Origin of the sequence: Acidovorax sp. ST3 (assembly GCF_003231145.1) — a bacterium.
Taxonomy (GTDB): Bacteria; Pseudomonadota; Gammaproteobacteria; order Burkholderiales; family Burkholderiaceae_C; genus Acidovorax.
Genome location: NZ_QKVP01000001.1, coordinates 1,025,637 through 1,121,366 on the forward strand (window position 1 = coordinate 1,025,637; position 95,730 = coordinate 1,121,366).

At 64.3% G+C, this 95,730-nt stretch carries 83 protein-coding genes, 2 tRNA genes, 1 rRNA gene and 1 riboswitch (1 of these 87 cut by a window edge); of the genes, 27 read left to right on the forward strand and 59 right to left on the reverse strand.

Annotated features, from left to right (window positions below; translation table 11 throughout):
- From ppk1 to DNK89_RS04575, 4 genes are all read right to left on the reverse strand, one after another.
- On the reverse strand, window positions 1-1,144 hold the 5' portion of the coding sequence (gene ppk1 / locus DNK89_RS04560) for a polyphosphate kinase 1 (RefSeq protein WP_110959052.1). 917 nt of this gene lie to the left of the window's left edge; only the first 1,144 of its 2,061 coding nucleotides appear in the window; the start codon lies at window positions 1,142-1,144; the stop codon falls past the left edge of the window.
- Window positions 1,145-1,318: 174 nt separating this feature from the next.
- A complete protein-coding gene (locus tag DNK89_RS04565; RefSeq protein WP_110959053.1) occupies window positions 1,319-2,410 on the reverse strand; it encodes a glycosyltransferase family 1 protein in 1,092 nt (363 codons plus the stop codon).
- Window positions 2,407-3,276, reverse strand: a complete 870-nt coding sequence (locus DNK89_RS04570) for a UDP-2,3-diacylglucosamine diphosphatase (RefSeq protein ID WP_110959054.1) — start codon at window positions 3,274-3,276, stop codon at window positions 2,407-2,409. The genes DNK89_RS04565 and DNK89_RS04570 overlap by 4 nt, the downstream gene beginning before the upstream one ends.
- 3 nt (window positions 3,277-3,279) lie before the next feature.
- Window positions 3,280-4,119 (reverse strand): GNAT family N-acetyltransferase, encoded by an 840-nt coding sequence (locus DNK89_RS04575; protein ID WP_110959055.1) that lies wholly within the window; start codon window positions 4,117-4,119, stop codon window positions 3,280-3,282.
- 200 nt (window positions 4,120-4,319) lie between these two features.
- On the opposite strand from DNK89_RS04575, the gene DNK89_RS04580 reads away from it, so the two are divergent.
- Window positions 4,320-7,271, forward strand: coding sequence for an EAL domain-containing protein (locus DNK89_RS04580; protein WP_110959056.1), 2,952 nt, complete (start codon window positions 4,320-4,322; stop codon window positions 7,269-7,271).
- A gap of 199 nt (window positions 7,272-7,470) precedes the next feature.
- Window positions 7,471-9,702, forward strand: a complete 2,232-nt coding sequence (locus tag DNK89_RS04585) for a bifunctional diguanylate cyclase/phosphodiesterase (RefSeq protein ID WP_110959057.1) — start codon at window positions 7,471-7,473, stop codon at window positions 9,700-9,702.
- 62 nt (window positions 9,703-9,764) lie between these two features.
- Here DNK89_RS04585 and glmM read toward each other — a convergent pair whose 3' ends face one another.
- The 4 genes from glmM to DNK89_RS04605 all read right to left on the reverse strand — a co-directional run bounded on the left by glmM (window position 9,765) and on the right by DNK89_RS04605 (window position 14,902).
- Entirely contained in the window at window positions 9,765-11,099 is a 1,335-nt protein-coding gene (glmM, locus tag DNK89_RS04590) for a phosphoglucosamine mutase (RefSeq protein WP_110959058.1), read from the reverse strand.
- A 90-nt stretch (window positions 11,100-11,189) separates the two neighbouring features.
- Window positions 11,190-12,020, reverse strand: coding sequence for a dihydropteroate synthase (folP, locus tag DNK89_RS04595; protein WP_110959059.1), 831 nt, complete (start codon window positions 12,018-12,020; stop codon window positions 11,190-11,192).
- A 125-nt stretch (window positions 12,021-12,145) separates the two neighbouring features.
- Complete coding sequence (gene ftsH, locus DNK89_RS04600) at window positions 12,146-14,065, reverse strand: ATP-dependent zinc metalloprotease FtsH (protein WP_015013574.1); 1,920 nt, start codon at window positions 14,063-14,065, stop codon at window positions 12,146-12,148.
- Window positions 14,066-14,245: 180 nt separating this feature from the next.
- The gene (locus DNK89_RS04605) at window positions 14,246-14,902 is read right to left on the reverse strand and encodes an RlmE family RNA methyltransferase (protein ID WP_110959060.1); all 657 of its coding nucleotides are present in this window, start codon (window positions 14,900-14,902) and stop codon (window positions 14,246-14,248) included.
- A gap of 105 nt (window positions 14,903-15,007) precedes the next feature.
- On the opposite strand from DNK89_RS04605, the gene DNK89_RS04610 reads away from it, so the two are divergent.
- Both DNK89_RS04610 and DNK89_RS04615 read left to right on the forward strand, forming a co-directional pair.
- Entirely contained in the window at window positions 15,008-15,481 is a 474-nt protein-coding gene (locus tag DNK89_RS04610) for a YhbY family RNA-binding protein (RefSeq protein ID WP_110959061.1), read from the forward strand.
- On the forward strand, window positions 15,481-16,266 hold the full coding sequence (locus DNK89_RS04615; RefSeq protein WP_110959062.1) for a glycosyltransferase: 786 nt from the start codon (window positions 15,481-15,483) through the stop codon (window positions 16,264-16,266). The genes DNK89_RS04610 and DNK89_RS04615 overlap by 1 nt, the downstream gene beginning before the upstream one ends.
- A gap of 53 nt (window positions 16,267-16,319) precedes the next feature.
- Here the strand turns inward: DNK89_RS04615 and DNK89_RS04620 are convergent, their stop codons facing one another.
- The 20 genes from DNK89_RS04620 to rpsB all read right to left on the reverse strand — a co-directional run bounded on the left by DNK89_RS04620 (window position 16,320) and on the right by rpsB (window position 37,487).
- Window positions 16,320-16,769, reverse strand: coding sequence for a DUF4149 domain-containing protein (locus tag DNK89_RS04620; protein WP_110959063.1), 450 nt, complete (start codon window positions 16,767-16,769; stop codon window positions 16,320-16,322).
- A gap of 11 nt (window positions 16,770-16,780) precedes the next feature.
- Window positions 16,781-17,257 carry a transcription elongation factor GreA gene (greA, locus tag DNK89_RS04625; protein WP_110959064.1) on the reverse strand — a complete coding sequence of 159 codons (477 nt, stop codon included), beginning with the start codon at window positions 17,255-17,257 and terminating at the stop codon, window positions 16,781-16,783.
- Between the two features lie 200 nt (window positions 17,258-17,457).
- Window positions 17,458-20,703: a carbamoyl-phosphate synthase large subunit gene (gene carB / locus DNK89_RS04630; RefSeq protein WP_110959065.1), complete on the reverse strand. Its 3,246-nt coding sequence runs from the start codon at window positions 20,701-20,703 to the stop codon at window positions 17,458-17,460.
- A complete protein-coding gene (gene carA / locus DNK89_RS04635; RefSeq protein WP_110959066.1) occupies window positions 20,703-21,866 on the reverse strand; it encodes a glutamine-hydrolyzing carbamoyl-phosphate synthase small subunit in 1,164 nt (387 codons plus the stop codon). Before carA ends, carB begins: the two co-directional genes overlap by 1 nt.
- Before the next feature lie 265 nt (window positions 21,867-22,131).
- Window positions 22,132-22,905 carry an RNA methyltransferase gene (locus DNK89_RS04640; RefSeq protein WP_110959067.1) on the reverse strand — a complete coding sequence of 258 codons (774 nt, stop codon included), beginning with the start codon at window positions 22,903-22,905 and terminating at the stop codon, window positions 22,132-22,134.
- Window positions 22,906-22,925: 20 nt separating this feature from the next.
- A complete protein-coding gene (gene rnhB / locus DNK89_RS04645) occupies window positions 22,926-23,558 on the reverse strand; it encodes a ribonuclease HII (RefSeq protein WP_110959068.1) in 633 nt (210 codons plus the stop codon).
- Entirely contained in the window at window positions 23,524-24,687 is a 1,164-nt protein-coding gene (lpxB, locus tag DNK89_RS04650; RefSeq protein WP_110959204.1) for a lipid-A-disaccharide synthase, read from the reverse strand. The genes rnhB and lpxB overlap by 35 nt, the downstream gene beginning before the upstream one ends.
- A 10-nt stretch (window positions 24,688-24,697) precedes the next feature.
- Window positions 24,698-25,486, reverse strand: a complete 789-nt coding sequence (gene lpxA, locus DNK89_RS04655) for an acyl-ACP--UDP-N-acetylglucosamine O-acyltransferase (protein ID WP_110959069.1) — start codon at window positions 25,484-25,486, stop codon at window positions 24,698-24,700.
- 21 nt (window positions 25,487-25,507) lie between these two features.
- The gene (fabZ, locus tag DNK89_RS04660; RefSeq protein ID WP_015013562.1) at window positions 25,508-25,948 is read right to left on the reverse strand and encodes a 3-hydroxyacyl-ACP dehydratase FabZ; all 441 of its coding nucleotides are present in this window, start codon (window positions 25,946-25,948) and stop codon (window positions 25,508-25,510) included.
- A 16-nt stretch (window positions 25,949-25,964) separates the two neighbouring features.
- Complete coding sequence (gene lpxD, locus DNK89_RS04665; protein WP_110959070.1) at window positions 25,965-26,948, reverse strand: UDP-3-O-(3-hydroxymyristoyl)glucosamine N-acyltransferase; 984 nt, start codon at window positions 26,946-26,948, stop codon at window positions 25,965-25,967.
- A 24-nt stretch (window positions 26,949-26,972) separates the two neighbouring features.
- Entirely contained in the window at window positions 26,973-27,494 is a 522-nt protein-coding gene (locus tag DNK89_RS04670; protein ID WP_015013560.1) for an OmpH family outer membrane protein, read from the reverse strand.
- Entirely contained in the window at window positions 27,494-29,791 is a 2,298-nt protein-coding gene (bamA, locus tag DNK89_RS04675) for an outer membrane protein assembly factor BamA (RefSeq protein WP_015013559.1), read from the reverse strand. Before bamA ends, DNK89_RS04670 begins: the two co-directional genes overlap by 1 nt.
- Before the next feature lie 45 nt (window positions 29,792-29,836).
- Complete coding sequence (gene rseP / locus DNK89_RS04680) at window positions 29,837-31,201, reverse strand: RIP metalloprotease RseP (RefSeq protein WP_110959071.1); 1,365 nt, start codon at window positions 31,199-31,201, stop codon at window positions 29,837-29,839.
- 29 nt (window positions 31,202-31,230) lie between these two features.
- Window positions 31,231-32,412 carry a 1-deoxy-D-xylulose-5-phosphate reductoisomerase gene (gene ispC, locus DNK89_RS04685; protein ID WP_110959072.1) on the reverse strand — a complete coding sequence of 394 codons (1,182 nt, stop codon included), beginning with the start codon at window positions 32,410-32,412 and terminating at the stop codon, window positions 31,231-31,233.
- Window positions 32,409-33,263: a phosphatidate cytidylyltransferase gene (locus tag DNK89_RS04690; RefSeq protein ID WP_110959073.1), complete on the reverse strand. Its 855-nt coding sequence runs from the start codon at window positions 33,261-33,263 to the stop codon at window positions 32,409-32,411. The genes ispC and DNK89_RS04690 overlap by 4 nt, the downstream gene beginning before the upstream one ends.
- 27 nt (window positions 33,264-33,290) lie before the next feature.
- Window positions 33,291-34,022 carry a polyprenyl diphosphate synthase gene (gene uppS / locus DNK89_RS04695; protein WP_110959074.1) on the reverse strand — a complete coding sequence of 244 codons (732 nt, stop codon included), beginning with the start codon at window positions 34,020-34,022 and terminating at the stop codon, window positions 33,291-33,293.
- A 289-nt stretch (window positions 34,023-34,311) separates the two neighbouring features.
- A complete protein-coding gene (gene frr, locus DNK89_RS04700) occupies window positions 34,312-34,872 on the reverse strand; it encodes a ribosome recycling factor (RefSeq protein ID WP_015013554.1) in 561 nt (186 codons plus the stop codon).
- 49 nt (window positions 34,873-34,921) lie between these two features.
- Complete coding sequence (gene pyrH / locus DNK89_RS04705; protein ID WP_015013553.1) at window positions 34,922-35,644, reverse strand: UMP kinase; 723 nt, start codon at window positions 35,642-35,644, stop codon at window positions 34,922-34,924.
- Window positions 35,645-35,703: 59 nt separating this feature from the next.
- A complete protein-coding gene (tsf, locus tag DNK89_RS04710; protein ID WP_015013552.1) occupies window positions 35,704-36,630 on the reverse strand; it encodes a translation elongation factor Ts in 927 nt (308 codons plus the stop codon).
- 104 nt (window positions 36,631-36,734) lie between these two features.
- Complete coding sequence (gene rpsB, locus DNK89_RS04715; protein ID WP_056067188.1) at window positions 36,735-37,487, reverse strand: 30S ribosomal protein S2; 753 nt, start codon at window positions 37,485-37,487, stop codon at window positions 36,735-36,737.
- A gap of 187 nt (window positions 37,488-37,674) precedes the next feature.
- On the opposite strand from rpsB, the gene DNK89_RS04720 reads away from it, so the two are divergent.
- From DNK89_RS04720 to DNK89_RS04730, 3 genes are all read left to right on the forward strand, one after another.
- Window positions 37,675-39,030, forward strand: coding sequence for an amidase (locus tag DNK89_RS04720; protein WP_110959075.1), 1,356 nt, complete (start codon window positions 37,675-37,677; stop codon window positions 39,028-39,030).
- 52 nt (window positions 39,031-39,082) lie between these two features.
- Entirely contained in the window at window positions 39,083-40,315 is a 1,233-nt protein-coding gene (locus tag DNK89_RS04725) for an FAD-dependent oxidoreductase (RefSeq protein ID WP_110959076.1), read from the forward strand.
- An 84-nt stretch (window positions 40,316-40,399) separates the two neighbouring features.
- Complete coding sequence (locus DNK89_RS04730) at window positions 40,400-41,917, forward strand: NAD(P)H-hydrate dehydratase (protein ID WP_110959077.1); 1,518 nt, start codon at window positions 40,400-40,402, stop codon at window positions 41,915-41,917.
- 6 nt (window positions 41,918-41,923) lie between these two features.
- Here the strand turns inward: DNK89_RS04730 and DNK89_RS04735 are convergent, their stop codons facing one another.
- Window positions 41,924-42,673 carry an AraC family transcriptional regulator gene (locus tag DNK89_RS04735; RefSeq protein WP_110959078.1) on the reverse strand — a complete coding sequence of 250 codons (750 nt, stop codon included), beginning with the start codon at window positions 42,671-42,673 and terminating at the stop codon, window positions 41,924-41,926.
- Window positions 42,674-42,777: 104 nt separating this feature from the next.
- Here DNK89_RS04735 and DNK89_RS04740 point away from each other — a divergent pair, with 104 nt between their 5' ends.
- Entirely contained in the window at window positions 42,778-43,773 is a 996-nt protein-coding gene (locus tag DNK89_RS04740) for an alpha/beta fold hydrolase (protein WP_110959079.1), read from the forward strand.
- Window positions 43,774-43,866: 93 nt separating this feature from the next.
- Here DNK89_RS04740 and rnr read toward each other — a convergent pair whose 3' ends face one another.
- Window positions 43,867-46,200, reverse strand: a complete 2,334-nt coding sequence (gene rnr / locus DNK89_RS04745; RefSeq protein ID WP_110959080.1) for a ribonuclease R — start codon at window positions 46,198-46,200, stop codon at window positions 43,867-43,869.
- A gap of 19 nt (window positions 46,201-46,219) precedes the next feature.
- Here rnr and DNK89_RS04750 point away from each other — a divergent pair.
- Window positions 46,220-46,304, forward strand: a tRNA-Leu gene (locus DNK89_RS04750).
- A 266-nt stretch (window positions 46,305-46,570) separates the two neighbouring features.
- Window positions 46,571-46,655 (forward strand) — tRNA-Leu (locus tag DNK89_RS04755).
- A 156-nt stretch (window positions 46,656-46,811) separates the two neighbouring features.
- Here DNK89_RS04755 and DNK89_RS04760 read toward each other — a convergent pair.
- Window positions 46,812-49,568, reverse strand: a complete 2,757-nt coding sequence (locus tag DNK89_RS04760; RefSeq protein WP_110959081.1) for a DUF349 domain-containing protein — start codon at window positions 49,566-49,568, stop codon at window positions 46,812-46,814.
- Between the two features lie 918 nt (window positions 49,569-50,486).
- On the opposite strand from DNK89_RS04760, the gene DNK89_RS04765 reads away from it, so the two are divergent.
- From DNK89_RS04765 to DNK89_RS04780, 4 genes are all read left to right on the forward strand, one after another.
- Window positions 50,487-51,332: a lytic transglycosylase domain-containing protein gene (locus tag DNK89_RS04765; RefSeq protein WP_060987343.1), complete on the forward strand. Its 846-nt coding sequence runs from the start codon at window positions 50,487-50,489 to the stop codon at window positions 51,330-51,332.
- A gap of 80 nt (window positions 51,333-51,412) precedes the next feature.
- Window positions 51,413-51,566, forward strand: a riboswitch (ZMP/ZTP riboswitch).
- A 35-nt stretch (window positions 51,567-51,601) separates the two neighbouring features.
- A complete protein-coding gene (gene glyA, locus DNK89_RS04770) occupies window positions 51,602-52,846 on the forward strand; it encodes a serine hydroxymethyltransferase (protein WP_110959082.1) in 1,245 nt (414 codons plus the stop codon).
- Window positions 52,847-52,867: 21 nt separating this feature from the next.
- Window positions 52,868-53,317 (forward strand): transcriptional regulator NrdR, encoded by a 450-nt coding sequence (nrdR, locus tag DNK89_RS04775; RefSeq protein WP_015013541.1) that lies wholly within the window; start codon window positions 52,868-52,870, stop codon window positions 53,315-53,317.
- 274 nt (window positions 53,318-53,591) lie between these two features.
- Window positions 53,592-54,494: a DMT family transporter gene (locus DNK89_RS04780; protein WP_110959083.1), complete on the forward strand. Its 903-nt coding sequence runs from the start codon at window positions 53,592-53,594 to the stop codon at window positions 54,492-54,494.
- A gap of 197 nt (window positions 54,495-54,691) precedes the next feature.
- On the opposite strand, the gene DNK89_RS04785 is transcribed toward DNK89_RS04780, so the two are convergent.
- A complete protein-coding gene (locus DNK89_RS04785; protein WP_110959084.1) occupies window positions 54,692-56,506 on the reverse strand; it encodes a bifunctional UDP-sugar hydrolase/5'-nucleotidase in 1,815 nt (604 codons plus the stop codon).
- A gap of 36 nt (window positions 56,507-56,542) precedes the next feature.
- Window positions 56,543-57,640 (reverse strand): chorismate synthase, encoded by a 1,098-nt coding sequence (gene aroC / locus DNK89_RS04790; protein ID WP_110959085.1) that lies wholly within the window; start codon window positions 57,638-57,640, stop codon window positions 56,543-56,545.
- 213 nt (window positions 57,641-57,853) lie between these two features.
- Between aroC and DNK89_RS04795 the strand changes: the two genes are divergently transcribed.
- Window positions 57,854-60,091: an EAL domain-containing protein gene (locus DNK89_RS04795; RefSeq protein ID WP_110959086.1), complete on the forward strand. Its 2,238-nt coding sequence runs from the start codon at window positions 57,854-57,856 to the stop codon at window positions 60,089-60,091.
- 84 nt (window positions 60,092-60,175) lie between these two features.
- Here DNK89_RS04795 and DNK89_RS04800 read toward each other — a convergent pair whose 3' ends face one another.
- Window positions 60,176-60,625: a CBS domain-containing protein gene (locus tag DNK89_RS04800; protein ID WP_110959087.1), complete on the reverse strand. Its 450-nt coding sequence runs from the start codon at window positions 60,623-60,625 to the stop codon at window positions 60,176-60,178.
- A 158-nt stretch (window positions 60,626-60,783) separates the two neighbouring features.
- Here DNK89_RS04800 and DNK89_RS04805 point away from each other — a divergent pair, with 158 nt between their 5' ends.
- The 3 genes from DNK89_RS04805 (at window position 60,784) to DNK89_RS04815 (ending at window position 63,424) form a co-directional block, all read left to right on the forward strand.
- Window positions 60,784-62,094 (forward strand): O-acetylhomoserine aminocarboxypropyltransferase, encoded by a 1,311-nt coding sequence (locus tag DNK89_RS04805; RefSeq protein WP_060987373.1) that lies wholly within the window; start codon window positions 60,784-60,786, stop codon window positions 62,092-62,094.
- 2 nt (window positions 62,095-62,096) lie between these two features.
- A complete protein-coding gene (locus DNK89_RS04810; protein WP_110959088.1) occupies window positions 62,097-62,915 on the forward strand; it encodes an alpha/beta fold hydrolase in 819 nt (272 codons plus the stop codon).
- 161 nt (window positions 62,916-63,076) lie between these two features.
- Window positions 63,077-63,424 (forward strand): DUF962 domain-containing protein, encoded by a 348-nt coding sequence (locus DNK89_RS04815; protein ID WP_110959089.1) that lies wholly within the window; start codon window positions 63,077-63,079, stop codon window positions 63,422-63,424.
- A gap of 104 nt (window positions 63,425-63,528) precedes the next feature.
- Here DNK89_RS04815 and DNK89_RS04820 read toward each other — a convergent pair whose 3' ends face one another.
- The gene (locus DNK89_RS04820; RefSeq protein WP_110959090.1) at window positions 63,529-64,779 is read right to left on the reverse strand and encodes a YihY family inner membrane protein; all 1,251 of its coding nucleotides are present in this window, start codon (window positions 64,777-64,779) and stop codon (window positions 63,529-63,531) included.
- Between the two features lie 21 nt (window positions 64,780-64,800).
- Between DNK89_RS04820 and DNK89_RS04825 the strand changes: the two genes are divergently transcribed.
- Genes DNK89_RS04825 through DNK89_RS04840 form a run of 4 tightly spaced genes read left to right on the forward strand, consistent with a single transcriptional unit; the run spans window position 64,801 to window position 67,834 of the window.
- Complete coding sequence (locus tag DNK89_RS04825; protein WP_110959091.1) at window positions 64,801-65,232, forward strand: DUF2069 domain-containing protein; 432 nt, start codon at window positions 64,801-64,803, stop codon at window positions 65,230-65,232.
- 57 nt (window positions 65,233-65,289) lie between these two features.
- Entirely contained in the window at window positions 65,290-66,705 is a 1,416-nt protein-coding gene (locus tag DNK89_RS04830) for an FAD-binding oxidoreductase (RefSeq protein ID WP_110959092.1), read from the forward strand.
- Window positions 66,706-66,724: 19 nt separating this feature from the next.
- Window positions 66,725-67,192, forward strand: coding sequence for a GNAT family N-acetyltransferase (locus DNK89_RS04835; RefSeq protein ID WP_110959093.1), 468 nt, complete (start codon window positions 66,725-66,727; stop codon window positions 67,190-67,192).
- Between the two features lie 21 nt (window positions 67,193-67,213).
- A complete protein-coding gene (locus DNK89_RS04840; protein ID WP_110959094.1) occupies window positions 67,214-67,834 on the forward strand; it encodes an SMI1/KNR4 family protein in 621 nt (206 codons plus the stop codon).
- Window positions 67,835-67,975: 141 nt separating this feature from the next.
- Here the strand turns inward: DNK89_RS04840 and DNK89_RS04845 are convergent, their stop codons facing one another.
- From DNK89_RS04845 to DNK89_RS04895, 11 genes are all read right to left on the reverse strand, one after another.
- On the reverse strand, window positions 67,976-68,464 hold the full coding sequence (locus DNK89_RS04845; RefSeq protein ID WP_110959095.1) for a GNAT family N-acetyltransferase: 489 nt from the start codon (window positions 68,462-68,464) through the stop codon (window positions 67,976-67,978).
- Window positions 68,461-68,736 carry a hypothetical protein gene (locus DNK89_RS04850; RefSeq protein WP_015013526.1) on the reverse strand — a complete coding sequence of 92 codons (276 nt, stop codon included), beginning with the start codon at window positions 68,734-68,736 and terminating at the stop codon, window positions 68,461-68,463. Before DNK89_RS04850 ends, DNK89_RS04845 begins: the two co-directional genes overlap by 4 nt.
- A gap of 73 nt (window positions 68,737-68,809) precedes the next feature.
- A complete protein-coding gene (locus DNK89_RS04855) occupies window positions 68,810-69,844 on the reverse strand; it encodes a PfkB family carbohydrate kinase (protein ID WP_110959096.1) in 1,035 nt (344 codons plus the stop codon).
- A 20-nt stretch (window positions 69,845-69,864) separates the two neighbouring features.
- Window positions 69,865-71,349, reverse strand: a complete 1,485-nt coding sequence (xylB, locus tag DNK89_RS04860) for a xylulokinase (RefSeq protein WP_110959097.1) — start codon at window positions 71,347-71,349, stop codon at window positions 69,865-69,867.
- Between the two features lie 124 nt (window positions 71,350-71,473).
- On the reverse strand, window positions 71,474-72,409 hold the full coding sequence (locus tag DNK89_RS04865) for an AraC family transcriptional regulator (protein ID WP_110959098.1): 936 nt from the start codon (window positions 72,407-72,409) through the stop codon (window positions 71,474-71,476).
- A gap of 30 nt (window positions 72,410-72,439) precedes the next feature.
- The gene (gene dalD, locus DNK89_RS04870) at window positions 72,440-73,831 is read right to left on the reverse strand and encodes a D-arabinitol 4-dehydrogenase (RefSeq protein WP_110959099.1); all 1,392 of its coding nucleotides are present in this window, start codon (window positions 73,829-73,831) and stop codon (window positions 72,440-72,442) included.
- A gap of 19 nt (window positions 73,832-73,850) precedes the next feature.
- Entirely contained in the window at window positions 73,851-74,585 is a 735-nt protein-coding gene (locus DNK89_RS04875) for an SDR family oxidoreductase (RefSeq protein ID WP_110959100.1), read from the reverse strand.
- Between the two features lie 5 nt (window positions 74,586-74,590).
- The gene (locus tag DNK89_RS04880) at window positions 74,591-75,634 is read right to left on the reverse strand and encodes an ABC transporter ATP-binding protein (RefSeq protein WP_110959101.1); all 1,044 of its coding nucleotides are present in this window, start codon (window positions 75,632-75,634) and stop codon (window positions 74,591-74,593) included.
- Window positions 75,635-75,681: 47 nt separating this feature from the next.
- Window positions 75,682-76,521, reverse strand: coding sequence for a carbohydrate ABC transporter permease (locus tag DNK89_RS04885; protein WP_110959102.1), 840 nt, complete (start codon window positions 76,519-76,521; stop codon window positions 75,682-75,684).
- Between the two features lie 13 nt (window positions 76,522-76,534).
- Window positions 76,535-77,398, reverse strand: a complete 864-nt coding sequence (locus DNK89_RS04890) for a carbohydrate ABC transporter permease (protein ID WP_110959103.1) — start codon at window positions 77,396-77,398, stop codon at window positions 76,535-76,537.
- 146 nt (window positions 77,399-77,544) lie between these two features.
- Window positions 77,545-78,876 (reverse strand): sugar ABC transporter substrate-binding protein, encoded by a 1,332-nt coding sequence (locus tag DNK89_RS04895; RefSeq protein WP_110959104.1) that lies wholly within the window; start codon window positions 78,874-78,876, stop codon window positions 77,545-77,547.
- A gap of 437 nt (window positions 78,877-79,313) precedes the next feature.
- Here DNK89_RS04895 and DNK89_RS04900 point away from each other — a divergent pair, with 437 nt between their 5' ends.
- The gene (locus DNK89_RS04900; RefSeq protein ID WP_110959105.1) at window positions 79,314-79,607 is read left to right on the forward strand and encodes a DUF4148 domain-containing protein; all 294 of its coding nucleotides are present in this window, start codon (window positions 79,314-79,316) and stop codon (window positions 79,605-79,607) included.
- Window positions 79,608-79,710: 103 nt separating this feature from the next.
- Here DNK89_RS04900 and DNK89_RS04905 read toward each other — a convergent pair whose 3' ends face one another.
- A complete protein-coding gene (locus DNK89_RS04905; protein ID WP_110959106.1) occupies window positions 79,711-80,223 on the reverse strand; it encodes a GNAT family N-acetyltransferase in 513 nt (170 codons plus the stop codon).
- 112 nt (window positions 80,224-80,335) lie between these two features.
- Between DNK89_RS04905 and DNK89_RS04910 the strand changes: the two genes are divergently transcribed.
- From DNK89_RS04910 to xth, 4 genes are all read left to right on the forward strand, one after another.
- Window positions 80,336-81,205: a thymidylate synthase gene (locus DNK89_RS04910; RefSeq protein WP_110959107.1), complete on the forward strand. Its 870-nt coding sequence runs from the start codon at window positions 80,336-80,338 to the stop codon at window positions 81,203-81,205.
- Window positions 81,206-81,274: 69 nt separating this feature from the next.
- A complete protein-coding gene (locus DNK89_RS04915) occupies window positions 81,275-81,883 on the forward strand; it encodes a DUF4337 domain-containing protein (protein WP_110959108.1) in 609 nt (202 codons plus the stop codon).
- 32 nt (window positions 81,884-81,915) lie between these two features.
- Entirely contained in the window at window positions 81,916-82,404 is a 489-nt protein-coding gene (locus DNK89_RS04920) for a dihydrofolate reductase (protein ID WP_110959109.1), read from the forward strand.
- Between the two features lie 77 nt (window positions 82,405-82,481).
- A complete protein-coding gene (xth, locus tag DNK89_RS04925; protein ID WP_056637722.1) occupies window positions 82,482-83,261 on the forward strand; it encodes an exodeoxyribonuclease III in 780 nt (259 codons plus the stop codon).
- A 167-nt stretch (window positions 83,262-83,428) separates the two neighbouring features.
- On the opposite strand, the gene DNK89_RS04930 is transcribed toward xth, so the two are convergent.
- The 12 genes from DNK89_RS04930 to rrf form a co-directional block, all read right to left on the reverse strand.
- Window positions 83,429-84,376 carry a PA2169 family four-helix-bundle protein gene (locus DNK89_RS04930; RefSeq protein WP_110959110.1) on the reverse strand — a complete coding sequence of 316 codons (948 nt, stop codon included), beginning with the start codon at window positions 84,374-84,376 and terminating at the stop codon, window positions 83,429-83,431.
- Between the two features lie 228 nt (window positions 84,377-84,604).
- Window positions 84,605-86,242 carry a nitrogen regulation protein NR(I) gene (ntrC, locus tag DNK89_RS04935; RefSeq protein ID WP_110959111.1) on the reverse strand — a complete coding sequence of 546 codons (1,638 nt, stop codon included), beginning with the start codon at window positions 86,240-86,242 and terminating at the stop codon, window positions 84,605-84,607.
- A gap of 51 nt (window positions 86,243-86,293) precedes the next feature.
- Window positions 86,294-87,319, reverse strand: a complete 1,026-nt coding sequence (gene glnL, locus DNK89_RS04940; RefSeq protein WP_043566259.1) for a nitrogen regulation protein NR(II) — start codon at window positions 87,317-87,319, stop codon at window positions 86,294-86,296.
- Window positions 87,320-87,400: 81 nt separating this feature from the next.
- Complete coding sequence (locus tag DNK89_RS04945) at window positions 87,401-87,928, reverse strand: hypothetical protein (RefSeq protein WP_015013433.1); 528 nt, start codon at window positions 87,926-87,928, stop codon at window positions 87,401-87,403.
- 220 nt (window positions 87,929-88,148) lie between these two features.
- Window positions 88,149-89,564, reverse strand: coding sequence for a type I glutamate--ammonia ligase (gene glnA / locus DNK89_RS04950; protein ID WP_015013432.1), 1,416 nt, complete (start codon window positions 89,562-89,564; stop codon window positions 88,149-88,151).
- Window positions 89,565-89,736: 172 nt separating this feature from the next.
- Complete coding sequence (locus DNK89_RS04955) at window positions 89,737-90,558, reverse strand: molybdopterin-binding protein (RefSeq protein ID WP_060985994.1); 822 nt, start codon at window positions 90,556-90,558, stop codon at window positions 89,737-89,739.
- Window positions 90,555-91,505, reverse strand: a complete 951-nt coding sequence (locus DNK89_RS04960; protein ID WP_110959205.1) for an EI24 domain-containing protein — start codon at window positions 91,503-91,505, stop codon at window positions 90,555-90,557. The genes DNK89_RS04955 and DNK89_RS04960 overlap by 4 nt, the downstream gene beginning before the upstream one ends.
- A 35-nt stretch (window positions 91,506-91,540) precedes the next feature.
- Entirely contained in the window at window positions 91,541-92,554 is a 1,014-nt protein-coding gene (locus DNK89_RS04965) for a sterol desaturase family protein (protein ID WP_110959112.1), read from the reverse strand.
- Between the two features lie 97 nt (window positions 92,555-92,651).
- Complete coding sequence (locus tag DNK89_RS04970) at window positions 92,652-93,473, reverse strand: polysaccharide deacetylase family protein (RefSeq protein ID WP_082522546.1); 822 nt, start codon at window positions 93,471-93,473, stop codon at window positions 92,652-92,654.
- Window positions 93,474-93,496: 23 nt separating this feature from the next.
- Window positions 93,497-94,483: a YncE family protein gene (locus DNK89_RS04975; protein ID WP_056067105.1), complete on the reverse strand. Its 987-nt coding sequence runs from the start codon at window positions 94,481-94,483 to the stop codon at window positions 93,497-93,499.
- Between the two features lie 273 nt (window positions 94,484-94,756).
- Complete coding sequence (locus DNK89_RS04980) at window positions 94,757-95,509, reverse strand: 16S rRNA pseudouridine(516) synthase (RefSeq protein ID WP_110959113.1); 753 nt, start codon at window positions 95,507-95,509, stop codon at window positions 94,757-94,759.
- 103 nt (window positions 95,510-95,612) lie between these two features.
- Window positions 95,613-95,725: ribosomal RNA gene (rrf, locus tag DNK89_RS04985) — 5S ribosomal RNA — on the reverse strand.
- Between the last annotated feature and the right edge of the window lie 5 nt (window positions 95,726-95,730).

A 95,730-nucleotide genomic window follows, 5' to 3' on the forward strand; every position in this document is an offset into this window, starting at 1 on the left:
GCACTGCCTCGCTGAGCAGGTCCATGAGCTCCGAGTCAGAGCCGGTGCGGTAGATGGTCTGCTTGATGACCAGCACCTGCGGGTCGTTAACAGCCTCCCGCAAAAAGGCAAGCAACCCATCAAAGCTCTCGAAGGGCTGATGGATCAACACGTCGCGCTCGCGCAGCTGCCCCATGATCGACACCCCTGGTTGGAGCTGACGCGGCCAGGCGGAACTCCAGGGCGGAAAGAGCAACGCAGGATCGTTCACCAAATCCACCAGCTGATTCAGACGCACCAGGTTCACAGGACCATGCACACGGTACAGGGCCGCGTTGGGCAGATCGAACTGCTGCAGCAGGAAGTCAGACAGAAAGCGAGAACAGCCCGCCGAGACCTCCAGGCGCACCGCCTGTCCGTAATGGCGTTGCTGAAGGCCTTGCCGCAAGGCGGTGCGCAGATTCCGCACATCCTCCTCGTCCAGTGCCAAATCGGAATGACGCGTCACCCGGAACTGCGAGAACTCCGTCACCTCTCGGCCAGGAAACAGATCCTCCAGATGCGCACGCACGATGCTGGACAAGCTGACGAACAACATCCCGTCGGGCGCCACCTTCTTCGGCATGCGGATCAGACGGGGCAGGGCACGTGGCACCTTGACGATGGCAATTTCATTCTCGCGGCCAAAGGCATCATGTCCCTTGAGACGCACAATGAAGTTCAACGATTTATTGGCCACCTGCGGAAAAGGGTGGGCCGGATCGAGTCCCACCGGGATCAACAGGGGGCGGACCTCGCGGGCAAAATATTCATGAGCCCAGCGCCTCTGTTCTGCGGACCGGTCGCCATGCGCCACGATATGGATGCCATGCTGCGCAAACGCAGGGACCAGCACTTCGTTGTACAGCGCATATTGACGCTCCACCAAGTCATGAACCTGGGCGGACAGCGCCTCAAAAGACGCTGCGGTGTAGATGCCCTTGGTCTCGCCTTTCTTCGCCGCCGTGATGTGCGCTGCCGCACGCACCTCGAAGAATTCGTCGAGATTGGACGAGACGATGCACAGATAGCGCAGCCGCTCCAGCAGCGGCACATCCGTACGGACCGCCCAGTCGAACACGCGTTCATTGAACGCCAGAATGCTGTGGTCACGGTCCAGAAACATATGGGGAGCACCGCCTGTGACAGGCTCCGCCACCCCAGGATCGCTGTCATGTGACACGGGGTGGAAGGAGTTTCCGGCGGCATCGGGGTGCTCGTGCTGCAAAGGGATGGAATCGGCGGTAGGCAGGGGCGGCATGGATACGCGGGTGCAGCAATTGCGGAATCGCTGCAGTATTTAACGCCCAGATGACAACTGCGTGACAGACTTTGTGACAGACACAGGAGCTCCCTGTGAGCTGGAGCGGGCAGGCACCAAATACTGTTGAAACAGCCGGGCTGCATGTGCCCAAGTGAATTCCAGCGCCCGGGTTCGTGCCTCGGACCTCGGCATGGACAACGCTTGCTGCGTGGCCGCCAAAAGGCTGTCATGCAAAACGCCGCCCAGGGGCGCCCCACCCTCCCCAGCCCCCAGCACTTCCCGCGGCCCATCTTCAGGAAATGCCGCCACCGGCGTGCCGCAAGCCATGGCCTCCAGCATGACCAGCCCAAAGGTTTCGGAGCGGCTTGGAAACACAAAGACATCGGCCGAGGCATAGACCTGTGCCAGCGAATCCCGGTCCAGGATGCCAAGCCACCGCACTTGCGGGTACTTGGCTTTCAGCCGCGCCTCAAGCGGTCCCACACCACATACGACCTTGGTGCCTGGCATATCTAACTGCAAAAAGGCGTCAATGTTCTTTTCATACGAGATACGGCCCACGTACAGGGCCACCGGATGGGCCAGCACGCCCGTGAGCGGGCTCTGGCAGACCTCGCCATGGAATCGGAACGCCTGGGTATCCACACCATGCGTCCACAAGCGCAGGTGGCTGAAGCCCCGCTGCTGCAGCATCTGCAAGACCCCCTGTGTGGGCACCATGACCCCTGATGAGGGACGATGAAAATGCCTGAAAAGCGCATACCCCCAACGCAGCGGTATACGCAGGGCGGCCTGCAGGATCTCAGGAAAGCGCGTATGAAAGGCCGTGGTGAAAGCCAGGCCACGCTTGAGGCAGTAGCGGCGACCCGCCCACCCCAGAGGCCCCTCGGTCGCCAGATGAATGGCATCTGGCTGCAAGGCATCCAGCTTCTGGGCAAGCACCTTGTAGGGGCGCACAGCCAGGTCAATGCCCGCGTAACCGGGGCATGGACGGGTCGCAAACTGTCCGGGGTGGAACACGTGCACATCGTGCCCGGCATCCTCCAGCTCGCGGACCAACTCCACCAGCGTGGTCACCACGCCATTGACCTGGGGCAGCCATGCATCGGTCAGCAACGCGATCCTCATGCGGGCACCTGTTCGGTCTGGTGGGACACATGGGTCGCAGGAGTGGCGGGCCAGTACAACAGCTCCAGTCGGCCATCCAGGTGTTCGACCAGCGCTGTGTGGCTCTCCACCCAGTCGCCATCGTTGCAATATAAGGTCCCGTTGATCTCGCGCATCTCCGCGCGGTGGATATGTCCGCAGACTACCCCGTCGTGCCCACGGCGGCGGGCCTCGGCGGCCACGGCCACCTCGAAGTCGGTGACATAGTTGAGCGCTTTTTTCACTTTGCCCTTCAGGTAGGCAGACAGCGACCAGTACGGCAGCCCCATGCGGGCTCGCCAGGTGTTCAGATGGCGATTGAGCTTGAGCGTGAATTCATACAGGTTGTCACCCACGTAGGCCAGCCATTTGGCGCACTGGATTACGCCGTCAAAGTGGTCGCCGTGGGTGACCCAGAGGCTGCGCCCATCGGCAGTGGTGTGCACCGCATCGGACACTACCTCAATGCCCCCAAAGGAATGCCCCACAAACGCCCTGGCAAACTCGTCGTGGTTGCCAGGAACAAACACCACACGGCACCCTTTGCGCGCGCGGCGCAGCAGCTTTTGCACCACGTCGTTGTGGGCCTGTGGCCAAAACCAGCGGCGGCGCAACTGCCATCCGTCCACGATGTCCCCCACCAGGTACAGATGGTCGCTGGGATGGTGTTTCAGAAAATCCAGCAACGCGTCAGCCTGGCACCCCGGCGTGCCAAGGTGCAAGTCCGAAATGAACACCGCACGAAACCCCCGCTGACCCGCGAGTGCTGCAGGTGCGTCAGGCTCGGCATCCTGAGCCACCGGAGACTCGTTCAACCAAGGGCCCAGAGCGTCGAACGCGGCACGCACCGGTCAAGCCCCCAGAAAATGCTTGCGGTAGCGGGGATGTAGGTCGGCCAGCCGCATCAGCATCGGCAGGTCGGCGGTATTGAAGTCCGGATCCCAGGCCGGCGCGCCCAGCACACGGGCGCCCAGTCGCAGATAGCCTTTGATCAGGGCCGGCGGGTCCACGGCAATCGAGCCGTCCAGATGCTCCACGGGCAGCGGCAAGCGCGGCAGCACGTGGTACTCGATAGGCGCCAGATGGGTCTTGCGCACTTGCTGCCAGATGCTGGCGGCCGCATCGCCACTGACCACGCCGTTGTGAAGCATGGGAATGCTGGCACAGCCGATCATCGTGTCGAGTTCGTTGCGCACCATAAAGTCTGCGAGTGCACTCCACAACGCCATGATCACGCCGCCGTGGCGGTGATCGGGGTGCACACAGCTACGGCCCAGTTCCACCATCCGGGGGCGTAAGGTGCGCAGGCGCGTCAAGTCAAATTCGGTATCGCTGTAGGTTCCGCCCACCCGCTTGGCCTGCGCAGGCGTCAGCACCCGGTAAGTCCCAATGACTTGCAGGCTCTGGGCGTCGCGCACCAGAAGGTGCTCGCAGTAGTCGTCGAAGAGGTCCACGTCGTGGCCAGGAACGGGGGTCGTCAATCGAGCGCCCATCTCTGCCGCAAACACCTCAAAGCGCAGGTGCTGCGCCTCGCGGACTTCATCCAGATGCCTGGCCCAGGTCACCTCAATGGCGCCACGCGCCGGGGCAACCTGCGCCGCGCCCGGGACAACGGCAGGGCGTTGAACAATGCCGGTGCCGGCCGCCTCAGGCGATGTGGACAACTGCATCAGAGTGGGCAGGTCGTTCATGGACAACGTCTCCTTCGGTTAAAACGGGCTCAGCTGGCATCTCCAACCGAGGCGGGAATCCGCTTCCCTGGCCGGGAGTGTGAAAGCCGCGCGTGACATGCCCGTGTCCACCGCATGTCAGCGCCGTGACATGTTTTTCCCTCGCCCCTGGGGCCCTCCCGCCCACCGAGGGCCTGCATAATGGATTGAGGAACTTCGTCGTGTCTTCAGCCGCCCCGCCCTCCACCCGCAGCCCTCTTGCCGCCTTTGCCGCTGTTTTTTTGCTGGCAGCGGCCTGCGCTGGAGCACTGGTCTGGACCTTGGAGCGGCAGGAACGCGCGCAGCAGCGCACCCAGGCGGCAGATGTGGCGGGCGACCACGTACAGGCCCTGCAGCGCGCCATCGAGTTGGCCTTGTCGGCCAACAACACCCTGGTGGCCCTGGTGCGGCAGGGCCATGGCAACGTTCCCCAGTTCGAAGAAATCGGCATGCAGATGCTGCCGTTCTACCCGGGCATCGCGGCCATGGGTCTGTCCCCAGGTGGGGTGGTGCAGCAAGTCGTTCCCCGCGCGGGTAACGAAAATTCGATTGGTTTTGACCAGCTCAACGACCCCCGCCAAGGGGTGGAAGCCGCCCGCGCCCGCGAATCCGGTCTGCTGACGCTGGCGGGCCCCATGGAGTTGGTGCAGGGCGGCCTGGGTGTCGTGGGGCGCCAGCCGGTGTATCTGGAAGATGACCTGGGGCGCCGCAACTTCTGGGGGTTCACTTACGTCACCATCCGCCTTCCAGAGGTGCTGGCGACTGCGCGCCTGCCGCAGCTCACCGAGCGGGGCTTCCACTATCGACTGTGGCGTGTTCGCCCGGACAACCATCAAGAGCAGACTATCGCGGCGTCTGCCCCCCCGCCCGCCGACGACGCTGTGGGTCGCTCACTCACCCTGCCCAATGGCCAGTGGACGCTCAGCCTGTCCCCTGCCCAAGGATGGGGAGCGCCCGGCGTGCTCGCCCTGCGCTGCACCTTGGGTTTGCTGTTTGCATTGCTGATGGGCTACCTCGCACGCTTGCTGGTCGAACTGAAGGCCCATGAACGCGGTCTGGCAACGCAGGTGGCCCAGCGCACGTCCGAGATCCAGGCCACACAGCAACAGTTGCGTGCCACTATCGACGCGATTCCCGATCCGCTGTTTGAAATTGATCAGGACGGCCGCTATTGCAGCGTACACAGCCCGCGAGCCGAGTTGCTCATGGGCCCTGCGGAGCAATTGATCGGCCGCAACGTCACAGACGTGCTGCCTGCGCTGGCTGCGCTGACCGTGATGGACGTGCTCAACGAAGCACAGTCCCAGGGCTGGTCCACCGGACGCCAGATCATGTTGGACCTGCCCGACCTAGGGCCCACCTGGTTCGAGCTTTCTGCAGCCCGCAAGGCAGGATCCGCTGGAGGAAAACCCCGATTCATTGTGCTGTCCCGCGACATCTCCGAACGCAAGCGGTCCCAGGAACAGTTGCAGCTGACAGCCCAGGTGTTTGACCAGAGCGGCGAGGCCATCGTGATTGCCGATGCAGCCCAAACCATCGTGCGCATCAACCGGGCATTCAGCCGCATCACCGGCTACTCCGAAGCAGAGGCGGTGGGGCAGTCAATGCGCCTGCTGACGGTGGCAGAGTCCACCCGGGACTTCGATGCCGACCTGGTGTACACCCACCTCTCCAAGGACGGACACTGGGAAGGTGAAGCCTGGGGTAGGCGCAAGGACGGGTCCACCTACCCCCAGTGGTTGTCCGTCAGCCGTGTGCGCGACGGCAACGGCAGTACCACCCACTCCATCACGCTGTTCCGCGACATCACGCTCCAGCGCGAGGCGCAGGACCGCATCCAGCGGCTCGCGCATTTCGATCCCCTCACCGATCTGCCCAATCGTGCGCTCCTGGCGGAGCGCGCCCAGCGCCACATTGAACAAGAGCAAGCGCGGGGCGGTACGCTGGCCATGCTGTTCTTGGACCTGGACCATTTCAAGAACGTCAACGACTCGCTGGGACACCGCATTGGCGACATCCTGCTGGTGGCTGTGGCGCGGCGGCTGGAGTCGCTGCTGGGCACGCAGGACACTGTGTCGCGCCTGGGGGGCGATGAATTTCTGCTGCTGTTACCCGCCGCCTCCGCGATGCAGGCGGCCGGCTTAGCACAGCGCCTGCTGATTGCGGTGGCCCAGCCTTTTCAGGTCGAGTCTTACGAACTCACCACCACCCTGTCCGTGGGCATTGCCATGTATCCGGCGGACGGAGACTCGTTCGACACCCTGTACCAGCGTGCCGATGCCGCCATGTACCGCGCCAAGCAAAGCGGGCGCAACCGCTTTGGCTTTTTCACTGCCGATCTGGAGGCGCGCACCGCCCGAGCCTTGCAGATCGAAAACGCGCTGCGCCGCGCGTTGGAACGCAACCAGTTCGAGTTGCACTACCAACCCCAGGTGTCACTCGCCACGCGCCAGGTCGTCGGGGCTGAAGCGCTGCTGCGCTGGAAGCATCCCGAACTGGGCATGGTGTCTCCGGCGGAATTCATCCCCGTCGCAGAGAGCAGCGGCATGATCGTGGCGATTGGCGAGTGGGTGCTGAACACCGCCGTGCACGACGCCAAGCGCTGGCTGGACCTGCAGCTGCCCTTGCGGGCCGTATCAGTCAACCTGTCGGCGGTGCAGTTCCGCCACCCCCAGTTGCCCGAGATGGTGACGCGCTGCCTGCAACAAGCCGGACTGCCTGCGCGCCGGCTGGAGCTGGAGCTGACCGAGGGGGCTGCGGTAGACGACCCCGCGGCTGCACTGGCCATGATGGACCAATTGCATGACCGGGGTGTTCGGCTGTCGATGGATGACTTTGGCACCGGATATTCGTCGCTGAGCTATCTCAAACGCTTTCAGATCTACAAGCTCAAGATCGACCAGTCGTTTGTGCGCGACCTCGACGATGACGCCAACGACCGGGCCATCGTCAGCGCCATCATCCGCATGGCGCAGGCCTTGGGCATGCAGACGACTGCCGAAGGGGTGGAGACGGATGGCCAGCTGGAGTTTCTGCGCTCGCAGGGCTGCGATGAGGGGCAGGGTTATCTGTTCAGTCGCCCCCTGGCGGCCGATGCGTTTGAGGCCTACCTGCGGGAACACCTGGGACGCTAGGAACCCGTCCAAAGCAACCGGGCGACGTGTCTCAGCCCCTTCTCGGGCCAAGGCTCAAGATAACGTCGCAGGCCTCCGCCGTACGGCAGAACCTGCAACGCTTTACCTGAGGCATACCCTAAAACGGCTTGTAAGCTGCCACTGCTACACTTTGGCACAATTTTTGAGGCCGTCTGGCCCTGCCGCCTGTACTGGTCTTATGTATTCGCTGTTCAGCACTCCGCCCTCGCAGCGCGCTGGAGTGCCTACCGACACCCCACTGCAACGCACCCTGCGTGAACAACAGATCCTGCTGGATAGCGCGGGCGTGGGCATCGTGTTTCTTCGCCAGCGCAGTGTGGTGCGCTGCAACCAGCGGTATGCTGAAATTTTTGGCTACGCCAGCCCAGCCCACCTGGTAGGGCTCAACACAGAAGCCTTCTACCCAGACCGGGATGCCTTCCGAGACCTTGGGCGCACTGCCTATCCTGCGCTGGCCCGGGGGCAATCCTTCCGGATTGAACGCCAGCTCCGTCGCCAGGACGGCACGCTGTTCTGGGGCAGCCTGACGGGGCGCCTGATCAATCCGCACGATACCGGCGAAGGCTCGATCTGGATCGTGGACGACATTGATGAGCAAAAGCGTGCCCAGGCGGCGCTGAATGCCGCTGTGCGCGAAAAACAGTTGCTGTTTGACAGCGCAATGGTGGGCATCGTGTTTTTGCGCGACCGGCACTTGACCCGCTGCAACCACCACTTTGAGCAGATGCTAGGCTTTGAGCCGGGCGAACTCATGGGCTGTTCGTCCCGCCGCTGGTATGCCAGCGATGCCGCGTGGCAAGAAGTGGGTGACCGCTGCTACCCCACGCTGGTGGCGGGGCAGTCGTACGAGGGCGAAGTGGAGCTGTGCCGCAAGGACAGCACCCCGGTCATCTGTGAAGTCCGCAGCAAATGCATCGATCCGGCGGACCCAGCCCAGGGCACCATCTGGATCACCATGGACATCACCGACCGCAAACGCGCACAGGCGATGCTGGCCCAGGCCCATGAACAGCTGGAGCGACAGGTGCAAGACCGCACGCGCGAGCTGCGCGAAACCGTGGCCAACCTGCACCGCGAAATCAATGACCGCAAGGCCGACCAGGAGCGCATTTACTGGCTGGCTCACTACGATGCGCTGACAGGTCTGCCCAACCGGGCCCTGCTGGCAGAACGCGCGCAGCAGGCCATTCGGCTGGCACAAGACAACCAGACGCCCCTGGCCGTCATCTTCCTGGATCTGGATCACTTCAAGCATGTGAACGACTCTCTCGGCCATCGGGTGGGCGATGTACTGCTGGTGGAAATCGCCAAAAGGCTGCGCGCCGTGGTGCGCGACAAGGACACGGTCTCTCGCCTGGGCGGTGATGAGTTCATCCTGCTTCTGCCCGGAGCAGATGCGCGGGGCGCAGCCCGGGTCGCCAGCAAGTTGCAGGAGGCGTCGCGCCAGCCGTACCAGATCGACCACCACGAGCTCACGATGGCCCCGTCAATGGGCATTGCGCTGTTTCCGCAAGACGGACACGACTTCGACACGCTGACCCAGTCGGCCGACGTGGCCATGTACCGCGCCAAGCTGGATGGGCGCAATACCTTCCGCTTCTTCACCCCCGAGATGCAGGCTCAGTCGGTACGCGCCTTGCAGCTCGAAAACGCATTGCGCCGCGCCCTGGAACGGGAGCAGTTCCACCTGCACTACCAGCCGCAGATGAACCTGGCCACGGGCACCGTGCGCAGTGTGGAAGCCCTGCTGCGGTGGCAACACCCCCAGCTCGGCCCCATCTCTCCTGGAGAGTTCATCCCGATTGCTGAAGACAGCGGGCAGATTCTGCAGATTGGCGAGTGGGTGCTGCGCACGGCACTGGCCCAGCTCAAGGCATGGCGCAGCTGCGGGTTTCCCGAACTCACGATGGCCGTGAACCTGTCGGCGATCCAATTTCGCCAGCCACAGCTGCCCGAGCTGGTGAGCCGGGTGCTCGTGGAGTTTGACCTCCCCCCCGATTCGCTGGAACTGGAGCTCACGGAAGGTGTGGCAGTGGACGACCCCCATTCGGCCGTGGCGACCATGGACCAGTTACACGCGCGTGGGGTGCGGATGTCGATGGATGACTTTGGCACAGGCTACTCGTCACTCAGCCAGCTCAAGCGGTTCCAGATCTTCAAGCTGAAGATCGATCAATCCTTTGTGCGCGACCTGGGCAACGACAGCAACGACCGCGCCATCGTCAGCGCCATCATCCGCATGGCGCAGGCGCTGGGGATGCGCACCACCGCCGAGGGCGTGGAAACCGAAAGCCAGCTGGCCTTTCTGCACGAACAGGGTTGCGACGAGGCACAGGGCTACCACTTCAGCACACCGCTGCCCGCAGAGCAGTTGGAGCGCTTCATGCGGCAGCACACCGCCGCGCACTGAGCCGACCCAATACCACTCAGGACGCAACGGACGCCGCTGCGCTCCGCCGAGAGACCAGGAACTCAGCCCGCACGAGCGGCATCTGCCAGCCGCTGCGCACAGGAGCTGGCCACTTGCGCGTCGCGCGCCTCCACCATCACACGCAGCAAAGGCTCGGTGCCACTGGCGCGGATCAAGACGCGACCCGAGGAGCCCAATTGCTGCTTCACTGCCTGCGTGGTCTCAGCCAGCAGGCGGTTGGCCTTCCAGTCCTGCCCGGGCGCCAGGCGAACGTTGAGCAGCACCTGCGGGTACAAGGTGATGTCTGCCAGCAGCTGCGCCAACGTGCGACCGCTGCGCACACAGGCCTGCAGCACCTGCAGCGCACTCACCAAACCGTCGCCGGTGGTGTGTCGGTCCAGTGCCAGCAGATGGCCGGAGCCTTCCCCGCCCAGCACCCAGTGGTGGCGCGCCAGTTCTTCCAGTACGTACCGGTCACCGACCTTGGCGCGCACAAATTTCACACCCTTGGCCTGCAATGCCACCTCCACCGCCATGTTGGTCATCAGGGTACCCACCACACCCGGCACATGCTCGTCACGGCCCATGCGGTCTGCGGCCATCAGGTACAGCAGCTCGTCGCCGTTGTACAGCCGCCCGGTGGCGTCCACGATCTGCAGCCGGTCTGCGTCGCCATCCAGCGCGATGCCATAGTCGGCACGGTTCGCGCGTACGGCGCGGACCAAGGCGTCGGGATGTGTCGCGCCCACTTCGTGGTTGATGTTGAGGCCGTCGGGCGCGCAGCCAATCGACAGCACTTCTGCACCCAGCTCGTGGAAGACCTTGGGAGCCACTTGGTACGCGGCACCGTGGGCAGCATCCACCACGATCTTCAGGCCCTTGAGCGTCAGGTCCTGGGGAAAGGTGCTTTTGCAGAACTCGATGTAGCGCCCGGCAGCATCATCCAGGCGTCGCGCCTTACCCAGGCTGGCAGAGTCCACCCAGACCGGTGGCTCGGCCAGCGCGGCCTCCACCGCCAGCTCCCAGGCGTCCGACAGCTTGGTGCCTTGTGCACTGAAAAACTTGATGCCGTTGTCGGGATAGGCGTTGTGGCTGGCGCTGATGACCACACCCAGACTGGCGCGCTGGGCCCGGGTCAGATACGCCACGCCAGGCGTAGGCAGCGGCCCCAGCAGCACCACATCCACCCCTGCCGAGTTGAAGCCAGACTCCAGCGCGCTTTCAAGCATGTAGCCCGAGATGCGCGTGTCCTTGCCAATGAGCACCGTAGGGCGCTCTTCCGTACGGCGCAACACACGGCCCACCGCATGGGCCAGGCGCAGCACAAAATCCGGCGTGATGGGCGGCTGCCCGACGGTGCCACGGATGCCGTCGGTTCCAAAGTATTGACGTGTCATGTTCTGGCGTCTCCTCGTACGGATCTCTGTATGTTGTTCTCACAGGCGAGGACTTGGCGCCCCACACACTGCTCTCAAATCGCTGGGCCCTCAGCCAGATCGCTGCATCGCAGACCACACGGCCAGTGCCGCCACCGTCTCGCGCACATCGTGCACACGCACCACCGAAGCGCCCCGCTCGACCGCCAGCACGGCGGCGGCCACGCTGGGCACCATGCGCTGATCCACCTCCAGCCCGGTCACCACACCCAGCGAAGACTTGCGTGACCACCCTGCCAGCAGCGGGTAGCCAGCAGCCAGCAGTTCAGAATGCCGCGCCAGCAAGGCAAAGTTTTGTTCCACCGTTTTGCCGAAGCCAATGCCCGCATCCAGCAGAATACGAGTCTTTTCGATCCCAAGCGCTAGTAGATTATGCGTCTGCAGCTCCAAAAATGATAGCACCTGGGGCACCACATCCCCGTCCATGGGCGCCTGCTGCATGGTCTGCGGGTCGCGGTGCATGTGCATCAGGCACACGCCGCACTGCGGGTGCGCAGCCACCGCCGCCGCAGCGCCCGGCTGTCGCAAGGCCCAAATGTCGTTGACGATGTCAGCCCCCAGGTCCAGCACGGCACGCATGACCTCGGGCTTGTAGGTGTCCACCGAGATCGGGACACCCAGGGTGACCGCCTCACGCACCAGAGGCACCACACGGGACAACTCCTCGTCCAGGGGTACAGCCGGGCTGCCCGGCCGGGTGGACTCGCCACCGATGTCCAGGATATCGGCCCCCTGCTTCAGCATCTGCTCGCAATGCCGCAGCGCAGCAGACGTGGAGCCATGGCGCCCCCCGTCGGAGAAAGAGTCGGGCGTCACATTGACGATACCCATGACCTGGGGACGGGCCAGATCAATGGCGAAGCGAGAAGTCTGCCAGATCATGTGTCGATCGAACCCATGCAGATTTTCGAAAGAGAGGCCAAGCCAACAAATTCGCAGTGAAAAAATGGAACGCCACGAAAAACGGGGCACGAGGCCCCGTTTGAACGACTGTACCGAGAGCCTGGTCAGGCTGCTGTCGGTGCGGTGTCCGTGGCTACTGCAGGAGTACCGCCGCTGGAGTTGTCGCCACCCGAGGGCGGAGTGCGCGGCGTCCAGTCCTTGGGAGGACGGGGCTCCTTGCCTGCCATGATGTCATCCAGCTGCTCGGTATCGATGGTTTCCCATTCGAGCAAGGCCTTGGCCATGGCGTGCATCTTGTCGCTGTTTTCTTCAATCAGACGACGTGCCAGGTTGTACTGGTCGTCGATGATGCGGCGCACCTCCATGTCCACCTTTTCCATGGTCTGCTCACTCATGGTGGTGGTCTTGGTCACTGAACGGCCCAGGAATACTTCGCCTTCGTTCTCGGCGTAGACCATGGGGCCCAATGCATCCGTCATGCCGTACCGGGTGACCATGTCACGAGCAATGTGTGTAGCGCGCTCAAAGTCATTGCTCGCGCCCGTGGTCATCTGGTTCATGAACACTTCTTCAGCGATACGACCACCGAACAGCATGCTGATCTGGTTAAGCATGTATTCGCGGTCATAGCTGTAGCGGTCCTGTGCAGGCAGGCTCATCGTCACGCCCAAGGCGCGGCCACGGGGGATGATGGTGACCTTGTGCACCGGGTCGCACTTGGGCAGCAGCTTGCCGATCAGGGCGTGACCAGCCTCGTGGTAGGCCGTGTTGCGGCGCTCTTCCTCGGGCATGACCATGCTCTTGCGCTCTGGACCCATCAGGATCTTGTCCTTGGCCTTCTCAAAGTCCTGCATCTCGACGGTGCGCGCATTGCGGCGCGCAGCCATCAGGGCAGCCTCGTTACACAGGTTGGCCAGATCAGCACCGCTCATGCCGGGTGTGCCGCGGGCGATGATTGCAGGAGCCACATCCTGGCCGATCGGGATCTTGCGCATGTGCACATTCAGGATCTGCTCGCGGCCGCGGATGTCGGGCAGCGTCACGTAGACCTGGCGGTCGAAACGGCCGGGGCGCAGCAGGGCGGCGTCCAGGATGTCGGGACGGTTGGTGGCAGCCACCACGATGACACCCAGGTTCGTCTCAAAGCCGTCCATCTCGACCAGCATCTGGTTCAGGGTCTGCTCGCGCTCGTCATTGCCGCCGCCCAGGCCAGCACCGCGCTGGCGGCCCACGGCGTCGATTTCGTCGATGAAGATGATGCAGGGGGCATTCTTCTTGGCGTTGTCGAACATGTCGCGCACGCGGGCCGCACCCACGCCAACGAACATTTCCACAAAATCCGAGCCCGAGATGCTGAAGAACGGCACCTTGGCTTCGCCCGCAATGGACTTGGCCAGCAAAGTCTTACCGGTACCGGGAGGGCCGACCAGCAGCAGGCCACGGGGAATACGGCCACCCAGCTTCTGGAACTTCTGCGGGTCCTTCAGGAAGTCCACGACTTCCTTCACTTCTTCCTTGGCCTCGTCACAGCCCGCCACGTCCGCGAACGTGACCTGGTTGTTGTTCTCGTCCAGCATGCGCGCCTTGCTCTTGCCGAAGCTGAACGCACCGCCCTTGCCGCCGCCCTGCATCTGACGCATGAAGTACACCCATACGCCAATCAGCAGCAGCATGGGGCCCCAGCTGACCAGAAGCGTCATGAGCAGGGAACCTTCCTCACGGGGCTTCACGTCGAACTTGACGTTATGGTTCAGCAGGTCGCCCACCAGACCACGGTCCAACACCGAGGCATTCGTGCGGATTTTGCGGTCATCGGTCGTGACCGCCACAATCTCGCCGCCGCTCAGCCCTTCAGGAATGGTGGCGCTTTTGATGCGATTGTTGCGGACTTCGTCCAGAAACTCGGAATACCCGACGTGGCCTGCACTTGCGCCGCTGCGGGTGTCAAACTGTTTGAACACCGTGAACAGCACCATGGCGATGACCAGCCATACGGCAATTTTTGAAAACCACTGATTGTTCAAGCGGGGCTCCAGTTGCGGGGAACAGAAAACGGACACACTGCCGTCATGGCACGCATGTGCGGCCCATTTTAGGTCTTTCAAGCCACGGGGCCAGTCCTATTCCCCCTCACGCCCATGGAATCAGCGCGGGCTTTGGCGCCAAAGTTCACGGATTCTTGACCTGAGGCAAGCCTGGACAGGCTACTTTTTAAGCCCCATACCCACCAGGAACGTTTCGGAGGACTTGTCGCGCGAAGCCTTGGGTTTCAGGGGCTTGACGACCTTGAAGGTCTGCTTGAACAAGGTGACCAGATCGCTGTACCCACTGCCATGGAACAGCTTGACCACTAGGGCGCCCTCCGGTTTCAAATGGTTGCAAGCAAAATCCACAGCCAACTCCACCAAGTGCGCAATCCGCGCCGCATCGGCCGACTCGATGCCCGACAGGTTGGGCGCCATGTCCGACACAACCACGTCCACCACCCGGCCGTCGAGCACCTGCTCCAGGCGCTCCAGCACTTCGGGCTCCCGAAAATCTCCGTTCAGGTAGGTGACACCTTCAATCGGCTCCATGGGCAAGATGTCCAACGCAATGATCACCCCGTTGAGCTGCCCCGCTGCAGCACCCGAGGGTGAGAGGCGCCGGCGCAGATACTGGCTCCATGCCCCCGGGGTAGAGCCCAGATCGACGACCGTATAACCCGGCTTGATGAGGCCCAGCTGCTCGTCAATCTCCTTGAGCTTGTAGGCGGCACGGGCGCGGTAACCCTCCTTGTGTGCCAATTTGACATAGGTGTCGTTCACGTGGTCGTTGAGCCACGCCTTGTTCACCTTTTTGCTCTGGGTTTTGACTTTCATATGGCGGTATTGTCTCTCGACAATCGCTGCAGTGGCCCACCTGCCCCCAGCGCTGCGCACGGCAGCCGGAATCACGTCCAGCCGGGCCGCAGACATAATACGGGGATGCCCCAAATTCAACTGACTCCTGCCGAGCGCCGGGAACAACGCGCCGCTGCCCACCACCTGGACCCCGTGGTCCTGATTGGCGGCGATGGCCTCACCCCCGCCGTCAAGAAGGAAATTGACGCCGCCCTCAACGCCCACGGTCTCATCAAGGTGCGTGTTTTCAACGATGACCGCGCCGCGCGCGAGCTGATGTACCAGGAGCTGACCGCTGAACTCAATGCCGCGCCCATCCAGCACATCGGCAAGCTGCTGGTGCTGTGGCGGCCTCAGCCCGTCAAGGAGCGTGCTGTCGATGAAGACCGGATGCCCGGCCCCCGCGACGTCAAGGTGCTCAAGTACAGCAAGCGGGGTGGCCAGCGTCCCGAGATCAAGCAGTTGCGCGTGCTCGGTAACCAGCGCCTCACCTCGGGCGGCCAGATTAAGCGGGCCAAGCCCAAGCAAAAATCCATCAAGAAGCGTCAGGCCGACTGATGAGCCAAGATGCAGGCTCGGCAGTACCTGCAACCGTTGCAGCACCTGCCGGCAAGGTGTCCACGCGCCACATCCTCTGCATGAAATGGGGCACGAAATACGGCCCCGAATACGTCAACCGGCTGTATGCCATGGTGCGCCGGCATCTGAGCGGCGATTTCCGTTTTATCTGCCTCACGGATGACAGCACCGGCATACGCAGCGAGGTGCTATGCCTACCCATCCCTCCACTCGATCTGCCGCCCGGCATTCCCGAGCGGGGGTGGACCAAGCTGGCCACCTTCAGCCAGGACTTGCATGGTCTCAAAGGCACGGCCCTGTTCCTCGATGTGGACGTCGTGATCACCGGATCGCTGGATGACTTCTTCACCCAGCCCGGCGAATTCCTGATCATTCACGACTACAAACGTCCGTGGCGCATCACTGGCAACTCGTCGGTATACCGCTTTGAGCTGGGCGCACACCCTGATGTGCTGGCGTATTTTCGCGAGCATTTCGCTGAAATCCGGGCGCAGTTTCGTAACGAACAGGCCTACCTGTCCGACTTCTTGTACAAGCAAGGCAAGCTGCAATACTGGCCCGCCGCGTGGTGCCCCAGTTTCAAGTACCACGGAATACCGCCCTGGCCTACCAACTACTGGCGCGCACCGTTCGTGCCAGAAGGTGCACGGATCGTGATTTTTCATGGTGAATGCAACCCCCCGGATGCCTTGGCGGGACGGCGCAACCGGCGCTTTCGCTTCATTCGTCCGGCCACTTGGGTGGCTGATCACTGGCACGAATAAGCGAGGCATTCGGTGGGCAACAGCGCTGGCTGCTGCCGTCAGCACTCGCGGGCTCAGGAGCCTGCTGGGCCCACCGGGCGAGAAGGCGACTCATGATCTTGGCGCAGGGTGTGCCACACAACGACCAGGGCGCAACACCACTGCAGCACGTACATCAGTGTGCCCACGCTGTGCCAAAGGCGTAAATCCTGCCGCGCCACGATGCGAGGGGCCACACCAAACTGTGTGAGCAGTGCCAACAAAAGCCCACCCAGTATAAAAACCATAGCTGCTCGCGCCCATGGATACTGCGCCACGGCCTGTTTCGGCCTTGAAATCAGCAGCAGCACAAGACAACAGGCGACCGCCACCCAGGTCTGCGCCGCAAACAACTTGGCCGCCATGTTGCCCGCCACGGTGGGCGACGGAAGATGGGCAAACAGCATGGGCACGACCAGAAACCCGATGGTGGTCAAACTGCCCCACCAAAGCGCGGCGACCAGGGCAGGAAGGCGGTGGGACATGCCGTGCAGGTTCACTGGTAGCTGACCGCCACCACTTCGTAGCGACGAATGCCGCCAGGGGCCTGCACCTCAGCAGTATCGCCCTCTTCCTTGCCAATCAGCGCACGCGCGATGGGGCTGGAGATATTGATCAGGCCTTGCTTGAGGTCCGCCTCGTCTTCGCCCACGATCTGGTACTTCACCATATCACCAGAGTCTTCGTCCTCCAGTTCGACCGTGGCACCAAACACCACCTTGCCGCCACCGTCGACCGCACTGGGGTCGATGACCTGGGCTACCGAAAGCTTGCCCTCGATCTCTTGAATGCGGCCTTCGATAAAGCCCTGGCGGTCCTTGGCCGCGTCGTAGTCGGCGTTTTCGCTCAGGTCGCCCTGCGCGCGTGCTTCGGCAATCGCTGCGATCACTGCGGGACGCTCCACAGTCTTGAGGCGGTGCAGCTCTTCCTTGAGCATTTCAGCGCCGCGCTTGGTAATGGGAATGGTGGCCATGCGATTGAGTCTCCACAAGTCAAAACGGTGAAAGTGCAAAGCACTTCCACCGATCTATCGCCACGCTACTCCCATAAACAACACAGGGAAGCACGTAGCACATCTACAAAAGGAAACCGCCGCACGTTGCCGCGCGGCGGTGTTAGTTCAGCAGCAATTATGCCGTGTTTGCAGCAGCAAAAGCCACCGCAAAAACCCGGTCAGGCCGCCAGCTGGGCGTGCAGTTCCTGCACGGAATACACGTCGAGCTTGTCCAGATACTTCATGCCTTCCACGGCCGCCTCCGCACCAAAGATGGTGGTAAAGGTGGTCACCCGGGCCAGCAGCGACGAGGTACGGATGGCACGCGAATCGGCGATCGCGTTGCGACGCTCTTCCACGGTGTTGATGACCATGACAATCTCGTTGTTCTTGATCATGTCCACGATGTGCGGACGGCCTTCCGTGACCTTGTTGACTACCACCACCGGGACGCCCGCTTCGGCAATGGCTGCAGCCGTGCCCTTGGTAGCGACCAGGTCAAAGCCCAGCGCCACCAGTTGGCGGGCAATGTCCACCGCGCGGGGCTTGTCGTTGTTCTTCACGGTGAGGAACACCTTGCCCGACGTCGGCAGCTTGGTGCCCGCGCCCAGCTGGCTCTTCACGAAGGCTTCGCCGAAGGTCTTGCCCACGCCCATCACTTCGCCGGTGGACTTCATCTCGGGGCCGAGGATGGTGTCCACACCGGGGAACTTGACGAAGGGGAACACGGCTTCCTTCACGCTGAAATACGGCGGTGTGACTTCCTTGGTGATGCCTTGCGAAGCCAGCGTCTGGCCGGCCATGCAGCGTGCCGCCACCTTGGCCAGCTGGATGCCCGTGGCCTTGGAGACAAACGGCACCGTGCGCGAGGCGCGGGGGTTCACTTCCAGCACGTAGATCACGTCCTTGCCATCCACTTCCTGGATGGCGAACTGCACGTTCATCAAGCCCACCACGTTCAGGCCTTCGGCCATGGCAGCCGACTGGCGCTTGAGCTCATCCACCGTGGCCTGCTTGAGGTAGTAAGGCGGCAGCGAGCAGGCCGAGTCACCCGAATGCACACCGGCTTGCTCGATATGTTCCATCACGCCACCGATGAAGGTCTTGCCCTCGGGGTCGCGCAGACAGTCCACATCGCACTCGATGGCGTCGTTCAGGAAGCGGTCCAGCAGCACGGGCGAGTCGTTGCTCACCTTTACGGCCTCGCGCATGTAGCGCTCCAGGTCACGCTGTTCGTGGACGATTTCCATCGCACGGCCGCCCAGCACGTAGCTGGGGCGCACCACCAGGGGGTAACCCAGCGTGGCGGCCTTTTCCAGGGCCTCGGCCTCGGTGCGTGCGGTGGCGTTGGGCGGCTGGCGCAGACCCAGGTCGCCCAGCAGCTTCTGGAAACGCTCGCGGTCTTCGGCCGCGTCGATCATGTCGGGGCTGGTGCCGATGATCGGCACGCCCTCGGCTTCCAGGCCCAGTGCAAGCTTGAGCGGCGTCTGACCGCCGTACTGCACGATCACGCCGTGTGGCTTTTCCTTGTCCACGATTTCGAGCACATCTTCGAGCGTCAGCGGCTCGAAGTACAGGCGGTCGGACGTGTCATAGTCGGTAGAAACCGTTTCAGGGTTGCAGTTGACCATGATGGTTTCGTAGCCATCCTCGCGCATAGCGAGTGCGGCATGCACGCAGCAATAGTCGAACTCGATGCCCTGGCCGATGCGGTTCGGGCCACCGCCCAGCACCATGATCTTTTTCTTGTCCGTGGGCGCGGCTTCGCACTCTTCCTCGTAGGTCGAGTACATGTAGGCCGTGTTCGTCGCAAACTCGGCAGCGCAGGTGTCCACGCGCTTGTAGACCGGGCGCACGTTGAGGGCGCGGCGTGCTTCGCGCACCGACTTCTCGGTGGTCTTGAGCAGCTTGGCCAGTCGGCGGTCGGAGAAGCCCTTCTTCTTGAGCGTGCGCAGCGTGTCAGCGTCCAGCGATGCCAATGCAGCGTCGCCCTTTTCTGCAGCGATCTTGTCGAGCTCCAGCTCGATCTTCACGATCTCTTCGATCTGCACCAGGAACCACTTGTCGATCTTGGTGAGGTCATACACCTCGTCCACGGACAGGCCCATGGCAAACGCGTCGCCCACGTACCAGATGCGCTCGGGGCCGGGCTCGCCCAGTTCTTTTTCGAGCACTTCGCGGTCCTGGGTCTTTTCGTTCATGCCGTCCACGCCCACTTCCAGGCCGCGCAGGGCTTTCTGGAAGCTTTCCTGGAAGGTGCGGCCCATGGCCATGACCTCACCCACCGACTTCATCTGCGTGGTCAGGCGGCTGTCGGCCGTGGGGAATTTTTCGAACGCGAAACGCGGGATCTTGGTGACCACGTAGTCGATAGAAGGCTCGAACGAGGCAGGCGTGGCGCCGCCCGTGATTTCGTTCTTCAGCTCATCGAGCGTGTAGCCCACGGCCAGCTTGGCGGCGACCTTGGCAATGGGGAAACCCGTGGCCTTGGACGCCAGTGCCGACGAACGCGACACGCGCGGGTTCATCTCGATGACGATCATGCGGCCGTCCTTCGGATTCACCGAGAACTGCACGTTGGAGCCACCCGTGTCTACGCCGATCTCGCGCAGCACCGCGAGCGACGCGTTGCGCATGATCTGGTATTCCTTGTCGGTCAGCGTCTGTGCGGGAGCCACGGTGATCGAGTCACCCGTGTGCACACCCATCGGGTCCAGGTTTTCGATGGAGCAGATGATGATGCAGTTGTCCGCCTTGTCGCGGACCACTTCCATCTCGTATTCCTTCCAGCCGAGCAGCGATTCTTCGATCAGCAGCTCGTTGGTGGGGGAGGCTTCCAGGCCGCGCTTGCAGATGGTCTCGAACTCTTCGGGGTTGTAGGCAATGCCGCCACCCGTGCCACCCAGCGTGAAGCTGGGGCGGATCACCGTGGGAAAGCCCACGCTCTTTTGCACGGCCCAGGCTTCGTCCATGCTGTGGGCGATGCCCGAGCGCGCGGAGCCCAGACCGATCTTGGTCATGGCGTCCTTGAACTTCAGGCGGTCTTCGGCCTTGTCGATGGCTTCGGGCGTGGCGCCGATCAGCTCGACCTTGTACTTGTCGAGCACGCCGTTGCGCCACAGGTCGAGCGCGCAGTTCAGCGCCGTCTGGCCGCCCATGGTGGGCAGGATGGCGTCAGGGCGCTCCTTGGCGATGATCTTCTCGACCGTCTGCCAGGTGATGGGCTCGATGTAGGTGACGTCGGCGGTGGCCGGGTCGGTCATGATCGTCGCGGGGTTGCTGTTGATCAGGATGACCTTGTAGCCCTCTTCGCGCAGGGCCTTGCAGGCCTGCACGCCGGAGTAGTCGAACTCGCAGGCCTGGCCGATGATGATCGGGCCGGCGCCGATGATGAGGATCGATTTGAGGTCTGTGCGCTTTGGCATTATTTCTTCTCCATCAGCGCGGTGAAGCGGTCAAACAGGTAGGCGATGTCGTGCGGGCCGGGCGATGCCTCGGGGTGGCCCTGGAAGCAGAACGCAGGCTTGTCGGTGCGCTCAAGGCCTTGCAGCGTGCCGTCGAACAGGCTGATGTGCGTGGGGCGCAGTGTGGCGGGCAGCGAGGCCATGTCCACGGCAAACCCGTGGTTCTGGCTGGTGATGCTCACGCGGCCGTTGTCCAGGTCTTTCACCGGGTGGTTGGCGCCGTGGTGGCTGTTGTCCATCTTGAATGTCTTGGCGCCACTGGCCAAGGCCATGATCTGGTGGCCCAGGCAGATGCCGAAGGTGGGCACGCCCGCTTCGACGATCTGGCGGGTGGCTTCGATGGCGTAGTCGCAGGGCTCTGGGTCGCCAGGGCCGTTGGACAGGAACACGCCGTCCGGCTTCATGGCCAGCACGTCCGCCGCAGGCGTCTTGGCGGGCACCACGGTGAGCTTGCAGCCACGCTCGGCCAGCATGCGCAGGATGTTTTTCTTGACTCCAAAGTCGTACGCCACCACATGGAAGCGCGGCGCAGCCTGTGTGCCATAGCCGTCGCCCAGCTTCCACTCGGTCTGGTCCCAGGTGTAGGTCGCAGGGGTGGTCACCACTTGGGCCAGGTCCAGGCCCTTCATGCTGGGCGCAGCCTTGGCCGCGGCCAGGACTTCGTCGATGCGCGCCTGCGTCACAGCCTCACCGGCTGCGAGGCCCAGGATGGCGCCGTTCTGCGCACCCTTGTCACGCAGCAGGCGGGTGAGCTTGCGGGTGTCGATGTTGGCAATGGCCACCGTCTTTTCGCGCACGAGGTACTGCGAAAGCGTTTCGGTGGATCGGAAGTTGCTGGCCAGAAGGGGCAGGTCTTTGATGATCAGACCTGCTGCATGGACCTTGTCGGCTTCGATGTCTTCCGCATTGACGCCGTAATTGCCGATGTGCGGATACGTCAGGGTGACGATCTGCTGGCAGTAGCTGGGGTCGGTGAGGATTTCCTGGTAGCCGGTGATGGCGGTGTTGAACACCACTTCACCGACCGTGGTGCCGGTGGCACCGATCGAGTTACCGATAAAGACCGTGCCGTCTGCGAGCGCCAGGATGGCGGGCGGGAAGTTTCCCTTGAGAGACAAAAGCACTGGGTTCTCCGGATGGTTACGGTCGCCCGGCGCCTGCAGACCACTCGCACACTCGAAGCGCGATGGTGCCAATGGCTGCTCTCAGATGGGTTGTTGCTTTGGGTGCGGTCGGGCGACGCTGTTGCGAGAAAAGCTCCCGATTATACCCTCCGTCGCTGACACCTCCGCAATGCATGCCTTGCATAACCCTGGTACCAACGTCTATGAGCTGCGGGACCAAGGCTCACCCCGAGCGCCCATGGCACCGCGACGGGCGCGGACAGGCTCAGCGCCCTGCTCCGCTCGCGTGCAGGCAGATGGCCGCAGCCGCCGCCACGTTCAGCGACTCCTCGCCGCCGGGCTGGGCGATGCGGATGCGCAAAGAAGCCCTATCTTCCAGAGCCGGGCTGACGCCCTGCCCTTCGTGGCCCATCACCCAGGCGCAGGGCCAGGGCAAGGCGGCGCAGTGCAGGAAGTCACCCGCATGCGAGCTGGTGACCAGCAGCGGCACCTGGAGGGCGGCGAGGTCGTCCAGCGCCAGCCCCTCGATCAGGTCGAGTGCGAAATGCGCCCCCATGCCAGCCCGCAAGACCTTGGGCGACCACAGCGCGGCACTGCCCTTGATGGCGGCCACCTGGCGAAACCCGAACGCCGAGGCGCTGCGCAGGATGGAGCCCACATTGCCCGCGTCCTGCACCCTGTCCAGCACCACGGTGGCGGCATCGGGCCGGAGTGATGCCGGTGCGGGCAGGTCCAGGATGAAGCCCATCGCGGCGGGCGACTCCAGCCCGCTCACGTCTGCAAACAGTGCATCCGCAAGAACTATGAATTTTGTAGCTGCCCGGGCATATTCCACCTGCGCCTGCGGCCAAAAAGACTCAGAAAACACCGCCACCGATGCCCGCAGCCCCCGCGCCAGCGCGGCGCGGCACAGATGGTCTCCTTCGAGCCAGACACGGCCCTGCTTGCGGTACGCCGTCGTGTCCTGGGCCAAACGGCGCAAATCCTTGACGAAAGCGTTATCGCGGGAATGGATGGCGGTGACGGACGAGGAGGTCATGGCAAATTTTCAGCGCCCGGTCAGGATCCGGAGCGCAGGTTCTGGGCCACAGGCGCAAACGAGCGCCGGTGGTGAATGCAGGCACCGTGCTCGCGCAAGGCCGCCATGTGCACGGCCGTGCCGTATCCCTTGTGGCCGGCAAAGCCGTATTGGGGGAACTCATCATGCACCTGCGCGCACCAGCGGTCGCGGTGCACCTTGGCAAGGATGGAGGCTGCCGAGATGGCCGGCACAAGCGCATCGCCCTTGACGATGGCCTCCGCAGGAACGTCCAGCACGGGCAGCCGGTTGCCGTCCACCAGCACCATCGCCGGTTTGAGCCGCAGCCCCATGACGGCACGGCGCATGGCCAGCAGCGTGGCCTGCAGGATGTTGAGTTGGTCGATCTCTTCGACACTGGCCTCGGCAATGCTGCAGCACAGGGCCTTGGCGCGGATCTCGTCGTAAAGCTTTTCACGCCGCGCGGCCGTGAGTTTCTTGGAGTCGGCCAAGCCCGCAATCGGGTGCAGGTCGTCCAGGATCACAGCCGCTGCCACCACGGGCCCGGCCAGGGGACCACGGCCGGCCTCGTCCACGCCAGCCACGAGGCCGGGCGGATGCCAGGGCAGGCAGGCCTGCTCAGGCTGCGGGAGCGAGGATTTTCTGGATCGCATCGGCAGCCAGTTGGGGAGTGTTGCGCAGCAGGCTCTCGTGCAGCGCCGTAAAGCGCTGCTCCAGGGCCGCAATTTTGGGGGGATCTTGGCGCTTTGCATCCAGCCAGTCCAAGGTGGCTGCGCAGAGGGCCTGGGGCGTCGCGGCGTCCTGGATCAGCTCGGGCACCACAAACTCGCGGCACAAGATGTTGGGCAGGCCCACCCAGGGCTGCAGTTGCTTGCGGCGCATGAGCCACCAGCTCAGGGGGTGCATGTGGTAACCGATGACCATGGGCCGCTTGAACAGAGCGGCCTCCAGCGTCGCGGTGCCGCTGGCGATCAAGGTGGCATCACAGGCCGCGAGCACCGTGTGCGACTGGCCTGTGGTGATCTGCAGGGCATCACCCAGACCACACGCGCGCGCCACCTGCTCGATGCGGTCACGCAGTGCAGGCACTGCAGGTACTATCAATTTAATAGCTGGTCGCGCTTTAAGCACCAGCGCTGCCGCCTCAAAGAAGGGCCGCGCGATGTACTGGATCTCGGAAGAGCGGCTTCCCGGCAGGATGGCCAGAACTTCGTCCTCATCCCTCAGGCCCAGCTGAGCGCGCGCGGCCGTACGGTCCGGCACCATGGGAATCACGCCCGCCAGGGGATGGCCCACGTAGGTGGCGGCTATGCCGTGCTGCGCGAGCAACTCTGGCTCGAACGGGAAGATGCAGAGCACATGGTCCGCGCTGCGGCGGATCTTTTCGACGCGGTCTGCACGCCAGGCCCAGATGGACGGACACACGAAATGCACGGTCTTGATGCCCGCAGCGCGCAAATCGGCCTCCAGGCCCAGGTTGAAATCCGGCGCATCCACGCCGATGAATACATCGGGGCGGTCTTTGAGCAGGCGTTCGCGCAGCTGCTTGCGGATGCGCAGCAACTCGCGCAGCCGGCGCAGCACCTCCATGCTGTAGCCGTGTACCGCCAGTTTGTCGCTGGGCCACCAGGCAGCAAAGCCACGGCGCGCCATCTGCGGCCCACCAATGCCGCTGGATTGCAGCCCCGGCCAATGCGCCTGCATGCCGTCGATCAGCAAGCCCGCCAGCAAGTCGCCCGACGTCTCGCCCGCCACCATCGCGACGCGGGGGGAATCTGCCATCGCCCAGCCCTCAGCGCGCAATGCCGCGCGTGGCGTCGGCCAGGAACCGCTCCATCATCGCCGCGTCGTCGCTGGCCTGCGGCGCGGACTGCGCCAGCTCTGCAATGGCGGCGCGCGCGGCCTCCAGCGTGAGGCCCTGGCGATAGATCAGCTTGTGCATCTGCTTGACCGCCGCAATGCGCTCGGCCGAAAAGCCACGCCGGCGCAGCCCCACCACGTTGTAGCCGCGCACGGCCAAGGGGTTGCCATCCACCAGCATGAAAGGTGGCACGTCCTGCGACACGGCGCTGGCAAAGCCCACCATCGCATGGGCACCAATCTTGACGAACTGGTGAATGCCGGTGAGCCCGCCCACCGTCACCCAATCGCCCAGGTGCACATGCCCTGCCAGCGTGGTGTTGTTCGCCAGCGTAGTGTGGTTGCCCACATGGCAATCGTGGGCGATGTGGGTGTACGCCATGATCCAGTTGTCATGGCCCACGGTGGTGATGCCACCAGCCTGGGGCACGCCCAGGTTCAGTGTGCAGAACTCGCGGATGGTGTTGCGGTCGCCGATGACCAGTTCGGTCGGCTCGCCCGCGTACTTCTTGTCCTGCGGGATGGCGCCGATGGAATTGAACTGGAAGATGCGGTTGTCAGCACCAATCGTGGTGTGCCCATCGATCACACAGTGCGCGCCGACCGTGGTGCCCGCACCAATGGTCACGTGTTCGCCAATGACTGTGTATGGCCCCACCGTGACCGTAGGGTCCAGGCAGGCACCGTCCGCAACAAGGGCTGTGGGGTGGATATTGCTCACGATCCAACAGGTCTGAACCGGTCAACCCACAGCGCGCATGGTGCACATGAGTTCGGCCTCGCAAGCCACCTCTTCGCCCACGCTGGCCACGCCCTTGAACTTCCAGATGCCGCCGCGCACGCGGTCGATGGTGATGGTCAGGACCAGCTGGTCGCCCGGCTCCACGGGGCGCTTGAAACGCGCGCCATCGATACCGACAAAGTAGTAGATGTTGTTCTCATCGGGCACCTTGCCCATGGCGTCAAAGGCCAGCAAACCGGCGGCCTGGGCCAATGCCTCCAGGATCAACACACCCGGCATCACCGGACGGCCGGGGAAATGCCCCATGAAATAGGGCTCGTTGAACGTGACGTTCTTGATGGCCTTGATGCGGGTGTTGCTCTCCAACTCGATCACCTTGTCCACCAGCAAAAACGGGTAGCGGTGGGGCAGTTGTTTGAGAATTGCGTGAATATCCATCATCGAGTTGTTCTTCCGTTCATGCTGCCTTGAGGGCCAGCTCCAGCGCCTTGATGCGCTCGCGCAGGCTGTGCAATTGTTTGAGTGTGGCAGCGTTTTTTTCCCAGCGCGCATTGTCGTCGATGGGGAACATGCCGGTGTACTGGCCAGGCCGGGTGAGAGAGCGGGTAACCACCGTTGCGGCCGAGATATGCACGTTGTCGGCCAACTCCAGGTGCCCCAACACGATGGCGCCACCGCCCACAGTGCAATGTGCCCCGATGGTGGCACTGCCCGCGACACCCACGCACCCGGCCATGGCCGAGTGCTTGCCGATGCGCACGTTGTGGCCGATCTGGATCAGGTTGTCGAGCTTCACGCCGTCTTCAATCACCGTGTCTTGCAGCGCACCCCGATCAATGCAGGTGTTGGCCCCGATCTCGACATCGTCTCCGATGCGCACGGCACCGAGTTGCTCGATCTTGACCCATTGCCCGTTCTCCGGCGCAAAACCAAAACCATCGGCCCCGATGACCACGCCCGCGTGGACGATACAACGCGCACCGACATGACAGTCCTCGCCCACGGTGACGCGGGACTTGAGCACAGTGTCCGCACCGATGCTTGCCCCGCGCTCGACCACGCACAGCGGGCCGATGGTGGCCGAGGGGTGCACCTGCGCCGTGGGATCGACCACTGCGCTGGGGTGAACACCCGATGGCCGCGCGGGCGCATTGCACTGGCGCCACAACTGGGTGGCGCGGGCAAAGTACACATACGGGTTGTCGGCCACGATGCATGCGCCGCGCACCAGTGCGGCATCACGCATGGCAGGCGCCACAATGACACAGGCCGCCCGGGAGGCGGCCAGTTGCTGTTGGTAGCGCGGGTTGCTCAGAAAACTGAGGTCTCCCGGGCCTGCAACCTCCAGTGGCGCGATGCGGGCGATGGCGGTTTCCCGCGCTCCCCCTTCCAGCGAACCACCGAGCGCATCAACGATGTGCCCGAGAAGCAAGCTGCTCACGCGCCACCTGTCCTGCGCAGCGGCTTACTTGGTTGCAGCAGCGGCATTCAGGGCCTTGATCACCTTGTCGGTGATGTCGTGCTTGGGATTGATATAGACGGCCTCTTGCAGGATCACATCGTACTTCTCGGCCTCAGCCACCTGCTTGACCACCTTGTTGGCGCGCTCCAGCACTTGCGACAGCTCTTCGTTCTTGCGGGCGCTCAGGTCTTCCTGGAATTCACGGCGCTTGCGCTGGAAGTCGCGGTCCTGATCCACCAGTTGGCGTTGGCGCGCGGTACGCTGGCTCTCGGCCATGGTGGGCGCTTCACGTTCAAACTTGTCGCTGGCGGTCTTCAGGGTATTGCCCATGTCCACCAGTTCTTTCTCGCGGCGGGAGAACTCCTGCTCCAGCTTGGCCTGCGCAGCCTTGGCTGTGGTGGCTTCCCGGAAGATGCGATCGGTGTTGACGAAACCGGCTTTGAACTCTTGCGCTTGTGCAGGGGCTGCGATGGCGACGGCGCCCAGCAGCAAGGCCACGGAGAGATGGCGAGAAAAGGATTTCATTAGAAAGACGTTCCAATCTGGAATTGCAGTTTCTGGATTCTATCGCCGGCGAACTTGCGCACCGGCTGCGCAAACGCCAAACGCAAGGGGCCAAGTGGCGAAATCCAGCTCAGACCCAAGCCCACGGAGGCACGCATGTCACTGAAGGTAACTTTGTCGTTTTCGCCGTACACATTGCCCACGTCCAGGAACGTGAACACACGCAGGGTCCGGTCATTGCCAGCACCCGGGAACGGAGCAATCAGCTCGGTGTTCAGTGTGATCTTCTTGGGGCCGCCCAAGGAAGCACCGGTCACATCACGCGGGCCGAGGGTACCCTGGTCGAAACCACGCACCGAGCCCAGACCGCCCGAGTAGAAGTTCTTGAACACCGGGAATGGGCGACCGTTCAAGCCCTTGCCGTAACCGGCTTCGCCATTGAAGGCAATGGTGAAGCGTTTGTTGAGCGGGATGTACTGCTGGTACTGGTAGTTGGCCCGCACATAGCGCGCATCGCCCGCCACAGACCATTCGGAATTGAGGCGCTGATAGCGACCGGAGTTGGGCGCCAGAGCGCTGTCCCGATCGTCGCGGGACCAGCCCACGGTCAATGGAATCGACGTGCTGCTGTAGCCGAACTTGTCGGCATAGAACAGGTAGGTGGCCGGGATGTTCGTGCCGGGCTTGATGCGGGTCTGTTCCAGCCCGCCGCCAAAGAACACCGTATCGGTCTCGCTGAAAGGCACGCCAAAACGCACGGAGGTCCCAGTGGTAACCAGCTGATAGTTGCCCCCTTGGTCTTCGTAAGGCTTGTCAGTGCGGTAGTACACATCGAGCGTGCGCGAGATGCCTTCGGGCGTGAAGTACGGGTTGGTGGTGCTGAAGACCAGAGTGCGCCGGTACTTGCTGGTGTTGACGTCGATGCCCAGGTAGTTGCCCGAGCCAAAGATGTTTTCCTGCTTGATACCAAACGAGAGCGACGCCTTTTCGGCGCTGGAGAAGCCCACACCCAGTTGCAGCGAACCTGTGGGCTTTTCAGCCACGTTGATCACCAGATCGACCTGGTCGGGAGAGCCAGGCACTTCCTGCGTTTCCACGTTCACTTCCGTGAAGAAGCCCAGACGGTCCACGCGGTCGCGGGACAGGCGGATCTTGTCGCCGTCGTACCAGGAGGCCTCGTATTGGCGGAACTCACGGCGAATGACTTCGTCACGCGTGCGGTTGTTGCCACTGACGTTGATGCGGCGCACATAAGCGCGGCGTGCCGGTTCGGCTTGCAGCACAAAATTGACGCGATTGTTCTCGCGGTCGATTTCGGGCACAGCCTCCACGCGGGCAAATGCAAAACCAAACCGGGCGAAATACTCGGAGAAGGCCTTGGTGGTTTCGGTCACCTGGTCCGCGTTGTAGGGCTCGCCGGGGCGGATGGTCACCAGCGACTTGAATTCGTCCTCACGGTCCAGGTAGTTGCCTTCGAGTTTGACGCCCGACACCACATACCGCTCGCCTTCCGTCACATTGACGGTGATGGAGATGTCCTGCTTGTCCGGAGAGATGGCGACCTGCGTCGAGTCCACACGGAACTCCAGGTAGCCTCGCTGCAGGTAATAGGAGCGCAGGGTTTCAAGGTCGGCATTGAGCTTGGTGCGCGAGTAGCGATCAGACTTGGTGTACCAGCTCAGCCAGCCCCCCGTGTCCTGGTCGAACAGGCCCTTGAGCGTGGATTCGCTGAACGCCTTGTTGCCCACAATGCGCACTTCCTTGATGCGTGCAGGCTCACCTTCCGTGATCGTGAAGGTCAGGTTCACCCGGTTGCGCTCGATGGGCGTGACCGTGGTCACCACCTCGGCGCCATACAGGCTCTTGTTGATGTACTGGCGCTTGAGCTCTTGTTCAGCGCGGTCGGTCAGCGCCTTGTCATACGGGCGGCCTTCCGTCAGGCCCACTTCACGCATGGCCTTTTTGAGGGCATCTTTGTCGAATTCGCGGGCACCGGCAAAGTCCACATCAGCGACGGTGGGGCGCTCTTCAACCACCACCACCAGCACATTGCCGCTGGCCTCCAGGCGCACATCCTTGAAGAGTCCCAGACCGAACAACGCACGGATTGCGGCAGCGCCTTTTTCGTCGTTGTAGTCGTCACCGACCCGCAGGGGCATGGATGCAAACACGGTGCCGGGCTCCACACGCTGCAAGCCTTCCACGCGAATGTCCTGCACCTTGAATGGCTCCAGAGCCCATGCCGCATTGGCGACAAAAATCATGGCTGCAACGGCCGATGCAGTACGCACGCCCAGGCGATTGATGTGTTTTTTCATGAATGAAGCGGGAGCCGCAGTTGCAGGGCAAGCGCGGCAAAAGTGTTAGCCAAAGAGCCGGGTGATATCGTTGAACAGGGCTATGGACATCATGACCAGCAGGACTGCAACGCCTCCACGCTGCAGCCGCTCCATCCATGCGTCCGATACGCCCCTGCCCGTGACACCCTCCCAAAGATAATACATCAGGTGCCCACCGTCCAAGACAGGCAGCGGCAGCAGGTTCAGCACCCCGAGGCTCACGCTGATCAGGGCCAGAAAAATGAGGTATTGCGTCAGCCCCATGCTGGCCGAGCGGCCTGCATAGTCGGCGATGGTCAAGGGCCCACTCAGGTTCTTGAGCGACGCCTCGCCGATCACCATGCGCCCCATCATGCGCAAGGTGAGCAACGACACGTCCCAGGTCTTCACCACGCCGCCCCACAGGCCATCGACCAAGCCGTAGTCCACCGTCACGAACTCAGGGGCAGCCCCTACGTAGGCACCAATGCGCCCTACCGTGTTGCCAGGTTCGATCACGGCATCAGGCAGTACATCCAGCGTGATCACCTGGCCGCCGCGCTCCACGCGCCAGGGCTGCGCCACCGGTTCATTGCCACGCACCGATTGCCGGATCAGCTCACGCAACTGCTGGCCGTCCACCACATCGGTCTGCCCCACCTTGAGCACCAGATCGCCGGAGCGCAGGCCAGAACGCTCGGCAGCGCTTTGCGCCATGACCTCGCCCAGCACGGGGCGGGTCCAGGGTCCCAGGATGCCGACCTTGCGGAACAGCTGGGCGTCGGCCTCACGGCTGTCGATGCGGGACATGTCGAGGACCACCTCGCGGTGGCCCGCCCCCTGGGCGGACTGCACATCAAGGCGAACATTCAGTCCCTCGAGCGCACCGCGGGTCAGCAGCCACCGCAGGTCTTCAAACGAACGCACCGGCTCCAGGTCTTCTGCCCCCAATGCGGCGCGCTCTACCAGTTCACCGCCCCGCAAGCCGGCACTTTGCGCCACCGAACCCGCGACCGGGCTCGCCAGAATGGCCCGGGGTTCTTCCACCCCGTTCCAGTTCACCACCGAATACAGCAGCACTGCCAGCAACAAATTGGCGATGGGCCCGGCGGCAACGATGGCTGCACGCGAGCGCAGGGGCTGAGTGTTGAAGGCCAGATGCCGCTCCTCTGTGGCGACAGGCGCTTCGCGCTCGTCCAGCATGCGCACATAGCCCCCCAGGGGAAACGCACCGATCACGAATTCCGTGGGAGACCCTTGCGGCTGCCAGCGCAGCAACGGCTTGCCAAAGCCTACCGAAAACCGCAGCACCTTGACCCCACAGGCCACCGCCACGCGGTAGTGCCCATATTCGTGCACCGCAATCAACAGACCGAGGGCCACAATGAAGGCAGCGATGGTGAGCAGCATGGATGGAGAGTTCCTGAACGGGACGGCAATCAGGCAGCCAGACGGCCCGCCACATGTTCTGCCGCATGGCGGGCCTGGGTATCCAGATCCAGCAATGCAGCCAGCGAATCGGGCTTGGAGGGCGAAACGGCATCCAAAGTTGCAAGGTTGACCGCGTGAATATGGTCAAAACGCAGCCGCCCGGACAAAAAGGCGCCCACAGCCACCTCGTTCGCCGCATTCAGCACGGCGGTGGTCCCCTCGGCCGCCTTGAGCGCCTGCCAGGACAGGTGCAGGCCAGGGAAGCGCACGGCGTCTGCGTCTTCAAACGCGAGAGCGCTCAGGGTCGAGAAATCCAGCTTGCTGGCCCCGCTGGTGATGCGCTCGGGCCAGGACAGGCCGCAGGCAATCGGCACGCGCATGTCAGGGGTCCCCAGCTGCGCCAGGATGGAGGCATCCTTGAACTGCACCATGGAGTGGATGATCTGCTGGGGGTGGATGACCACCTTGATCTGGTCCGGATGCAGGTCAAACAGCCAGCGGGCCTCGATGACCTCCAACGCCTTGTTCATCATCGTGGCCGAATCCACGGAAATCTTGCGTCCCATCGAGAAGTTGGGGTGCGCACAGGCCTGGTCAGGGGTGATCTGTGACAGCGTGGAAGGGTCCCGCTGGCGGAACGGGCCGCCCGAAGCCGTGAGCAGGATGCTGTCCACACGGTCAGCCCAGGTGGTGGGGTCTTCGGGCAGGCACTGAAAGATGGCCGAGTGTTCGCTGTCAATGGGCAGCAACGTGGCGCCACCGTCGCGCACGGTCTGCATGAACAACCCGCCGCCCACCACCAGGGCCTCCTTGTTGGCCAGCAGCAATCGCTTGCCCGCACGCGCCGCAGCCAGACAGGGAGCAAGACCGGCCGCCCCCACGATGGCAGCCATCACGGCATCCACATCATCGTGTGACGCTATCATTTCGAGAGCATCTTGCGCTTGAATGACTTGCGTTGAAAGGCCGTTTGCCTGCAATTTTTCAGCCAAGACAGCCGCATGCGGAGCGCTGGCCATCACCGCATAACGCGGGCGAAACTGCGCACACTGCGCCAGCAAAAGATCCACTTGCATCGCCGCACTCAGCGCAAATACCTCGAAGCGCTCCGGGTGGCGCGCCACCACATCCAGTGTGCTGGTCCCGATAGAGCCGGTGGAACCGAGAACGGTGAGTCGTTGTTTCTTCATAGGGTTGTCAGGCTCGTGAGCATCATGGCCAGGGGCAGTGTGGGCAACAAGGCATCCACGCGGTCGAGCACGCCACCGTGCCCAGGCAACAGGCCACTGCTGTCCTTGACTCCGGCGCTGCGCTTGATGAGCGACTCCACCAGGTCACCCGACACGCTCATGGCCACCATGAACAACGCCGCAATCACCAGCAACCACCAGCCCTGCTGCGCCATGCGGCTGTAAAAACTGGGCACCGACGCCTGCCAGTGGGCATCCGCCGCTACCCAGACGAAGGCCATCACCATCACCCCTGCCAGGCCGCCCCATACACCTTCCCAGCTCTTGCCGGGACTGATCGAGGGCGCCAGCTTGCCCTTGGTAAACCGCAACCCGAATGCGCGTCCCGCAAAGTAGGCAAAGATGTCGGCCACCCACACCAGCAGCAGCACCGACAGCAAAAAGTTGATGCCCACATTGCGGGCCTGCACCACGGCCAGCCACGCGAGCCACAAGGCGAGCACGCCAGCCACCAGACGCACACCGGCTGGTATGCGGGGCCAGCCGGGCACTCCGGCCTTGAGCAGCCAGGCAGCCGCCAGAACCCACAGCCCGCCGCCCACCACCCAGAGGGCTGTCAACGGACGATCCACCCAGCCCAACGCCCACGACCCAGCACACAAGGCCACACAGGCCACACCCACGGCCACGGAGCCCGCCTGGCCAAAACCGCTCAGACGCCCCCATTCCCAGGCACCGGCAGCCATCAGAACCAGCACAACCAGCGTGAACGGAACGGTGTTGGCATAGAAAAGCGCCGGCAGCAAAATGGCCAGCAGAACCAAGGCGGTGATGACGCGCTGTTGAAGCATGGGGGCTTTCAGAACCTGTTCAGGTTCTCAACCCGGCATCGGATCAGGATGCGCGGACAGAATCTGTTCAGAGGTTTTGCCAAAACGGCGCTCGCGGCGGCTGAAGGCGTCGATGGCTTCGTCCAGGGCGGACTCATCGAAATCGGGCCACAACCGGTCGCTGAAGAAGAACTCGGAGTATGCCGACTGCCAGAGCAAAAAGTTGCTGATCCGCATCTCTCCCCCGGTACGGATCATCAGATCGGGATCTGGCACATGGGCCAGCCCCATCGCGCTGTGCAGACTGGCCTCCGTGATGGGCTCACCCCGCGCAGCCAGCGACGCAGCCGCCTGGGCGATGTCCCAACGGCCTCCGTAGTTGAAGCAGACGTTGAGCACCAGGCGTGTGTTGTCCGCCGTGGCCGCTTCGGCCTGACCCAGACCGTCTCGTACCTTGGGCGAAAGGCTGTCCCGCTCGCCCACAAAATGAAGACGCACACCGTCCTTCTTGAGCTGCGGCACCTCGCGCGCCAGGGCCATCGCCAGCAGTTCCATGAGGCCGGAGACCTCGTCGGCAGGGCGATTCCAATTTTCAGAAGAGAACGCAAAAACGGTGAGCACACGCACGCCGCGCTGCACGCAAGCGCGTGCGCAGCGGCGCAGTGAATCAACCCCTTGCTTATGGCCCGCCAGGCGCGGCAAAAAGCGGCGCGTGGCCCATCGGCCGTTGCCATCCATGACGATGGCAATGTGGTGTGGCACCACCGGAGATGCAGACATGGAAATGTTCAAGCCCTGGGGCCTAGAGCGTGTGATGCACTTTTATGTGCCCGCGAAAGTCGGGGAAAGGCCCGGCAACTAGGCGCAGGACGCGCCGCGGTATGAATACCGCAAGCGGCTTGCAACGACGTAGCCGGGCCTTTCCCCGACTTTCCCAAAGGGTTGGCCCCACACACAGGCACTCGCGGCGTTGCAGCGCTTGCCAAGACCCCGGTCTTGGCTGCGCACTGCGCCTTGCGATCACCTGCGTGTGGGGCCAACGCGGGCACGTAAAAGCGCATAACACGCTCTAGACCGCCATGATTTCCTGCTCTTTGGCGGCCACCAGCGCATCGATCTCGGCGATGTGCTTGTCGGTGAACTTCTGCACGTCGGTTTCGGCGCGCTTCTGATCATCTTCGGACGCCAGCTTGTCCTTGACCAACTTCTTGACAGACTCGTTGGCATCGCGGCGCAGGTTGCGCACGGCGATCTTCGCGCTCTCGCCCTCGTTGCGAGCGAGCTTGGTCATTTCCTTGCGGCGCTCTTCGCTCATGGGAGGCATGGGCACACGGATCAGGTCGCCCATGGAGGCCGGGTTCAAACCCAGATCGCTTTCGCGAATGGCCTTTTCAATCTTGGCGCCCATGCCCTTTTCCCAGGGCTGCACGCTGATGGTGCGGGAGTCGATCAGCGCCACGTTGGCCACCTGGCTCAGAGGCACCATGGAGCCGTAATACTCCACTTGCACCGTGTCCAGCAGTGCGGGGTTGGCGCGGCCCGTGCGGATCTTCTGCAGGTTGTTCTTGAACGCTGTGATGGACTGGTCCATCTTGGTTTCAGCGGTTTTCTTGATGTCGGCAATCGTCATGTTTTCTCCTGAGGCCGACCTGCATCCGGTGCAGGTCCATCCATCGTGATCAAGCGTAAACCAGCGTACCCTCGTCCTCACCCATCACCACGCGCTTCAGGGCGCCATGCTTGATGATCGAGAACACCTTCACCGGCAGCTTCTGGTCGCGGCACAGGGCAAAAGCGGTCGCATCCATGATGCCCAGGTTGCGGGACATGGCCTCGTCAAAACTCAGCTTGGTGTAGCGGGTGGCCGTGGGGTCCTTCTGAGGGTCGGCAGTATAAACGCCGTCCACCTTGGTGGCCTTGAGCACCAGCTCGGCCCCGATCTCCGCACCGCGCAAGGCTGCCGCGGTGTCGGTGGTGAAAAAGGGATTGCCCGTGCCAGCGGCAAACACAACGACCTTGCCCTCTTCGAGGTATTGCAGGGCCTTGGGGCGCACATAGGGTTCAACCACCTGCTCGATGGCGATGGCGGACATCACGCGGGCCACCAGGCCCTGCTTGTCCATGGCATCGGCCAGGGCCAGGGCGTTCATCACGGTGGCCAGCATGCCCATGTAGTCGGCGGTAGCACGGTCCATACCGACCGAGCCCCCGGCGACGCCACGGAAAATATTGCCCCCACCGATCACCACAGCCACCTGGACACCCAGGCGGGTCACTTCGGCGATCTCCTCGACCATGCGCACGATGGTGGCGCGGTTGATACCGAAGGAGTCATCCCCCATCAGCGCCTCACCAGACAGCTTGAGCAAAATGCGCTTGTGGGCTGGTGCGGCGTGGGACATGGGAAATTTCTCCGGTAAGTGGTGCGAGGCTTGGGTGGGGTGGTTACTGCAGGGAACGATCAGGCAGCGGCCTTGGCGGCAGCCACCTGGGCAGCCACTTCAGCAGCGAAGTCGTCGACCTTCTTCTCAATGCCTTCGCCCACCACGTACAGGGTGAAGCCCTTCACATTGGTGTTGGCAGCCTTGAGCATCTGGGCCACGGTTTGCTTGCCGTCGGCCGCCTTCACGAAGACTTGGTCGGCCAGCGAGACTTCCTTGAGGTACTTCTGCACAGCGCCGTCGATGCGCTTGGCCGTGATTTCGGCGCTTTGTGCGGGCTTACCAGCTGCCACGAGTTCCTTGTTGGCTTCGTCGGCCTTGCCTTCAGCAACCGAGCGCTCCTTGGCGATCAGGTCGGCAGGCACGTCGGCGCTGGTCAGGGCCACGGGCTTCATGGCGGCCACGTGCATGGCAACGTCCTTGGCGGCGGTGGCGTCACCGTCGAACTCGACGACTACACCAATGCGCGAGCCGTGCAGGTAGGCAGCCAGGTTGGAGCCGCTGAAGCGCTTGAAGCGGCGGAACGACATGTTCTCGCCGATCTTGCCGATCAGGCCCTTGCGCACATCTTCCAGCGTGGGGCCGAAGCTGTCTTGCTCGTAGGGCAGTGCACCCAGGGCTTCCACCGTGGCGGGGTTGTGCAGTGCCACCAGCTTGGCAGCCGCGTTGGCCATGGCGATGAAGCTGTCGTTCTTGGAGACGAAATCGGTTTCGCTGTTGACTTCGACCAGAGCACCCGTGGTGCCGTCGATGTAGCTGGCGACCACGCCTTCGGCCGTCACGCGCGATGCCGCCTTGCCAGCCTTCGTGCCGAGCTTGACGCGCAGCAGTTCTTCGGCCTTGGCCATGTCGCCGTCGGCTTCCGTCAGGGCCTTCTTGCATTCCATCATCGGAGCGTCGGTCTTGCCACGCAGTTCAGCCACCATGCTTGCGGTAATTGCAGCCATCTTTGTTCCTTCAGTGTTCAGTTCGATCGATTGGATTCAGCTAAAAAAAAGGGGGCTCACCAGGGGCCCCGCTTTTGTTCGCGACGGATCGCGCAGCCGGGCTATCAGGCAGCGGCTTCTTGCACTTCCACGAATTCGTCGGTGCTCTCTGCGGTTGCAGCCTTCACGACTTCGTTCACGGCGTTGGCACGGCCTTCGATGATCGCGTCAGCGATGCCACGGGCGTACAGCGTCACGGCCTTGGCCGAGTCGTCGTTACCGGGGATCACATAGTCGATGCCTTCGGGCGAATGGTTGGTATCGACCACACCGATCAGCGGAATGCCCAGCTTCTTGGCTTCAGCCACGGCGATCTTGTGGAAACCCACGTCAATGATGAAGATGGCGTCGGGCAGAGCAGCCATGTCCTGGATGCCGCCGATGTCCTTTTCGAGCTTTTCGATTTCGCGGGAGAACGTCAGTTGCTCCTTCTTGCTCAGGTTTTCGAGGCCAGCTTCTTGCTGAGCCTTCATGTCCTTGAGGCGCTTGATCGAGGTCTTCACGGTCTTGAAGTTCGTCAGCATACCGCCCAGCCAGCGCTGGTCCACGAAAGGCACGCCAGCGCGTTGCGCTTCGGTGGCCAGGATTTCACGGGCTTGGCGCTTCGTGCCGACCATCAGGATCGTGCCGCGGTTGGCAGCCAATTGCTTGGCGAACTTTTGGGCTTCCTGGAACAGTGGCAGCGACTTTTCCAGGTTGATGATGTGAATCTTGTTGCGATGGCCGAAGATGTAGGGAGCCATCTTGGGGTTCCAGAAGCGGGTTTGGTGACCGAAGTGGACACCGGCTTCCAGCATTTCGCGCATGGTAACGGACATAAAAATACTCCAAAGGTTAGGTCTAAAATCAGCCCCAATATTTGCAGTGCCGTGATCCTCACGAACACCGCAACACCTTGACAGGGCTGCTTTGCGATTGGTCTTGCCGCAGCGGCCACGCGGGTTGTGCAAACTTTGCACCACTGCGCTACTGCTCCCAGCAAAACCCAAAGATTCTAGCACACCCATGCTCCCTGACCTGATCGCCACCCGTGAGCAACTGCGGGACGGCGCCACCACCGCGCCCGCCGAGCTGGAGCGCTGCATCGACGCCGCCCAGGCTGCCTCCAACGCCCACAGCTTTGTCCGCACGCTGTTTGACGAAGCGCGCACCACGGCGGTGCAGCCGGGTGTGACTCAGTTGCCTCTTGCCGGACTGGCCGTGTCGGTGAAGGACTTGTTTGACATCGCCGGGCGACCTACTCCGGCGGGCTCTACCGCGCTCGCAGACGCTCCCGCAGCAGCCGAGGACTGCCCGGCCGTGGCCCGCCTGCGCGCAGCAGGTGCCAACCTGATCGGCCGCACCAACATGGTGGAGTTCGCGTTCTCTGGCGTCGGCGTCAACCCCCACTACGGCACGCCTGCTGCCTGGGATGCCCGCTTTGGCGCCCTGCCCGGCGGGCCCCGCGTGCCCGGCGGGTCTTCGTCCGGCGCCGGGGTATCGGTGGCCACGGGCGCCGCGTTCATCGGTCTGGGATCGGACACCGGTGGATCCATCCGCATTCCTGCGGCGCTCAATGGCATTGTGGGTTTCAAGAACACGGCCCGGCTGGTGCCCACCGCGGGCGCCGTGCCGCTGTCCACCACCCTGGACACTGCCTGCGCCATGACGCGCACCGTGCGCGACGCCATCGTGGCGCACGAGGTGCTGGCCGCCCGGCGCGTGACGCGCAGTCTGGCTCCGCTGTCGCAATACCGGCTGGCCGTGCCATCCACCCTCTTCCTCGACGGACTGGACGCCACCGTGGCCAGCGCCTTTGAACGCAGTGTGGAAGCTTTGCGCCAGGCGGGCGCCCAGATCGACACCATCGCCCTGCCCGCCATACTGGAGCAGCCCGCCTACGGCTTCGCCGCCCCTGAAGCCTACGCGTGGCATCGCGAGCTACTACAGCGCGCCGGCGACCGCTACGACCCCCGGGTGCGCATGCGCATCGAAAAAGGCGCCACACTGATGGCCTGGGAATACATCGACCTGCTGCAGGCGCGCCAGCAATGGATTGCGCGCATGCTCGCCGACATGGAGCCCTACGACGCCCTGCTCTCCCCCACCGTGCCCATCGTGGCGCCGCTGCTGGCCGATGTCGCTCCTGCGGATGGTGCGGACAAGGCCCGGGACGCCGCCCGCGATGCCGAGTTCTTCCGCGTCAACAACCTGATGCTTCGCAACACCAGTGTGGTCAATCTGCTGGACGGCTGTGCGCTGTCGCTCCCCTGCCACGTGCAAGGGGAACTCCCGGTCGGGCTGATGGTCTGGCACGGGGCGCTCAGGGATGACACGGTGCTCAACATCAGCCTGCAGATCGAGCAAACACTACAAAAATAATAGCTACCGGCGCATGATCCACTAGCGCTTGAAGCCAAAAACACCCAAATTCATGAAGATTGCCATCGTGGGCGCCGGCATTGTCGGCGTCACCACCGCGTACGAACTGGCCAGCGACGGCCATGAAGTCTCGGTGTTTGAACAGCGCAGCGCGGCCGCCGAGGAGGCCAGCTTTGCCACCGCCGGGCTCCTGGCGCCCCACCTGCTCAGCCCCTGGGCGCTGCCGGGCTTCGGCCAGCCGCTGCGGCTGATGGGCGCACAGGCCACCCTGCGCGTGGCAGGCGGCCTGACCCGTGCCAACTGGGCCTGGCTGCGGCGCTGGCGCAGCACGGCGCGCAGCAACAGCGCCCCGGCCGCCGCTGTCGAGCGCCTGGCGCAATACAGTCAGGCGCGCCTGCAGGCCATTGCCAGCCAGCACGAGCTGGACTTTGAAGCCAGCGACGGCCGCCTGGTGCTGCTGCGCACTGATGAAGACCGCGCCCGCCTGCAGCCCGCACTGCAAGTGCTGCGCGACAGCGGCGTGGCCCTGCGCGAGATCGACGCCGATGCGGCGCGCCAGATCGAGCCCGGCCTGTCGCCCGAGACGCCGCTGGCGGGTGCCATCCACCTGCCCGATGCGCACGCAGGCAACTGCCGCCTGTTCGCGCAGCTGCTGCGCCAGGGCATCCAAGGCGCAGGGGTGCAGTTTGTGTTCAACACCCGGGTGGACCGCGTCGGCACCAGCCCCACCGGCGTGGTGCTGCAGGGCGAAACAGACCTGCGCCGCTTTGATGCCGTGGTGCTGTGCGCCGGCATGGCATCGGCAACGCTGCTGCCCGCACTGGGCCTGGGGCTGCCCATGGCGGCTGTGTATGGCTACTCCGTGAGCGCCCCGCTGCGCGAATCCACCCACGCCCCCCGCGCCAGCGTGGTGGATGCGGGCCAGCAAATCTCCATCACCCGCCTGGGCCAGCGCGTGCGCATTGCCGGTGGCGCTGAACTGGCCGGGGCCGATGCCGAGCACCACCCCCCCACACTGCAGCGCCTGTACCGCACGCTGAACGACTGGTTCCCCGGGGGCGCGCAGCTCTCATCCAACCTGCAGATCTGGCGCGGCGCCCGCACCATGCTGCCCGACGGAGCCCCGGTGGTGGGCGCCAGCGGCGTGCCGGGCCTGTGGCTCAACACCGGCCACGGCGCTGGCGGCTGGGCCCTGGCCTGCGGCAGTGCCCGGGCACTGGCCGACCTGATCGCGCAACGCGAACCCGAGGTGTCGCTGGACGGGCTGGGCATGCGGCGGTTCTGACCCCGCCTGGAATATTTTCAAAGCGGGAAGCAGCGGCGCACAATGGCAGGCGCCTGCCGTTTGCAGTGCCCCTGCCCTCGCCCCATGCACCGCATCACCCCCCACCAGCCCCACCCCCTGTTCAACACAGCCGCCACACGCCGCCTGGAGAAAGCGGCGGCGGCCACCCTGCCCCCACACACCCTCATGCAACGTGCCGGCCTGGCCGTCGCACAACTGGCCCAGGCGTTGGCACCGCACGCACGCACCGTGTGGATTGCCTGCGGCCCCGGCAACAACGGTGGTGACGGGCTGGAGGCTGCGATGCACCTGCAACGCAGTGGCCGCAAAGTGGTCGTGACCTGGCTGGGCCAACCCGACACGGCCCCGGCCGACGCCAGAGCTTCCTGGCAGCGCGCACGTGATGCAGGCGTGGCCTGGGCCGATGCCGCACCCGACGACCTGGATGCCAACGACCTGTGCATCGATGCGCTACTGGGCATTGGCGTCTCGTCTTCACCCCAAGCCCCCTCGCGCACGCCCGATGCCCGACTCCAGGCCTGTCTGCAAGCCCTGCACCACAGTCTGGCCCCCGTGCTGGTCGTGGACCTGCCCAGCGGGCTGGACGCAGACACCGGCCAGTTTGCTGCGGGCCTCGCGCCCGATACCCCGCACCACCGCCCGCCCCCGCCACGCCACACGCTGAGTCTGCTCAACCTCAAGCCCGGCCTGTTCACCGCCACCGGGCGGGACGCAGCAGGCCAGGTGTGGCTGGACGACCTGGGCGTGGCTCCCGGGCATGAGCCGCCCAACGCCTGGCTCTCCGGCCCCGCCCTGCCCACCCCACGCGCCCACGCCAGCCACAAGGGCAGCTATGGCGATGTCGCCGTGGTGGGTGGCGAGGGTTTGGTGGCACGCGGTATGGGCATGGCAGGCGCCGCCCTGCTGGCCGCATCGGCGGCCCTGCACAGCGGTGCGGGCCGGGTGCTGGTGGCGCTGCTGGACGACGGACATCTGCAACTGGACCTGCAGCAGCCTGAACTGATGCTGCGCCGCTTTGACGCGCTGGCGCTAGAGCAGCTCACCGTGGTCTGCGGCTGTGGCGGCGGCCAGGCCATCGCACACGTGCTGCCCGAGGTCATTGCCCGCGCAGCGCGCCTGGTGCTTGACGCCGACGCACTCAACACCATCGCCACCCAGGCCGCATTGCATGCGCTGGTGGTGGCGCGTGGGCAGCACGGGCAGCCCACGGTCATCACCCCCCACCCACTGGAGGCAGCGCGCCTGCTGGGCCTGACCACCGCCGAAGTCCAGGCCGACCGGCTGGATGCGGCGCAACAACTTGCAGACCAATTCAACTGCGTGGCCGTGCTCAAGGGTTCGGGCACCGTGATTGCCGCGCCCGACCGCGTCCCTGCCATCAACCCCACCGGCAACGCGCGGCTGGCCACGGCGGGCACGGGCGATGTGCTGGCGGGCATGGTGGGCGCGCACCTGGCCGCTGGCGCCAGCGCATTGCGTGCAGCGAGCGAAGCGGTGTACCAGCACGGACAGGCTGCAGATGTGTGGCCCGCAGGCCTGGCCCTTACCGCCAGCGCACTGGCGCGGCGCGTGGGCGGGTGACAGGGGTCAATCCAACAGCGTGACCTGCTTGAGCGGCTTGAGCACGCTCGACGGTGTCATGCCAAAGGTCTGGCGGAACATGCGGCTGAAATGCGCCGAGTCCACAAAGTCGCCGTGCAGCGCCGCATCCGTCAGGCGCGGGCTGACCGCCAGCCCGGCCATGGCCAGCCGCACTTGCGACCATACGCGGTAGCTGCGCAGGCTCACACCCATTTCGGCGCGGAACAAATGGTTGAAGCGCGAGGCCGACAGCTGTGCCTCGGACGCGAGCCCCGCCCGCGCCAGGCGCCCCTGCTCGTGCTGCGGGCGGCGCAGGGCGTGCAGACTGCGGGCCACGCGCAGGTCCAGCGGGGGCGCCGCCTGCAGCAGGTGGCGGTGCAGCAGGGCCGGCAGATCGAAGGTGCGCAAATGGCCTTCCATGGCCGCACGCGCCCCCACCGGCGCCGCCACATCCAACAACACGCCACCCTGCTGCAGGAACACACTGCGCAGGCTGCGCGCCTCCGGCGAGTCGGGCTCCAGGTACACCAGCGCCACCACTTCACCCCAGGGGTCGAACAGGTGCTCCACCCCGGCATCCACCAGCGCGCTGTGGCAGGTCTCCATCCGCCCCGCACCCCAGTGCAACGCAAACCGGCCCGAGAGCCCCATCAGCAGCACGGGCGATGCATGGCAGTGCCAACCCGTAGCCGGGATCTCGCCCACATACAGCGCGCGGTCAATGCCCAGCGTCAGGGTGTTCGTGCGCTGCGGCATAGCCCAAACCTACAAGTCTTGCGGCACGGTTGTCGGTAGCCTTGCCCGGCCCCAGCGCGCCCTCGCAGCGCCACGCATCCCATCGTTCTTTTGGAGACTGGTTCTTGAAACGCATTGCCTTCTTTTCTATTGCCGCCGCTCTGGCCCTGTGCTGCGTAGGCCTCTACTACGGCGCACCGTCGCTGCTGAAGGAGCCCCTGCTCCACCTCAACCGCAGCCTCTCGGGCATGGAAGAGAAAACCACCACTGCTGCGCTGCACGCCATTCACTACCTGGACAGCGGTGCGCCATCCCAACCGGCGCCCGGCAACCCGAGCGCCACGCCCCTGGTGCTGCTGCACGGCATTTTTGCGGAGAAGGACCATTGGGTGGATTTTGCGCGCCCCCTCACTGGGCAGTACCGGGTGATTGCCCCAGACTTCCCCGGTTTTGGCGAAAGCACGCGGCTGGACGACCAGCCTTATGACTACGCCGCGCACATCCAACGCCTGGGCGCGCTGCTGGACGCGCTGGGCATTGAGAAGGCCCACCTCGCGGGCAACTCCATGGGCGGCACCATTGCCGCGCTGTTTGCGCTGCAGCACCCCGAGCGTGTGGCCAGCGTGGCTTTCATCGGCGCGCCCCATGGCATCCGCTCACCACAGCCCAGCACGATGGACCGGCTCATCGATGCCGGGCAGCGCCCGCTGGTGGCCCACGACGCCGCAGCCTTCCGCGCCATGATGGACCTGGTGTTTGAAAAACGCCCGTTCCTGCCGTATCCCATCCTGCACGCCACGGAACAGGCAGCACTGCGCAATGCCCAGTCCAACGCCCGCCTGTGGGATGCGCAGCTCAAAGACCGCTACCTGCTGGAGCAGCGGCTGGGCAGCCTGCAAAAGCACCCCGTGCTCGTGCTGTGGGGCGATAAAGACCGCGTGTTTGACCGTTCGGGCCTTCAGCCTTTGCAAAAGCTATTGCCCCAAGCGCAACTGGAGGCCCTGCCCGGCATCGGCCATCTGCCCATGATGGAAGCGCCCGCCGACACGGCGCAGCGGTATGCGCGTTTTCTGGAGGGCCTTGCCCCGTCCAGCGCGCTGGCACCCCCGGAAATTCAATAAAAATGGCCGCTACCGCCCGCCCATCAAGCGGTAGCAGCTATCAATTAGTGAGCATTCTGATTCAGTAATCAGCGCCCGAGGGTTCGCAGCCGATCAGCCCCGGCGTGGCTTGCGCGCCCTGCCCTTGCTGGACTTGCCAGCCACCGCCTTCTTCACCGACGCCTTCAGCGACTGGATGGGCGAACGCGCCGCGCGCTCGCGGGCCAGGCCCGCCTTTTCGGTGGCTGACATCGCAGCACCCTTGTCTGCTTTGCGGCCACCCGCACGGCCACCGGCCTTACGCGCCCCGCCACCCACACCATCAGTGCCAACACCCTTGTCCTTGAGCGCACGGCCCAGCAGCTCTTCGCCTTCGCGCACCAGGCGGAAGTCGATCTTGCGGCCATCCAGGTCCACACGGCTCACCTGCACCCGCACGCGGGCACCGATGGCGTAGCGGATGCCGGTGCGCTCGCCGCGCAGTTCCTGGCGTGCCTCGTCGAACTTGAAGTATTCGCCGCCCAGCTCGGTGATGTGCACCAGGCCTTCGACGTACATCGCATCGAGTGTCACGAAGATGCCGAAGCTGGTCGCGGCGCTCACCACGCCGCTGTATTCCTCGCCCAGGTGCTCGCGCATGTACTTGCACTTGAGCCAGGCTTCCACGTCGCGGCTGGCCTCGTCGGCGCGGCGCTCGTTGGCGCTGCAGTGCAGGCCAGCAGCCTCCCAGGCCTGCGTATCGCGGCTGGGCGGCTTCACATCCTTGCGTGGCTTGGTGCCGGGGGCAGCCACGCGCGCAGCCAGGCGCTTGGCCAGCTTGGCATGCGCCTCGCCCGGTGTGGGCAGCGCAGGCAGCTTGTACTGCGTCTTGTTCAGAATGGCCTTGATGACCCGGTGCACCAGCAGGTCGGGGTAGCGACGGATGGGGCTGGTGAAGTGAGTGTAGGCATCAAAGGCCAGGCCAAAGTGCCCGCTGTTGGTGGGCGTGTAGATGGCCTGCTGCATGGAGCGCAGCAGCATGGTGTGGATCTGCTGCGCGTCGGGCCGCTCCTTGGTCGCCTCGGCAATCGCCTGGAAGTCGCCCGGCTTCGGGTCGTCACCAATCGTCATGCCCACAGCCATGGCCTTGAGGTAATTGCGCAGAATCTCCTGCTTCTCGGGCGTGGGGCCTTCGTGCACGCGGAACAGGCCGGGCTGGCCGCCCTGGGCGATAAAGTCGGCACTGCACACGTTGGCGGCCAGCATGGCCTCTTCGATGAGCTTGTGTGCGTCGTTGCGGGTGCGGGGCACGATCTTTTCGATGCGGCCGTTTTCGTCGCAAACGATCTGTGTCTCGGTGGTTTCGAAGTCCACCGCGCCGCGTGCCTGGCGCGCGATGAGCAGCGCGCGGTACACGTCGTGCAGGTTGAGCAGGTCCTTGACCCGGTCCTTGCGCTTGCTGGCCTCGGGGCCGCGCGTGTTGGCAAGGATGGCCGCCACCTCGGTGTACGTGAAGCGCGCGTGACTGAACATCACAGCCGGGTAGAACTGGTAGGCGTGCACCTCGCCCTTGGCCGTGACCAGCATGTCGCAGACCATGCACAGGCGCTCCACCTCGGGGTTGAGCGAGCACAGGCCGTTGCTGAGCTTCTCTGGCAGCATGGGAATCACGCGGCGCGGGAAGTAGACGCTGGTAGCACGGTCGTAGGCGTCGATGTCGATGGCGCTGCCGGTCTCCACATAGTGGCTCACGTCGGCAATGGCCACCAGCAGGCGCCAGCCCTTGCTGCGGCCGACCTTGGCGGGCTCGCAGTACACGGCGTCGTCGAAGTCGCGCGCGTCTTCGCCGTCGATGGTGACCAGAGGCACGTCGGTCAGGTCTACGCGGCGTTTTTTGTCCTGCGCACGCACCTTGTCGGGCAGGGCCTTGGCCTGGGCCAGGCATTCCTCCGAGAATTCGTGCGGAACGCCGTACTTGCGCACGGCGATCTCGATCTCCATACCCGGGTCGTCGACTTCACCCAGCACCTCGGTGATTCGGCCCACGGGCTGGCCAAACAGCGCAGGCGGTTCGGTCAGCTCGACCACGACGACCTGCCCCGGCTTGGCGGCGCCGGTAGCGCCTTTGGGAATCAGCACATCCTGGCCGTAGCGCTTGTCCTCCGGCGCCACCAGCCAGACACCGCTTTCCTGCAGCAGGCGGCCGATGATGGGCTGTGGCGGGCGCTCGATGATTTCCACAACGCGGCCTTCGGGCCGGCCACGGCGGTCCTGGCGCACGATGCGCACACGCACGCGGTCCTTGTGCAGGACGGCGCGCATTTCGTTCGGGGGAATATAGATATCGCCTTCGCCATCGTCGCGGATGACGAAACCGTGTCCATCACGGTGCCCTTGCACGCTGCCTTCGATCTCTTGCGACAAATGTGGAGCGGGCTGCGTGCCGGGGGTGGATTTTTTGTTATACAATCTTAGTCTTTCCTGAAATGCCCAGGTGGCGGAATTGGTAGACGCACTAGTTTCAGGTACTAGCGAGTAACATCGTGGAGGTTCGAGTCCTCTCCTGGGCACCAAGTTTAACGAGAACCAGCCAAGGTTTTCAAAATATCGAAGCCGCTGCACACACAGCGGCTTTTTTATTTTCCGGCGCGTTATGCACACGCAAAAACATCCAGCTCTGCCGGGCCAGACCCGGCGCGGCGGTCGGGCCATGCGGGAGCTTGTGGTGACCGTGACAAGCCAGCCATCACACCTGGACCGTCGCACAAAATTTTCAAAAAAATGAGCAAGTTCTCCGGATGCCCCAAAAAACATCCTATAATTCAAAGCTGATCTGAAAGCCCAGGTGGCGGAATTGGTAGACGCACTAGTTTCAGGTACTAGCGAGTAACATCGTGGAGGTTCGAGTCCTCTCCTGGGCACCAAACACATAAAAAGCCGTTGCATTCGCAACGGCTTTTTTGTTTTCCAGGCCCACGCGCGCGCACCCAAAAGAAAAACGAGACCGCACGCGATCTCGTTTTTCTGTCTGATGCCGCGGCGGCATGCGCACCGCGGTGCGCACACTCCCTGCGTTTCGTTTATTTGCGCAGCAGCGTCTTGAGGACGTTCTGCAAACGGCGTGCGCTGGCCGCATCACTGGGGCCTGCCAACACGCGCGCCACATCTTGCCCCCACGTCTGGGCTGGTGCGGGATCATTGCGGCGTGTCAGCAGTTGCAGTTGCAGCATGCGCCGTGCAGCAATGTGCTCCGCCGGCGTTGGCGCCTCCGCCGCCATCTCCAGGCGCAGCATGGCCTCCGCAGCATCGCCCTTGGGCGCCGCAGACAACGCCTGGGTCCAGGCGCTGCGCACCGATGCCGTCACACCCGAGCCCAGTTCTTGCGCAGCGGGCACCAGCGCTGCATCGCGCTTTTCCCAGGCAGTCAGCAGCTGCGTCAACGCTTCACCGTGGGCCTGGGCCGCCAGTTTCTTCAGCGCCAGCTGCGCATGCTCCATCGCCTCGCGCTGGGCACGGAATGCCGTGTCACCCAGGCGCGGGCCACGGTCCTCAAACGCAGGGCGATCACCAAAGCGGCCTCCTCGGTCGCCACGATCCGCCATGCGGCCATCCGCACGCGGGCCGCGGGCACCGTCACGGTCGCCCGGACGGCCATCGCGACGATCACCGGGTCGAGCACCTCGGCCAGGAGCCGCCGGAGCATCCTTCTTCATGCCGGGGCGGTCATCCCCGCGCACCGCCACCACGGGCCGCGCGGCAGGCTTGGGAGCAGCAGGTGTTGCGGGGGCCGCAGCCGCTGCATCGCCACCTTCTACCGCCTCCACCCCCCCTTCAGCCGCGGCTGGCGCCGCAACCGACTGCGCTTCAGCCTGCGACTGAGCGTCTTTGTTGGCCGTGGCAACCGCTTCCGCCGCCTGGGCCTGGCCGCGCAACGCGGCTTCCAGTGCCTGCATGGCAGCGCGAATCTGCTGCGCATCACCGGTGGCGTTGGCAGCCTCCAGGGCCTTGGACGCGTCCAGCACCACGCGGTCCCGCGCACTCAGTTCCGTGACAGCGCGCTCGCGGTCGGCCGACTTGCGGTTGAATGCCTCATCAATAGGCTTGCGGAAGGCATCCCACAACTTCTGTTCGTGCTTGCGATCCAGAGGCACCGTCTGGGCTTCTGCCTGCCAGCGCTGCTGCAGCGCCTTGACGGCATCGATGCGCAGCGAAGGCGCAGCGCCCAGTGCCGTGGCTTCTTCGATCATTGCGTGGCGACGTGCCAGGCTTTCTTTCTGCGCTGCCTCCAGCGGCGCTGCGGCCAGAGCGATCGCCTGCTTCCACAGGGGCTGAAGTTCGGCAAAGATTTTTTCACCCACATGGCCGCCTTCGCGCCAGCGGTCGCCGAACTGGTACAGCGCGCGGTTGATGGCCTTCCAGTCGCCCGACGCAGCATGCTCCTGCGCCCACGCCTTGACCTCTTCGATCAGCGCAAGGCGCTGAGCCTTGTGCTCAGCCGCTTCAGCACGGATCTTGTCCAGCCAGGCCTCGACCACCTTGTGCGCTGCGTTGCAGGCCTCGTCAAATTTCTTCCAGAGCGCGTGGTTGGGCGCACCGCCCTGGTCCGCCTGCTTCCATTGCTCACGCAGGCTGCGCAGAGTCTCCTGCATCTTGCGGCCACCCAAGGCCTGGCCTTCGGGGCGGTTGAGCAGCGCTTCGGCCTTGGCTACCAGCTCCTCACGCACCTGGTCGGCACTCCAGCGTTGCCAGCCTTCCAGCTCACCAGCAGCCACCAGCGCCGTGTGCACCTGTTGCTCCAGCGCGTTGTCAATGTGCTTGCCATGCACCTTGAGCACGGCGCGCAGCGCAGCGGCAGCGCCGGCACTGGCCTTGCCGTGGCCTTCGGCCGTTTCTTTCTCCAGCGTCGCCAAGGCATCGCGCACCAGTTGGTGGGCTTTTTCAATCACCTCCGGCGCCACCTTGGGCTTGGCAGCACGCGCGGGCTTGCCGGCAGCGGCAGAAGCGGCGGCCGCCTCAGAAGCGGCAGTGGGCAAGCCACGTGCGGCGCGCAGCTCGTCCGCCCACACCGGCACAGGAGGCAGGGGTGCAGCAGCATCTTCTGCGGCGGCGGCCGCTTGCGCCACGGCAGGCTGGAAAGCCTCCCACACCACCAGCAGCTGGGTGCGCGAGGCATCGAGCAACGGCGGGAACCGGGCTTCCACACTCGCCCAGCTGGCATCACCCGTCAGCCCCTGGGCCTGTTCCTGCCAGCGCGCGACATCGGCGCGCAGCAGTTCGAGCGCAGCCTGTGCATCGCGCCAGGGCTTGGTCGAGAGCACTTCGATGCGCTGTGCGAGCAACACAGCCGCCTCGCGCTGCACCTGGACCCGGTGCTGCAGGTCTTCGATGACCTTCACGCGGTCGGCCAGTTGCACCTTGAGCAGCGACAACGGCTCGCGCGACAACGGGGCACCAGCCTTGGCGGCATCCCGCTGCCAGGCCAGGGCATCCGCAATATTGAGCTTGGGGGCCGCCAGCAGGGCCTGGGCTTTTTCAGCCCATTCGGCCGCAATGGCTTCCTGCCCCTTGGCGCGACGGATTTCGTCCAAGCGTTCGCGCACGGCACGGGCCGCGCCCTTGTCACGTCCGCTCAGCTCCTTGAACACCTCTTGCAGTTGCTCAGGCGATGGCTGCGTGGCCAGCCAGTCGCGGATGCGGGAGGCACGCTCGCCCGAGGTGGCGGCAGAGAAAGCGCCACCAGTGAGCGCATCGAGCGGATGCGGCTCATGGGTTTTGGCGGGGGCCGGATTCACTTCAGGTGCGTCGGACATTTTGCTGCGGGAAAAAAATGGAAACATGGATCCAATGGATTACGAAGGCATCCCAGGCGCAGAGCCTAGTGCCGTGCCCGAGCGACCGCGCCAAGCGCGCGCCAGAGCAACAAAAGGGCTATTTTCACCGGATTGGGCCAGAGGCCGTAGCGGCTTGCCTCCTCCACACCTGCAGGGTGATCTGGAGCAAGGCCCGGCGAGGATGCCGCCCGGCAATCCGGGCGAAGGGTCGCCGCTCTAGGGAACAGCCCCCATTATCTATATATAAGACTGTGCCGCCCACCCACAAGGCGACACACCAATAAGAAAGCCCGACGAGCAGTGCCTGAAGGGCCTGCCCGCCGGGCTTGACGGCTGACACAACGGTCTTTGCCATCGGTCGCGATGCGGAGAGAAAGGTCCGCATGGCGCGGAGGCAAGGTATTGCCTCCAGGGGTTGCCATGGAAGCGGCATCTGCTGCACCTTGGCACTGAATGCCCTCGGAGGGAGACTTCGCTTCGTCTGGCGATGCCTGAAATCTACAGGCGCCTCCACCTTATCAAACTCGCTTCGCCAACTCAAATCGGATTCTCAATGGCGGCGAAAAGCCCGATTGAATTTGACATGCGGATGTCAGCCGCTGCACGGCGGCTCCCAACGAAAAACAGCGCTTGGCTCAGAAAAACTGTGATTTTTTACAGATTTTTCATAATTTTTATGTCTTAAATATTGAGTTGTTAGTATTGACTATGCATTTAGTGAGCTTCTAGAATCCGCCAGCCCCAAAAACGGGGCTAGTACAAACCCCAATCGCTGCCGAACCCGGCTAAGTCAATCCAGGGCGCCAAGCACTCCACAGACGTGCAGCCCGGACTTGATGGCGTACCAATCCAGGCGATCTGCCAGCAAAGCACCGTCCACCGTGACTGCTCCGCTCCGCTGGCCCGCCTCAGAAAGGAAGAGCTATGACAGCGTCAGGAAAAATAGTCTCCGGCGTGCGAACTTTCGCGGCCGACGTGACCGAAGGTTTTCTTGAAATCACCCACAACAGCTTTGCCCTCATCGGCCTGGCCGTTGCCTTTGTCGTCATTGCACTCACAGCACGGCCCGATCTGCGCCAGGCAGGTGAAGAGCAACTGATGAACTGGCTGCAAGCCCGCCAGGTAGAAATGTTGGGCATGCCCATCGAACCCGAAGCCAGCGAGCGCGCTACGGCAGTGAACCCCAAAGACCTGCCCAAAGAGCAGGCTGCCGTGGCCTTCTGGCTCAGCAAGAAGTACCGTGTGGCGCCAGAGCCCCTCAGCGCCCTGGTGGCCGAGGCCTACGAGATTGGCACCCGCGCCAAGATCGACCCCACGCTGATCCTGGCCATCATGGCCATCGAGTCCAGCTTCAACCCGTTTGCCGAAAGCGCTGTGGGCGCCCAAGGGCTGATGCAGGTGATGACCCGCGTGCACACCGACAAGTACCAGAACTTTGGCGGCCACTTTGCCGCCTTTGACCCGGTGAGCAACCTGCGGGTTGGCGTGAAGGTGCTGCAAGAGTGCATCGCCCGCGCAGGATCGCTGGAAGGTGGCCTGCGCTTTTATGTGGGCGCGGGCAACATGGCCGACGATGGTGGCTACGCCGCCAAGGTGATGGCGGAACATTTCCGCCTGCGCCAGGTGGCCGGTGGTCGCGCAGTGCCCTTCAACCCCCCTCCCTCCCTGTCTACCCAGGCTCCTGTGCAGAGCATCCCTGCAGCGGCACCTCGCACCCCAGCACCGGCTGCGGTCAGCGACAAGGTGGCTTTGCTGACACCGGGCCTGTAACAGGCAGGCTCCCGGCGCCCGGGTAACAACCTTGGCCCCCGGCGGTTTCGGCGGTGTAGCAGTGCCGTGTCGGCTACACTAATGAGGTACGCGACTGGCGATAGGCGCTGCATTCAGCCACTGGATGTAGCCGCTGACGTGGAAACCAGCAAGAACCTACTTCTTGTGAACCACTGGGAAGCGTGCCGCAGGGGCCCTGCCCCGTGCGTTCAGCCGTTCGCCTGGGCAGCCCTTGTTTCAAGGGACACAAGTTCATAGGACTGCCAATCATGTACGACCGCAAAATTCTTGTCGAACAAACCGACCCCGAGCTGTTTGCCGCCATCCAGGCCGAAAACGCCCGCCAAGAACACCACATCGAGCTGATCGCCAGCGAGAACTACGCCTCCCCCGCCGTGATGTGGGCGCAAGGCACCCAGCTCACCAACAAATACGCCGAAGGCTACCCCGGCAAGCGCTACTACGGTGGCTGCGAGCATGTGGACGTGGCCGAGCAGCTGGCCATCGACCGCGTGAAGAAGATCTTCGGCGCCGATGCTGCCAACGTGCAGCCCCACTGCGGCGCGTCGGCCAACGAGGCCGTGTTCCTGGCCTTCCTCAAGCCCGGCGACACCATCATGGGCATGAGCCTGGCCGAAGGCGGTCACCTGACCCATGGCATGCCGCTGAACATGTCGGGCAAGTGGTTCAATGTGGTCAGCTACGGTCTGGACAAGAACGAAGCCATCGACTACGACGCGATGGAAGCCAAGGCCCGCGAACACAAGCCCAAGCTGATCGTGGCCGGAGCCTCTGCCTACAGCCTGCACATCGATTTCGCCCGCTTTGCGAAGGTCGCCAAGGAAATCGGCGCGATCTTCATGGTGGACATGGCCCACTACGCCGGCCTGATCGCTGCGGGCGTGTACCCCAACCCCGTGCCCCATGCTGACGTGGTGACATCGACCACGCACAAGAGCCTGCGCGGCCCCCGTGGCGGCATCATCCTGATGAAGGCCGAACACGAGAAAGCCATCAACAGCGCCATCTTCCCCGGCCTGCAAGGCGGCCCGCTGATGCACGTGATCGCAGCCAAGGCAGTGGCCTTCAAGGAAGCGATGCAGCCCGAGTTCAAGGCCTACCAGGAGCAAGTGGCCAAGAACGCCAAGGTGGTGGCCGAGACGCTGACCGCACGCGGCCTGCGAATCGTGTCCGGCGGCACCCAAAGCCACGTGATGCTGGTGGACCTGCGCGCCAAGGGCATCACCGGCAAGGAAGCCGAGGCCGTGCTGGGCGCCGCCCACATGACCATCAACAAGAACGCCATCCCCAACGACCCTGAAAAGCCGATGGTGACCAGCGGCGTGCGCATTGGCACCCCCGCCATGACCACGCGCGGCTTCAAAGAAGAAGAAGCCCGCATCACGGCCAACCTGATCGCCGACGTGCTGGACAACCCTCGCGACGAAGCCAACATCGCCGCCGTGCGCGCCAAGGTCAACGCCCTGACCGCACGTTTCCCGGTCTACCGCTAAGCAAGCCGGTTCTCTGCGCCCATGAAGTGCCCCTTCTGCAGCCACCTCGAAACGCAAGTCGTTGAAACGCGGGTGTCTGAGGATGGGGTCTTCATCCGCCGCCGCCGCCAGTGCGGCGCGTGCGACAAGCGCTTCACCACCTACGAGCGGCCGGAAGTGAACTTCCCGGCCATCGTCAAGAAAGACGGTCGGCGTATTGAATACGACCGCAGCAAGCTGCTGGGCTCGTTCAACCTGGCATTGCGCAAGCGGCCCGTGAGCACCGACCAGATCGACAGCGCCATCGAACGCATCGAAGAAAAGCTGCTCAACCTGGGCCAGCGCGAGGTGATCTCCAGCCGCATCGGCGAGCTGGTGATGCGCGAACTCAAGAAGCTCGACAAGGTGGCCTACATCCGCTTTGCCAGCGTGTACCGCAGCTTTGAAGACATCGACGACTTCCGCGCCATGGTCGATGAAGTGCGCAAGTAGCGAGCGCACGTTGGGTAAGCCCTTGCGGTAACGCCTGCCCTTTCCCGTCATAAGCCCCACGCGGCTATTTGGTCTATGCGATGCGGTTCTGCGGCCACCGGTCCGCTGTGCATCCTCACCGCTTCGGCCGTAGCCTCTGCACAAGTCGCACAAGCTATTTTGCAGCAGCTATTAATTTCATAGCTATCACGGCATGATGCACTAGCGCTTCAGGCGTTCTTCGCATCAAAACGGCTCTACCACACGCCTGCAAGCACCACGAAGGTGCCTGACAATGCGCGCGGTGAAAACCCGCCATTTCCTGCAGCTGGTGCTGCTGTCTGCCCTGTGGGGCGCTTCCTTTCTTTTCATTCGCGTCGCCAGTCCGGTGCTGGGCCCCAATGTGATGGCCGCACTGCGCATTGGCCTGGCCACGCTCACGCTGATGGGCATCATGCGCTGGGCGGGTGAGCCTTGGCCCTGGCGTCGCTGGCGAGAGCTGCTGGGGCTGGGCACGCTGACGGTGGCAGCGCCTTTTCTGCTGTACGCCTGGGCAGCCCTGCACCTGCCAGCGGGCTACAGCTCGCTGCTCAACACCATGGCCGTCCCGTTTGGGGTGATCGCTGCCGCGTGGATGAAGGAAGACACGCTGAGCGCACGCAAATGGGCCGGCTGCCTCTGCGGCTTTGCCGGGGTGGCGCTGATCGTGCAGCTAGGGCCCGTGGAGCCCACGCCCGCGCTGCTGACTGCTGCTGCAGCCTGCGTGACGGCTTCGGCTTGCTACGGCATCTCCACCACTTGGATGAAGCGTGCGACACAGCGTATGTCACCGCTGTCGATCGCGGCAGGCATCCACGCCGCAGCGCTGGTGCTGTTGCTACCGGGCGCCGCATGGACCCTGCCCGCCGCACACTTCACCCCCGGGGCACTGGCCGCTGTGGCCGTGATGGGCGTGGTGACCTCGGGGCTGGCCTATTGGCTCAACCTGCGGGTGTTGACACAGGTGTCCCCGGTCGCCGCCATGAGCTCCGCTTTCATGATCCCGCTGTTTGGTGTGGCCTGGGGCCATATCTTTCTGGGTGAGGCCCTGGGGCCGGGCATGCTCTGGGGTGGCGCGCTGGTGCTGGTGGCGACCGGGCTGGTCACCGGCTTCAACCCGCTGCATTGGCTGGGTGCGCTGCGCCGCACAGCCGACTAGTGTGGTGTTGCGCGCTGGATGGCACATTGAAAACCGATGGATTTTTGGTCAGGGCAAGGCGCAAACTGCAGCGATACCCGGAGGTATCGCGAGGATTTGCAACGCAGCCCTGGCCGAAAAGACGCGGTTTTTAAGTGCCAGATAGCGTGCAACACCACACTAGGCCCCTCCGAGCAAGGGTGCCCGGTGGGCGCGCCTCAGCGCGCAGCGGGCACAACGCGGGTGATGCGGTTGGTAGCAGGCGGTGCCACCGGGCTCTGCAGCCGGAAGTACGCCTCCAGCGCATCCAGGTCCAGTTCGCCCACGCGCCGGTCCTGGCCTTGCGTCAGCACCGTGAAGTTGTCGCCGCCGCTGTCCAGAAAGCTGCTCATCACCACACGGACCGATTGCGTATCGCTAACTGGCGCACCGTTCAGCACCATGTGGCTGATGCGCGCCCCGGCGGGCTGGCTCAGGTCGTAGCGGTAGCTGAAACCGCTGGACACCGACAGCACCCGGGGCCGCTGCACCGTGTTGCCGCCGCTGGCGAACTGCTGCTCCAACACGGCGCGGATCTGCGCACCCGTGAAGGTCTTGATCACCAGCTGGTTGCCAAAAGGTTGCACGGCATACAGCTGGCCGTAACGCACCAGCCCTTGTTCATCCGGCACCAGGTCCGCACGCAGGCCGCCAGGGTTCATGAACGACAGCTGTGCACCACCATCCGCAGGCGCTCGTGTAGCCAGCAGCTGGGCGTCCGCCACCAGATTGCCCAACACGCTCTCCAGCGCCGCGTTGGGCTGGCGGCGCATGGCCCCCTGGGCCTGGCCCACCGGGCGCTGGGCCAGCGGAATGGCGGCGGCGCGGTAGGTGTCGATGATCTTCTGCACGCCAGGGTCCGCAGGGAACGTCGGCACGGCAGTGGTAAGCGGCACAGGCCCCTGGGCGCCCGTGAATGCCTCGCCTTGCACCACCACATTGCGCGCCGTCTTGCGGATCACTCGGCGGGTCTGCGTGTCCACGCGCAGCTGAATGTCGGTGAGCAGCGTGCCGTACTGGCCTGCGCTGGTCAGCAAGAAGGGCTTGGCCGGGTTCACGCGGCTGTAGTCGCACACATAGGCTTGGTGCGTGTGGCCCGAGACCACCACATCCACGGCCGGGTCCAGGCGCTCCAGGATGGGCACGATGTCTCCAGACAGGCCCGCACAGCTGGTCTCCTGCACGCCCGCCGTGGTGCCGCCACCTTCATGGATGGCCACCACGATCACATCGGCGCCCTGGGCCTTGAGCTGGGGAATCAGCGCGTTGGCGGTGACAGCTTCGTCCTCAAACCGCAGCCCGGCCACGCCCGACGGGCTGACCATGGTGGGTGTGGCCTGCAGCGTGAGGCCGATAAACCCCATGGTGACCGTGACGTCGCCTTCGGTAAACCGCTTGAGCCCCGTGGCGGGCAGCAGGGTGCGCCCGTCTTCGCGGACTGTGTTGGCGGCCAGCAGGCCAAATTGGGCGCCCTCGAACGGCTTGCTGATGCGACAGGGCTCGCGCGAGGTGAACTTCTCGCAGCCGCCGTTCTGCAGCCGCAGCAGTTCGCGCCAGCCCCGGTCAAACTCGTGGTTGCCCACCGCGTTGAAGTCGATCTGCATGCGGTTGACCGCTTCGATCGTGGGTTCGTCCAGGAACAGCGACGACACCAGCGGTGAGGCGCCCACCATGTCACCCGCCGACACCACGGCATGGTGCGGCGACTGGGCCTTGAGGGCCGCCATGGCACTGGCAAAGTAGGCCATGCCCCCGGCAGGTGCCAGCACTGGGCCTGTGGGCCCTTGCACCCGGTGCGCCATGTGGGGCGGCTCCAGGTTGCCGTGGAGGTCGTTGAAGCCGATGAGGGTGATGTCGATGTGAGCCGGCGCGCTGCCCGCCGCAGGGGCGGTGGGCGAAATCGGTGTCATGCCGCCACAGCCAGCCAGCCACAGCGGCACGGCCAGGGCGGTCAACGCGCGGCAACGGAAGGCCCGGAACAAGCGCTTGCTCATACGGAGGGACCGCCCCTGGGACGGTGGGAGTTGGTGTTACAGAAACGAGGCCTGGATCGGCGGCACAGGGGGCACCACGTCGCCACACTGGGCGCGGTGGCGCAGCGCGTGCTCTATCACCACCAGCGCCAGAAGCGCTTCGGCAATCGGCGCGGCGCGGATGCCCACGCACGGGTCGTGGCGGCCCTTGGTGATCACTTCGGTGCTCTTGCCATGGATGTCGATGGACTCGCGCGGGCTGATGATGGAGCTGGTGGGCTTGATGGCGATGCTCACCTCCAGGTCCTGGCCCGTGCTGATACCGCCGAGCACGCCACCGGCGTTGTTGGTGCGGAAGCCCTGTGGCGTCATGGAGTCGCCGTGCATGGTGCCCCGGTGGGCCACGCTGGCAAAGCCTGCACCAATCTCCACGCCCTTCACGGCATTCAAACCCATCATGGCGTGGGCAATGTCGGCGTCGAGCTTGTCGTACAGCGGCTCGCCCAGGCCCACCGGCACGCCCGTGGCCTGCACCCGGATGCGGGCGCCGCAAGAGTCACCGGCCTTGCGCAGGGCGTCCATGTAATCCTCATACTGCTGCACGTCGGCCACGGGGGCGAAGAAGGGGTTGTTGCGCACATGGTCCCAGCTCTCGAACGGGATGGGCAGTTCGCCCAGCTGGGTCATGCAGGCGCGGAACTCGGCGCCATATTGCTGCGCCAGCCACTTCTTGGCCACGGCACCCGCGGCCACCGTGGGCGCCGTCAGGCGGGCGGAAGACCGGCCGCCGCCGCGCGGGTCGCGGATGCCGTACTTGTGCCAGTAGGTGTAATCAGCATGGCCCGGGCGGAAGCTCTCGGCGATGTTGCTGTAGTCCTTGCTGCGCTGATCGGTGTTGCGGATCAGCAGGGCAATGGGGGTGCCGGTGGTCTTGCCCTCGTACACGCCCGACAGGATCTCCACCGCATCGGGCTCGTTGCGCTGCGTGACGTGGCGGCTGGTGCCAGGGCGGCGCCGGTCCAGGTCAGCCTGGATATCGGCCTCGGTGAGGGGCATGCCGGGCGGGCAGCCGTCAATCACGCAGCCAATGGCCGGGCCGTGGGATTCACCAAAGTTGGTGACTGCGAATAGGGTACCGATGGTGTTGCCGCTCATGGGGCCGGATTATCCCAGAGCTCCCGGGGAGCCCCGAGCAGCAACACCGGTTTGCTGCGGCGCACCACCACGCACCACAGGCATATTCCGCTGCGCCAAGGTACGCAGGGGCCGAATATCGGGGGCGTGGCGCCGAGGCACGGGCAGGACATATCTCGCTTGGCAGGCCCCTGAGCGCTTGTTAGCATGTAACCATCGATTTCTGGGATCTACATGCCCGCCCTCGCGCCCCCCTCTCCGGGTCCAACATCGCCGTCCCGCACCCTTCTGACTGCCACCCTGGCAGACGCGCCTCTTCGCCGGGCGCTGGATGCCAGCGACAACGCCGTGGTGATGACCAACAGTTCCAAGCGCGTGGTGTATGTCAACGAAGGGTTTACACGCCTGTTTGGCTACCAGCCCGCTGAGGTGCTGGGCAAGCTGTTGAGCGAGGTCTTGCTGGGCCCCCACTCCGATCCGGACCTGCTCGAAAGCATCCGGGGCAATGTGCTGGCGCAAGGCAGCTTTCATGGAGACACCCTGCTGTACAGCAAGGCGGGGCAACCCCGCTGGGTGTCGCTGGTCATCAATGCGTCCGACGAAAGCTCGGGCGGACCGGGGGGCAGCATCTCGATCCTGACCGACATCACGCTCACCAAAATGCACGAGGTGCTGCAGACGCATGTGCTGGAGGGCATGGTCAACGAGTTGCCCCTGCACGAGCTGATGGCCCTGGTCTGCCGCGAGGTGGAGCGCATTGCGCCCGAGGTCACCGCCACCATCCTGGCGGTGGATGCCCAAGGCCGACTGCACCCACTGGCAGCCCCCAGCCTGCCCGCCAGCATCAGCCGTGCGCTGGACGGGCTGGCCATTGGCCCTACCGCAGGGTCATGTGGCACCGCAGCGTTCCGCAACGAGCCCGTAGTGGTCACCGACATGACCACAGACCCGCTGTGGGACGACTACCGGGAACTGTTTGCCCCGAGCGGAATGCGCGCCTGCTGGTCCAGCCCGATCCGCGACCACCGGGGCCAGCCGATCGGCACTTTTGCGTTCTACTTCCGCGAGCCACGCGCGCCCGACGCGTTGCACCAGCGCCTGGTCGATGTGTGCCTGCACCTGTGCGCATTGGCCATTGAGCGCGACAGCACGCACCAGCGCATCCACCAGCTGGCGTTTTTTGATGTGCTGACCGGCTTGCCCAATCGCGCACTGTTTCGCACCAGCGCTGAGCGCGCGTTGGGCGACCTGCGACGGGGCAACCACACAGGTGCCCTGCTGTTCCTGGACCTCGACCGGTTCAAACAGGTCAACGACACCCAGGGGCACGCCGCCGGCGACGCGCTGCTGAGCGAGGTGGCCCAGCGCCTCACGCAAGGCCTGCGCGCGCGCGACCTGATCGCGCGCCTGTCGGGCGACGAATTTGTGCTGCTGCTCTCCGAATGCACCACCGAACAGGCTGTACAAAGTGCCCACCGCGTGCTGCACGACATTGCCCAGCCGCTGGACATCTTCGGGCAGACCCATGTGCCGCACGCGAGCCTCGGCATTGCGATGTTTCCGAACGATGGGGACACCATCGACACCCTGCTGCGCCATGCCGACCAGGCCATGCACCAGGCCAAGAGCGACCACCGCCACAGCCTGCAGCTGTTCAGCGCCGAGATGAACCGCCGTGCCCAGGAGCGCGCCTCGCTGGAGCGCGCGCTGCAACAAGCGCTGTCAGACCGCAGCCTCATGCTGCACTACCAGCCGCAGGTACTCAGCAGTTCTCCCGGTACGTTGCACGGGGTGGAGGCGTTGGCGCGCTGGAACCACCCGCAGTGGGGCATGGTGCCGCCGTCGCAGTTCATCCCTGTGGCCGAGGACGCCGGGCTGATCCATGAGCTGACCCTGTGGCTGCTGGACGAAGCCTGCCGCCAGCTGGCGGCCTGGCGCGCTGCGGGCCACGATGTGCCTTGTGTTGCCGTCAACCTCTCGGGCCGCAGCTTTCACCGGCCGGAGTTTGCGCAGGAGATCAGCGGCGCACTGCAACGCCACGGCCTGCGCGCCAGCGATGTGCTGCTGGAGATCACGGAGAGCGTGATGATGGATGCGCGGCCCGTCACGCTGCAGAACATCGAGGCCCTGCACCACCAGGGCTTCAAGCTGTCGCTCGATGACTTCGGCACCGGCTACTCCAGTCTGAGCTACCTGCACCGCCTGCCCATCAGCGAGCTCAAGCTCGACATGGCTTTTGTGCAGGACCTCACTACCAGCGCCACGGCGCGCGCCCTCACGGTGTCGGTGCTGAGCATTGCCCACAGCCTGGGCATGGTGGTGGTGGCCGAGGGGGTGGAGACCACCGGCCAGCAGCAGTGGCTGCAGGCGCATGGCTGCCCGGTGATGCAGGGTTACCTGTTCGGCAAGCCGCTACCACCCGATGAGATCGAAGCCTGGCTCTGCGCCCAGGCGCCGCGCCCCTATCGCTGAAGTGGCTCGGGGCACATCGGCGTTGCCCCGCCAAGGCCTGAACCTGGGCCTTGAGCATCAGGCCCTGGCCATGACCTCAGAAACTCAGGTGCGGGGTTCTTCTTCCGGCCAGTCGCGGATGTAGGCCTTGAGCATCTTGTTCTCAAAGTTCTGGCTGTCCACCACGGCCTTGGCCACGTCGTAGAAGCTGATCACGCCCATCAGCATGCGGCGGTCCATCACGGGCATGTAGCGCGCGTGGCGGTCCAGCATCATTCGGCGCACTTCGTCCATATCGGTTTCGAGCGTGCAGGTCAGGGGCGCATCGTCCATGGCCGTGCGCACCAGCATCGTGCCCACGCTGCCGCCGTTCTTGACCAGCGCCTGGATCACTTCGCGGAAGGTGAGCATGCCCACCAGATCGCCATGCTCCATCACCACCAGCGAGCCGATGTCACGCTCGGCCATCAGGCTCACGGCACCCGCCAGCCGCTCGTCCGGCGATGCGGTGTACAGGGTGTTGCCTTTGACGCGAAGGATGTCGCTGACTTTCATGGTACGGAGTCTCCGGGGGATCGGGAAGAATCGGAAAGAGTAGGTGTGGGCCCGCAGCAACCAGCACTCCGGCTGGGGCTGCCCAGGTGCTGCAGGCTGTTTGTCAGCAAATATAGCCCACAATGCCCGCCTGCATTGACAACATGGGAGACACACAGATGCCCGGCTACTCCGACCCCGGCTTTGACACGCTGGCGCTGCACGCAGGCGCCAGCCCCGACCCCGCCACCGGCGCGCGCGCCGTGCCCATCCACCTGACCACGTCGTTCGTCTTCGAGTCGAGCGACCATGCGGCGTCCCTCTTCAACCTGGAGCGCGGCGGCCATGTGTACAGCCGCATCAGCAACCCCACCAACGCGGTGCTGGAGCAGCGCGTGGCCGCCCTGGAAGGCGGCGTTGGCGCCATTGCCACCGCCAGCGGCCAGGCCGCACTGCACCTGGCGATTGCCACGCTGATGGGCGCGGGCAGCCACATTGTGGCCAGCACAGCGCTGTATGGCGGATCGCAGAATCTGCTGCACTACACGCTGTCGCGCTTCGGTATCGAGACCACTTTCGTCAAGCCCGGCGACATCGACGGCTGGCGCGCTGCGGTGCGCCCCAACACCAAGCTGTTCTTTGGCGAGACCGTGGGCAACCCCGGCTTGGATGTGCTGGACATCCCCACCGTGTCGTCCATCGCGCACGAGGCGGGCGTGCCGCTGCTGGTGGACTCCACCCTCACCTCGCCCTGGCTCATCAAGCCGTTTGAACATGGCGCGGACCTGGTCTACCACTCGGCCACCAAGTTCCTCTCTGGCCATGGCACCGTCGTGGGCGGCATCGTGGTGGATGGCGGCAGCTTTGACTGGGACGGCCCCAAATCGGCCGGCAAGTTTGCCGAGCTGACGCAGCCCTACGACGGCTTCCACAACATGGTGTTCACTGAAGAGAGCACCGTGGGCGCCTTTCTGCTGCGCGCGCGGCGCGAGGGCCTACGCGACTTTGGCGCCTGCATGAGCCCGCACACCGCCTGGCTCATTCTGCAAGGCATCGAGACCCTGCCGCTGCGCATGGCGCAGCACATGCGCAACACCGAGAAGGTGGTGGAGTTTCTAGCCGCGCAGCCGTTTGTGTCGCGCGTGGGCCACCCCTTGCTCGACTCGCACCCCAGCCATGCCTTGGCGCAAAAGCTGCTGCCACGCGGCGCGGGCTCGGTGTTCAGCTTTGACCTCAAGGGCAACCGCGAGCAGGGCAAGAAGTTCATCGAAACCCTCAAGGTCTTCAGCCACCTGGCCAACGTGGGCGACTGCCGCAGCCTGGTGATCCACCCGGCCAGCACCACACACTTCCGCATGAGCGACGAGGCGCTGGCGGGCGCAGGCATCAGCCAGGGCACGATCCGCCTGTCCATCGGCCTCGAAGACGCCGACGACCTCATCGACGACCTGAAGCGCGCGCTGAAAGCCGCTGAGAAAGCGGGGGCCTGACCATGCATATCAACGTCAACGGTGCCGCCATCTACGCCTACACCGGCGGCAAGGCCTTCGATGCCGCCAAGCCTACCGTGGTGTTCATCCACGGCGTGCTTAACGACCACAGCGTGTGGGCCCTGCAAAGCCGCTACATGGCCACCCACGGCTGGAACGTGCTGGCCATCGACCTGCCCGGCCACTGCCGCAGTGGCGGCGATGCGCCCGCCACGGTGGAGCAAGGCGCGGACTTCATCGGCGCGCTGCTCGATGCCGCGGGCGTGCAGCGCGCGGCACTGGTGGGCCACAGCTGGGGTTCGCTCATTGCCATGGAAGCCGCCGCGCGACTGAAGGACCGCGTCAGCCATCTGGTGCTGGTGGGCACGGCGTTCCCGATGAAGGTGTCGCCCGCACTCATCGAGGCCTCGCAGACCGCCCCGGAGAAGGCGATGCGCATGGTCAATGTGTTCTCGCGCAGCACGCTGTCTGCCCCCCCGTCGGCCCTGGGGCCTGGCACCTGGGTGTTTGGCGCGGGCATGGCGCTGGGGCGCAAGGTGCTGCGCAGCAATCCGGCCGTCAACGTGTTCCACCGAGGTTTTTTGGCCTGTGACAGCTATGCGGGTGGCGAGGCTGCCATGGCGGCGCTCACCTGCCCTGTGCTGTTTGCGCTGGGCAGCCAGGACCAGATGACGGCGCCCAAGGCGGCACAGGGTCTCGTCAAGGCTGCCCAGGCGGCGGGCAAGCAGGTGCAGATCGCCCATCTGCCCGTGGGCCACAACCAGATGACCGAGGCGCCGGAAGAGACACTCGCCGCCATCCGCGACTTCCTGGCCCGGTGAGCCCCCAAACCCCGGCGCGCTGGCAGCCTGCCGGGGCTTCAATCGCCGGTTCAGGGTGGCAGACCCGCTGGCGACAGCACACCCGCACTGCCCCGCTGGTGCGCGCTGGCGCTGCGGCGTATAACTCGGGCAGAGCCCCAACGCCGCCCGGAGACAACGCTATGACCACCCCGACTGCCGCCTCGCAACCCGCGCCCGCCACCGACCCTCGGGCCTTCAAAAGCTTTGCGGACTTCTACCCGTTCTACCTGAGCGAGCACAGCAACCGCACGTGCCGCCGCCTGCACTTTGTGGGTTCCACGCTCACCCTGGTCTGCCTGGCCATGCTGGTGGCCACGGGCAAGCCGCAGTACCTGCTGTATGGCCTGCTCTGCGGCTACGGCTTTGCCTGGGTGGGGCACTTCGGTTTTGAGAAGAACAAGCCCGCCAGCTTCAAGCGCCCGCTCTACAGCTTCATGGGCGACTGGGTCATGTACAAGGACATATGGACGGGTAAAGTGCCCCTGTGAGCTGATTTAAAGCCCCAGAGGCCGGAAGCGCTAGTACAACATGCCTTCGTAGCTATTATTTATATAGCAACCGACTGCTGCTTGAAGGCGGCCACCCGCTCCGCTCAACGCGTCTGCAGCACATCGGCCATGCGCAGGGTTTCCAGCTTCGCATTGGTCCACAGCGGGCCCAGGCTGTCCACCCGCTGCAGCAGCAAGCGCTGCACCAGGGGCGCCAGCAAGGTGGTGTCCGGATCGGCCAGCAACACGTAGCGGGACTCGGGCACGTCGGCCGCACTCACGGCGGCATCGCTCACCTGCCCCACCCAGTCCAGCGCGGTCAGGGCGTCCAGCACCGGCTGCAGTTGCAATCCATCCACCCGCAACAGCTGGGCCAGCTGGCTGGGGCGCAGGCCTTTGGCGGGCTGCTGGCGCGCGCGGTGCAGCGCCTGCAGCACCTCCACCGCCAACTGGAACGTCCAGCCCGCCACAGTGCCACGCCGCGCCACGCCCGCCAGCAGGCTGGGCAGGTAGGCAGTGACCACGGCCCCCAGCAGCACGATGACCCAGGCCACATAGATCCACACCAGCAAGATGGGCAGCGTGGCAAACGCGCCGTACACCACCGAATAGGTGGGCACCTTGCCCAGATACACCGCCAGCACCTTTTTGGCCAGCTCAATGCACACCGCCACAAAAAAGCCGCCCGTCCAGGCGTGCCGCCATTTCACCGGCGTGTTGGGCACATAGTGGTACAGCGACGCCATGCCGCCCGCCAGCACCACAAACTGGATCGAGTCGAACAGCAGCTGCACGCCATCTGGCAGGCGCTTGACCAGCCCGCCCGAGGCCGACATCACATAAGACGTGAGCGCCAGGCTCGCCCCCATCAGCAGCGGGCCCAGCGTGATGGCCGCCCAGTAGATCAGCACCCGCTGCCCCAGCGGACGCAGACGCTGCACGCGCCAGATGTCGTTGAGCGTGCGGTCGATGGTCAGGATCAACGCCAGCGCCGTGGCCAGCAGGATGCTGAACCCCGCCACCCCCAGGCTGCTTGCCTTGGCCGCAAACTGCGTGAGGTAGCCCAGCACCTGCCGCGAGATGCTGTCGGGCACCAGGCTACTGACCAGCCAGCCCTGCAGCGCATCCTGTAGCTTGCCAAAGATGGGAAATGCGGTGAACACCGCCAGCGCCACGGTAAAAAACGGCACCAGCGCCAGGATGGTGGTGAAGGTCAGGCTGCTGGCCGTGAGGCCCAGATGGTCCTCGCGGAAGCGCTCACGCAGCGTCTGGGCCGTGGTCTTCCAGGGGAAGTGCGACAGTTCATTGATCAGCGCCTCGGTGCGCGAGCCGACTGTCTGTAGGGAAAGAGGCATGGCCGATATGATGCCACCCCAATGACTGCCTCCCCCGCCAACTCTCTCCCACCGTCCGACAGCGGTGTTGCCGCCACGCGCTGGCTTGCCACAGGCAGCCTGCTCGCCTTGATTGTTCTGTGCCTGGCCTGGGAGCTGGTACTGGCCCCAGTCAGGCCGGGCGGCTCGTGGCTGGCCATCAAGGCGCTGCCGCTGTGCATCCCGCTGGCGGGCATCCTGAAGAACCGCATGTACACCTACCGCTGGGTCAGCCTGGTGATCTGGCTGTATTTCACCGAAGGTGTGGTGCGCGGCTGGGGCGACAAGCCGCCATCGCAGTGGCTGGCCTGGGGCGAAGTGGCCCTGTGCCTCGTGCTGTTCACCGCATGCACCCTGCATGTGCGCGTGCGCCAGCGCAACGCCAAGGCCGCCGCTGCTGTGGCAGAAGCCAGCGCGGCGACGCCCGCTCCCTGACGCCCTTAGCGCAGTCCCCTGCCACCCGATCCACCCACTGACCACGCTGCTTCATCCATGACCACCTTGCTCGACACCCTGCGCGCCATCGTCGGCCCCGCCCATGTGCTCCACGAAGGCGACCTGACCGCCTGGGAACAGGACTGGCGCCGCCGCGTGCGCGGCAAAGCCCTGGCCGTGGTGCGCCCCGCCAACACGCAAGAAGTGGCCGCCGTGGTCAAGGCCTGCGCGGCAGCGGGCACCGCCATCGTTCCCCAGGGCGGCAACACCGGCCTGGCTGTGGGCTCGACGCCCGATGACAGCGGCACGCAGATCGTGCTGAGCCTCACGCGCATGAACGCGGTGCGCAGCGTGGACACCGACAACCTGACCATGACCGTGGAAGCGGGCTGCATCCTGCAGAACCTGCAGGACGAGGCCGAGAAGGCTGGCGTGCTCTTCCCCCTGAGCCTCGCAGCCGAAGGCAGCTGCACCATCGGCGGCAACCTGAGCACCAACGCAGGCGGCACGCAGGTAGTGCGCTACGGCAACGCGCGCGACCTGTGCCTGGGCCTCGAAGTGGTCACGCCCCAGGGCGAGGTGTGGGACGGCCTCAAAGGCCTGCGTAAGGACAACACGGGCTACGACCTGCGCGACCTGTTCATCGGCAGCGAAGGCACGCTGGGCATCATCACCGCCGCGACGATGAAGCTCTACCCCCAGCCCGCCGCCAATCTCACCGCGTGGGCGGCTGTGCCTTCGATGGAACACGCTGTGGCTTTGCTGGGTCTGGCACACAAGCAGCTGGGCGCGGGCCTCACGGGCTTTGAGGTGATGGGCCAGTTTGCGCTGAGCCTGGTGGGCAAACACATGCCGCAGCTGCGCGTGCCGTTTCTGGGCGACGACAACGCGCCGTGGTGTGTGCTGCTCGAAAACTCCGACAGCGAATCCGAAGAGCACGCCCGCGCTCGATTCGAGTCGCTGCTGGAAACCGCGTTTGAAATGGGCTGCGTGACCGACGCCGTGGTGGCCGAGAACCTTACCCAGGCGCACCAGCTCTGGCACATCCGCGAGAGCATTCCGCTGGCCCAGGCCGAAGAGGGCCTGAACATCAAGCACGACATCTCGGTGCAGATCTCGCGCATCCCCGCCTTTGTGGCGCACACCGATGCGGTGCTGCAGCGCGAGATCCCGGGCGTGCGCCTGGTCAACTTCGGCCACCTGGGAGACGGCAACCTGCACTACAACGTGCAGGCGCCGGCTGAGGGCGACCCCAAGGCCTTCCTGCGCGAGCACGAGGACCATGTGAACCACCTGGTGTACGAGGCCGTGGCCCAGTTTGGCGGCTCGTTCTCGGCCGAGCATGGCATTGGCGAACTCAAGGCCGACAAGCTCGCCAAGTACCAATCGCCCGTGGCGCTCTCCATGATGCGCGCCATCAAGCAGGCGCTGGACCCACAGGGCATCATGAACCCCAAGCGCGTGCTGCAGTAAACCCACAGAAAGCTGCCCCATGACCGCTGCCATCACCGTGCGCCCAATTCAACCCGAAGACTACGCCGCCTGGCGCCCGCTCTGGGACGGCTACAACGCGTTCTACGGCCGCTTTGGTGCCACCGCGCTGCCAGAGCACATCACACAAACCACCTGGCAGCGCTTTCATGACGCGGCAGAGCCCATGTTCTGCCTGGTGGCGCAAGACGATGCCAGCGGCGAGCTGCTGGGCCTCACGCACTATGTGTTTCATCGCAACATGACGCGCATCGAACCCGTGTGCTACCTGAGCGACCTGTTCACCCGCGAGGCCGCGCGCGGCCGGGGTGTGGGGCGGGCGCTCATCCAGGCCGTGTACGACGCAGCGCGCGCCGCCAAGTCTTCGCGCGTGTACTGGCAAACCCATGAGAGCAACACCGCCGGGCGCCAGCTGTACGACAAGCTGGCCAAGCACCATGGCTTCATCGTGTATGCCCAAGAACTCTGACCGCCGCCCCAAGGACCTGCGATGACCCTGCCCGACCTGCACCGCGCCATTGCCGAACACACCGGCACCTTCCTCTGCGAGCGAATCAACAAGCCGCAAGAAACCAAAACGGTGAACTTCCAGCACCACATCCAGCCCCCTGCTGCGCTGGATGCGCCACTGCCCGACGTGGGCCAGTTGCCAGCGTTCTACGCCACGATGGGCGGCGTTTTGCTGTACCACGACGCCAACACCGGCGATGCGGCCCGCTACATCGCCCCGCCCGCTGAATGGCCCACACTGCAAGAGGCGTTTGAGGGCTGGACGGAGCACCTGAGTGACGAAGAACGCGAAGAGATCCTGCCCGACTGGATTGCGCACTGCCTGGTGATTGGCGAAACGCCGCATTCGGGCAACTACATCCTGATGGCGACCGATGGCGAGTGCGCCGGACGGGTGTTCGAGTTTGACCATGACGGTTTTGAATTCACCCACATGGCCGACGACGTGGTGGACTATGTGCAGCGCTTGCTGCACCTCGACAGCCCGACGCTCGCCAATATCGCCTCGCACATGCGCTTCATCGACAAGAACACGGGGGCGCAGTGGTGGATTCTGGAAATGAACGACAACCAGGGCCGCCGGGTGCTGACCGACGTGTGAGGTGCGGCAAGGGGGGAGCACCCATTGCTATAAAAGTGAGAGCATCCAGCGCATATAAATCATGCGCCACCGGCCATTTCGACTGTAAAACTCACACCCTCGCATGACTTGATGGGCGACGCCACCGCAGACAAGGTGACGTCACAACACCTTGCGCATGGGCTGCGCCTGCAACCCGGCCCACGTTTGCACCACGCCATGCGGCACATAGCCATGGCGACGGTAAAAGGGCTCTGCCGTGCGCGTGCTCTCCAGGTCCAGGGTTGTGAGCCCCACCTCGCGGGCTTCGGCCTCGATGTGCTGCAGCAAGGCCCGCCCTACCCCCCGGCGCAAGGCCTCCGGCACCACGTAGCACAGCGCCAGCGTGGCCTGCGCCCGCAGCGCAAAGCCCACCATCGTTTCGCCCCGGTATGCGCCCCACGCCACTGCACCCGGCGCGGCCATCCACGCGGCCAGGTTCTCGGGTGTCTTGTTGGCCAGCCAGGCTGTCAGGATGGCAGCGTCATTGGCATGGTCGAGCGCGCAGCACTGGGTGATGGACTGGCGGGTGACCGTGCAGGCGGCTTCTGCCGCATCTGCCCCCACAGGCATGATGCAAAGGGTTTCGGCGGCAGCGTCGGCGGGCGTCATGCCGATGCGGCCCGCGACAGACCAACCAGCAACACCGCCAGCACGGCATAAAACGCGGATCCCGCGATGTACACCCCGGTCGCAGTCACCACGCGTTGACCATCGCGCCGAAACGACAATGCCCCGGCGGGAGCAAACATGCGGGCTTCCCTGTTGCGCGCATCTTCCGTGCGCCAGCGCCCCAGGCTGAGCGCACGCACCAGCAGTGCGCCGGTGGCTATCAGCAGCACATCCACTGCCGACCACAACACCGCAACCACAAGATCAGTCATGGGCATCCCCAGCGAATTGACGATGTTTGATCATAGACATGCCGCTCCCAGGGGTGCGAACACAAGCCCCCTGTCAGTGCGGGCCTTGGGCTACTGGATGCTGCTCGCTCCATGCGCGTGCAGCCGCCCAGCCCGGCGGCACGCAGCCCTGCTCCATCACACACAGGCTGGCACTGGCCAGTGCATGGCGCAGCGCCTGCTGGCAGGCGTCGGCCGCCAGCCCGTCCACAAACTGCGCAAAACTCGCAAGCCCGGCGGCCTGCGACTGCCTCAGCAAATGCGCCAGCAACCCGGCCAGAAAGCTGTCGCCCGCGCCCACGGTGTCCACCACCTGCAGCGGATGGGCCTCTTTGGCAAAACACCGCGCGCCGTTGCGGTGCAGCAGCCAGGCGCCTTCCGCACCCAGCGTCAGCGCCAGCAGGTGGGCCTGCGGGTTGGCGGCGAGCAGGTGCTGTGCGCGGGCCAAGGCATTCCCACCCGGCACGGCCAGATGCCCCAGGTCTTCGTCGCTGGCCTTGATGATGTGGGCGTGGGCCAGCGCTGCGTGCACGGTGGTGCGGTAGGCCGTCAGGTCGGGCATGACGGAGGGGCGCAGGTTGGCATCGACCACCACACAGCGGCCTGCGGCGCGCTGGGTAGCCAGCCATGGCAGGTAGATGGCCGCGTCGCGCGCGTCGAGTGCCAGCGCGCCGGTGCAGACCAGCTGCAGCGCGGGCAAGGCGGCACAGCTGTCGCCCAGGCCTGCGGCGGACACGGCACGGTCTGCCACGCCTTCGCGGTAAAAGGCGTAGTCGGGGTGCCCGTGTGCATCGAGGTTGACCACGGCCAGGGACGTGACTTGCTGCACAGGCTCGGGCTGGGCCAGCACCACGCCGTCGGCCGCCAACTGCGCCGCCAGTTCGCGGCCAAAGCGGTCGCGCGACAAGGGGTTGAGGTACTGCGTGCCCACACCTTGCCGGGCCAGCGCGCGGCACAGGTTGTAGAGCGCGCCGCCCAGGCATGGCAGGTAGCTGCCATCAGGGCGGCGGATGAGGTCGATGAGGGCCTCACCAGCGATGGCGGCGTGGATGGGCGTCGTAGCGGTAGAGATGTTGGGTGCAGAAGTCATGGTGGCTTGGGGGCAACAGATCAGAACTGCGATTGCAGCGCCGGGTACAGCGCTACAAAGCGGGCATAGCGTTCGGCCAGCAGGGCTTGTTGCGCAGGCTGTGGCAGGAAGGTGGCGTCAGCGGGCAGGGGTTGGCACCAGTGGGCTTCATCACCACCGCATGCCATGGCCGCCAGGCGCGCGGCGCCGAGCGCGGCTGCAGCATGTGCACCCTGCGGGCGCAGCAGTGGAGTGCCCAGCGCACTGGCCAGCAGCTGCGCCCAAGGGCTGCTGCGGGCACCGCCACCAACCAGGGCCAGCGCCGCGCCAACATCACTTGATGCCCTTCCCTGCCCGGCCCCGGCGGCACGCATGGCATTGAGGCCATCGAGCAAACCAAAGCCCACGCCTTCCATCACCGCATAGGCTAGGTCGGCTGCGTCGTGTTTGGTGCGCAGGCCCATGAAAACGCCGGTGGCAGCCGCGTTGTTGTGCGGCGTGCGCTCGCCGCTCAGGTACGGCAAAAACAGCGGCGCCTGTGCCTGACGGCTGGTACTGAGGGTGCCCACAGCGTCCGACAGCTGCGCCTCCTCGCCGCGCCCCGTGAGCCGGGTGACCCAGCCAAACGCACTGGCTGCGCTGAGCATGACCGACATGTGGTGCCAGCGCTGCGGCAGCGCATGGGCAAAGGCGTGCACGGCGCGCTCGGTGGCAGGAGCGAAGGCATCCGTCACGCGAAAGACCACGCCCGAGGTGCCCAGCGACACAAAGCCCTGCCCTGCAGTGCGGGCGCCCACGCCCACGGCACTGGCGGCGTTGTCGCCCGCGCCTGCAGCCACGACGACATTGCCACCAAGCCCCCAGCGGCGTGCCACATCGCTGCGCAGCGTGCCCGTGGGCGCACTGCCCTCGGCCAGCGCGGGCATGTGCGATGTATCGAGTCCGCAGGCCTGCAGCATGGCCGGGCTCCAGGTGCGGGCCTGCACATCCAGCCACAGGGTGCCCGATGCGTCAGACATGTCACTCACCGCATCACCGGTGAGCTGCAGGCGCAGCCAGTCCTTAGGCAGCAGCACAGTGCGGATCTGGTCAAACACGACGGGCTCGTGCGTTCGAAGCCACAGCAACTTGGGCGCGGTGAAGCCGGGCATGGCGAGGTTGCCGGTGATCTGGCGTGAGGTGGGCACTGCGGACTCCAGCTGCGCGCATTCGGCACTGGCGCGGCCGTCGTTCCACAGGATGGCTGGGCGCAGCACCTGGCCCTGCGCGCCCAGCACCGCGGCGCCATGCATATGGCCCGAGAGGCCGATGCCCCGCACCTGCGCCCACGCAGCAGGCACCTGTGCGCGCAGCTGCGCCACGGCAGACTCCACTGCTGCCCACCAATCGGCCGGGTGCTGCTCACTCCAGATGGGCTGGGGGCGGTGCTGGGGCACGGCCGCATCGGCCGTGGCGACCACGGCGTGCGCGTCGTCCAGCAGCAGGAGCTTGACACCCGAGGTGCCCAAATCGATTCCGAGGTACATGGGGGATGGACCGATGTCAGTGATTCACAGTGAAAGCGCTAGCCCTGCGCAGTGCGTCTGACGGGCTGCATGCCGGGAGTCCACAACCAGGGACACCTCTTCACAGAGGCCATCCCTGCTGGGCTCAGGAGGTCTTGCCAAACCTTCCCGCACCCTGTTTGCGGTACTCGCTGGGCGTCATGCCCTTGATGTCCAGAAAGCGGCGGTTGAAGTTGGCCATGTTGTTGAACCCCACGTCATACGCGATGTGCGTGATGTAGCGCTCGGTCTCCATCAGCAGCTGGCACGCGCGGTTCACGCGCACCAGGTTCACAAAGTCGGTGAAGGTGTTGCCCGTGGCCCGGCGGAAGAAGCGAGAAAAACGGCTCTCCGTCATGCCCAGCTCCTGCGCCAAGTCGGCGGCCGACAGCGGCTCTGCCAGATGGTCGGTGATGCGGCTCACGATGGCGTTGATCTGGTCCAGCTGGGTGTCGTCGTCCTCGCTTTGCAGCTGCGTGCTCGACAGCAGGCGAAAGTCGGTGCAGCGCGCCAAGTCGCTCAAGAACTCGCAGAACGCGCCAAACCGTGCCAGGCCCTGGCGCGCCTTGATGCGGTGCCAGTGCTCCTGCGCCTGCGCCTCCATGCCGAAGAACTCGATGCCGTGGCGTGCGCGCTCCAGCAGCGGCAGCACCTCGCGCAGCTCAGGGATGCTCTCGCTGCTGGCGACCAGCGGCGCGTGCGAGAACTGGATCACCAGGTCGCGCAGCGGCACGCCGCCTTCGGGCAAGTCCATGCTGATCCAGTTGTGCGGCAGGCGCGGGCCGGTCAGCACCAGCTGGCCGGGCTGGAACTGCCCGATCCAGTCGCCCACAAACACCTTGCCTGACGTGGCGGTGATGAGGTGCAGCTCGTACTCGTCGTGGTAGTGCCAGCGCGCCAGCGGCGTGGGAAAACCGTGCGACAGACAGCGGATGAACCCCGCCGTCTCGGGCGGCTCGTAGCCCAGCGCGGGCGAGCGCACATAGTCGTGCTCCAGCTCGGGCTTGGTCTGGCGCGGGGCGTTGGGCGTTTTCACGGTCATGGCAGTGGGTGGGCCGAAGTTACACCAGCATCAGGCGCCTGTCCGCTGCGCCACAAAGGCCAGCACGCGGGCATAGGCTTTGCGCAGGGTGTCCACCAGCTCGGGGCGGCCGGCCATCTCGCCCCACAGGGTCGTGTCGGCCGCGAAGGCAGCCACCGGGTCGGCGGCCTCGCAGATGGCATGGGCCACGGCTGGGTCCATGGCCTGGTCCTGGTAGGTGTAGGGGATCTGCCCCGCATGCCAGCGCTGCAGGTAGGCCAGGAACAGTGCGGGCAGCAGGGCCACGCTTTCAAACGACGCCTTGCGCGCCAGCTTGTCGCGGATGGTGGGCGCGATCATGCCGGGGATCTTGGAGAACGCGTCCATGGCCACGCGCTGGTTCGTGTCGGCAATGGCGGGGTTGCCAAAGCGGTCCAGCACCACGTCGCGGTAGCGCTCCAGGTCGATAGGGCACGGCAGCAGCACGGGGATCGCGTCGTCGGTCACGTAGTCGTAGGCCATCTGGCGGATGGCGGCGTCGTGTGTTCCTTCGTGGATGTACTGGTAGCCCGCCAGCGTGCCCGCCCAGGCAATGCAGCTGTGGGTGGCGTTGAGCAGGCGGATCTTGGCTTCTTCGTGCGCCTGCACCGACTGCACCATCTCGACGCCCACCGTTTCCCAAGCGGGCCGCCCGGCGATGAAATCGTCTTCGATGACCCACTGGATGAAGCTCTCGCCCATGAGCGCTGCCTTGTCGTCCCAGCCGGTCGCGGCCCTCACGCGCTCAGCCACATCGGACGTGGGGCGCGGCGTGATGCGGTCCACCATGGCGTTGGGACTTGTGGTGTTCTGCTCCACCCAGGTTTTCAACCGGGTATCGCCCAGCGCGTCGATGAACTGCAACAGCCCGCTGCGCGAGCGCTCGCCGTTGTGTCGCAGGTTGTCGCAGTTCATCAGCGTCACTGCGCCCGCACCAGCCGCCATGCGCGCGCGCAGGATGCTGACCAGGCCGCCGTAAATGGTGTGACCCGCCTGCCCGGCCTTGACTGCCGCGAGATCAGCGCGCAGGTCGGCAAAGGTGGGCCAATCGAGCTGGTTTTTTGCATCGAGGTAGTAGCCTGCCTCGGTCACCGTGAAGCTGATGATGCGTGTGGCGGGGTCGGCACCCATGGCAATCAGCGGGGCCAGATCGTCCTGGTAAGGAATCACGCGCTGGATGGACTCGATGACGGTGTAGCTGCGATCGCCCTGGGGTGTGACCGTCTCCAGCGTGTAGCGGCCACCCTGCGCCTGCAGGGCAGCGATGGTGTCGGCCATGTCGGGGCGCAGGTTGCCGCCCGCGATGGCCCACCCCGTGTCACCTTGCTGGCGCAGCTGGTGAACGTAGACGGCCTGGTGGGCACGGTGAAAGGAGCCCAGGCCCAGATGCAGGATGAAATTCATGGTGCGTGACAGCGGGTTTCTAAAGATCAAAATTCGTGGGCATCATCACGACGTCGCGGATGGTCATGCCGCGTGGGCGGGTGAGCATGAACAGCACCACCTCGGCCACTTCAGAGGCCTCGATCAGGCTGCCGCTGGCCTTGGCCTCGGCGAGCTTTTCTGCGGGCCAGTCGGCCAGCAGCGAGGTGATGACAGGCCCGGGCGAGATGGAGCCCACGCGGATGCCGTGCTTGAACACCTGGCGGCGCACGGTCTGCACAAAGCAGTTGACCGCCCACTTGGACGACGCATAGACGGGCTCCCACGGCGTGGGGAAATGCGCGGCCAGCGAGCTGGTCACGACGATGTCCCCCGTGCCGCGCTCGATCATGTGGGGCAGCACGTTGTGCACGTTCTTCATCACCACGTTGACATTGAGCTGCAGCATGCGGTCGATGGCGTCAGGGTCGGCATCGACGAGATCGCCGCCCACATACAGCCCCGCGTTGGCATGAAAGATGTCCAGCGGTCCTGCGATGGCTAACGTGCGCTGCAGCACGCTGACGCACTGCCTGGCATCCAGCAGATCGAGCACCAGCGGCGAAGCGCGTTCGCCAATGGCCGCGCAGGCCTTGGCCAGCGCGGCCTCGTCGCGGTCGATCAGCACCACGCGTGCGCCCGCATTGGCCATGGCCTGGGCGCTGGCAAAACCGATGCCAGAAGCCGCGCCAGTGATGGCCGCCACCTTGCCTTGGAGTGGGTATTGGAGATTCATGACCGTCATGCAGCCTGCCGGGCCACCACGCGGCCTTGGGGGTCGAACCAGTGGGCTTGCGAGGCGTCGATGTCCAGGCTCACTGCATCGCCCGCGCGCAGGCCTGTGCGGTCGTTCTGGCGGGCTACAAACTGCGCCCCGCCGGGGGTGCTGACGTAGATCAGGGTTTCGGCGCCCAGCGCTTCCACCAGGTCCACCTGGCCCGGCAACGGCGTTGCGCCGGTGTTACGCACCGTGATGTTCTCCGGGCGCAGGCCAATGGCGCCGCCCATCGCGCCTTCCGGCGCCTGCTGCTGCACGGGGGGTGGCAGCTGCGGCAGGGGCACCACGTTCATCTGCGGCGTGCCGATGAACTGGGCCACGAACTGGTTGGCGGGCCGGTCGTACAGCTCCAGCGGCGTGCCCACCTGCTCGATGATGCCGTCGCGCAGCACCACCACACGGTCGGCCAGCGTCATGGCCTCGACCTGGTCGTGGGTCACGTAGATGGTGGTGGCGCCCAGGTCGCGGTGCAGCTTGGCGATCTCCACCCGCGTCTGGCCGCGCAGGGCGGCGTCGAGGTTGGACAGCGGCTCGTCGAACAGGAACACCTTGGGCGCGCGCACGATGGCGCGGCCGATGGCTACACGCTGGCGCTGGCCGCCCGACAGCTCCTTGGGCGTGCGCTGCAGGTACTGCGTGAGGTTGAGGATGCGCGCGGCGTTCTGCACCTTCTCATCGATCACCTGTTTGTCCACCTTGGCCAGCTTGAGCGCGAAGCTCATGTTCTCGTACACGCTCATGTGCGGGTACAGCGCATAGCTTTGGAACACCATGGCCAGGTCGCGCTTGCTCGACGGCTGGTCGGTGATGTCGCGGCCGTCCAGCATGAGCGTGCCGCCGTCGATATTTTCGAGCCCTGCGATCAGCCGCAGCAGCGTGGACTTGCCGCAGCCCGAGGGGCCAACGAAGACGATGAACTCGCCCTTCTGGATGGAGAGGTCGATGCCCTTGATGGCGCGGTGTTCGCCAAAGAATTTCTCGATGCCGCGCAGTTGAAGGTAGGCCATGGAATCGGATTCCTGAATGCTTGAAGACAGTGGGATGGAGCGGCGGCTTACTTGACGGCGCCGAAGGTCAGGCCCTGCACGAGCTGCTTCTGGCTGAACCAGCCAAACACCACGATGGGCGCAATGGCCATGAGCGACGCGGCAGACAACTTGGCCCAGAACAGGCCCTCGGGGCTGGAGTACGAAGCGATGAGCGTGGCCAGCGTGCCCGCCTTGGCGGCGCTCAGGTTCAGGCTCCAGAAGGCCTCGTTCCATGACAGCACCAGGCACAAGAGGCCGGTGGACGCGAGCCCGCCCATGCCCAGCGGCAGCAGCACCAGGCGCACCTCTTGCCACAGCGTGGCACCGTCCATGCGCGCGGCCTCCAGGATCTCGCGCGGGATGTCCTTGAAGTGCGAGTACAGCATCCAGACCATGATGGGCAGGTTGGACAGCGCGAACACGATGATCAGCGCAAGCTGTGTGTCGAGCAGGTGGCTCTTTTGCGCCAGTACGTAGATGGGCACCAGCGCGCCCACGGCGGGCATCATCTTGGTGGAGAGCATCCACATCAGGATGTCCTTGGTGTACTTGCCCTTGAAGAAGGCCATAGCATACGCGGCAGGCGCGGCCAGCATGAGCCCCAGCACGGTGGACAGCACGCTGGTGATGACCGAGTTCTTGGCGTACAGCAGGTAGTCGCTGCGCTCTTGCACCTCGTGAAAGTTTTCGAGCGTGGGCGTGAAGACGAACAGTGGCGGCACGGCGATGGCCTGCAGCTCGGTCTTGAACGCGGTGAGAAACAGCCAGGCCAGCGGAAACACCAGCAGCAGGGCCACAGCCCAGGCCGCAGCGGTGCGCAGGGCCAGCATGCCGAGCGGAAATTGGGAACGGCGTCGTGCGGTCATAAAAATGCGAGCCTTACTTGTCGAGGTTCTTGCCGACCATGCGGATGAGGAACACGGCCGCGATGTTGGCCAGCACCACCGCAAACAGCGCTCCGGCCGAGGCCACGCCCGCGTCGAAGTTGAGCAGCGCCTGCTTGAAGATCAAAAAAGTGACGTTGGTGCTGGCATCGCCAGGCCCCCCACCGGTGGTGGTGTAGATCTCGGCAAAGATGCTGAGCAAGAAGATGAGTTCGATCATCACCACCACGGCCACCGAGCGAGCGAGGTGCGGCACGTACAGGTAGCGCAGCTGCTGCAGATAGTTGGCGCCGTCCATGCGCGAGGCTTCGAGCTGTTCGTGGTTCATGCTCTGCAGCGAGGTCATGAAGATCAGCGTGGCAAAGGGCAGCCATTGCCATGACACCATCACGATGACGGAGAACAGCGGATAGTCAGTGAGCCAATCGACCGGCTGCGCGCCGAAGAACATCCACACCTGCGCGAGCACGCCGTAGATGGGGTTCATCATCATGTTCTTCCACATCAGCGCGTTCACCGTGGGCATGACGAAGAACGGCGAGATAAGTAGCACCCGCACAATGCCCCGCCCCGCAAACGGCTCGTTGATCAGCAGTGCAATCGCAATGCCAGCCACCACCGTGATGAGGATCACGCTGCCCAGCAGCAGCAGCGTGTTGACCACTGCCGTACCAAACGAAGGGTCGGTGACGAAATACTCAAAGTTCTCCAGCCCGGCAAAACCAGTCTGGTCCGGCTGCATCAGGTTGTAGCGGATGAGCGAGAAGTAGATCGTCATCACCAGCGGCACGATCATCCAAAGGAAGAGCGTGGCCATGGCTGGTGTGAGCAGCAGGCGGGGGAGCAGGCGGCGGTTCATGGAAGCCTCAGAAAAAAGTCCAGCAGAAATAGGCGTTCAGTCGGCGTCGCGAGCGGGCCGAGGCGGGGTCGCTGTACCGCAGCCGTACTCCCGTACGGCGAGGAACACCGGCCCCGGACCGGCCCGCGCAGTAGCCGAATAAATGCCTATTTGTAGTAGCCGGCCTTCTTCATCTCACGGTCCGCCGTCACCTGGCTGGCCTTGAGCGCGGCGTCCACCGTTGTCTTGCCTGCCAGGGCTGCGCTCATCTGCTGACCCACCGCAATGCCGATGGCCTGGAACTCAGGAATCGCAGCGAACTGCACACCCACATACGGGCTCTTAGGCAAGGTCGAGTCGGTGGGATTGGCCGAGTCGATCGCGGTCTTCTCTGCAGCAGCGAATCGGGCGGCCTTCTGGAACTCGGGCGACGCGTAGGTGCTCTTGCGCGTGCCGGTGGGCACGTTGGCCCAGCCGTTGGTCTTGGCCACCAGCTGGATGTACTCCTTGCTGGTGGACCAGGTGATGAACTTCTGCGCGGCTTCCACCTTCTTGGACCCTGCGGGGATCGCCAGATTCCACGACCACAGCCAGTTGGCGCCCTTAGGAGTGTTCATGGTGGGCGCCTGGGCAAAGGCCATCTGGTCGGCCACCTTGGACTGCTTGGGGTCGGCCACGAACGACGCGGCGATGGTCGCATCCACCCACATGCCGCACTTGCCCGAGTTGGTCAGCGCCAAAATTTCGTTGAAGCTGTTAGCGGACGAGCCGGGAGGGCCATAGTTCTTCAGCAGGTCCACGTAGAAAGTGATCGCGTCCTTCCAGGGCTTGGATTCGAGCTGCGGCTTCCACTGCATGTCAAACCACTGGCCACCAAAGGTGTTAACCAGCGTGGTCAAAAAGGCCATGTTGTCGCCCCAGCCCGGCTTGCCGCGCAGGCAGATGCCATACACGCCGTTCTTGGGATCGTGGATCTTGGCGGCCAGGTCCTTGATCTGTGGCCAGGTGGGGCGCTCGGGCACCTGCACGCCGGCCTTGTCGGCCAGGTCCTTGCGGTACATCAGCATCGAGCTTTCGCCATAGAACGGCGCGGCAAACAGCTTGCCGTCGATGGACAGGCCATTGCGCACGGCGGGCAGCAAGTCGTCCACGTCGTAGGCGGCGTCGGTTTTCAGCTCCTGCAGCCAGCCCTTCTTGCCCCAGATGGGCGCCTCGTACATGCCGATCGTCATCACGTCGAACTGCCCGCCCTTGGTGGCGATGTCGGTCGTCACGCGCTGGCGCAGCACGCCCTCTTCCAGCGTCACCCACTTGAGCTTGATGTCGGGGTTGGCCTGCTCGAAGTTCTTGCTGAGCTTTTGCATCTCGATCATGTGGCCGTTGTTCACGGTGGCAATCACGAGTTCGGTCTGCGCGTGCGCAGCGGCGCCGCACAGCGATGCCGCCAGGGCAGCAACGGCCAGGGCCAGGCGGGTGTGTGGACGGGTGGAACGGGGCATCGGAACGTCTCCTGCGTAGTTGGTATGGATCTGTCATTCAACGCCGGTCGGATCGCGGCATTGATGGACTGAACGATACCGATGCTCTGATGCTCAGTTGATACTTTGAAAAGCCATACACATACTAAATTTCGCCAGAATCTCAGGATTTATACCTAGATCCATCAATTGGGTATGTGCATTGCGCCCCCGGGATGCCTGCCTTGGCTCTGAGTAGCCCAGAGCAAATTCCGCACAGAGGCACACTTCGTGCGCGCCCACTGTTTCCAAAACTGGAACAGTCAGTTTGCGACTGCGTAGTTTTTCGCCGAAGACCATCGGCGTACAGTTCAACCCATCGATGAGCCGAACCCGCAAGGCGACTCACCGAACCCGGTTCAGGAATGGTTTTTGACCGGCTTTTTTGAGACGCTTTTTAACTTTCAAGGATTTTCATCATGAACAACACCGCACGTTTCCTCTCCATCGCCGCTATCGCTGCTTTCGCTTCTTTTGGTGCCCAAGCTGACGAAGCCGATGCTTCGCAATTTGCCACTAAGTTCGAAACCAACCGCACTCGCGCTGAAGTGCAAGCCGAAGCCGCTACCGTGGCACAGACCCGCTCCATCGAACCCGCTGGTTCGCGTGTGGTGACTTACAAGTCCACGGCCGACCGCGCTGCGGTGCGTGCCCAGGCTGCTGAAGCTGTGCGCACCGGCAAGATCCCATCGGGCGAAATCAGCGCGATGTAAGAACGCAGAGCTTCCCCGGTGGTAGCCTCGCACGGTTGCTGGCCTGGCCCCCGGACTCTGAAAGGGCTCCCACTTGGGAGCCCTTTTTGCGTGGGCAACCGGCTCAGGCCACCAGCGTCTTGAACATCACATGGGCATCGACATAGCCCAGCGTGTGGTGCCTGAAGGCCCCGGGCAGCGTGCCCACGATCGCAAAGCCCAGGTGCTGCCACAGCCGCACGGCGCGCACGTTGCTGGCCACCACCAGGTTGAACTGCATGGCCCGAAAGCCCATGGCCATAGCCTGCTGCTGAGAGTGCTCGCACATCAACGACGCCACGCCCTGCCCCTGCGCAGCCGGTGACACCACATAGCCGCAGTTGCACACATGGGCGCCCTGCCCAGGCTGATTCGGCTTGATGAAGTAGGTGCCCAGAATCTCCCTGCCCGCACCGAGGGCGACAAAGGTTGCTGCAGGCAGCTCTAACCAGGCTTTGTGGATCTCGGCCTCGCTGCTGTCGGGGGCAAAGGCATACGTGTCTCCCGCCTGGAAGGTCGTGCGCAGGATGGGCCATACGGCGGGCCAGTCGGCTGCTTGGAGGGGCCGGATGGTGACGGAAGTGGCAGAAGTTGTCATTGCTAAGACGGACGATGGAGGGTAAGCCCCGCATTCTCCCGCTCCGCATAAAATCCGCCGTCGGCAACGGCCACCCCTTGATGGCGGCGCCCCACCCTGAGTGATCCATCCCATGACCCAGCCTTCTGCCGCTCCGGCAGCCTCTGCCCTGCCTGCCCGCCCTGTGCGCTCCCAGTACGAAGACTTCATGCGCCATGTGTTCACGCACGGCGTGGACAAGTCGGACCGCACGGGCACCGGCACCAAGAGCGTTTTCGGCCACCAAATGCGGTTTGACCTGAAGGAAGGCTTTCCACTGGTCACGACCAAGAAGGTGCACCTCAAGTCCATCATCCAGGAGCTGTTGTGGTTCCTGACCGGCTCCAGCAACAACAACTGGCTGAAAGAGCGCGGCGTGACCATCTGGGACGAATGGGCGCGCGAGGACGGCGACCTGGGCCCCGTGTATGGCGTGCAGTGGCGCAGCTGGCCCACACCAGACGGCGGGCACATCGACCAGATCAGCGACGTGATCAAGACGCTGAAAACCAACCCCGACTCGCGCCGCATCATTGTGAGCGCCTGGAACGTGGCCGAGCTGCACAAGATGGCGCTCATGCCCTGCCACGCTTTCTTCCAGTTCTACGTGGCCCCGGCGCAAGAGCCCGGCGGGCGCGGCACGCTGAGCTGCCAGCTGTACCAGCGCAGTGCCGACATCTTTCTGGGCGTGCCCTTCAACATCGCCAGCTACGCGCTGCTGACCCACATGGTGGCCCAGCAATGCGACCTGGACGTGGGCGATTTCATCTGGACGGGCGGCGACTGCCACATCTACAGCAACCACCACGAACAGGTGCAGACGCAACTGGCACGCACGCCCTACCCCTACCCCGTGCTGAACATCAAGCGCAAGCCGGACAGCATCTTCGACTACGAGTACGAAGACTTTGAGGTGCTGGACTACCAGTGCCACCCGGCCATCAAGGCGCCCGTGGCGGTCTGATCACCGCCCCGGTGCGCCAGCTGCACCCGCCCTGCCTTCCCCCATAACCAATACAACGAGTTTCTATCCATGTCTTCCGGCGGATTCCACGTACACGGCCCCCACGACCACGCGGTCGAACATGCCACCCACGGCCACGATGCTGCACACCACGGCGCGGACCACGGCGGCGGCTCGTCCACCAACAAGATCGCCATGTTCACGGCCATTGTGGCCACGGTGGGCGCCATCTTTGCCTACATGGGCGGCGCCACGCAGGCCAATGCGGGCCTGATGAAGAACGACGCGGCCATCAAGAAGACTGAGGCCTCCAACCAGTGGAATTACTTCCAGTCCAAAAGCACCAAACAAAGCCTGGCCGAGCTGGCACGTGACCTGACCCCGGCCGAGACCGAAAAGGCCAAGTACCAGGCCAAGATCGACCGCTACGAAAAAGAAAAGAACGAGATCAAGACTGTGGCCGAGAAGCTGGAGGCCGATGCCCACGCGTTCGACCAGCAAAGCGAAGCCCAAATGCACCAGCACCACCGCTGGGCCCAGGCCACCACCGCGCTGCAGGTGGCGATTGCCCTGGCCGCCATTGCGCTGCTGACCAAGAAGAAGTGGCTGGAATACGGCATGTACGGCGTGGCCGCCGTGGGCCTGGGCGTGGGCGCGCTGGCGTTCCTGCACATCTGATTCCCTCCCCACTCACGCACCGAGCGAGCCCCATGCCCCTGCACCTCATCTACGCCCGCGCGGCCAACGGCGTCATCGGCAAGGACAACCGCCTGCCCTGGCACATCCCAGAGGACATGGCGCACTTCAAGCAGCTCACGCAGGGCTGCCCGGTGGTCATGGGCCGCAAGACCTGGGACTCGCTGCCCCCGCGCTTTCGCCCCCTGCCCGGCCGCACCAACATCGTGGTGACGCGCCAGGCCGACTGGCAGGCCGAGGGTGCCCACCGCGCTGGCAACCTGACCGAGGCCCTGGCACTGTGCGACGCGGGCAAGACCGTGTGGATCATCGGTGGCGCGCAGATCTATGCCGAGGCCCTGCCCCTGGCGGACTGCGTGGAGGTGACGGAGATTGCGCAAGATTTTGACGGCGATGCCTATGCCCCCGTGCTGGGCCCAGAATGGGTAGAAACTGCCCGCGAGCAGCACGTCAGCACCAACGGACTGCCGTTCAGCTTTGTGACCCGTGTGCGCCGCAGCTGACGACGCAGCCCCACCACTCTTACTCACTTTTTGATAGCTACCAGCGCATGATCCACTAGCGCAACCGGCCAAAAACCATGCAAATTGCCACCTGGAACGTGAACTCCCTGTCGGTGCGCCTGCCCCAGGTGCTGGCCTGGCTGGCCGCCAACCCGGTCGATGCCTTGTGCCTGCAGGAGCTCAAGCTCACCGACGACAAGTTTCCGCACGACGCGCTGAAAGAGGCGGGCTACGAAGCCGTCGCCTTCGGCCAGAAGACCTACAACGGCGTGGCCATCCTGAGCCGCCACCCGTTGCGCGACGTGGTGCGCAACATCCCCGACTTTGGCGACGAGCAGGCCCGCGTCATTGCCGCCACGCTGGACACGCCCGCAGGCCCGTTGCGCCTGCTCAACGGCTACTTCGTCAATGGTCAGGAGCCGGGCTCTGAAAAGTTTGCCTACAAGATGCGCTGGCTGCAGGCCCTGCAGGACATGGTGCGCGCCGAGATGGCGGCCCACCCCCGCCTGGTGCTGGTGGGCGACTTCAACGTGGCGCCTGAAGACCGCGACTCGTACGACCCCGAAGGCCTGCGCGAGACCATCCACCACACCACCGAAGAGCGCAACCACTTCCAGGCGCTGCTGGCGTTGGGGCTGACCGATGCCTTCCGCATGTTCGACCAGCCTGAGAAGAGCTACTCGTGGTGGGACTACCGCATGCTGGGCTTCCAGAAAAACCGGGGCCTGCGCATCGATCACATCCTGGTGAGCGAAGCGCTCAAGCCCACAGTGACGGCCTGTGTGGTGGACCGCGCCCCACGCAAGAACCCGCAGCCCAGCGACCACGCGCCGGTGGTGGTCACGATGAGCGCCTGATACGTAATACGACCGCTCGGCTGCAGTCCTCAGGCTGCCCGCAAGCAACGCAAAAAGGCTGTCAGAGTATTCCTCTGGCAGCCTTTTTTCTGGGGGCACCCCTCAGGTGCAGCACAGGCGCCATCTCAGGCGTAGCTCACCTAAAGGGGCGCCCCTGGCCCCTGGGATCAGGGCCGTGGCGAGAACCCGTCGCGCAGCGCACGCACTTCATCGTGGTTGCGCTGGGCGCCTTGTGCCTGGCGCTCCACCAGCGCGCGCACATCGGCAGGCAGCGCAGCTTTCAACGCCTTGCGGTAGCGGGCCACCGCAGCGTCCTCACCACGCTCGCACTCTTCCAGCACGGCCTTGTCATCGCGGGTGGAGAGTGCCGTCTTCACCGACACCCAGCCCCGGTGCAGCGCACCCGCCACCGTACCGCCCTGTGCGGGGTCGCCATTCAGGCGGCGGATCTCATGCTCCAGTTCGACAGCGGCAGCGGCACATTCACGCGAGTGGCGCTGGAAGATGCCCTTGAGCTGGCCCGACTCGGCATGCTCGGCGCATGCATGGAAGCCGTACTCGCCATCGCGTGCAGACTCCAGCAGGTCATTGAGTACATCGACCACATCCTCGGCGTCGATCACGTCCATTGGGCGGTCGGTGGCGAGCGCAGTGCGGTTTGCGGCGCGCTCCCACGCCGCACGGGTGGCGGGGCGCACATCGGTCCAGGCCAGGCCGTCGCTGCCGTGGCGTGCGCGCCAGTCGTCGGCCAGGCGCGGCTCGATGGCGTCAAAGTCGCCCTCGTAGCGGCCCACGGACGACCAGCCCAGCTCATAGGCGGGACGGTATTGGTCGTACGTGCGGCCACCCACGTAGTAGGGCTCGCGGTGGTAGGTTTCGCGCCAATAGGCGTCTTCTTCGGTGGGGTTGACAGCCTCGGCAGCCGCCTTGCCAGCCAAGCCGCCTGCCACGGCCCCTGCTACGCCACCAATGGCAGCGCCGACCGGGCCGCCGAAAGCACCGGCGGCAGCGCCAGCTGCAGCGCCACCCAGGGCAGCACCCACGCCCGTTCCGACGGGGTGAGCACCCGGCTCATTGGTCAAAGGGTCACGGTTGGCATCGTTGAAATCCGACATAGGAACATCTCCGGTTGGTTGACAGTGACTTCATTGTTGAAGCCACCTCCGGAGTGCCGGGTCGGCCCAGGGAGGGCCTGCATGTAGGACATGGCCCGCCATGCAGTGCGATGCGCAGCGCGCATCCGGGCCAAGTTACAGCGATGCCACCAACGAAGCGGCGGCACCTTGCATCGCTACGATTTCAATAGCTACAGAGGCATGATCAACATTCGCCTGCGGCCATTTTCACGCTTCGTCCGGCGCGTCCAGGCCCAGCTCCTGGATCTTGCGGGTGATGGTGTTGCGCCCGATGCCCAGGCGCTGCGCGGCCTCCATGCGGCGGCCGTGGGTGGCCACCAGGGCCGTACGAATCAGGCGCGACTCAAAGCGCCGCGTGAGCGCGTCCCACACCTCGGGCTGGCCGCCTGCGAGCAGTTTTTGAGCTTCTGTTTCGAGTGCCTGCTCCCAACTGTGGGCGGCAGCCACAGGGGCTGCCACAGCGTCGGCCGACCAGGACGCAGCGGCCGCAGGTGCAGACGCAGGCACGGGAATCGACACGGGCGCTGCGGGGTGCAGACCACCCACCAGATCGGGCGCTGGCTGCGCCACCGGGGCGACAGGTGCCAGCGGGGCCACCGGCATGGATGTCACCGTCGCTGCTGCAGGCTCAGCTCCAGCCGTAGCGCGCACGGGCGGCTGGTAGACCGGAGCTTCCAGCACCTCGGGCGGCAGGTCCTGCAGCGAGATCACCTGCGCGGGCGCCATCACCGTGAGCCAGTGGCAGATGTTCTCCAACTGGCGCACATTGCCCGGAAAGGCGAACTGCTCCAGCCGCGCCAGCGCCGAGTCGGCAATGCGCTTGGGCTCCACGCCCAGCTGCCGGGCGCTTTGCTGCAGAAAGTGGCGCGTGAGCATGGGCACGTCCTCGTGCCGCTCGCGCAACGCGGGCAGGCGCAGGCGGATCACGTTGAGGCGGTGGAACAAGTCTTCGCGGAAGCCGCCTTCCTTGACGCGCTGCTCCAGGTTCTGGTGCGTGGCGGCAATCACGCGCACATGGGCCTTGACGGCCGCGTGGCCGCCCACCCGGTAGAACTGGCCGTCAGACAGCACGCGCAGAAGACGCGTCTGCAAATCAAACGGCATGTCGCCGATTTCATCGAGGAACAGCGTGCCGCCCTCGGCCTGCTCAAAGCGGCCGCGCCGCTGCGTCTGCGCACCAGTGAAGGCACCGCGCTCGTGGCCGAAGAGTTCGCTCTCCAGCAGGTCCTTGGGGATGGCGGCGGTGTTGATGGCCACAAAGGGGCCATCGGCCACGGGCGAATGCTTGTGCAGCGCGCGCGCCACGAGCTCCTTGCCCGAGCCGGATTCGCCGGTGATGAGCACCGTGACCTGGCTTTGCGACAGCCGCCCGATGGCGCGGAACACGTCCTGCATGGCGGGCGCCTGGCCCAGCATTTCGGGGGTTGCGGTCTGGCGCTCTTCGGTGACTTCTTCGCGCTGGCTTTCTTCGACCGCGCGGCGGATCAGCTCTACCGCCTTGGGCAGGTCAAAGGGCTTGGGCAGGTATTCGAACGCGCCGCGCTGAAAGGCCGACACCGCGCTGTCGAGGTCGGAGTACGCCGTCATGATGATGACGGGCAGGCCAGGCTGCAGCTCGCGCACCTTCTCCAGCAGTTGCAGGCCCGAGCCTCCGGGCATGCGGATGTCGCTCACCAAGACCTGGGGGCCCTGGCGGGCGGGGTCGCCCGCAGTGACATCGGCCAGTGCGTCCAGCACTTCGCGCGGGTGCGTGAAGCTGCGCGTGGGCAGGTTCTCGCGGGCCAGCGCCTTTTCCAGGACGAAGCGGATCGAGGGGTCGTCATCTACTATCCAGATCGGCTTCATATGTTTTTCTTACCTTCCCTGTGGTTGCGTGTCAGGGACCGTCGTGCGCTGTCAAGGCAAGGGGATCAGGATTCGGAAGTCGGTGCGACCCGGTACGCTGTCGCATTCGATCAACCCGTGGTGTCGCTGCACGAAGGTTTGCGCCAACGTCAGCCCCAGCCCTGATCCGCCGTCCCGACCCGACACCAAGGGGTAAAAAATCCGCTCCTTGATGGCATCGGGTACGCCCGGTCCGTTGTCGATGACATGCAATTCCAGTGCCAGCCGATAGCGTTGCCGACCGAACGTGACCTGGCGGGCCACACGTGTGCGCAGCGTGATCACGGCATCGCCCTTGGCGATACGCTCTGACAACGCCTGGGCCGCGTTTTGCACGATGTTCAGCACCGCCTGAATGAGCTGCGCACGGTCCCCGCGAAACTCAGGAATGGAGGTGTCGTAGTCGCGCTGTACCTTGAGGCCCTGCGGGTATTCGACCAGCACGAGCGAACGCACGCGCTCGCACACCTCGTGGATGTTCACATCGCCCACCAGGTGGGGGTGGCGATGGGGCGCGAGCAGCCGGTCCACCAGGCTTTGCAGGCGGTCGGCCTCGTGGATGATGACCTGGGTGTATTCGGTGAGCTCCCGGTTGTCGAGCTCCATCTCCAGCAGCTGTGCCGCACCCCGAATGCCGCCCAGCGGGTTCTTGATCTCGTGGGCCAGGTTGCGGATCAGCTCCTTGTTGGCCTGGGCCTGGTCACGCAGGCGCTCTTCGCGGTCCTGGCGGGCCTGCTGCTCCAGCGGCCACAGCTCTACCAGGATTTCGCCGACCTGCTCGGCATCGGCCACGTTGACATGCACGGGCACCGGGTCCTGGTGCAGGCGCTTCAGGCTGGCCTCGTAGCGCAGCGCGGCAAAGTCCTTGCCCCGGGCGCCCGCCAGTGCGGTCTGCAGCAAGGCGGGGTCGGTGAAGAAGGTGGAGAAGTCCGCCCCTTCCAGGGTACGGCGCGAGAGGCCCAGTGTGTTTTCCAGCGCGGCATTGGCAAACTGCACCGCGCCATCGTCAGCGCGCAGCACCGCCACCAGGGTGGACATCAGGTCCAGGGAATGAAAACGCCCGGTGTCAGTGCCGGACAGGTCGGGAAAGGAAGGGGCACTCACGCGCTGTCGCCGTTGTCAGTTGGTGGGCGCTGCGGGCGCGGGCAGGCGGGCAATCTCGCGCTTGATCCCTGCGATGTCGCTCTCGCTGCGGGCAAGGCTCGCCTTGAGTTCGGCAGTGCGCTCGGTATAGCGCTGGGGGTTGCGCAGATCGAGCGCATTGCGCTCAGGGGCGCCGTTGTTGTATTCCTTGAGCAGCTCGGCATGGCGCGTTTCCGCCTTGCGCAGCTCGGACTCCAGAATGGCGCGGGCATCCGAGTCGCGGGACTTTTGCTCGTTGTTGCTGACGCGCGGAGCGTTGGCGGGCGAGGTCGCAGACGACGGGGCTGCTGCACCACCACCGCCGGCGGCTGGGGCTGCGGCAGACGCCGGGCGGGTGCCCTGCACCACGGTGACATTGCCCCCTTCGACCAGCTTGCAGCCACGCTCCTTGGCCTGCTGCGCGTTATTGGTGTATTCGTTGCCGCAACGGTAGATGCGGTCTTGCGCCTGGACTGCGGGAACGGCGGCGGCGATGAGAAGCAGGGTGATGAGCGTTTTTTTCATTCGGTTTCCTCGCACGGACATGCAGGGGTCGGGGGAGTATCCCCCAATCACCCCACATCTCCAATCCAACAAAGACAGACCCTTGCAGGGCTGTGTATACGGATGCAACACCTTAAGCCTTGGTTCCACCGCGTGTACTCAGCGCGCCTGCCCGCTTCGCCCGCCCATGAAAAAAGGCGGCTTGCGCCGCCTTTTTGAGCCATGGTCTGCAAGCAGACGATTACAGCGAGTAGTACATGTCGTACTCGACAGGGTGCACGGCCATGCGGAAGCGGGTCACTTCGTTCATCTTCAGATCGATGTAGGCGTCGATCATGCTGTCGGTGAACACGCCACCCTTGGTCAGGAACGCGCGGTCCTTGTCCAGGTGCTCCAGGGCTTGGTCCAGGCTGTGGCACACGGTGGGCACCAGCTTGTCTTCTTCTGGAGGCAGGTGGTACAGGTCCTTCGTGGCGGCTTCGCCCGGATGGATCTTGTTTTCCACGCCGTCCAGACCGGCCATCAGCAGTGCAGCGAAGCCCAGGTAAGGGTTCATCAGTGGGTCGGGGAAGCGGGCTTCCACGCGACGGCCCTTGGGGTTGGCCACATAAGGAATGCGGATCGAGGCAGAACGGTTCTTGGCCGAGTAGGCCAGCTTCACCGGGGCTTCGAAGTGAGGCACCAGGCGCTTGTAGCTGTTGGTGCCGGGGTTGGTGATGGCGTTCAGGGCACGGGCGTGCTTGATGATGCCGCCGATGTAGTAGAGCGCGAAGTCCGACAGACCGGCATAGCCGTCGCCAGCGAACAGGTTCTTGCCGTCCTTCCACACGGACTGGTGCACGTGCATGCCGGAGCCATTGTCGCCGTGGTAAGGCTTGGGCATGAACGTGGCGGTCTTGCCATAGGCGTTTGCCACGTTGTGGATCACGTACTTTTGCAGGATGGTCCAGTCGGCGCGCTCGACCAGCGTGCTGAACTTGGTGCCGATTTCGTTCTGGCCAGCGCCCGCCACTTCGTGGTGGAACACTTCGACCGGGATGCCCAGGGATTCGAGGATCAGGGACATCTCGGCGCGCATGTCTTGCGTGCTGTCAACGGGAGGCACTGGGAAGTAGCCGCCCTTGACGGTGGGACGGTGGCCGCGGTTGCCGCCTTCCAGCTTGGCGCCGGTGTTCCAGGGAGCTTCGTACTCTTCGATTTCGTAGAAGGTGTTGTTGGGCTCAGTGCTCCAGCGAACGCCGTCGAAGATGAAGAATTCTGGCTCAGGACCGAAGTAGGCGGTGTCGCCCAGACCGGAGGCCTTCAGGTAGGCTTCAGCGCGCTTGGCGATGGAGCGCGGGTCACGGTCATAGGCCTTGCCGTCGGCGGGCTCGATCACGTCGCAGGTCAGGATCAGCGTCGTTTCTTCGAAGAAAGGATCGATGTTGGCCGTGCTCGGGTCGGGGATCAGCTGCATGTCGGAGGCTTCGATGCCCTTCCAACCGGCAATCGACGAGCCGTCAAAGGCGTGGCCCGAAGTGAACTTGTCTTCGTCGAAGTGAGAGACGGGCACCGTGGTGTGCTGTTGTTTGCCACGGGTATCGGTGAAACGGAAGTCAACGAACTTGACTTCGTTCTCCTTCACCATCTTCATCACGTCTGCAACGGTCTTGGCCATCAGGTTCTCCTGGATAAAGCGCTTGTTGAAAAAAGAGTTTGCTGAAACAAAAGCAGTTTGCGTGCCAGCCGAGTGCAGCACCGCACTATGAAGGAGCGCTACTGGCAGCAGGTCGGCGTGGCATACGCCCAAAAGCACCAATACGGTGCAATCCATCTTTCCAATCTGGGTCTCAGAGGTTACGCACCAATTCAGGGCCACAATTTGCACCAAATTCGTGCAAACCTGTTTTTAGTGCCTGCCATGCTGCGGGCACGGAAGACGCTGGCCCTTTGACACCCAGTTCGATATGCCGCCCGTATTGTGGATGATCTACGCTGGGCAAACTGAACACCCGCACATCAGGGTGCGATTTTTCAATCTGCTCCATGAGGGGCGTCAACGATGCCTCCATCGCGCCAAAGACCACCACTGACTGCTCGGTCTGCGGCGCGCGGTTGAAATGGGCTGCGTAATGGTGCTCCAGCACCCACTCGATCATGGGCCAGGCCATCACAGGGAACCCAGGAACGAAGTGCACGGATCCACCGCCAGGCCCGTCGCAGCTGAAGCCGGGGATCTTGTTGTAAGGATTGGGGATGATGCGCGCGCCCACCGGGAACATGCCCATGTTGAGGCGGTGCACGTTGTCAGAGCGATCAGGCTCGTAGGGCACGCCCTGCTCTCGCGCCACATCCTGCATGCGTTCGCGGATCAGCGCCTCGGCCTCTGGGTGCAGTGCCAGATCCTGGCCCAGGGCTCGTCCAGCGCACTGCCGCGTGTGGTCGTCAGGCGTTGCACCAATGCCACCACACGAGAACACAACATCGGCCGACGCGAACGCCCGCTGCAAGGTGGCTGTGATCCGGTCCGGGCTGTCCCCCACATAGTCGGCGTAGGCCAGGGACAGGCCGCGTGCCGACAACAGCTCGATCACCTTGGGCATGTGCTTGTCGGCCCGTTTGCCCGACAGGATCTCGTCGCCCACGATGATGAGGCCGAAGGTAGGTGTCATGGTGCGTTGTCTCCAGAGGGCGAAATGGCAGGGGGTGGTAGCACGGCCGCAGCAGGGGCCGCAGTTTCCAGCGTCGGCGTGCCCGCAGGGCGTGGGGTCAATGCAGACGAGGCCGACGAAGGGGCGGGCTCGGCCATGGGCATATTCGTCCCCCGCTCGGCCCGCAAGCGTTGCAAGGCGGCCAGGCCATAGTGCGTGAACCACAGCGAGGAAAACGCGAACACCAGGGTGTAGATCCAGATCGCCAGTGGCACCAGCACAAAAAACGCGGCGGCAAACACCACGCCCGATGCCCACACAATGCTGGGCGCTGCCCCGAGGTAGCCCGTGACGATGCCAATGCCCAGCAGGCTGCTGCGATGGCGGCGGAATATCTCCAGGCGCTCTTCCTTGCTGGCGTGGTCAGCCAGGGCGTCGAACACCATCACCCGGTAGGTCAGCCAACCCCAGATCAGCGGCGGCAGGATGAGTACGAGTGGCGGCACCAGCCACAGCGGAACGGACACCACCAGCGCCACCAGGGCCAACACCGTGGACCCTACCGACCAGGCCACACTCGCAATGAAGGACCCGCCCTTCTTGCGCTCCAGATCCGGAAACCGCCGCGCAGCCACCAATGCCACCAGGGCGGGGGTCATGAGTACCGCTACGGCCAGCAGCGACACCACCACCAGCACAGGCGCCACGGCCAGCACCACCATCAACGGCGCCATGACCGCAGTCACATCCCCCAGGCCCCAGCCCTGAAGCCAACCCCAAACGCTGGCCAGCAACGAGGACGCATCGAGCAATGCGCGCATCCCCTGCACCGCCGCGTCCCAGTAGAAGTAACCCAGGCCGAGTGCCAAAACGGCCATCAAGAACAGAGGCAAGAGCGACAGCGCAATCACCCGCGGACGCAGGCAATAGGCAGCGGCACGCCAGAAAGAATCAAGCAGTAATCCCATGGTGGCAAGCATACAGGCAGCGCCCGCCAAGCCGCTCAGGCCTTGCCCAGCAACCTCAGTACGCCCCGCCATTGCTGGGACCAGAACCCCGCGCCGTAGTCGCGCACACGGCCATCGGGGCCCGGCTCGACCTGGTCGCGCACGCCCGTGGGGTCAAAGCGCTTTTCAAAGTTGGCCGTGCCCATCAGCATGTCCCACCAAGGCAGAAGCACCCCGAAGTTGTGCCCGCCGAGCACCACACGCGGCGGCGTTGTTGCTTGGCCCGATGTTGCCTCGGCCGAAGGCTTGACCGTCTCGTGGCCAATGCCAATGCTGTGGTGTCGGCGGTGAAACCGGGGGCTGATCCAGAGCCGCTCACCCACCTGACCAAACCACAGCCGCACGTTGGCGTGCTGAAAGCTCTCGCTGAGCTGGGTGATGGCCACGATGGCAATGAACTGCCCCGGCGCAACACCAATCAGCTGCGCCACCGTCACCAGAATCACGTCGCGCAGCAGGTCATCGAGCAGGTGGTTGCGGTTGTCGCTCCACATCGTCATCTGCTGCTGTGCATGGTGCAGCGAATGCAGGCGCCACCACCACTCAAAGTGATGCTGCCCCCGGTGGATCCAGTAGTCCACAAAATCGAACACCACCAGATACAGCAGCAAGCTGACCCAGGAGATGTCCGTCACACCCGGCCAGAGGCCATCGAGCTGGAACGTGCTGACACCCGCCACACGCAAGGCACCAAACAGTGAATCCGCCAGCGGATCCACCGTGAAAAACAGCGCCAGCCGGAACAATCCCAGCCGGTGAATCAGGGTGTAGAGGATGTCAGTGCGGATGGTGGCGCGGTCATTGATCTGCTCCACCGGCCACCAGCGCTGCATGGGGCCAATCACAGCCACGATGACCACCAGCTGCAGCAATCCCACCAGCAGCCAGCCGGATGCCTCATAGCCGTTCTCCAGCAGGCTGGCCAGCCCTGTGCTGAACATCAGCGGCTGCAGCACGCTCTCAAAAAGCCATTGCTGCACGCTGTCAAATACACCGCCTAGCCATCCCATCGTGTCGCGCTCCCTGGCACCTGGTTAATCATGCAAACATGCGGCGCGTGCGCCCTCAGCCACGGCGCACGCAATCCAACTTGATCCCACAGCCCATCTAGCGAACCTGAGCCGCTGCGGCCGCATAGTCAGGATGATCCCGCAAGGTACGAAAGCAAAACCCTCGCTGCTTGAGCCCTTCAATCAAAGGCTCCAGCACAGCGGGCGCCCAGGCGTCCTTGCGCGACCAGATCCCCAGGTGCGCCAGCAGGATGTCGCCACTGCGCACATCACGCAGCGCCTTGTTCAGCAGCGCGGTGTTGCTGGCCGTCTCACTGGGCAGCTCATCCCCCAAGAAGCCGGCAGGCGACCACCCCACATGCGCGTAGCCGCAGGCCTTCGCGCTGGCAATCAATTGTGCAGAGGTCTTGCCGCCAGGCGCGCGGAACAGGGGCAAAGGCGTCTTGCCGGTAATGGCCTTCAAACGATCCGCAGCACGGGCAATTTCTTCGCAGTATTCAGCTGCGGACATCACAAAGCTTTGACCCTCACGCTGTCCCGCCGAGGGACGGACCCGAAACGCTGGATGCGGCGCGCTGCCAGCATCGGCACGCCAGTAGGTGTGATTCCAGGTGTGGGAGGCAAACTCATGGCCCTCCGCGGCGCGTGCACGCCACCACGGGGCCCAATGGTCTCCCAGACTTCCATCGCCTTCCTTCGTGCGCTCGTTTGCAGCAAAGAAGGTCACATGCACCTGCTGGCGCTTGAGCACCTCAGCCACCAAAGGCGCCACTTCCATGTGGCCGGTGTCAAAGGTCAGGTAGAGGGGTTTTTTGCAGTCATTTTGCGCAGTAGCGCTAGTGAAACATGCCCAAGCAGCTATCAATATAATAGCATTGCGACGCCTGCCGTGTGGTACACGAAGAGCGCTGAGAAACATACCTCTGACCGGCGGTGCAGCGCTCAACGCGGCGCGTGCTGCAAGGTCCAAACGCCGTGGGGCGATTTGCCCACGTTGACCTGGCGCACCACCTTCTTGGCCTGGGTATCCACCACGGACAGCTTCCGTGCCCAACGGGAACTGACGTAGATGTAGCGTCCGTCCGCCGAAACATCCATGCAATCAGGGCCGCCAGGCACAGGGTACGACTCGACGACCTGCTGGGTGTTCATATCGATCTTGCTGATCGAGTTGGCCACGCGATTGCTCACATACAGGTGGTGCCCATCGCCAGCAGCACGAAAGGCGTGAGCACCGTTGCCTGTCTTGATCCGCTTGACGCTGACCGCTTCACGCCCTGAGATATCGAACACCTCCACGCTGTCACCGCCCGTCAGTCCCACAAACAGGTGCTTGCCATCGGGACTGCCGTAGACATCCGCAGGCATAGGGCCTGTTTTGACACGCCATTTGATGGTCTGGGTGGCAATATCAATCGCCACCAGTTCGTCACTGTCCTGCATGGTCGAGTAGACGGTGGTGCTGCGACTATCGATCCATAGATGGCTGGGGGTGCGCGATGTGGCCACGCGCTGCACCAGGGTCAGGTCCTTGCCGTCCCAGCGGTAAAAGTCCACGTGATTCAGACGGTTGGCGGCCGTGATGAACCATTTCATGTCGGGACTGAATCGCAGATGGTAGGGGTCCACAATCCCACGTACGGTACGCTGCACCTCGGCGGTACGGGGGTCCACAAACGTCAGCGTGTCACCGAGCGCGTTGGCCACGATGATCGACTTTTCATCGGGAGTCAGATACAGGTGGTGCGGCTCTTTACCTGTGGGTATGCGGGCCGTCTCAGTCCAGGTCACTGGGTCGATGACGCTGACGTTGGCCTCCAGCGAATTGAGTACAAAAAGCGGCGGAGCGCCCGCCGCCACACTGGCCAAGGAGTAACACCACCCACCAAGGGCCACAACGCAGATGCGTGCAATCGAGAGAATCTTCACAAAACCACTTTCAACACAGCCTTGAAGTGTAGCGCCGCGCCCAGCACGGACCCGAGCGACAACACGTAACATCAGGGTGATCGTGCTCTCTTTGACTCAGGTCATCCCGGTATTGCGCTGCCTGGGGTGCCAGGGCATATCGCAGGGCGAGACCACAACTTGCCAGCAAAGCTCTCCCTGCCTCGGCAGTCAAGGGATCAACGACATGAGTCACAGTGCCCTGGCCGCGCGCTCTGAGCCAATCAAAAGAGGCCGCTCCTCCAGATAACATGCTTAAGCATTGCTGTTCAACAGTGCCAGATCGGAAGCATTGAGCCATCGCCATTGGCCGGGGGCCAAATCCGCAGGCAAATCCATGCGTCCAATGCGAGAGCGATGTAGCCCCTCCACCCTGTTGCCAACTGCTGCAATCATCCGCTTGACCTGGTGGTACTTGCCCTCAGTCAGCGTCATATCCAAGCGATGGGAATCCACGATGGAGCAGTTTGCAGCACGCACCGGCTTGGGATCATCGTCCAGCACAACCCCCGCCAACAATTTCGACACCTGTGTCTCGTCCACCGGGTGTTTGGTCGTCACTTGATAAACCTTCGGAACATGCTTCTTGGGCGAACTCAAGCGATGAATGAATTGCCCGTCATCGCTCAATAGCAACATACCCGTTGTGTCCTGATCAAGACGCCCCACCGCCTGCACGCCTTGCACAGCACTCTTTGTGGGCCGCTGGCGCAACGGCGGAGGCAATAGGGTGTAGATGCTGGGATAGGTAGAAGGCTTTTGAGAGCATTCCGTACCGGCGGGCTTGTGCAGCAGTACGTAAGCCTTGGCGTGGAAAGGCCAGTCCACCCCTTGCACGCGAAGCAGCAGCCCTTCGGGCTCGAAATCGGCCGTTGCCTCCGAACAAAGGACGTAATCAGCATTGGGCGACGACGCATCACACACCGAAACCCATCCCTGCTGAATCAGCCCCGCGCAGACACGTCGCGTACCAAAGCCCTGGGAATAGAGAATGTCTTGCAGTTGCATGGCCAATAGTTGCAGAAGATGCTGGGACAGCGGTAATTAACTTCCGCCTTTCCAAAGCAAAAAACCCCAGTCATATCTGACTGGGGTTTTCTGGGCTGTAAGAGCCTGACGATGACCTACTTTCACACGGGAACCCGCACTATCATCGGCGCAAAGTCGTTTCACTGTCCTGTTCGGGATGGGAAGGAGTGGGACCAACTTGCTATGGTCATCAGGCATAA

Bases quoted from the DNA above. Each gene is read 5' to 3' on its own strand.
- DNK89_RS04825 (WP_110959091.1), top strand. From the start codon at position 64,801: ATGACTGCCTCCCCCGCCAACTCTCTCCCACCGTCCGACAGCGGTGTT.
- DNK89_RS04845 (WP_110959095.1), bottom strand. From the start codon at position 68,464: ATGACGCCCGCCGACGCTGCCGCCGAAACCCTTTGCATCATGCCTGTG.
- DNK89_RS04640 (WP_110959067.1), bottom strand. From the start codon at position 22,905: ATGACCTCCTCGTCCGTCACCGCCATCCATTCCCGCGATAACGCTTTC.
- DNK89_RS04605 (WP_110959060.1), bottom strand. From the start codon at position 14,902: ATGAAAGTCAAAACCCAGAGCAAAAAGGTGAACAAGGCGTGGCTCAAC.
- DNK89_RS04575 (WP_110959055.1), bottom strand. From the start codon at position 4,119: ATGAACGACCTGCCCACTCTGATGCAGTTGTCCACATCGCCTGAGGCG.
- DNK89_RS04690 (WP_110959073.1), bottom strand. From the start codon at position 33,263: ATGCTTCAACAGCGCGTCATCACCGCCTTGGTTCTGCTGGCCATTTTG.
- DNK89_RS04735 (WP_110959078.1), bottom strand. From the start codon at position 42,673: ATGCCGCAGCGCACGAACACCCTGACGCTGGGCATTGACCGCGCGCTG.
- nrdR (WP_015013541.1), top strand. From the start codon at position 52,868: ATGAAGTGCCCCTTCTGCAGCCACCTCGAAACGCAAGTCGTTGAAACG.
- glmM (WP_110959058.1), bottom strand. From the start codon at position 11,099: ATGACACGTCAATACTTTGGAACCGACGGCATCCGTGGCACCGTCGGG.
- tsf (WP_015013552.1), bottom strand. From the start codon at position 36,630: ATGGCTGCAATTACCGCAAGCATGGTGGCTGAACTGCGTGGCAAGACC.
- DNK89_RS04820 (WP_110959090.1), bottom strand. From the start codon at position 64,779: ATGCCTCTTTCCCTACAGACAGTCGGCTCGCGCACCGAGGCGCTGATC.
- DNK89_RS04855 (WP_110959096.1), bottom strand. From the start codon at position 69,844: ATGACTTCTGCACCCAACATCTCTACCGCTACGACGCCCATCCACGCC.
- uppS (WP_110959074.1), bottom strand. From the start codon at position 34,022: ATGTCTGCATCTCCGGTGGTGCCACACCACATTGCCATCGTCATGGAT.
- DNK89_RS04850 (WP_015013526.1), bottom strand. From the start codon at position 68,736: ATGACTGATCTTGTGGTTGCGGTGTTGTGGTCGGCAGTGGATGTGCTG.
- rnhB (WP_110959068.1), bottom strand. From the start codon at position 23,558: ATGCGATCCAGAAAATCCTCGCTCCCGCAGCCTGAGCAGGCCTGCCTG.
- DNK89_RS04865 (WP_110959098.1), bottom strand. From the start codon at position 72,409: ATGACCGTGAAAACGCCCAACGCCCCGCGCCAGACCAAGCCCGAGCTG.
- DNK89_RS04720 (WP_110959075.1), top strand. From the start codon at position 37,675: ATGCTCCCTGACCTGATCGCCACCCGTGAGCAACTGCGGGACGGCGCC.
- DNK89_RS04930 (WP_110959110.1), bottom strand. From the start codon at position 84,376: ATGTCGGATTTCAACGATGCCAACCGTGACCCTTTGACCAATGAGCCG.
- DNK89_RS04945 (WP_015013433.1), bottom strand. From the start codon at position 87,928: ATGAAAAAAACGCTCATCACCCTGCTTCTCATCGCCGCCGCCGTTCCC.
- DNK89_RS04890 (WP_110959103.1), bottom strand. From the start codon at position 77,398: ATGAACCGCCGCCTGCTCCCCCGCCTGCTGCTCACACCAGCCATGGCC.
- DNK89_RS04905 (WP_110959106.1), bottom strand. From the start codon at position 80,223: ATGACAACTTCTGCCACTTCCGTCACCATCCGGCCCCTCCAAGCAGCC.
- DNK89_RS04815 (WP_110959089.1), top strand. From the start codon at position 63,077: ATGACCACCCCGACTGCCGCCTCGCAACCCGCGCCCGCCACCGACCCT.
- DNK89_RS04895 (WP_110959104.1), bottom strand. From the start codon at position 78,876: ATGCCCCGTTCCACCCGTCCACACACCCGCCTGGCCCTGGCCGTTGCT.
- DNK89_RS04810 (WP_110959088.1), top strand. From the start codon at position 62,097: ATGCATATCAACGTCAACGGTGCCGCCATCTACGCCTACACCGGCGGC.
- DNK89_RS04730 (WP_110959077.1), top strand. From the start codon at position 40,400: ATGCACCGCATCACCCCCCACCAGCCCCACCCCCTGTTCAACACAGCC.
- aroC (WP_110959085.1), bottom strand. From the start codon at position 57,640: ATGAGCGGCAACACCATCGGTACCCTATTCGCAGTCACCAACTTTGGT.
- rseP (WP_110959071.1), bottom strand. From the start codon at position 31,201: ATGCTGCTCACCATCGCTGCCTTCATTGTGGCCCTCGGTCTGTTGATT.
- DNK89_RS04585 (WP_110959057.1), top strand. From the start codon at position 7,471: ATGTATTCGCTGTTCAGCACTCCGCCCTCGCAGCGCGCTGGAGTGCCT.
- DNK89_RS04760 (WP_110959081.1), bottom strand. From the start codon at position 49,568: ATGTTTCCATTTTTTTCCCGCAGCAAAATGTCCGACGCACCTGAAGTG.
- DNK89_RS04955 (WP_060985994.1), bottom strand. From the start codon at position 90,558: ATGACACCTACCTTCGGCCTCATCATCGTGGGCGACGAGATCCTGTCG.
- DNK89_RS04980 (WP_110959113.1), bottom strand. From the start codon at position 95,509: ATGCAACTGCAAGACATTCTCTATTCCCAGGGCTTTGGTACGCGACGT.
- DNK89_RS04900 (WP_110959105.1), top strand. From the start codon at position 79,314: ATGAACAACACCGCACGTTTCCTCTCCATCGCCGCTATCGCTGCTTTC.
- fabZ (WP_015013562.1), bottom strand. From the start codon at position 25,948: ATGATGGATATTCACGCAATTCTCAAACAACTGCCCCACCGCTACCCG.
- DNK89_RS04835 (WP_110959093.1), top strand. From the start codon at position 66,725: ATGACCGCTGCCATCACCGTGCGCCCAATTCAACCCGAAGACTACGCC.
- DNK89_RS04880 (WP_110959101.1), bottom strand. From the start codon at position 75,634: ATGGCCTACCTTCAACTGCGCGGCATCGAGAAATTCTTTGGCGAACAC.
- DNK89_RS04840 (WP_110959094.1), top strand. From the start codon at position 67,214: ATGACCCTGCCCGACCTGCACCGCGCCATTGCCGAACACACCGGCACC.
- DNK89_RS04765 (WP_060987343.1), top strand. From the start codon at position 50,487: ATGACAGCGTCAGGAAAAATAGTCTCCGGCGTGCGAACTTTCGCGGCC.
- glnA (WP_015013432.1), bottom strand. From the start codon at position 89,564: ATGGCCAAGACCGTTGCAGACGTGATGAAGATGGTGAAGGAGAACGAA.
- DNK89_RS04805 (WP_060987373.1), top strand. From the start codon at position 60,784: ATGCCCGGCTACTCCGACCCCGGCTTTGACACGCTGGCGCTGCACGCA.
- DNK89_RS04795 (WP_110959086.1), top strand. From the start codon at position 57,854: ATGCCCGCCCTCGCGCCCCCCTCTCCGGGTCCAACATCGCCGTCCCGC.
- DNK89_RS04915 (WP_110959108.1), top strand. From the start codon at position 81,275: ATGTCTTCCGGCGGATTCCACGTACACGGCCCCCACGACCACGCGGTC.
- DNK89_RS04910 (WP_110959107.1), top strand. From the start codon at position 80,336: ATGACCCAGCCTTCTGCCGCTCCGGCAGCCTCTGCCCTGCCTGCCCGC.
- rpsB (WP_056067188.1), bottom strand. From the start codon at position 37,487: ATGTCCGTTACCATGCGCGAAATGCTGGAAGCCGGTGTCCACTTCGGT.
- glnL (WP_043566259.1), bottom strand. From the start codon at position 87,319: ATGTCCACCCTGGTGGCGGTGCTGCGCGCTGACGATGGCGCGGTGCAG.
- ntrC (WP_110959111.1), bottom strand. From the start codon at position 86,242: ATGAAGCCGATCTGGATAGTAGATGACGACCCCTCGATCCGCTTCGTC.
- lpxB (WP_110959204.1), bottom strand. From the start codon at position 24,687: ATGGCAGATTCCCCCCGCGTCGCGATGGTGGCGGGCGAGACGTCGGGC.
- DNK89_RS04670 (WP_015013560.1), bottom strand. From the start codon at position 27,494: ATGAAATCCTTTTCTCGCCATCTCTCCGTGGCCTTGCTGCTGGGCGCC.
- DNK89_RS04875 (WP_110959100.1), bottom strand. From the start codon at position 74,585: ATGAATCTCCAATACCCACTCCAAGGCAAGGTGGCGGCCATCACTGGC.
- DNK89_RS04615 (WP_110959062.1), top strand. From the start codon at position 15,481: ATGAGCCAAGATGCAGGCTCGGCAGTACCTGCAACCGTTGCAGCACCT.
- DNK89_RS04725 (WP_110959076.1), top strand. From the start codon at position 39,083: ATGAAGATTGCCATCGTGGGCGCCGGCATTGTCGGCGTCACCACCGCG.
- DNK89_RS04920 (WP_110959109.1), top strand. From the start codon at position 81,916: ATGCCCCTGCACCTCATCTACGCCCGCGCGGCCAACGGCGTCATCGGC.
- carB (WP_110959065.1), bottom strand. From the start codon at position 20,703: ATGCCAAAGCGCACAGACCTCAAATCGATCCTCATCATCGGCGCCGGC.
- folP (WP_110959059.1), bottom strand. From the start codon at position 12,020: ATGATCTGGCAGACTTCTCGCTTCGCCATTGATCTGGCCCGTCCCCAG.
- pyrH (WP_015013553.1), bottom strand. From the start codon at position 35,644: ATGTCCCACGCCGCACCAGCCCACAAGCGCATTTTGCTCAAGCTGTCT.
- frr (WP_015013554.1), bottom strand. From the start codon at position 34,872: ATGACGATTGCCGACATCAAGAAAACCGCTGAAACCAAGATGGACCAG.
- dalD (WP_110959099.1), bottom strand. From the start codon at position 73,831: ATGAATTTCATCCTGCATCTGGGCCTGGGCTCCTTTCACCGTGCCCAC.
- DNK89_RS04565 (WP_110959053.1), bottom strand. From the start codon at position 2,410: ATGAGGATCGCGTTGCTGACCGATGCATGGCTGCCCCAGGTCAATGGC.
- greA (WP_110959064.1), bottom strand. From the start codon at position 17,257: ATGGCCACCATTCCCATTACCAAGCGCGGCGCTGAAATGCTCAAGGAA.
- DNK89_RS04885 (WP_110959102.1), bottom strand. From the start codon at position 76,521: ATGACCGCACGACGCCGTTCCCAATTTCCGCTCGGCATGCTGGCCCTG.
- DNK89_RS04960 (WP_110959205.1), bottom strand. From the start codon at position 91,505: ATGGGATTACTGCTTGATTCTTTCTGGCGTGCCGCTGCCTATTGCCTG.
- DNK89_RS04610 (WP_110959061.1), top strand. From the start codon at position 15,008: ATGCCCCAAATTCAACTGACTCCTGCCGAGCGCCGGGAACAACGCGCC.
- DNK89_RS04800 (WP_110959087.1), bottom strand. From the start codon at position 60,625: ATGAAAGTCAGCGACATCCTTCGCGTCAAAGGCAACACCCTGTACACC.
- DNK89_RS04830 (WP_110959092.1), top strand. From the start codon at position 65,290: ATGACCACCTTGCTCGACACCCTGCGCGCCATCGTCGGCCCCGCCCAT.
- xth (WP_056637722.1), top strand. From the start codon at position 82,482: ATGCAAATTGCCACCTGGAACGTGAACTCCCTGTCGGTGCGCCTGCCC.
- glyA (WP_110959082.1), top strand. From the start codon at position 51,602: ATGTACGACCGCAAAATTCTTGTCGAACAAACCGACCCCGAGCTGTTT.
- xylB (WP_110959097.1), bottom strand. From the start codon at position 71,349: ATGTACCTCGGAATCGATTTGGGCACCTCGGGTGTCAAGCTCCTGCTG.
- DNK89_RS04780 (WP_110959083.1), top strand. From the start codon at position 53,592: ATGCGCGCGGTGAAAACCCGCCATTTCCTGCAGCTGGTGCTGCTGTCT.
- bamA (WP_015013559.1), bottom strand. From the start codon at position 29,791: ATGAAAAAACACATCAATCGCCTGGGCGTGCGTACTGCATCGGCCGTT.
- DNK89_RS04620 (WP_110959063.1), bottom strand. From the start codon at position 16,769: ATGTCCCACCGCCTTCCTGCCCTGGTCGCCGCGCTTTGGTGGGGCAGT.
- DNK89_RS04965 (WP_110959112.1), bottom strand. From the start codon at position 92,554: ATGGGATGGCTAGGCGGTGTATTTGACAGCGTGCAGCAATGGCTTTTT.
- DNK89_RS04785 (WP_110959084.1), bottom strand. From the start codon at position 56,506: ATGAGCAAGCGCTTGTTCCGGGCCTTCCGTTGCCGCGCGTTGACCGCC.
- DNK89_RS04970 (WP_082522546.1), bottom strand. From the start codon at position 93,473: ATGTTTCTCAGCGCTCTTCGTGTACCACACGGCAGGCGTCGCAATGCT.
- ispC (WP_110959072.1), bottom strand. From the start codon at position 32,412: ATGAAGAAACAACGACTCACCGTTCTCGGTTCCACCGGCTCTATCGGG.